We start from the raw sequence: 111542 nt of genomic DNA, 5'->3' as shown, positions 1-111542 counted from the left end.
TCGAGCAGCCCCTCGTCGCGACCCGTGCGCGGCGTGGCGTCGAGCGCCTCGAGCGACGCCCGCCGCTGCGCGAGGGCGGTCTGGGTGACGAAGGCCTCGTCGAAGCGCAGCCGCTTCTCCGCCGCGCCCTTCTGCTCCCAGCTGTCGGGCCGGTGGATCCACTCCAGCGCCTGCCGCGCCTCGAGCAGGCCGTGCTCCCGCCGTACCGCGTCGGGAAGGACGTCGGGTACCTCGACGAGCATCTCGAGGGCGAGCTTGATCGCCTCCTCGAGCTGCCAGGACTGCACCGTCGACGTGGCGGGGTAGATCGTGAGGAGGTCCGGCATGGACTCGAACTCGGCCAGCGCGGCGTCAGCCTGATCCTCGTCGCCGGCGCCGAAGATCTTGGTCTGCGGGTTGGCCAGCTGCCAGTCGTCGCGGAACCGGCCGACCTTGCCGGAGAACAGCCCGGTGGTGCCCTCGACGATCGTCTTGGCGCGCCACTCGGCGAGGTGCTTCTTCTTGTCGAAGAAGGTGAGCGCGAGCCGGTCGCGCTCGGTCGCGACGACGACCTCGAGGCGGTAGGCCATGCCGCCGCGGCGGCGGTCGGGGTAGCTCTTGAGCGTGGACTTCACCACCCGCGCCACGAAGGTGATGTGCTCGTCGAGGGTGAGGTGGCCGAGGTCGCTGACCGCGCCCTTGTCGACGTACCGGCGTGGGTAGTGGCCGAGCAGCTCGCCGACGGTGCGGTAGCCGAAGGCCTTCTCGATCTTGCTCGCCGAGGAGCCCGCGACGGCGGAGAGCTTGGAGTCCCAGGTGACGCCGGTGGCCATCAGTGCACGCCCCTCACTCGACGCCGATCAGCAACGGGTAGCGGTCCTGGCCGCCCTCGTAGACGACGACGTCGACCATCGGGCGGGTGCGGGCGAGGTAGTCGGCGGTGCGCTCGGCCAGGTCGGTGCCGTCCTGTCCGGCGACGAGCGTGACGAGCTCGCCGCCACCGCCGAGGAGCCGCTCGACGACGTCGACGGCGACGGCGGTGAGGTCGTCTCCCACCACGACGAAGTCGCCCTCGACAGCACCGAGCACGTCGCCCGGCTCGCACGGCCCGGCCATGGTGATCGCCCGGCGGGCCGCGACCGTGACCGCGCCGTTGCGGGCGTGCCGGGCCGCGGCGGTCATCTCGAGGACGTCCTGCTCGAAGGTCCGGCCCGGCTCGTGGACGGCGAGCGCGGCGAGGCCCTGGACCTGGGCGCTGGTCGGGATGACCGCGACGCGCACGTCGAGCTCGTCCCGGGCGGTCTGGGCGGCGGCCTCGGCGGCGGCCACGCTGTCGCGGTCGTTGGGCAGCACCACGACCTCCGCTCCCCCGCAGCCGCTGAGCGCCTCGAGCACCTGCCCGGTCGACGGTCGACGGCCGGGACCGCCGGGGACGACGGTCGCGCCGGCCTCGGCGAAGAGCCGCCCGAGCCCGTCACCGGCGGCGACCACGACGACGCGGCGGCCGGTGCGGCGGGCGCCGGCGCGAGCGGCCCGGGCGCCGACCTGCTCGGCGAAGTGGGTGACCCGGATGCGGTGCGGCCGCCCGGCGACGATCCCGGCCTCGACGGCGGCGCCGACGTCGTCGACGTGCACGTGGACGTTCCAGAGGCCGTCGCCACCGACCACGACGAGCGAGTCCCCGAGCGGGCCGAGCGTGGCGCGGAGCTCGGGGACGCGGTCGTCGTCGGCGTCGAGGAGGTACATCACCTCGTAGGCCGGCCCCTCCTCGGTGAGGTCGCCCGTGGGCAGCGGCACCGGGATGGTGTGGGTGCCGATCCGGACGTCGGCGGTGACCGGCCGCTTGCCCGTCACCGTCGTCTCGGCGGCGTCGAGCACGACGCACAGCCCGCGGCCGCCGGCGTCGACGACCCCGGCGTCGCGAAGGGTCTGGAGCTGGTCGGGGGTGCGCAGCAGCGCCTCGCGGGCGGCCGCGGCGGCGGCCCGGATCACGTGGCCGAGCCGGTGCCGCTCGTCGGCGGCCGAGGCCGTCGCCGCCTCGGCAGCGGCGCGCGCGACGGTGAGGATGGTGCCCTCGACCGGGTTGCCCACGGCGGCGTACGCGGCCTCGCTCGCGGCCGTCATCCCCTCGGCGAACACGACCGCGGCGCGCTCGTCCGGCTTCGCCTCGGCCATCCTCTTGCAGTGGGCTCCGACGAGCTGGGAGAAGATCACGCCGGAGTTGCCGCGAGCGCCGAGGAGCGCCCCCCGGGCGAAACCGGCCAGTGCCGCGACGAGGTCCCCGTCGGGTGCGGCGTCGAGCAGCCCCTCGCGGGCCGACTCGAAGGTGAGGAACAGGTTGGTGCCGGTGTCGCCGTCGGGCACCGGGTAGACGTTGAGCGCGTCGATCTCCTCGCGCGCGTCGGCCAGCGCGGCCAGCGCGACGTCGGTGAACCGGCGAAGGGTGGGCAGGTCGATCGCCGCCAGGGTGTCGGGGCCAGGTCCGACCACACACACCTCCCGGTTGGCTCGATTCGAGCGGTCAGGGTAGCGTCCCGCTCCCCGCCGACCGCGCTGTGCTCGCGCACGGCGCCGTCGCCGATTAGGAGCGACGCGACGGGATCGGATACTCTTGTGCGGTTGCCCGCTGAGACGCGGGCACTGCGTCGTACGAAACCCTAGCTATCCCCAGGAGTTCACGGTGGCTGCCGTCTGTGACATCTGCGCCAAGCGCCCGGGCTTCGGCCACAACCGGCCGTGGTCGCGCAAGATCACGAAGCGTCGCTTCAACCCCAACATCCAGCGCGTCCGCGCGACGGTGAACGGTGCCCCGAAGCGCCTCAACGTGTGCACCGGCTGCCTGAAGGCCGGCAAGGTCTCCCGCTGACCTGCCGACCCGGCTGACGCAGCCACGATCGAAGCCGCCCCTCGGGGCGGCTTTCGTCGTTCCTGGGCCCGCCGACCCGGCTCGAACCTCCCGTCCAGACCCGCCGACACGGCTCGAAACTCCCTCGGACTGACAAAGCCGCTCGCGTGACCCTGGGTTGGTGGGGTCGTCGACACGGCGCTTGCCGCCCCCTCCGCCGCTTCGCTCCCCCGGCGGCGCCAACCGCCGGGTCGACTCCGCCTCATTTCCTCGCTGCGCTCAGAAATGAGTGTGGCCGGCGGGGCCCTCGTACGTCGCGCCGTCGACCGTCACGCCCTCGCCCTGGGCCACGGTGCCGATCGCGACCCAGCCGTCGGGCAGGGCGGTGCCGGCGGGGAACGTCGCGGCCAGCGGGTGGTCGTCGCCGCCGCCGAGGATGAACCGCATCGGGTCCGCGCCGAGGGCGGCGCCGACGGCCTGGAGCGGCTCCGCCAGCTCGAACGCGCTCGTCGTGATGTCGATGGCGACGCCGCTGGCGGCCGCGAGGTGGCCGACGTCGGCGACGAGGCCGTCGGAGACGTCGATCATCGCGGTGGCGCCGGCCATCCGGGCCTGCGGCCCCGCGTCGTACGGCGGCTCGGGGCGGCGGTAGGCGTCCACGAGCTTGCGGGGCGAGCGGAAGCCGCGGCCCAGGACGGCGAGCCCGCCGGCGGCCCAGCCCTGCCGGCCGGCGAGCGCGAGGACGTCGCCCGGCTGCGCGCCGGAGCGGCGGACGGGCTCGCCGTCGACGTACCCCAGCACGGTCACCGCGACCACGACCTGGTCGGCGGAGGTGAGGTCGCCGCCGACGACGCTGGCGCCGACGAGCGCGGCCTCGTCCGCGATCCCGTCGGCGAGGCCGAGGGCCCAGACGGCGGGCAGGTCGGGCGGCGCCGCGAGACCGATGGTGAGGGCGGTCGCGACGCCGCCCATCGCGTTGAGGTCGGAGAGGTTGGCGGCCGCGACCCGGTGGCCGATGTCCTCGGCCTCGGCCCAGTCCCGGCGGAAGTGCCGGCCTTCGACGAGCACGTCGGTCGACACGACGACCCGGCCCGTCGGCACCGCCACGACGGCCGCGTCGTCGCCGGGACCGATCAGCACGTGCTCGCCCTGGGCGAAGCGGCGGGCCAGCTCGGCGATGAGCCCGAACTCCCCGAGGTCGGCCAGGGTGGTGGTCGCGGTGATCGCCGGCGTGCTCATGCCGGCCATTCAAACGGATGGGTCTCGTGCCTGGTTACGGGAGGGCGCGACCGCACGATAGGTTGGGCGCGCAAAGCGTCCCGACCGTCGAGACCCCCAGGAGACCAGCATGGTGGTTCAGGCCTACATCTTGATCCAGACCGACGTCGGCAAGGCCGCCGAGGTCGCCGCCGAGATCGCCGAGGTGAAGGGCGTGACGATGGCCGAGGACGTCACCGGGCCGTACGACGTGATCGTCCGCGCCGAGGCGCGCAACGTCGACGAGCTGGGCAAGCTGGTCGTGGCCAAGGTGCAGAACATCAGCGGCATCACCCGCACGCTCACGTGCCCGGTCGTGCACATCTGACGTTCACGTCGCACCGCAGCACCACCCCGCACATGCCTCGACGGCGCCCCGTTCGCACGAACGCGGGCGCCGTCGCCTGTCTCGCCCTCCTCACCTCCGGCTGTACGGCGGGTGCGGTCGACGTCGCGCGCACCGACCCGGGCGACGACGCCGCGGCCTGCGAGCGGCTCGTCGACGCGCTGCCGCAGACGCTGGCCGACCTGGAGCGGCGCGACGTCGACGACGCGGCCGCCACGACGGCGGCCGCCTGGGGCGACCCGCCGATCGTGCTGCGCTGCGGGGTCGGCGAGCCGGCGTCGTTCGACGCGCTCTCGTCCTGCCAGATCACCAACGGCGTGGCCTGGTACATCCCCGACGAGCAGATCACCGGCCGGGCCGTCGACATCACGATGACCACGATCGGCCGTGAGCCGGGCGTCGAGGTCCGGATCCCGGCCGACTACTTCCCGCCGGCCGCGACGATGGTCGGTCTGGCCGCCCCGCTCACGGAGCACACCGAGAAGGTCGAGCGCTGCGGGTAGCGGTCAGCGCAGGCCGGTGTCGCGGTGCAGCGCGAGCTGCACCAACCGGTCGACGAGCGCCGGGTAGTCGAGCCCGGAGGCGGCCCACATCCGCGGGAACATCGACGACGGCGTGAACCCCGGCATGGTGTTGATCTCGTTGATCACCAGCCGCTCGTCGGGCAGCAGGAAGAAGTCGACGCGGGCCAGTCCCTCGCAGGACAGCGCCTCGAAGGCGCGGGCGGAGATCTCGCGCACCTGGTCGGAGATCGCCTCCGGGATGTCGGCCGGCACGTCGAGCCGGGTGTGCTCCTCGGGCAGGTACTTCGCGGCGAAGTCGTAGAACTCGTGGTCGCCACCGATGCTGATCTCCGCGACCACGCTGGTGTCGGGAGGGTTCGTGCCGAAGCCCTGGATGACGCCGCACTCGATCTCGCGACCGCCCTCGGCCGCCACCTCGACGAGGACCTTGGGGTCGTGCCGTCGGGCCTCGGCGACGGCCGCGTCGAGCTCGCTCGCGTCGTGCACCTTGCTGATCCCGATGCTGGACCCGCCCCGGCACGGCTTCACGAACACCGGGTACCCGATCGCGTCCACCGACTCGTGGCACGCCGGACGGTCCTGCTCCCACTCGCGTGCGGTGATCACGGTGTAGGGCAGCACGGGCAGGCCCTGCGCCTGGAAGACGATCTTCATGTAGTGCTTGTCCATGCCGACGGCCGACGCGAGCACGCCGGCACCGACGTAGCGCACACCCGCCATCTCCAGCAGGCCCTGGATCGTGCCGTCCTCACCCCACGGGCCGTGCAGCAGCGGGAACACGACGTCGACCTCGCCCAGCGTGCGCGGCACCGAGGCCGGCTCGTGCACGACCAGCTCGCTCGACCGCTCGGCGTTGGCGAGCGCGACCGTCGCCCGCGACGCATCGACCTCGGGCAGCTTGTCGGCCGACGTGATCGCGAGCCGCTCGGGGTCGGACGACTCCAGCACCCAGCGGCCCTCGTGCGTGATGCCGACCGGGACGACGTCGTACCGCTCGGTGTCGATCGCCTTGAGCACGCTGCCGGCCGTCGAGCAGGACACCGCGTGCTCGTTGGAGCGGCCGCCGAACACCACCGCGATGCGGGGCTTGCGGGTGGTCTCGCGCTGCTCGTCCATGGTTGGCGACCCTACCCGCCGCCGTTCCCGGCGCTCGTAGGGTGGAGGCATGTCCGAGCCCCACTCCCCCGCCGCCCGCGCGCTCCGCCCCGGCACGGTCGCCGTCACCGCAGGCCGTCCGCCGCACGAGGCGGACAACCCGCTGAACGCGCCGATCACGATGGCCTCGACGTACGTCGCCGGCGGCGCGACCGAGTACGGCCGCTACGGCAACCCGACCTGGGCGGCCTTCGAGGAGGCGCTCGGGGCGCTGGAGGGCGGCCGCGCGCTGGCGTTCTCCTCCGGGCTCGCCGCCGTCTCCACGCTGCTCGACCTGGTCGGCAGCGGCCAGAAGGTCGTCGCGCCCCGGCACGCCTACCTCGGCAGCATCCACCAGATGGCCGACCTGGAGGCCCGCGGCCGGATCACCGCCGAGCTCGTGGACGTGACCGACACCGAGTCAGTGGTCAAGGCCTGCGCCGACGCCGCGCTGGTGTGGATCGAGTCGCCGACCAACCCGGCGCTCGAGGTGGCCGACATCCCCGCGATCGTCGCTGCCGCCCACGAGGCCGGCGCGTACGTCGTCGTCGACAACACCTTCGCCACTCCCCTGCTGCAGCAGCCGCTGTCGCTCGACGCCGACGTGGTGCTGCACTCGGCGACGAAGTTCATCTCCGGCCACAGCGACGTGCTGCTCGGCGCCGTCGTGACCCAGGACGACGAGCTGTACGACGTGCTCAAGAAGCGCCGCGACACGATCGGCGCGACGCCAGGGACGCTCGAGGCGTGGCTGGCGCTGCGCGGGCTGCGCACGCTGCACGTCCGGCTGGAGCGCGCCCAGGCCAACGCGCAGGAGCTGGTCCGCCGGCTCCAGGAGCACGGCGCCGTGGGCGAGGTGCGCTACCCCGGCTTCGGCGCGATCATCTCGATCGTGCTGGCCGGTGGCGCGATCGCCGCCGACCTGCTGACCCACAAGACCACGCTGTGGGTGCACGCCACCAGCCTCGGCAGCGTGGAGTCGACGTTCGAGCGGCGCCGGCGCTGGAAGTCCGAGCCGGCCACGATCCCCGACGGCCTGGTGCGGATGTCGGTCGGCATCGAGGACGTCGACGACCTGTGGGACGACCTGGCCGCCGCGCTCGACGACCTCACCACCTGAGCGCCGCGCGCGACGCGGGCACGTGCCTCAGTCGCGCTCGTGCTTGGCTTCCTTGCTGATCAGCGCGGTCAGCATCTCGGCCGCCGTCATCTCGCCCTCGACGACGGCGTGCACGGCCTCGACGATCGGGGCGTACACGTCCACGCTGCGGGCCAGGTCGAGCAGCGACGAGCACGACTTCACGCCCTCGGCGACCTGCCGCGTCGACGCGGTGATCTCCGCGGTCGTCATGCCCTGGCCGAGCTTCTCGCCGAACGTCCGGTTGCGCGACAGCGGTGACGAGCAGGTGGCGACGAGGTCGCCGAGACCGGCCAGCCCCATCAGCGTCATCGGGTCGGCGCCGAACTGCTCCGACAACCGGGCGGTCTCGGCGAGACCCCGGGTGATCACCGACGCGGTCGTGTTGTCGCCGAAGCCGAGCCCGACGGCCATGCCGACCGCGAGACCGATGACGTTCTTGTAGGCACCCCCGAGCTCGCAGCCGATCACGTCGGTGCTGGAGTACGGCCGGAACGTCGACGAGTGGCACATCGCCCGCAGCCGCGTGACGTTGTGCTCGTCGCCGCAGGCGACCACGCTCGCCGCCGGCTCGCGCATCGCGATCTCCTTGGCGAGGTTGGGGCCGCTGACCACACCGACCCGGGCGAGGTCGGCGCCGGTCTCCTCGACGATGACCTCGCTCATCCGCTTGAGCGAGCCGAGCTCGACACCCTTCATCAGCGACACCAGCAGCGCGTCGGGCGGGATCAGGTCGACCCAGTCGCGGAGGTTCTCGCGGAACGTCTGCGACGGCACCACGAAGAACACACCCTCGGCGCCGGCCAGCGCCTCCGCCGGGTCGTGCGTGGCGCGGATCGACTCCGGCAGCTCGACGCCCGGCAGGTAGTCGGTGTTCTCGTGCTTGTCGTTGATCGTCGCGCAGAGATCCTCACGTCGGGCCCAGAGCGTGACGTCGTTGCCGGCGTCGGCGAGCACGATGGAGAACGCCGTACCCCACGAGCCCGAGCCCATCACGGCGACCTTGGTCATCAGCGCTCTCCGTTCCGGCGCGAACGCCGCTTGGCCGGGTCGTTGGGGTTGCCGATCTCCCGCACACCGCGCCTGCGCGGGTCGAACCGCTCGGCGGGCGCCTTCTCGCCGCGGATGTCCTCGAGCTCCTTGGTGATCGCGTCGAGGATCCGGTCGGTGGCCCGGCGCAGCACGTCGGGGGTCAGCTTCTGGCCGCGCAGGTCGTCGAGGTCGACCGGGTCACCGGCCTTCACTGTGATCGTCTTGCGGGGGAACAGCCGCGGCTTCTTCGCGTACGGCGCCAGCACGTCCTGCGGCCCCCACTGGGCGACCGGGATCACGTCGACGCCGGCGGTGAGGGCGATCCGCGCCGCACCGGTCTTGCCGGTCATCGGCCACAGGTCGGGCTCGCGGGTGATAGTCCCCTCGGGATAGACCACGACGCACTTGCCGTCCTGGACCGCCTCGACCGCCGCGTTGAACGCCTTCTGTGCGTCGGTGGTCAGCCGGTAGACAGGGATCTGGCCGGTCGCCCGGATCAGCCTGCCGAGGACCGGGATGTCGAACACCTCGGCCTTGGCCAGGAACCGGACCAGCCGGCCGTGGCCGTAGAGGAAGTGCGCGAACGTGAACGGGTCGATGTGCGACACGTGGTTGCTCGCCACGACACAGCCGCCCCGGGCAGGGATCTTCATCCCGTCGATCCAGCGTTGCCGGGTGATCAGCCGGAGCAGCGGCTCGACCAGCGCCACGCAGAAGCCGAACGCGAGACCGCGCCGCTCCTGGAGCTTGCGGGGGTAGGACAACGCGGACCCTGCTTCCTTCCGGTGTGACGAGCGACCGTTCGGGCTGAGGTTACTCGCCGGGAGGCCCCACGCGCGCACCCGCGTGCACCTGACAGGATCGCGTGGTGCGCTTCGGTGTCGTCGTCCCCGTCAAGCCGCCGAAGATCGCCAAGTCGCGGCTCGGCGGGCTGGGCGAGGACGTCCGCCAGGAGCTGGCCGCCGCGTTCGCCGCCGACACCGTCGCCGCGGCCCTGGCGTCCTCGTCCGTCGACGTCGTCCTCGCCGTCACCGACGACCACCGGCTGGCGGCCGAGCTCCGCGACCTGGGGGCCGAGGTGATGCCGGACGTCGCGGTCGACGACCTCAACGCCTCGCTGCTGCAGGCCGTCGCCGAGCTGGTACGGCGGGCTCCGGGCCTTCGCCCGGCGGCGATCTGCGCGGACCTGCCGGCGCTTCGTCCGGCCGAGCTCGACCGGGCGCTGGCGGCGACGCTGCCGCACGACCTGGCGTTCGTCGCGGACGCCGACGGCATCGGCACGACGCTGCTCTCGGCGGCCGCGCGCCCCGACTTCCGGCCGGGCTTCGGCCCCGGGTCTCGCCTGGTGCACCTCGACCACGGCGCCGTCGAGGTCGGGGTCGACGACATCGACAGCGTGCGGCGCGACGTCGACACCCCGCGCGACCTCGCCGCCGCCCTGCGGCTCGGTATCGGCCCGCGCACGTCGTACGTCACCGCCGAGCTGTTCTGAGGGCTGCCGGCGACGGCTACGCTCGGCGCATGCAGGCCACGGTCTCCCGCTTCGACCACGAGACACGCGACGGCGACGTGCTGCTCGACGACGGGCTCGAGCTGCCGTTCCCGCCCTCGGCGCTGGACGGCACCGGGCTGCGGATGCTCCGCCCCGGGCAGCGCGTGCGCATCGAGCGCGACGACGCCGGTGCCGTGACCAGCCTGCAGATCCTCACGCTGGCGTAGCCGGACAGCGCGTTCCTCAACGCGGAAGACAGAGCGACGGGCCGCCCCCGGAGGGACGGCCCGTCGTCGTGCTGCTGGGTGACCGGGCGGGTCAAGCCTTCTTCGCGGTCTTCTTCGCCGTGGTCTTCTTGGCCGGAGCCTTCTTCGCCGGAGCCTTCTTCGCCGGGGCCTTCTTCGCTGCCGCCTTCTTGGCGGGAGCCGCCTTCGTGGCCGTGGTCTTCTTCGCCGCGGTGGTCTTCTTCGCCGCGGTCTTCTTGGCCGGAGCCGCCTTCTTCGCGGTGGTCTTCTTCGCCGCCGGCGCCGCCTTCGTCGCCGTCTTCTTGGCCGGAGCCGCCTTCTTGGCGGTGCTGGCCGCGGTGGCGAGCGTGAGCTTCGGCAGCTTCTTCGCCCCGGAGACGACCGCCTTGAGGTCGGCACCCGCGGAGAACTTCGGGATCGCGGTCTTCTTCGCCTTGATGCGCTCGCCCGTGCGGGGGTTGCGCACCCAGCGCGCGTCGCGGACGCGCTTCTCGAAGGAACCGAAGCCGGTGATGGCGACCTTCTCGCCCTTGGCGACCTCACGCGTGATGGTGTCGATGACCGACTCCAGCGCGTGGGCGGCCTGCTTGCGGTTGCCCTCGAACCGCGCGGCGAGGGTGTCGATCAGCTGACTCTTGTTCACTTGCTTCCCTTTCGTGAACGTGGGGGGTCGAGCCCCATGCTCGACGTCTAACGGGAACGCTAAGCACAACAGCGGCGTCGAACAACGACCAAACACGCGTTTTCCCTTGTGTGTCGAGGAAAACTTGCGGTTTCGGCCGCTTCTGGAGGGTCAGGCCCTCAGAGCGTGGCGGGCTTCCAGTCCGGTCGCGTCGACTCGAACACGTCGATGTCGGCCTCGTGGGAGAGCGTGATGCCGATGTCGTCGAGCCCCTCGAGCAGCCGCCAGCGCGTGTAGTCGTCGATCTGGAACGGCGCCGTGATGGCAGCGGCCTGGATGGTGCGGGCCTCCAGGTCGACCACGATCTCCGTGGTCGGGTCGGCCTCGATCTGCTTCCACAGCTGCTCGACGACGTCCTGCGTCACCTGGGCCGCGACGAGCCCGGCCTTGCCGGAGTTGCCGCGGAAGATGTCGGCGAAGCGGCTGGAGATCACGACCTTGAAGCCGTAGTCCATCAGCGCCCACACCGCGTGCTCGCGCGACGAGCCGGTGCCGAAGTCGGGACCCGCGACCAGCACGGAGACGCCCTGGTGCTCGGGTCGGTTGAGCACGAACTCCGGGTCGTTGCGCCAGGCGCCGAACAGCCCGTCCTCGAAGCCGGTGCGCGTGACCCGCTTGAGGTACACGGCCGGGATGATCTGGTCGGTGTCGACGTTGCTGCGTCGCAGCGGCAGTCCGGTGCCGACGTGGCGGGTGAACTTCTCCATGTCCGTTGGTGCTCCTCGGTACGTCGGTCGGGTCAGGCCAGCGGCGGCAGGTCGTCGGGCGAGGCGAGCGTGCCGGTGACGGCGGTCGCTGCCGCGACGAGCGGCGACACCAGGTGGGTGCGCCCGCCCTTGCCCTGCCGGCCCTCGAAGTTGCGGTTGGACGTCGACGCGCTGCGCTCCTGCGGCGCGAGCTGGTCGGGGTTCATGCCCAGGCACATGGAGCAGCCGGCTCCGCGCCACTCGCCGCCGGCCTCCTTGAACACCACGTCGAGGCCCTCGTCCTCGGCCTGCAGCCGGACCCGCACCGATCCCGGGACGACGAGCAGGCGGGTGCCGTCGGCGACGTGGCGGCCCTTGATCACCTCGGCCGCGGCACGCAGGTCCTCGATCCGGCCGTTGGTGCACGAGCCGACGAAGACGGTGTCCACCTGGATGTCGCGCATCGGCGTGCCGGCGTCGAGACCCATGTACTCCAGGGCCTTCTCGGCCGCGACCTTGTCGCCCTCGTCCTCGAAGTCGGCGGGACCGGGCACGGCCGCACCGAGCGGGACGCCCTGGCCGGGGTTGGTGCCCCAGGTGACGAACGGCGTCATCGTCGACGCGTCGAGCACGATCTCGCGGTCGAACGTCGCGTCGTCGTCGGTGCGCAGGGACTTCCAGTGCTCGACGGCGGCGTCCCACGCCTCGCCCTTCGGCGCCTCGGGACGGCCCTCGATGTAGTCGAACGTCGTCTGGTCGGGCGCGATCATGCCGGCCTTGGCGCCCCACTCGATCGACATGTTGCAGATCGTCATCCGGGCCTCCATCGAGAGCTCCTCGATGGCCTGGCCGCGGTACTCCACGATGTAGCCCTGGCCGCCGCCGGTGCCGGTGTGCGCGATCAGCGTCAGCACGAGGTCCTTGGCCGTGACACCCGCCGGCAGCGATCCGTTGACCGTGACGGCCATCGTCCTCGGCCGGGCCTGCGGCAGCGTCTGGGTGGCGAGCACGTGCTCCACCTCCGACGTACCGATGCCGAACGCGATCGCGCCGAACGCACCGTGCGTCGAGGTGTGCGAGTCGCCGCACACGATCGTCATGCCGGGCTGGGTCAGGCCGAGCTGCGGGCCGACGACGTGCACGATGCCCTGCTCGACGTCGCCGAGCGGGTGCAGCCGGACGCCGAACTCCGCGGCGTTCTTGCGCAGCGTCTCGACCTGGGTGCGCGAGACCGGGTCGGCGATCGGCTTGTCGACGTCGAGGGTCGGGACGTTGTGGTCCTCGGTCGCCAGGGTCAGGTCGGGACGGCGCACCCGGCGGCCCGCGAGGCGGAGCCCCTCGAACGCCTGGGGCGAGGTGACCTCGTGGATGAGGTGGAGGTCGACGTACAGGAGGTCGGGCTCACCCTCCGCCGTCCGGACGACGTGCTCGTCCCACACCTTCTCCGACAGGGTCCTGCCCATCACCGCGCTCCTTCGTCAGCTGGTCCATCCGACTCATCGTGACACCGACCGTGACTTGCGATCCAGATTCCGAGACGGCATTATCAGCATATGGACAATTCCAGCGGAGTCGGCGTCCTGGACAAGGCCGCCCTCGTTCTCTCGGCGCTCGAGTCCGGACCGGCCACCCTGGCCGGCCTCGTCGCCGGCACCGGCCTGGCTCGTCCGACGGCTCACCGTCTGGCGGTCGCGCTGGAGCACCACCGTCTCGTGGCCCGCGACATGCAGGGCCGCTTCGTGCTCGGGCCGCGCCTGGCCGAGCTGTCCGCGGCCGCCGGCGAGGACCGGCTGCTCGCCGCGGCCGGACCCGTCCTCGCCCGGCTCCGTGACATCACGGGCGAGTCCGCGCAGCTGTGGCGCCGCCAGGGCGAGTACCGCGTCTGCGTCGCCGCCGCCGAGCGTCCGTCCGGGCTCCGCGACACGATCCCGGTCGGGTCGCAGCTGACCATGCGCGCCGGGTCGGCCGCGCAGGTGCTGCTGGCCTGGGAGGACCCCGAGCGCATGCACCGCGGCCTGCAGAACGCCGCCTTCTCCGCGACCGCGCTCTCCGGCATCCGCCGGCGCGGCTGGGCGCAGTCCGTCGGCGAGCGCGAGCAGGGCGTCGCGTCCGTGTCGGCGCCGGTCCGCTCCCCCAGCGGCAAGATCATCGCTGCCGTGTCGGTGTCGGGCCCGCTCGAGCGGCTCTCGCGCCAGCCCGGCCGGATGCACGCACCCGCGGTGCTCGCCGCGGCCGAGCGGCTCTCCGAGTCGCTGCGCCGCGCCGCCGAGTAGCCCCGAGCAGCGCCGCGCAGCGCCGAGCGGTCAGCCCGCGGTCAGCAGGCCGACGCCGAGGCTGACCAGCGACGCCGCGAGCACCGCCGCGCCCGCGAACACCAGCGCGATGAGCCCGTTGGGCCGCTCCCGACCGGCGCCCATCGACGAGAAGAAGAAGCCGCCGGGCATCAGCAGTGCGGCCACCGCGACCCCGGCGCGCGACAGCCAGTCGAGGAGGCCGGCCTGCTCCGTGCTGTCGGCGAGCACCTGGCAGAGCAGCGCCAGGATCAGCAGCACCCCGGCGTGCGCGTGGCCGGCGCGTGCGAACGCGAGCTGGAACGGCGTCGCGGGCGCCGAGCCGCGCACCAGCTTGACCATGTACATGCCACCGGTCTCGACGGTGACCAGCGCGAGCAGCAGGATCCCGGCGAGGACGCGGGACTCATCGGACAGCATCAGCGTCTCCTCTCGTACGGCGGTCGGCCGGATCGGCGAGCAGGTCGGCGACCAGCTGCGCCAGCACGTCGTGCGAGCGCGCCGAGGGGTGGAAGCCGTCGGCGGCGAACGCGCCCTCGGGCTCGAGCAGCCGCGCCGGGAGGGGCAGGTGGAGCACGCCGTACCGGCGGGCGACGTCCCTCCCGACCCGGTCCATCCGGACGGCCCGCGCGCCGAGGACGGCCGCGACCGGCCGCGGCAGCCGCGGGAACGCGCGCACCGGCGGCATGCCGAGCAGCACGACCCGGCCCGACGAGAGCGCGGTGACACGGGCGAGCAGCGCGCCGAGGTCGCGGCGCCAGAGCGGCAGCGGCGTGAGCCGGGTCAGGTCGTTGACGCCGACCGACACCACGACCACGTCGGCCGCGGCCACGTCGTCGGCCGCGACCGCGCGGTCGAGCAGCCGGGCGATCCCGCGCGAGGTCAGGCCCGACCGGGCCCGCACGACCCAGGTCGCACCGAGACGCGCGGCCAGCCGGGCGGTGACCGTCTCCTCCGGGCCGCGCAGGCCGTCGCCGGCCGTGACGGAGTCGCCGAGCCCGACGACCAGGAGCTCGTTGGATAGTTCCACTCTCCAATATTGGATAGTGCGACTCTCCAATGTCAAGATGGGCGGCATGTGGATGTCCGAGCTCGCCGCGGCGAGCGGCCTGCCCGTCGCGACCGTGAAGTACTACCTGCGCGAGGGGCTGCTGCCGGCCGGCGAGGCGACGGGGGCGACCCGGGCCCGCTACGGCGAGGAGCACGTGCGGCGGTTGCGCCTGGTGCGCGCGCTGACCGAGGTGGCCGGCCTGCGGCTGGAGGCGGTGCGGGCGGTGCTCGCCGCGGTCGACGACGAGGACCGGTCGTTCCACGACGCGATGGGCAGCGTCCACCACCGGCTGACCGGTCCCGGCGCCGAGCCCTCCCCCGGGGCCGTCGCGCAGGTGGCGGCGCTGGTGGAGCGGCGCGGCTGGCACCTCTACGAGCCCAACCCGCACGCGCTCGCGCTCGCCCGGGCGCTGGACGCGCTGAGCGGCCTCGACCGGCCGGCCGACGACGCACTGCTCGACGACTACGCCGACGCGGCCCAGGCGGTGGCCGAGCGCGACATCGCCGCGGTCGGGCGCGAGGACCGGGTCGCCGGCGCGGAGCACGCCGTCGTCGGCACGCTGCTGCTCGAGCCCGTGCTGCTCCTCCTGCGCCGGATGGCGCAGGAGGACGCGTCGGCGCGGCTCGGCTGAGCCCGGGCGGACGTCCTAGAACAGGGCGTCCTGCTCGAGCTCGAGCAGGAGCTGCTTGCGCTCCAGCCCGCCGGCGTAGCCGGTCAGCGTGCCGTTGGCGCCGACCACCCGGTGGCACGGGATGACGATCGGGATCGGGTTCCGCCCGTTGGCCAGGCCGACCGCCCGCGAGGCCGCGTTGGTCATGCCGAGGCGGTGGGCGATCTCGCCGTACGACGCGGTCTCGCCGTACCCGATCAGCGTGAGCTGCTCCCACACCCGCTTCTGGAAGTCGGAGCCGTCGGGCCGCAGCGGGAGGTCGAACTCCTTGAGGTCGCGGGCGAAGTACGCCGCCAGCTGGCGCGCCGTCTCGACGAGCAGCGCGTCGTCGTCGACGCGGTCACCGACGGGTCGGTGGGCGGAGACCGCGGCCGCGCGGGCGGCGGAGGTGTACGGCGAGACGCCGGGTCCGGGGGCGCCCGAGAACTCGATCGCGGTGACGGCACCCTGGTGGGCGACGACCTTGAGCGGGCCGACGGGCGAGTCGACGGAGGTCCACATGTCAGTTCTCCTTCGTGCGAGAGCCTAGAACGAGGTCGGGGCTCAGCACGTCGAGCGACGACCAGAGGTGCAGGAGGGCGTAGGAGCGCCAGGGCGCCCACGTCGCGGACCGAGCGGTGAGCGCGGGCTGGGCGTCGAGTCCGGCGTCGAGGCCGCGGAGGGCGTTGCGCACGCCGATGTCGGTGGGCAGGAACACGTCGGGATGGCCGAGCGCGCGGAGCGCGATGTAGTCGGCCGTCCACGGCCCGATGCCGGGCAGGGCGAGCAGCCGGGTGCGGACCTCGGCACGGTCGAGGCTCCGGTCGAGGGGTACGTCGCCGTCCGCGAGGGAGCGACACAGGCCGACCAGCGCCCGCCCGCGCGCACGCGGCATCGGCAGCGACTCGGGGTCGTGGGCGGCCACGACCCCGGCGGTGGGGAAGAGTCGCTCCCCCGCGTCGCCGTAGGGCTCACCGAGCTGGGCGACGAGCCGGCCGGTGACGGTGTTGGCGGCGGCGACCGAGACCTGCTGGCCGATGACGGTGCGGATCGCCACCTCGTCGCCGTCGACGTGCCCCGGCACCCGCAGCCCGGGGCGGGCCCGGACCAGCCGCGCGAGCAGCGGGTCGTCGGAGAGGGCGTCCTCGACCGTCAGCGGGTCGGCGTCGGCGTCGAGCAGCCGGCGGCACCGCTCGACGGCGGCGGCGACGTCGCGCAGGTCGTCGACGCGGAGCCGGCAGCGGACGTGCCCACGCTCGGTGACGCCGTCCGGACCGTCGTCGAGCTCGAGCACCACCCGCCCGGCGCCGTGCGGGAGCCGGAGCGTCCGGGCGTACCAGCCCGGGCCCCAGGTCTCGATCCCCGCGACGGCGTGGGCGACGGTGAACGCCAGCATCTCGCGGGCGGCGTACGGCGCCCGCACGGCGAGCCGCAGCTCGAGGTCGCCGCTCCCGGTCGTCGCCGGGTCCCGCCGCCCGCGGCGCCGGGCGCGCAGCTCGGTGGGCGTGGCGGCGTACACCTCACGGACCGTGTCGTTGAACTGCCGCACGCTCGCGAAGCCCGCGGCGAACGCCACGTCGGCGAACGGCATCGACGTCGTCTCGACCAGCACCCGCGCGGTCTGCGCCCGCTTGGCTCGCGCCAGGGCGAGCGGACCGGCGCCGAGCTCGGCGGTGAGGATCCGGCCCAGGTGGCGCGCGGTGTAGCCGACTCGATGAGCCAGCCCCTCCACGCCGTCGCGCTCGACGACGCCGTCGGAGATGAGGCGCATCGCGCGACCGGCGACGTCGGCGGCGACGTCCCAGTCGGGCGAGCCCGGGGTCGCGTCGGGCAGGCAGCGCTTGCAGGCCCGGAAGCCGGCTGCCTGGGCCGCGGCCGCGGTGCGGTAGAAGCGGACGTTGCGGCGCTGCGGCGTGATCGCCGGGCACGACGGCCGGCAGTAGATGCCGGTGGACGTGACCGCGGTGTAGAAGACGCCGTCGAACCGGCGGTCGCGGCTCTTCACCGCCCGGTAGCAGGCCTCGGTGTCCTCGATGTCCATGGGCACCATCCTGGCCCACCCCACCGACGTTTACTGGCGGGAATCGGACACGACCGTCAGGGTCACCTGGTCGCGACGTTCTTGAAGGCGTTGACGCCGACGTTGCCGAGGAACTCCACGACCCGGAGGCTCACGCGCAGGCCCACCACGGCGACCGCGACGGTCAGCGCCAGGCGCACCTCGTCGTCCGACCTTCCCGTCGCGTCGGCCAGCGCCTCGGTCACCCGGTGGACACCACTGCTCTGTGTCATGCCACCACTCCCCGCCCGCACCGGCAGCGCCGGCATCACCCGGAGCGGGTGGGTCTCACGAGGGAACGCACGGGTCTCGTCGGGTCTCGTCGGGAACGCAACAGGCCCCAGCCCGGAGGGCTGGGGCCTGTCGTCTGTACCCCCGACGGGATTCGAACCCGCGATATCGCCATGGAGCAGAGTGCGGCGTGCCGGCACGCAACAGGCCCCAGCCCGGAGGGCTGGGGCCTGTCGTTTGGTACCCCCGACGGGATTCGAACCCGCGCTACCGCCTTGAGAGGGCGGCGTGCTAGGCCACTACACAACGGGGGCCTGAAGCGGTCGAAACTCTAGCGGGTGCTAGTGATTCGGCCAAATCGCTGGGGTACTAGGACTCGAACCTAGACTAACTGGACCAGAACCAGTCGGGCTGCCAATTACCCCATACCCCATGGGATGCGCTCCTTGCGAAGCCCGGACGAGAATACACGTGCGGGTCGGTGCTGACCAAAACGGGCAGACCTCGCACGCCCGCTCACCCGGTGGGCGTGAGCGGGCTCACGCGGGCACGGGTGTCGAGGCCGATGCGTCCGGCGTCGCGGGTGGCTCGGCGGGCGGTCGGGTGTGGGTCTGCACACCCAGCCGGTTGGCCAGCAGCACCACGAGGACGGTGTAGACACCGGCCTGCGTGAGCGTGATCGGGATGTTCCACCACGACGCCTCGGAGACGTTGAGGCTGGACCCGATGTCGCCGAAGAGCAGGGCCGCGCCGAGGGCGAAGAAGTTGTTCAGGATGTGCATCGCGATGCCGGCCTCGAGGCCGCCGGTGCGGATGATCAGCCAGCCGGCGATGAACCCGAACGAGAACCGGTCGAAGAACAGCGGGAAGTTCTGCGCGCCGTGGGCGGCCGCGAAGAGCAGCGACGTCAGCAGGATCGCACCCCACTTGGAGACGATCTCCGCCGCGCGAGAGGTGTTGAACTTCAGCAGCGATCCGGCGGCCTGCATCAGGTAGCCGCGGAAGAGGTACTCCTCCCCCGCGGCCTGGAACGGCGTGGTGAACAGGACGATCAGCGCGAGGCCGACGGTCTGCGCGGTGAAGTCGTTGAGCTCGGTGCCCAGCGACGCGTCGCCGCCGGCGGGCACCACCATGCTGACGGCGAGCTGCGCGGCGAGCGCGATCACCGAGATGCCGACGCAGGCCCAGAAGAACCCCCAGCGCATCTTGGGTGCGACCGAGGTCAGCCAGCGCGGTCGCATCCGGTGCGCGACGCGGATGGCCAGCCAGGAGACCAGGATCATCGCGCCGAGCGAGAGGTTGAGCAGCAGCAGGAAGGCCGGGCCGATGTCCTCGAGGTTGGCCAGCGACGTGAGGTTGTCGAACATGTCGCCGGGTCCCGAGACCGCGAGCACGATGATCGCGATCGCGGCCAGCACCTGGGTGAGCAGGAAGCCGCCGGCGAGCACGGCGAGCCCGACCAGCGGCCGCCACCAGCGGTAGGTCCAGGTGCGCAGCATCTGGTGGTACGGCGTCGGCTCGGGGTGCGGGAAGGCCGGGTAGGCCTGGCGTACCGCCGTCGGCGCTCCCCAGGCCGCCGCCGCGTGGCTCGACGGGGCGGGGTAGGCGGCCGGGACGGCGCCGTACGCCGGCGGAGGGAAGCGTGGCGCGGGGGGACGCGGCGGTGCCCAGCCCTCCGCGGGCCGGCTGCCGGGCTGCTGCTGGTCGTCGGTCATCCCCGTGTCCCCCGTCGTCCTAGGCGGTTTCCTGCGCGCTCGCCAGCCGGCCGAGCGAGCGCTCGCGGCCGAGCAGCTCGAGCGACTCGAACAGCGGCGGCGAGACCCGGCGCCCGGTGAGGGCCACCCGGACCGGACCGAACGCGTTGCGCGGCTTGAGGCCGAGCTCCTCGACCAGCGCTGTGCGCAGCGCCTCGTCGATCGCCTCGGTGGTCCAGCTGTCGAGGCCCGCGAGTGCGTCGTGGGCGGCCTTCACGACCCCGCGGCCGTCGGCATCGAGCAGCTTCTCGACGTCGGCGGGGTCGCGGGTGAAGTCGGCCTCGTCGACGAGCAGGAAGCCCAGCATCGTGACGCCCTCGGTGAGCTTGCCGATGCGCTCGTGGACGAGCGGCACGGCCCCGTCGAGGATGCGGCGCTGCTCGTCGGTCGGCGGGTCGGCGACGAGCTCGGCGTCCCGCAGGTAGGGCAGCAGCCGCTCGGTGAGCTCCTCGACGGTCAGCAGACGCATGTGGGAGGCGTTGATGGCCTCGCACTTCTTGAGGTCGAAGCGCGCCGGGTTGGGGTTGACGCGGCCGATGTCGAAGGCCTGCACCATCTCGTCGACCGTGAACACGTCGCGGTCGTCGGCGATCGCCCAGCCGAGCAGGGCGATGTAGTTGAGCAGGCCCTCGGGCAGGAAACCGGCCTCGCGGTAGCCGAGTGCGTTGGCCTCGGGGTCGCGCTTGGAGAGCTTCTTGTTGCCCTGGCCCATGACGTAGGGCAGGTGGCCGAACTGCGGCATGACGCCGTGCCCGACGCCGATGTCGGCGAGCGCGCGGTGCAGCGCGATCTGTCGCGGCGTCGACGAGAGCAGGTCCTCGCCGCGCAGCACGTGGGTGATGTCCATCAGCACGTCGTCGACCGGCGCCACCAGGGTGTAGAGCGGGTGGCCGTTGCCGCGCACGAGGACGTAGTCGGGCACGTGCTCGGGCTGGAACGTGATCTCGCCGCGCACCAGGTCGGTGAACGTGATCGGCTCGCCGGGCATCCGGAACCGCAGCGTGGGCTTGCGGCCCTCGGCCTCGTAGGCCGCGACCTGCTCGTCGCTCAGCGCGCGGCAGTGGCCGTCGTAGCCGGGCGTGCGACCCTCGGCCTTGGCCTTCTCGTTGCGCTGCTCGAGCTCGTCGGCCGAGCAGTAGCAGGGGTAGGCGTAACCGGACGCGCGGAGCTTGTCGGCGACGTCGGCGTAGATGTCGAACCGCTCGCTCTGGCGGTACGGCGCGTAGTCGCCGCCGACCTCGGGGCCTTCGTCCCACTCGAGGCCGAGCCACCGGAACAGGTCGAGCAGCGCGTCGTACGACTCCTGGGTGTTGCGCGCGGCGTCGGTGTCCTCGATGCGGAACACGAACGTGCCGCCGTGGTGGCGCGCGAACGCCCAGTTGTAGAGCGCGGTGCGCACCAGCCCGACGTGCGGGCTGCCTGTCGGGGAGGGCGCCATCCGGACGCGGACGTTGCCGCGGTTGCTGCCCACGCTGTCAGTCACGGGAGACCACCTTGTTGGTCAGGGAGCCGATGCCGGCGACGGAGACCTCGACCTCGTCACCGACGTTCATCGGGCCGACGCCGTCGGGGGTGCCGGTCATGATGACGTCGCCGGGCAGCAGCGTCATCACGGAGGAGACGAACGACACCAGGGTGGGCACGTCGAAGATCAGGTCCTTGGTCGTGCCGTCCTGCTTCACGTCACCGTTGAGGTGCGTGGTGACCCGCAGGTTCGTCGTGTCGAGCTCGGTCTCGATCCAGGGCCCGATCGGGCAGAAGGAGTCGAAGCCCTTGCCGCGGGTGAACTGGCCGTCCTTGCGCTGCAGGTCGCGCGCGGTCACGTCGTTGCCGACGGTGTAGCCGTAGATGACCTCGCCGACGCGCTCGGGCGCGACGTCGCGGCAGATGCGGCCGATGACGACGCAGAGCTCGCCCTCGAAGTGCACCTCCTGCGACTGGCGGGGGTAGAAGATCGGGTCGCCGGGGCCGATCACCGAGGTGTTGGGCTTGATGAACATCATCGGCTCGTCGGGCACGTCGTTGCCCATCTCGGCGGCGTGCGCAGCGTAGTTGCGGCCGATGCCGACGACCTTGCTGCGCGGCAGGACCGGCGCGAGCAGGCGGACCTCCTCGAGCTTGAACTGCTGGTCGGTCAGCTGGACCCCGACGTACAGGGGGTCGCCCGCCAGGGCGACCACCGTCGTGTCGTCAGCCGGGATGCCGAGCTCGTCGACATCGCCGGTGACCACGCCGTACTGGGGGTCTTCTCCGGTCGTGAATCTCGCGATACGCACTCCCCGAGCCTACCGGCGGGTCACGTGCCGGGACGCATCTACCCTCGTGCCTGTGGAGGTGCTGACGACACGGCAGGCGCGGGCGCGCCGGACCGCGCACGAGGCGCGCGTCGACGCCTGGGTCGCGCGCCACCTCGAGCGCCGCCGCGAGGGTCTCCCGCACCCGGTCCACGACTTCCTCTTCAGCTACTACTCCCAGCGGCCGGCGGCGCTGCGCCGCTGGCACCCGGGGTACGGCGTGGTCGTCCCCTCGGCCGAGCACCTGTCCTTCAAGGGCTACACGTCCGTGCCGGGTGGCGCGACCGTCGCCGACGAGCACGTCGCGTCGCAGCACGTGCTGCTGACCACGCTGCTGCGGCTGCTGCGGGCGACCGCGTCGCGGCCGGCGCAGCTCGGCTGCTTCGGCATGCACGAGTGGGCGATGGTCTACCGGCTCGACCAGGAGTCCGTGCGGCACGCGTCCTTGCCGCTGCGGCTCGGCCCCTCAGGCACCGACGAGGTCGTCGAGGGGCACCGGATCGCGTGCAGCCACTTCGACGCGTTCCGCTTCTTCACCGCGCCGGCCCGGCCGCGCAACACCCTGCAGCCCGGCCGCGACGACCGGGCGTCGTTCGAGCAGCCGGGCTGCCTGCACGCCGGGATGGATCTCTACAAGCACGCCTTCCGGCTCACGCCGATGGTGCCGTCGGAGCTCGTGGCCGACTGCTTCGCCCTCGCCCGCGACATCCGCGTGCTCGACATGCGCGCGTCGCCGTACGACCTGAGCGGGCTGGGCTACTCCCCCGTCCGCGTCGAGACGACGGAGGGCAAGCAGGAGTACGTCGCCGCGCAGCGGTCGTTCGCCGAGCGCGGCGCGCCGCTGCGGGACGCGCTGGTCAAGGAGTGCGAGCGGCTGCTGGCTGGTTGAGGAACCACCGGTGCCCGAACGGGTCCCGCACGACGGCGACCCGCCCGACCGGGTTGTCCTCCGGCCCACGGTCGAGCACCGCACCGCCGCCGACCATGGCCTCGACAACGCCGTCGACGTCGTCGACCTCGAGGTGCAGCGTGACGTCGTTGCCGCGACCCGGCGCGGGCGCCTCGACCTGGATCTCCGGGTGCTCGTCGGCCATCATCCAGCGCGCGTCACCGTGAGCGTTGGAGACGGTGAGCTCGCTGTGCCCGACCCGCCCGTCGGGCATCACGATCGGGTCGAACGTCACCCGCGCGCCGAGGTGCGCGACGTACCAGTCGAGGGCGGCGCGGGCGTCCGTGACGGCGATGTACGGCGTGAGCGACATACGGCTCACCTCACCAGCAGGGCGGGTGCCTGTCCAGCCACGGCACGGCCTCCTCGACCTGCGCGGCCAGCGCGAACAGCACGTGGTCCTGCCCCGGCCGCGCGGCGAGCATCACGCCGACCGGCAGCCCGTCGGGTGTCACGTGCAGCGGCAGCGAGACCGCCGGCATGCCGGTGACGTTCCAGGCGGAGGTCCAGGGCGTGAACTCCTTCTGGTTCTGGAAGTCCTTGGCCGGGTCGGCGTCGTCGCGGAGCGCGCCGACGGGCAGGGGCGGCTGCGCCAGCGTCGGGGTGAGCACGGCGTCGTACGGCGCCAGCCGGGTGAGCGCGCGCGCCGCGATCCGGCGCAGCTCGCCGAGCGCGAGGCCGAACTCCGGCCCTGACACCTTGCGACCGAGGTCGCCCAGCCAGCGAGTGAGCGGGCGGAGCTCGTGCTCGCGGCCGGGTGGCGCGGCCGACAGCGCGGTGAGCACGGCCCAGCAGGTCTCGAACACCCGCGTCGCGTCGGGCGGCAGCGGCACGTCGACGTCCTCGACGTCGTGGCCGAGCGCCTCCAGCAGCCGGCTCGCGTCGTCGTAGGCACGCAGCACTTCGGGGTGCACGTGCGCGTCGGCGATCACCGGGTCGGCGAAGCGGGCGACCCGCAGCCGGCCGGGCGCGCGGTCGCACCAGTCGAGGTACGTCTCGTCGCCGGGCAGCGGCGCGGCCCAGAACGGGTCGCCCACCGCAGGTCCCGCGATCACGTCGAGGAAGGCGGCGGCGTCGCGCACGGTGCGCGCGAGCGGTCCGGCGATGCCGAGGCCGACCGGGTCGCCGTACATCGGGCTGCCGCTGACCCGGCCGCGGCTGGGCTTGAAGCCGACGAGCCCGCAGCAGCTCGCCGGGATCCGGATCGACCCGCCACCGTCGGACCCCTGCGCGACCGGCACGAGCCCGGCCGCGACCGCTGCGCCGGCGCCGCCGCTGGAGCCGCCGGCCATCCGGCTCAGGTCGTACGGCGTGCGGGAGGGCGGCGCGACGTCGGGCTCGGTGTAGCAGGGCGAGCCGAACTCCGGCGTCGACGTCTTGCCGAGGCTGATCGTCCCGGCGTCCTCCATGCGCAGCACGACCTCGTCGGACACCTGCGGCACGTAGTCGCTCATCACCGCCGAGCCGAAGGTCGTGCGGACGCCGGCCGTGAGGTTGAGGTCCTTGACCGCGGTGGGGACACCGAACAGGGGCCCGCCCTGCCCGGCACGGGACTCGGCCAGCAGCGCCTGCTTCCGGGCGAGGTCGTCGGTGATCGTGACGAACGCGCCCACCTCGTCGGAGAGCCGCTCGACCCGGGCGAGGTAGTGGTCGACGAGCTCGACCGGCGACACCTCGCGGCGGCGTACCGCCTCGCCCTGCTCCAGCGCGGTCAGGTCGTGCAGCTCGGCCATGGGCCGACGCTACAACCCCGATTCGTCCGCGACTGCTCAGCGCACGACGGACGCAATATCGCGGACGAATCGGGGTCTACCGGGGCCTCTCGCCCTGCCGGCGCAGGCCGAAGGTGACGCCGTCGACCAGGGCGCCCCACGAGGCCTCGATGACGTTGGCGCCCACGCCGACGGTGACCCACGACGACTCCCCGTCGGTCGTCTCGATCAGCACCCGCGTGACGGCGTCGGTGCCGTGGCCCTGGTCGAGGATCCGCACCTTGTAGTCGATGAGCTCGAACTTCGCGACCTCCGGGTAGGCCTGGCCGATCGCCTCGCGGAACGCGTGGTCGAGCGCGTTGACCGGGCCGTTGCCCTCGCCGGTGGTGATGATGCGGGCGCCGCCGGCGTGCAGCTTGATGGTCGCCTCCGACACCGCCTCGCCGCCGGGCCGGGAGTCGGTGATGACGCGCCAGGACTCGACGTCGAAGTACGACGGGCGGACCCCCTCGACCTCCTCGACGAGCAGCAGCTCGAAGGACGCGTCGGCCGCCTCGAAGGTGTGGCCCTGCGACTCGAGCTCCTTCACCCGCTCGGTGACGCGGGTGACCAGGTCGCGGTCGCCGGCCAGGTCGAAGCCGAGCTCGCGGCCCTTCAGCTCGATCGACGCGCGGCCGGCCATGTCGCTGACCAGCAGCCGCATGTCGTTGCCGACGGCGACCGGGTCGAGGTGCTGGTAGAGGTTCGGGTCGACCTTGATCGCGCTGGCGTGCAGGCCGGCCTTGTGCGCGAAGGCGCTGACCCCGACGTAGGGCTGGCGCGACGCGGGCGGGAAGTTCGTCACGTCGGCGACGGCGTGGGCGATCCGGGTGGCCTCCCGGAGCAGCCCGCCGGGCAGCACCTGCCGGTCCAGCTTGAGCTCGAGGTTGGCGACGACGGAGACGAGGTCGGCGTTGCCGGTGCGCTCGCCGTACCCGTTGAGCGTGCCCTGCACGTGCGTCGCGCCGGCCTCGACCGCGGCGAGCGTGTTGGCGACGGCGCAGCCGGTGTCGTTGTGGCAGTGGATGCCGACGCGCACCCCGGTCGACTGGATGACGTCGTCCACGACGTCGCCGACCCAGGGCGGGAGCATGCCGCCGTTGGTGTCGCAGAGCGCGACCACGTCGGCGCCGGCGTCGTACGCCGTGCGGAGCACCTCGAGCGCGTAGTCGCGGTTGTCGCGGTAGCCGTCGAAGAAGTGCTCGGCGTCGAGGAACACCCGCTGGCCCTCGGCCTTGAGGTGGCTAACCGTGTCGCGCACCATCGCGAGGTTCTCCTGGAGCGTGGTGCGCAGCGCGAGCTCGACGTGCCGGTCGTGCGACTTGGCGACCAGGGTGACCACTCCGGCGCCGGAGTCGCGCAGGGCCGCGACGAGCGGGTCGTCGGCGGCCTTCACGCCGGCCCGGCGGGTGGCGCCGAACGCCGCGAGCTGGGCGTGGTCGAGCTTCAGCTCGTCCTTCGCGCGCCGGAAGAACTCGGTGTCCTTGGGGTTGGCGCCCGGCCAGCCGCCCTCGATGTAGCCCACGCCCAGGCCGTCGAGCTGGCGCGCGATGGTCAGCTTGTCGGCCACCGAGAGGTTCAGCCCTTCCTGCTGGGCGCCGTCGCGGAGCGTCGTGTCGTAGACGTGGAACTGGTCGGTGGTCACGCGGGGTCCTCTGGTCCGGGGGCGGATCGGCGGCAACAAAAAGACCTCCCGTCGGGAACGAGAGGTCAGCGCGATCGGCGGGTGCCGGTCGCGCTAGCTGATAATGATCTGCCGCTGCACGCTCCCGAGTCTGCCACCCGCGTCCGGGTCATGGAACCGTTGTCCCAGGATCCGATCGGGCGTACCCGAGCGCCACGCAGGTGACGTCGTCGCGCCGGACGCCCTTGTCGAAGCGGCGTACGACGTCGCCGACCCGCAGCACGACCGCGTCGGGCGTCCACGGGACGATGCCTGAGAGCGCGGCGACGAGCCCCTGCTCCCCCAGCTCGTTGCCCTCGGGGTCGCGCGCCTCGACGACGCCATCGGTGTAGATCAGCACCAGCTCGCCGGGCGCGAGACGCATCTCCTCGGCCGTCCAGCCCGACGACACCGACGAGACGATCGGCCCGGTCTGCTCGAGCTGCGCGCGGACCCCGGCAAAGGGACCACCGAGGACCAGCGGCGCGGGGTGCCCGGCGTTGACCCAGACGAGCCGGCCGTCGTCGTGGACCTCGACGACGGCGGCGGTGACGAAGCGCTCGTCGTCGCGGACGGTCCAGATGGCGGCCCGCTCGAACGCGTCGAGCAGACCGAGGTCGGTCGCGAGCAGGGCTCCGAGCCGCTGCTTGAACGCGAACGCGACCAGCCCGGCCTCGGGGCCGTGCCCGGAGACGTCGGTGACGAGGGCGGCGGTGCTGCCGCTCGGCCGGTGCAGGACGTGCCACGTGTCGCCGGCGAGCACGCCCTCGGCCGCCAGGACGGTGCCCGAGACCGCGACCGGCCCCACCTGCTGGGGCGAACCGCCGGCCAGGGCGGAGCCGAGCGCGGCCACCACCGGGCTGTGCTGCAGCAGCGCCTCGGTCGCACCCCGCGCGGCGTCGAGCTCGGTGAGGATCCGCCGCCGCATGCTCTCCGCGTCGTGGGACACCGCCGCGATCTCGGGCGGACCCTCCACGATCACCTCGTCGTCGAGGTGACCACCGGCCACCGCGCGCATGCGTCGTCGCAGGGTCTGCAGCGGGACCAGCGCCCAGCGGCGCAGGAGGTACGCCGTGAGCCCGACGATGAGGACGACGGCGCCGACCCCGATCACGCCGGTGAGCCGGAGCAGCCGAAGGTTCTCGCGGTCCTCCTGGCGGGCGGCCGCGAGCCGGAGGTCGATGAGCGTCTGCAGCTGCGCGACCTGGACGCGCACCTCCTCGAACGCCCGCTTGCCGCGCCCGACCCGCACCAGCTCCTGGGCGACGTCGAACTCGTCGGCCCGGCGGGCGGCGATCTCCGGCCGGGCGCCGACCTGCTGCCAGGTCTCGGCGGCCGTCTCGACCTCGTCGATCGCGGCGAGCATCTCGGCGTCGTCGGGGAACTCCTTGCGCAGCGACGCCAGTGACCGCGCCACGTCACGGCGGCCCTCGCGGTAGGGGTCGAGGAAGGCGTCGTCACCGGTGAGCACGTAGCCGCGCTGACCGGTCTCCTGGTCGACGAGCCCGACGAGGAGTGCGCGCGACTGCACGCTGGCCGGCTGGAAGCGGGAGGCGACGAGCATCCGGTTGTCGTTCACCCGGTTGATCGCGAGGACGAGGACGACCGTGACGGTGGTGATCACGACGGCCAGGAGCGCCAGCAGTGCGATGAGCCGCATGCTCAGCGACACGCGGTTCATCGGACGAACGCGAAGAAGGTGCGGCCGGGGTCGAGCGGTTCGGTGCGTCCGCCGTACCGGTGCACGCCGACGCGGTACGTCGTGTCGGCGGGCATGTCGAGGGAGACGAGCTCGAACTCCGCGTCGGTGAACCAGGCACCGATCGCGTCCGTCGGCTCGACGTCGTCGCGGCCGCGACAGGTGCCGCGAGTCCACACCACGTGCGCTCCGGGTGCGGCGAGCTGGCGGGTGGTGCGGATGGTGGCCCGGACGTCCTCGTCGCCGAGATTGCCGAACACGCCGCACCAGAGCACGAGGTCGGCGGGCACCATGCCGGCGTAGCTGTCGGTCCGTCCCGCGTCGCCGCGGACCACCTCGACGCCGTCGAGCCCGGCGGCCGACGCGACGTCCTCGGCCCGCTGGGCGAGCGCGTCGTCCAGCTCGACGAGCCGAGCGGTCACCCGCGGCGCCGCCGGGTGCCCGGCGAGCACCTCGAGCAGGTCGCGGCCGTCTCCCGCGCAGGCGCTCACGATGCGCAGCGGACCGTCGCCGGCCCGGTCGAGCCAGGCCCGCAGCGACGCCTGCACGGAGCGGAGGCGTCGCGAGAGGTCGGAGCCAGGGTCGTCGTAGTCCCGGTACCAGTCGTGCCAGTCCACGTCAGCGCCCGTCCTCGTCAGAGCCAGGCCCGCAGCGTGCCGAGCAGGGTGCCCTCGCGCCACGGCGGTCCGGGCTGCGGCGACCAGGAGGGCTCGCCGGCCAGCAGCATCCACGCCAGCGCGCCCAGCACGATCGCGACGCCCGCGACGACGGTCCAGCCGATCCACACGTCGCGGGTCACCGACACGACGCCGCGGCGGACCGGCAGTCGCAGCCGCTTGGAGCCCGGGCCGGACCAGAGACCGAGCGTGAACAGGGCCCCGGTCGCGACGAGCAACGCGGCGGAGGGGGCCCGGAACAGCAGCCCGGCCACGCCGAGGATCGAGGCGAGCGTCCCGGCCCAGACCAGCAGGAGCAGGGTGCCGCCCGTGGCGACGACGAGGTACCAGGGAGTGGTCAGCACGGTCAGCGGTGCGTCGTACCAGGCCCGGCGGCCGCGCCGGTGCTGCCGCTCGCGCGCGGACTCGGTGGTCCACGACAGGGTGCGCACGACGAGCGCGAGCACGGCGAACGTCGCGAAGGCGAGGTACGGCGCGACGCCGAACGCGACCGCTCCGGTCGCGAACCCCCCACCGAGCAGGAGCGACCGCTGCAGCCGCGCGCTGCCGCTGCTCGGCTGCCGCATCGCGCCCGCGGGCAGGAGTGACGGCGGCCGTGAGGCGCGGGCGGCGGCAGCGGGCTGCTGGAACGGCTCCCGCGCCGGGACCACGGGCGGTGCCAGCACGGTGAGCGGCTTGGTGCCGGGCGTGGCGGGCTGCACCGTCGTGGTGGGTGCGGCGCCGTGGTCGGCGACCATCCACGGCATCGTGGGCGGCGGGTCGGCCGGCGCCGCGGCGTCGGCGGGGGCGCTCGACGGGGTGCCGCCGCGCAGCGCGGCCACGACGGCGCCGGTGGTGGGCCGGTCCTCGGGTTCGGGCGCGAGCCCGGCGAGGACGAGGGGGTAGAGCGACTCGGGGACACCGGACAGGTCGTGCTCACCGCGGCGGACACGGTCCATGATCGCCATCGCGGGGCCGGTGCCGAACGGCGGTCGGCCGGTCGCGGCGAACACGACGGTGGCCGCCCAGGCGTGCACGTCGGAGGCGGTGGTGGCGTCCTCGCCGTACAGGATCTCGGGGGCGAGGTAGCCCGGCGTGCCGAGCAGCCAGCCGGTGTGGGTCAGCCGCGGGTCCTCCGCCAAGCGGGCCAGGCCGAAGTCGATCAGCACCGGCGAGCGGCCCTCGAGCAGAACGTTGGACGGCTTGATGTCGCGGTGCAGCACGCCCACCTGGTGCACCGCGATCACCGCCTCGGCGAGCCCGGCCGCGAAGTGCCGCAGGTCGTCGTCGCGGATCCGGCCCTCGGCGCGGACGTGCTGGTGCAGCGACAGCCCGGGGACGTAGCGGGTCGCGACGAACGGTGTCTCCCCCCACGGGTCGGCGTCGAGCACCTCGGCGACCCGCGGGCTGGTGACCCGCCGCAGCGACTCGACCTCGCGCGCGAGCCGTTCGCGGGCCTCGTCGTCGCCGATGACGTGCGGGCGCAGCACCTTGAGCGCGACGCGGCTGCCGTCGGGCGCCTGCGCGAGGTGGACGACACCCATGCCGCCCTCGCCGATCTTGGCGAGGACGCGGTAGTCGCCGACGTACAGGTCGGTCGGCGTCTGCGGGCTGGTCGTCACGGCACAACGGTACGGGAGCGCGGCCCCCGCGGAGGCGTCCGACGCGACAACCGGGTGGTCAGCGGCCGATCTTGGCGTACGCCGCCTCGGTGGCCTCCTTCTGCGGCAGCCACCAGGCCTCGTTGGCGCGGTACCAGTCGATCGTCTGGCGCAGGCCGTCGTGGATGTCGGCGTACTGCGGCCGCCAGTCCGTCTCCGCGCGCAGCTTGGAGGAGTCGATGGCGTAGCGCAGGTCGTGACCCGGCCGGTCGTTGACGTGCTCGAACCAGTCGGCCGGCTTGTCCATCACCTCGAGCAGCAGCCGGATGATCGCGCGGTTGTTCTGCTCGCCGTCGGCGCCGATGAGGTAGGTCTGGCCGACCCGGCCCTGCTCGATGATCGCGACGACGGCGTCGTTGTGGTCGTCGACGTGGATCCAGTCGCGGACGTTCTCGCCGCTGCCGTAGAGCTTCGGCTTCACGCCCTGGAGGATGCCGGTGATCTGGCGCGGGATGAACTTCTCGACGTGCTGCAGCGGGCCGTAGTTGTTGGAGCAGTTGGACAGCGTGGCCTCGATGCCGAAGCTGCGGATCCAGGCGCGGACGAGCAGGTCGGCCGAGGCCTTGCTCGCGCTGTACGGCGAGGACGGGTTGACCGGGGTGAGCTCGGTGAACCGGTCGGGGTCGTCGAGCTCGAGGTCGCCGTACACCTCGTCGGTGGAGATGTGGTGCAGCCGGACGCCGTGCTTGCGGACCGCCTCGAGCAGGCGGTAGGTGCCGATGACGTTGGCCTCCATGAAGGGCCAGGGGTTCGACAGCGAGTTGTCGTTGTGGCTCTCGGCGGCGAAGTGCACGACCACGTCGGCGTCCTTGACGAGCGAGTCGACGAGCTCCTCGTCGGCGATCGAGCCCTTGACGAAGCGGATCCGGTCGGCGACCGGCGCCAGGCTGGCCTCGTTGCCGGCGTAGGTCAGCGCGTCGATCACCGTGACCTGCCAGTCGGGGCGGGTCCGGGCCGTGCGCAGCACGAAGTTGGCGCCGATGAAGCCGGCGCCACCGGTCACGAGCACTCGCATCTGTCTGTCTCCTCTGGGTTCGCTTCTCAGGACTGGTCGGTGATGGGGCGGGCCGGGTCGGTCGCGTCGGCGGTCTCGCGCAGGCCGGGCGGGCCGTCGGTGCCGCCGGGCGACCACTCGTGGAACTCCACCTCGAGCGAGAACCGGTGCGCGAGGTAGCGGTGGTCCGACAGCGCCATCGGGGTGCCCTCGGGCGTGCGGGCGAGGCGGCGTACGACGAGGAGGGGGGTGCCGGCGGCGACCTCGAGCAGCGCGGCGTCGTCCTCCCCCGCGACCGCGGCGGTGATGGTCTGGTGGACGGAGCCGACGTGGTGGCCCTGGCGGGCGAGGGTCTGCCACAGCCCGGGCTCGCTCGCGTCGTCGCGCGAGAGCCGTCCGGCGAGGGGGCCGGGCACCCACTCGGTGACGAGGTCGAGCGGCCGGTCGGCGACCGTGCGCACGGACCGGCAGCGGAGCGCCTCGTCGGCGGCGGCCGGGCCGGTGAGCGCGAGCGCTGCCACCACCGGCGCGGGCGGCACTTGCCAGCCGAACGACACGACGCGGCGGGTGAGCTGCTCGCCCGACGCGGCGACGGCCGAGGCGGCGTGGCTGAACGACCCGAGCGCCAGCGGCTGCGAGAACGACCCGCCGGCGACGAACCACCCGGCGCCGCGCCGGCTCTCGACGAGCCCGCGCTCGCGGAGCAGCTCGAGCGCCTTGCGCACGGTGACCCGGCTCGTCGCGTAGCGCGCGCCGAGCTCGGCCTCGCTCTCGAGCTGGCCGGAGCCGCCGACGTCACCGAGCGCGATGCGCTCGCGCAGGTCGTCGGCGACCTCACGGTACCGGGCACTTGTCATAGAGTTGTATTGCACATGGCAATACAACTGCTGTCAAGCCTGGGGCTGCCGGTTCAGCAGACCTGGTGCATCCAGCCGAAGGTGTCCTCGGCGCGGCCGTACTGGATGTCGACCAGGGTCTGCCGCACCTTCTGCGTGACCGGGCCGGCGTCGGTGCCGTTGCCGCTCGTGACCTCGCCACCGGCCCACTTCAGGGTGCCGACCGGCGTGACGACCGCGGCGGTGCCGCAGGCGAAGACCTCGGCGATCCGTCCGGACGCGACACCCTCGCGCCACTCGTCGACCGAGAACCTGCGCTCGTCGACCTGGTGGCCGAGCTTGCCGCACAGCTCGACGATCGAGGAGCGCGTGATCCCCTCGAGGATCGTGCCGGACAGCTCGGGGGTGACGATCGAGCCGTCGTCGTGGACGAAGTAGAGGTTCATCCCGCCGAGCTCCTCGACGTACTTCCCCTCCGCGGCGTCGAGGAACGCGACCTGGTCGCAGCCCTGCTCGATCGCCTCCTGCTGCGCGACGAGCGAGCTGGCGTAGTTGCCGCCGGTCTTGGCCGCGCCCATCCCGCCGCGGCCGGCGCGGGTGTACTCCTCGCTCAGCCAGATCGACACCGGGACGGGGCCGCGGGCGAAGTAGGCGCCGGCGGGCGAGGCGATGACCATGTAGGTGACGTGCTTGGCCGGCCGCACGCCGAGGAACACCTCGGAGGCGAACATGAACGGCCGCAGGTACAGGGACTTCTCCCCCGCCGGGTCGGGCACCCAGCGCTCGTCGGCGCGCACCAGCGCGTCGACCGAGGCGACGAAGTCGCCGACCGGGAGCTCGGGCAGCGCGAGCCGGCGCGCGGAGCGCATCATCCGCTCGGCGTTGGCCTCCGGCCGGAACGTCCAGACCGAGCCGTCCGCGTGGCGGTAGGCCTTCATCCCCTCGAAGATCTCCTGCGCGTAGTGCAGGACCGCGGTCGCGGGGTCGATGCTGAGCGGGGCGTACGGCGTGACGCGGGCGTCGTGCCAACCCTGGTCGGGGGTCCACTCCACGACGTACATGTGGTCGGTGAAATGGGTGCCGAAGCCCGGCGCGGCCAGGATCTCCGCCAGGCGCGCGTCACCGACGGGGTCGGTCGACGGCGTGACGGAGATCTCGAACGAGGTCTCCATGTGGTGCACGTTAGCCCACTGTCTAGGTCAGGCGAGCCGCGACGGCGTCGCCGATCTCGGCGGTGCGCAGCGGGGTGCTACGACCGGTGGTGCCGTCCTCCCCACCGGTGACGCGAGCGGCGAGCTCGTCGACCACGGCCTGCTCCACCGCGCGAGCCTTCGCGTCGAGGCCGAGGTGCTCCAGGAGGAGCGCCGCGGACAGGATCGCCGCGGTCGGGTCGGCCTTCTGCTGGCCCGCGATGTCGGGGGCGGAGCCGTGGACGGGCTCGAACATGCTCGGCGCGGTGCGGTCGGGGTTGACGTTGCCGCTGGCGGCCAGGCCGATGCCTCCGGTGACGGCGGCGGCCAGGTCGGTGAGGATGTCGCCGAAGAGGTTGTCGGTGACGATCACGTCGAACCGGGCCGGGTCGGTCGCGAGGAAGATCGTCGCCGCGTCGACGTGGAGGTAGTCGACGGTGACGTCGGCGTACTCCCGCCCGACCTCGGCGACGAGCCGCGACCACACCTGGCCGGCGTGGACGAGCACGTTGGTCTTGTGGACCAGGGTCAGCTTCTTGCGCGGACGCTTCTGCGCCCGCGCGAACGCGTCGCGGACGACGCGCTCGACACCGAAGGCCGTGTTGATGCTGACCTCGGTGGCGATCTCGGCCGGCGTGCCGGCCCGGACCGTGCCGCCGTTGCCGACGTACGGCCCCTCCGTCCCCTCGCGGACGACCACGAAGTCGACGTCCCCCGGGTTCGCCAGGGGTGAGGTCGCTCCGGGGTAGATCCGCGAGGGACGCAGGTTGACGTAGTGGTCCAGCTCGAACCGCAGCTTGAGCAGCAGCCCACGCTCCAGGATGCCCGGCGGGAGGTTCGGGTCGCCCGGCTTGCCACCGACGGCCCCGAGGAGGATCGCGTCGTGTCCGCGGATCTCCTCGAGCACGGAGTCGGGAAGCACCTCACCGGTCGCGAGGTACCGCTCGGCCCCGAGGTCGTAGCGGGTCGGCTCGAACTTCGCCTCGTCCCCCGCGACAGCCTCGAGGACCTTGAGGGCCTCGGCGGTCACCTCGGGTCCGATGCCGTCGCCGGGGATCACGGCGAGCTGGAACGTCTGGCTGGCTGGGCTCACTGCTGCGGTCACCCGGCGAGGCTAGTTGTCGTCGGGTCGCTGGCCGCCGTTGTCTCGCAGGTCGAGTCCGGCCTGGACGGCCGCCTGCTCGTCCTGCGGGGCGTTGTTGTCGTAGTGCCGGCTGGGACCCCACTCGGGGTACATGTCGTACATCGTGATGCTCCGTCTGCTTGGTCGTGGATCGAGAGAGAGGACTGCTGGGCAGCGGTCCGGCGGGGTGTCCACCGGGTCTCGCGCTCGTGAGTTCCGAGTGCGCGTCGTCGCCGACGCCGGGACTCCGCTGCCAGCGGTGAAGGTCGATCCTCGGACCCACGGGTCACGTGATGGTGCGAGGGAGGGATCTCAGAGAGAGCTTCGCGGTAGCGCTTGCTTCTGCGGTGCTCGCGGCGGAGGTTCTTCGTGAAGGGCCAGACATGCCGAACTCCGCGGCGAGGTGGCCCTAGCTACCAGGCCCCGCCACGGCGGTCGATAAGTACGAAGAAGCTCCGCATGATGGATCCACGGTAACGCCGGACGTCCTGCGGCGCAGGCGGGTTTTCCCAGGTTTCCATAATGTGAGATCGCCGCCCGGCCACCGGACAACTTGCGGGCGGGTGGCATGATCCCCGGGATGACCACCCCACCACGCTGCTCGCTGCGCCCGCACCGCGTCGGGGACCCCGGATGAGCGCCCCACCCGAGCTCCCCGAGATCGTCACGCGCGCGTTCGACGTGTCCCGCAAGCGTGGCTACGCGTCGTTCTGCCGCAACGAGACCGGGCGGCTGCTGGCCACCCTCGCGGCGACCCGCGCCGGGACGCTGGCGGAGCTGGGCACCGGCTGCGGGGTGGGTACGGCGTGGCTGCGCTCCGGCATCCGCGAGGACGCCACCATCGTCAGCGCCGAGCTCGACGCCAAGCTGGCCGAGGCCGCAAGCGAGATCTTCAAGGGTGACGACCAGGTCGAGGTGGTCGCGGCCGACTGGTCGACGCTGCGCGACCGCGGGCCGTTCTCCCTGCTGTTCCTCGACGCGCGCGAGCCCAAGGACTCCGGCGCCGACGCGATCGTCGACCTGGTCGAGCCCGGCGGCGTGGTCGTGCTCGACGACTTCACGCCGTGCTCGTCGTGGCCGCCGGTCTACGAGGGCCGGGTGGACATCCTGCGGGAGCAGTGGCTGACCGACGACCGGTTCACGACCGTCGAGGTCATGGTCGCCGAGGACGCCTCGGTGCTCATCGCCACCAAGCGCTGACCACCGTTGTCGGTCGTCCGGGCGTGACCTGGGGGTCACGCTCGGACGACCGATCTCGGTTTGTTTCAACTACAACCATCCGGGTAGTCTTTCTCCCGAGGGGAGTACTTCCACCCGTCCGGATCGGTCAGTACGGCGCATCGCGTCCCGGTCCGGAGCCGGCACCCAGCAGGGCCTGCCGGTGAAGGAGACCTCAGACCACGCCCTGCGTGACCGTCGTTCCGTCGGCGGCGCGCTCGACCCGTCTGAGGAGAACCCATGCCACCCACGGCTGCCGCGGGCACGTCCCCCGCGCTCGACTCGATCGGCTCTCCCACCCTGTGGGCGGTGGCGATCGGGCTCGTCCTGGCGCTGCTCGCGCTGGACTTCGCCCTGACCCGCCGTCCGCACGAGGTCTCCATGAAGGAGGCGCTCGGCTGGTCGGCGTTCTACATCGCGCTCCCCCTCGCCTTCGGCGGCTGGGTGTGGGCGCAGCACGGCTCCGAGCGGGGCGTCGAGTACCTCACCGGCTACCTCGTCGAGAAGTCGCTGAGCGTCGACAACCTGTTCGTGTTCATGCTGCTGCTCGCCGCGTTCGCCGTACCGGAGGTGCTCAAGCAGCGGGTGCTGCTCTACGGCATCGTCGGCGCGCTGGTCCTGCGCGGCATCTTCATCGCGCTCGGCGCGGCCGCGATCTCGCGGTTCGACTTCGCGTTCCTGGTGTTGGGCGCGGTCCTCGTGCTCACCGCGGTCAAGATCCTCAAGGACGCGGTCAGCGGACACGACCACGAGGTCGACAAGGACGGCCTGCGCAGCGTGAGGTTCCTGCGCCGGTTCATGCCCGTCACCGAGGAGTACGACGGCCCGCGCATGCTCGCGAAGCTCGACGGTCGCCGCGCGCTCACGCCGTTCGCCGTCGTCGTGGTGGCGGTGCTCGCCACCGACGTGGTGTTCGCGGTCGACTCGGTGCCGGCCGTCTACGGGATCACCAGCGACCCGTTCCTGGTGTTCGTGACCAACGCGTTCGCGCTGCTCGGCCTGCGCGCGCTCTACTTCGTGCTCGAGGGCGCGATGAGCAAGCTCGTGCACCTCGGCTACGGGCTCGCGGCGATCCTCGCGTTCATCGGCGCCAAGCTGGTGCTGCACTGGGCGCACCTGCGCTGGGAGTCGGTACCGGAGATCCCGACGCTCGCCTCGCTGGGCGTGATCGTCGGCATCCTGGCGGTCACCGTCGTGACCAGCCTGGTCGCCAGCAACCGCGCCGAGCGGCGCGACGCCGAGCGCGACAGCGACGAGCCGGAGCCCGTCGACCTCACTCGGTGAGGTCGACGGTCCTCGCCGAGACGGCGTCCATGGCCTCGCGGATCTCCTCCAGCACGTCGACCGGGATGACCGAGTCGACGGAGAGGGCCACGAGGGCGTGGCCGCCCTTGGTGTCGCGGGCGACCTGCATGCCCGCGATGTTGACCTGGGCGTCGCCGAGGATGCGGCCGACGGTGCCGACCATGCCGGGGCGGTCCTCGTAGCGGAAGAACGCGAGGTGCTCGGTGGGCTCGATGTCGACGTCGTAGCCGTCGACCTCGACCAGCCGCTCGCGCTGGGCGATGCCGATCAGCGTGCCGGAGACCGAGACCTGGGTGCCGTCGGCGAGAGTGCCGCGCAGCGTGATCAGGTTGCGGTGGTCGGGGCTCTCGGGATCGGTGACGAGCCGGACCGCGACGCCGCGCTCGGCGGCGAGCAGCGGCGCGTTGACATAGGAGACCTGCTCCTCGACGACGTCGGCGAAGACGCCCTTGAGCGCCGCGAGCTCGAGCACCTTGACGTCGTACTGCGTGATCTCGCCGCGCACCTCGACGTCGAGCTGCTGGGCGACCTCGCCGGCGAGCGCGGTGAAGATGCGGCCGAGCTTCTCGGTCAGCGGGAGGCCCGGACGGACGTCCTCGGCGATGACGCCGCCCTGCACGTTCACGGCGTCGGGGACGAGCTCGCCCGACAGCGCCAGGCGGACCGACTTGGCGACGGCGATGCCGGCCTTCTCCTGCGCCTCGTCGGTGGACGCGCCGAGGTGCGGCGTGGCGACGACGTTCTCGAACTCGAACAGCGGGCTGTCGGTGCACGGCTCCGAGGCGAAGACGTCGACACCGGCGGCCGCGACACGACCCTCCTTGAGGGCGACGTACAGCGCGTGCTCGTCGACGATGCCACCGCGGGCGGCGTTGACCAGCACGAGGTTCGGCTTGACCTTGGCGAGCTGCTCCTCGCCGATCAGGCCCAGGGTCTCGGGCGTCTTGGGCAGGTGGACCGACATGAAGTCGGCCTCGGCGAGCAGGTCGTCGAGCGTCACGAGCCGCACGCCCATCTGCGCGGCCCGGCCGGCCTGGACGTACGGGTCGTAGGCGATCACCTTCATGCCGAACGCGCTGAGGCGCTGGGCGACGAGCACGCCGATGCGGCCGAGACCGACGATGCCGACGGTCTTCTCGTAGAGCTCGATGCCGGTGTACTTGCTGCGCTTCCACTCGCCGTCCTTGAGGGCGGCGTTGGCGGGCGCGACGTGGCGGGCGGCCGCGAGCATCAGCGCGACGGCGAGCTCGGCGGCGGAGACGATGTTGGACGTCGGGGCGTTGACGACCATGACGCCGCTCTGCGTCGCGGCCTTGACGTCGACGTTGTCGAGGCCGACGCCGGCGCGGGCGACGACCTTCAGCCGCTGCGCGGCGGCGAGCGCCTCGGCGTCCACCTTGGTGGCGGAGCGGACCAGGATCGCGTCCACGTCGGCGATCGCGGGCAGCAGCTCGGCGCGGTCGGCGCCGTTGCACCGACGGATCTCGAAGTCGGGACCGAGCGCCTCCACGGTGGCGGGGCTGAGCTCTTCGGCGATGAGTACGACGGGCTTGCTCACGGCGATGTCCTCGGAAGTGTCTCGGTGATGGTCGGCTCGAGGTGGCCGTCGTCTCCGCGGTCGAATGACGGTGATGCGCGGAGGCGGCCGATGCACGACGCTGTGCCCACCGGGAACACTACCGGACGGTTCAGTAACCCGTGGGAGGTGTCCGGGGCGCGTCAGCCCGTGCCTTGCCCCGACCTCGTTCAGTCGCAGCCTTCCGGGCCGCAGACCGCGCCGTCCGCCCCGTCGGCGCTCGGGTCGCCGACCACCTGCAGCTGAGGGTGGCTGTCGGCCCACGCCCGCTCGAGCACCTGGGTGAAGACCTCGACCGGCTGGGCGCCGGAGACGCCGAACTTCCGGTCGACCACGAAGAACGGCACCCCGCTCGCCCCGAACGCACGCGCCTGGTCGACGTCGGCGCGGACCGCGTCGGCGTACTCGCGCGACGCGAGCACCACGTCCACCCGGCTCGGGTCGAGGCCGGCGTCGGACGCGGCCTTGCGCAGCACGTCGTGGTCGGTGACGTCCTCGGCGCGCGTGAAGTACGCGGTCATCAGCGCCTCCTTCAGCTCGGCCTGCACGCGCGGGCCGGACTCGGCGAGCGCGAGGTGCAGCAGCCGGTGGGCGTCGACGGTGTTGGCGTGCAGCGTGCGGTCGAGGTGGTACTCCAGCCCGACCTCGGCGGCCACCTGCGTGACCTGGTCCTGCATCTGCCCCGCCTGCTCGACCGAGACGCCGTACTTGCGCGCCAGCATGCCGACCACCGGCTCGGTCGCCGGGGTGGGCGCCGAGGGGTCGAGCTCGAACGAGCGGTACTCGACCTCGACCTCGTCGCGGTGCGGGAACGCGGCGAGCGCGCTCTCCAGGCGGCGCTTGCCGATGAAGCACCACGGGCACACGACGTCGGACCAGATCTCGATGCGCATGTCGGGCACAACCACACGAAGGCCACGGATCTTCCCGTTCCGCTCGCGACCTCGGTCACGCCGGTTCGACGGCTGGCTCAGCCCTCCCGGCGCAGGATCCGCGCCACCTCGGCCTGACCCTTGCTCTCGGCGTGCTGGAGCGCGGTGACGCCGTCGCCGTCCGCGATCGCCGGGTCGGCGCCGGCGTCGAGGAGGGTCAGCACGATCTCCTGGTACGGCGCGCTCCCGTCGCCGAGGATCACCGCCTCCAGCAGCGCGGTCCAGCCGAGGTCGTTGACGTGGTTCACGTCGATCCCGGTGCGCACGACGCGGCGGACGTAGGCGACGTGGCCGCGCTCGCTGGCCGGGATCACCGAGATGCCGCCGTAGCGGTTGCGGATCGTCAGGTCGGGGTCGGCCGGCAGCAGCGCCTCCAGCATCGCGACGCTGCCGGTCACGCCCGTCACAAGCCAGGGCGTGTCGTGCCGGTCGTCGAGCGCGTCGGGATCGGCGCCGAGCGCGACGAGCAGGCGGGCGACGGCGACCCGGTCGAACGTCGACGCGAGCAGCAGCGGCGTGCGCTCGTGGTCGTCGCGGGTCTCGGTCCGCGCGCCGGCGCGGAGCGCGAGGGTGGCCACGTCGGCGTCGCCCTGCCGGGCGGCTCGGAGCAGTCGGCGGTCGTCGGCGGCGTCGCCGCGTTCGGACGGCGTCACGTCCCTCGCCGCCGAGAGCAGGTCGGCGAGGTCACCTCGCGCCCCGGCGTCCGCCGTACCGACGGAGGCGCCGCGGGCGAGCAGCACGCGCACCCGGTCGCGGTCGCCGTCCGCGACTGCGCGCTCGAGCGGCGACGGCTCCGGCGCCTCGGAGGTGGGCGAGCTGCTCATCGTGGGCTCCTCCGGGGTCGGGGTCGCGGCCTGCTCTGGCGTGCAGGCGGCCATCAAGGTGGCCGCGAGCAGCGACACGACCGGCAGCCTCCTCATGCCGTCGATGATGCCGTCTCGGATCTAGGCTCCGACCATGGCGGTCAACCGGTCGCGCCGGGCGCGGGCCGCGCGCAAGCGCAAGGTGCGGATGGGTCGGGTCGAGCACGACCTGACGCCCGAGCAGTGGGCGACGCTGCAGGAGCTGTGGGGCGGCTGTGCCTACTGCGGCGCGTCCGACGGTTCGATGCAACGCGACTGCGTGCTGGCGATCTCGCGCGGCGGCCGCTACACGCTGCTCAACGTCGTCCCCGCCTGCGCGTCGTGCAACGCCAGCAAGTGCAACGACGAGGTCACCGGCTGGCTGCGCCGCAAGCGGCTCGACGAGAAGGCCTTCCTGACCCGGTACGGCGAGGTGCAGGCCGTGCTGCGCTCCTCACCGGCGGGTCAGGCGAACAGCGCCTGACCGACGTGCTCCCCCGGCCTCGTGCCGGGCGGGACGGCGAACAGCGCAGAGCCGGTGAACTTCAGGTACTCCATCATCGCGTCGTTGTGCGCCATGGAGTTCTGCACCGGGATGAAGTGCGTGCGCGGGTCACGAACGAACGCGAGGAAGAACAACCCGGCGTTGAGCCCGCCGAGGGCGTCGGTGCCGTCGACGAAGTTGTAACCGCGACGCAGCATCCGCACGCCGCCGTTGTGGTCGGGGTGCACGACGGAGACGTGCGAGTCGGTCGGGATGATCGGCCCGCCGTCGCCCTTCATCGTGAAGTCGGGCCGGTGGAACTCGCCGCCGCCGGACAGGGGCGCGCCCTCGGCCTTGGTGCGGCCGATGAACTTCTCCTGGTCGCCGAGCGGCTGCCGGTCCCAGACCTCGACGGTCATGTTGACCCGCCGGGCGGTGAGGTACGAGCCACCGACCATCCAGTCGCCGGCCCGGTCGTCGCCGTCGGCGACCCAGACGTGCGCGTCGAGCGCCCTGCGCTCCTCGGCCTTGACGTTGGCGGTGCCGTCCTTGAAGCCGAACAGGTTGCGCGGGGTCTGCTGGCTCGTCGACGTGGACGACGTACGGCCGAAGCCGAGCTGCGACCAACGCACCGCGACGGTGCCGAAGCCGATCCGGGCGAGGTTGCGGATCGCGTGCACGGCGACCTGCGGGTCGTCGGCGCACGCCTGCACGCACAGGTCGCCGTCGGAGCGGGCCGGGTCCAGGTCGTCGCCCGGGAAGTGCGGCAGCGGCGCCAGTGCGGCCGGCTGCTTGCCCGCCAGGCCGAAACGGTCGGTGCCGTCCTCGCTGCGGAACAGCGTCGGACCGAAGCCGAAGGTGATCGTCAGCCCCGACGCCGGCAGGCCGATCGCCTCGCCGGTGTCGTCGGGCGGGAGGTCGTAGTCGCCCTCGGTCGGTCCGACCGGCCCGGCGGACCGGCCCTGCGTCATCCGGGCGGCCGCCTCGGTCCACGCCTTCAGCAGAGCCACCAGCTCCTCGCGGGAGTCGGTCGTGACGTCGAAGGCGGCGAAGTGCAGGCGGTCCTGGGCCGGGGTGACGATGCCGGCCTGGTGGTCGCCGTGGAACGGGTAGGTGCGGGAGCCGGCGGCGGCCGGGGCGCCGTCGTGCCCCACCGCCTCGGCGCCCGCGATGCCGAGACCGGCACCGACGCCGACGGCGCCGATGCCGGCCCCGAACAGGGTGCGACGGGAGACGCGACTCATGCCACCACCGCGGCTGTGAGTCGGGAGAGGGGCTCGGACAGCGCGTTGACGGCGTCGGCGAGCTCCTTCACCTCGGCGTCGGAGAGCTCGTCGTAGGAGACGAAGCCGTCACCACGCCTGTGCTGGTCGAGCAGCGTCTGGAGCTCGTCGAAGCGGCGGTCGAGCGTGGCCGCGAGCTCCTTGTCGTTCCCCTCCAGCACCGGGCGGACGCCCTCGAAGCCGACCCGAGCACCGTCGACGTTGGCCTGGAAGTCCCACAGGTCGGTGTGGCTCCAGAACTCCTCCTCGCCGGTGACCTTGCCGGTCGCGACCTCCTCGAGCAGGCCGCGCGAGCCGTTCGCGATCGCGTCGACGCCGAACGTCATGTCCTGCACGCGGCTGTCGAGCTCCTCGGTGTTGGCCAGCAGGTCCTCGGCGTACGTCGTGCGCTGCTTCGGTCTGAGGGCGTCGTACGGCGCCGGCGGCCAGAGGTCCTTCTCGAGGCGGTGCCAGCCAGTCCACTTCTGGCCGGGCTCGAGGTCGGCCTCGCGGAGGTCCATCTCGGGGTCGAGGTTGCCGAACGACTCGGCGACGGTCTCGATGCGCTCCCAGTGCACGCGGGTCGACGCGTAGAGCGCGCGGGCGCGGTCGTCGTCGCCGCTCTCGTAGGCGTCGACGAAGGCGCGCGTGCCCGCGAGCAGCTGGGCGCTCTGGTCCTGCACGTAGGCGGCGTAGTTCCGCGAGGCCTGCTCCACCAGGGCGGCGTCGTCGGCGGAGACCGCGAGCGCCTTGCCGGAGTCCTCGACCTGGAAGTCGGCGCGGATGCCGGTGCCCTTCATGCCGGGCTTGCACGCGGTGACGTACTTCCCGGTCGGCGCGGTGACGACGAGGTTGCGGGTGAGGCCGGGGCCGATGTTCTCGACCTCGCCGACGATGCGCAGGCCGTCCTGGTCGAGCAGGTAGAACTCGGTGACCTTGCTGCCGGCGTTCTCGACCTTGAAGGTCAGCGTGCCGGACGGGGCCTCGGTCGACGAGACGTCGCAGCCGTCGTCGGTCGAAGTGACGGCGAGCGTGCGGTCGTCGCCGTCGCCCGAGGCGCCCCCGCTGTTGTCGGTGCACGCCGAGGCGAGCAGGCTGACCGCCACGAGCGCGGTCAGGGTCAGGGTGCGGGTGCGGGTCACGAGGCGGTCCTCCGGCTGACGGGGGCGACGGGGGCCGCCGCCGCGCGCCGGTGCGCGGCGTACCAGAAGGCGGCCATGACAGGGATGACGTAGAGCAGCCAGACGGTGCCCTCGAGCGCGGTCGTGGCCGGGGAGAAGTTGAAGACGCCCTTGAGCACGGTGGCGTACCAGCTGGACGGGTCGAGCACGTTGCTCACGTCGAACATCAGGTCATGCTCACCTGGCAGGAAGCGTGCTTCCTGCAGGTCGTGGACGCCGTACGACAGCACGCCGCCGGCGACGAGCACGAGGAAGGCGCCGGTCCACGTGAAGAACCTCGACAGGTTGATCTTGAGCGCGCCCTTGTACAGCAGCCACGCGAGTACGGCGGCCGTGGCGATGCCGGCCGCGGCGGCGAGCAGCGGGCGCACGGTGCCGCCACCGTCGGCGGAGATCGCGTTCGTCGCGGCCCACAGGAACAGCGCCGTCTCGAGGCCCTCACGGCCGACGGCCAGCGCGCCGACGACGAGGAGCGACCAGCGTCCGGCCTCCGCGGCCAGGTCGATCTTGCCGCGCAGCTCGCCGGCGATGCCGCGGGCGGCCGAGGCCATCCAGAACACCATCCAGGTCACGAAGCCGACCGCGACGATCGACAGGGTGCCGCCGATCAGCTCCTGCGCCTCGAAGGTGAGGCCGCGCGGGCCGAACGTGAGCAGGGCACCGAAGGCGAGGCTGACGGCGACGGCGATGCCGATCCCCGCCCAGACGCGGGGAAGCAGGTGCCGTCGGTCGGACTTCACGAGGTAGGCGACGAGGATGCTGACGATCAGCCCCGCCTCCAGCCCCTCGCGCAGGCCGATGAGGTAGTTCGCAAGCATGGGGACAGGCTCCTTGAACTAACTTAGGGTCGCCTTACCTTACTTGCGCGGAGCAAGAGTCGTACAGCCACTCCCCCGTGACCCGTGCCACCCCCGGCCTCCCCGTCCCCCGACGCGGCGAGAGGCCACTTTCCCACCAACACGCCGGGAGTGTCGGTGGGAAAGTGGCCTCTCGCGGGGTCCGCGTCAGCGGGTGGCGGTGCCCTCGGTGTAGTCGGAGTCGTGCGACTTCACCCAGGACATCAGCTTGCGCAGCTCGCGGCCGGTGCCCTCGATCGGGTGCTGCTCGCCCTTGGCGCGCAGCTCCTTGAACTCCGGCGCACCGGCGTCCTGGTCGTCGATGAACCGCTTGGCGAAGGCGCCGCTCTGGATGTCGGCGAGGACGGCCCGCATGTTGTCCTTCACGTGCGGGTCGATGACGCGCGGGCCGGAGACGTAGTCGCCGTACTCCGCGGTGTCGGAGACCGACCAGCGCTGCTTGGCGATGCCGCCCTCGTACATCAGGTCGACGATCAGCTTCAGCTCGTGGAGGCACTCGAAGTAGGCGACCTCGGGCTGGTAGCCGGCCTCGATCAGGGTCTCGAAGCCGTACTGGACCAGCTGCGAGGCGCCGCCGCAGAGCACGGCCTGCTCGCCGAACAGGTCGGTCTCGCACTCCTCGGTGAACGTGGTCTTGATGCCGCCGGCGCGCAGGCCGCCGATGGCCTTCGCGTAGGAGAGCGCGAGGTCCCAGGCCTTGCCGGACGCGTCCTTCTCGACGGCGACGAGCACCGGGACGCCGCGGCCCTCGGAGAACTCGCGACGGACCAGGTGGCCCGGGCCCTTCGGGGCGATCATCACGACGTCGACGCCCTCGGGGGCCTGGATGTAGCCGAAGCGGATGTTGAAGCCGTGCCCGAAGACGAGCGTGTCGCCGGCGGCGAGAGCCGGGGCGATCTCCTCGGCGTACAGCTTCCGCTGGTGCTGGTCGGGCGCGAGGATCACGACGACGTCGGCCTCCTCCGCGGCCTCGGCCGGGGTGAGGACGCGCAGGCCCTCGGCCTCCGCCTTCGCACGGCTCTTGGAGCCGGGCTGCAGGCCGACCCGGACGTCGACGCCGGAGTCGCGCAGGGACAGCGCGTGGGCGTGGCCCTGGCTGCCGTAGCCGATCACGGCCACGTTCTTGCCCTGGATCACGGACAGGTCGGCGTCGTCGTCGTAGAACATCTCAGCCACGGGGGGCTCTCCTTCTGGGTCTCTTCTCGGGGTACGTCGGACGTGGTGCGTGTGGTCAGGCGGGGCGGGACTGGGCCGTCGACCCGAGGTCGGCCGGCACGGGGACGGGCTTGAGGGTCCGGTCGGTGATGGAGCGGCCGCCGCGGCCGATCGCGACCATGCCGGACTGCACGAGCTCGCGGACGCCGAACGGCTCCACGACGCGCAGGAAGTCCTCGAGCTTGCCCTGGTTGCCGGTGACCTGGACGGTGATCGCGTCGGTGGCGACGTCGACGACCTTGGCCTTGAACAGCTGGACGATCTCCAGCACCTGGCCGCGGGTGTCGACGTCGGCCTTGACCTTCACCATCAGCAGCTCGCGCGCCACCGACTGCTCGGCGTCGAGCTCGACGATCTTGATCACCTCGACGAGCTTGTTGAGCTGCTTGGTGACCTGCTCGAGCGGGGACTCCTCGACGTTCACCACGATGGTCATGCGGGAGACCTCGGGATGCTCGGTCGGGCCGACCGCGAGGGAGTCGATGTTGAAGCCGCGCCGGCTGAACAGGCCCGCGACCCGGGCCAGCACGCCGGGCTTGTTCTCCACGAGCACGGAGAGGGTGTGCCTGCTCATCAGATGTCGTCCTCCTCGAACACCGGCGCCATGTCGCGCGCGAACTTGATGTCGTCGTTGCTGGTGCCGGCGGCGACCATCGGCCACACCATCGCGTCCCGGTGGACGCGGAAGTCGACGACGACCGGGACGTCGTTGATCTCCATCGCCTTGTTGATCGTGGCGTCGACGTCGTCGGGCGACTCGCAGGCGAGGCCCACGCAGCCGTAGGCGTCGGCGAGCTTCACGAAGTCGGGGATCCGCTTCGACTGCAGGTCGGTGTTGGAGTAGCGCTCGTTGTAGAACAGCGTCTGCCACTGCCGGACCATGCCGAGCGACTCGTTGTTGATGATCGCGACCTTGATCGGGATGCCCTCGATCGCGCAGGTGGCGAGCTCCTGGTTGGTCATCTGGAAGCAGCCGTCGCCGTCGATCGACCAGACCGTGGTGTCGGGACGGCCGACCTTGGCGCCCATGGCGGCTGGGACGGAGAAGCCCATCGTGCCGAGGCCGCCGGAGTTGATCCAGGTGCCGGGCTTCTCGTAGCCGATGAAGTGCGTCGCCCACATCTGGTGCTGGCCGACGCCGGCGACGTAGATCGAGTCGGGACCGGCGATCTTGCCGAGCCGCTCCAGGACGTACTGCGGCGCGAGCGAGCCGTCGGCGGGCTTGTCGTAGCCGAGCGGGTACTTCTTCTTCACGCCGGCGAGGAACTCGACCCAGGCCTCGTAGTCGCCCTGCCGGCCCTGCTCGGCCTCGGCCTGCAGCGCCACGACGAGGTCGGCGATCACCTCGCGGCAGTCGCCGACGATCGGCACGTCGGCGTGCCGGTTCTTGCCGATCTCGGCGGGGTCGATGTCGGCGTGGATCACCTTCGCGTTGGGCGCGAACGAGTCGAGGTTGCCGGTGACCCGGTCGTCGAACCGGGCGCCCAGGCTGATGATCAGGTCGCTGCGCTGCAGGCCGGCCACCGCGGCGACGGTGCCGTGCATGCCGGGCATGCCGAGGTGCTGCGGGTGGCTGTCGGGGAACGCGCCGCGCGCCATCAGCGTGGTCAGCACGGGGATCCCGGTGGACTCCGCCAGCACCCGCAGCTCCTGGGCGGCGCCGGCGCGGATGACGCCGCCACCGACGTACAGCACCGGGCGGCGCGCCTCGAGGATCAGCCGGGCGGCCTCGCGGACCTGCTTGGCGTGCGGGCGGGTCACCGGGCGGTAGCCGGGCAGGTTCAGCTCGGTCGGCCACCGGAAGGTCGTCTGCGCCTGCATCGCGTCCTTGGACACGTCGACGAGCACCGGGCCGGGCCGGCCGGTGGAGGCGATGTAGAACGCCTCGGCGACCGTCCGCGGGATTTCGGCCGGGTCGGTCACCAGGAAGTTGTGCTTGGTGATCGGCATCGTGATGCCGCGGATGTCGGCCTCCTGGAACGCGTCGGTGCCGATCGCGCTGCTGGCCACCTGGCCGGTCACCGCGACCATCGGGACGCTGTCCATGTGGGCGTCGGCGAGCGGCGTGACCAGGTTGGTCGCGCCGGGGCCGGAGGTCGCCATGCAGACGCCGACGCGTCCGGTCGCGGCGGCGTACCCCTGGGCGGCGTGGCCGGCGCCCTGCTCGTGGCGGACGAGGATGTGCCGGAGCTTGGTCGAGTCGAACAGCGGGTCGTAGGCCGGGAGGATCGCGCCACCCGGGATGCCGAAGACGTTCTCCGCCCCGGCGTGCTCCAGTGCCGTGATCAGGCTCTGCGCGCCGGTCATCGGGGTGCCGGCGCCGGGGGTACCGCCTGTGTCGCCCATCGCTTCCTCGTGCCTTCCTGGTCTGTCTCGGTCGTGCGTGCCCAACAAAAAACCCCTCGGCCCGACGGGCGGCGAGGGGTGGACGCGGCGGTGCGGTCGTGGAGGCCGTCAGCCGTCGCGTCGCGGGCGTACAAGAAGCTGGTCACGCATGGCACCAACCGTCGCCGTCCGACCGCTCCGCCGTCAAGCAAGTGTGACAGGCGTCCCATGATGTGGAACGCGAGTCTCACTCACTGAACTCTACCGAGGGGCCGGACCTGGCCTCCGTCCGCGTCGAAGTTGGCGGGGTCGAGCCAGACCTGCTGGGCCGCCTTCACGGCGGGCCACTCCTCGTCGGTGATCGAGAACCAGGCGGTGTCACGGTTGCGGCCCTTGTAGACGAGCGCGTTGCGGAAGGTGCCCTCGTAGGTGAAGCCGAGCCGCCGCGCGGTCGCCTTCGACGGTGCGTTGAGGTCGTCGCACTTCCACTCGTAGCGGCGGTAGCCGAGGTCGTCGAAGACGTGCGCGGCCATCAGGTGCATGGCCTCCGTCGACGCTGTCGTACGGCGCAGCGCCGTGCCGAGCAGGATCCCGCCGACCTCGACGCTCCCCTGCGCCTCGTCGATGCGCAGGTAGCTCGCCAGGCCGGCCGGCGTCCCGTCGGCCAGGAGCACCGCGACCGAGACGGACGACGGGTCGGCGACGGTGCCGGCGATGCGGTCGCGGAAGGCTCCGGGGTCGGGGAACGGCCCGTCGGCGAGGTAGGTCCACAGGTGCTCGGTGCCGCGCGCGGCACACGTCGGGTAGAGCGCGTCGGCGTGGCCGGCCTCGAGCGGCACGACCGAGCAGGTCCTCCCGACGAACGGGCCGGGCCGCGGCCGGGCGCGAGGCGTCCAGCCGGGGACGGGGTCGCCGACGGGGAGGCCGTGCTCGCTGGTCCGGGTCACGCCCGGGAGCCTAGGCTGCTCGCATGCCGCTGCACGTGGCGCGCCTGTATCGCGCCGCCCGCGGCGCCGGCGCGTCCCGGCGCGCGGCGCTCGACGCCCTCCTCGTGTCCGCCCTCGCGCTTCTTCGCTCGGCGACCGGGGTCGCGGAACGCCCTGGCCTGCGCAACGCGTGCCGGCACTTCGCCTGGCAGGCCTGCCTGACCGCGCGGCACGGCGAGGACCTCGCCAGCGCCGTCGCCGAGGAACAGGAGCGCGGCAGCACGCGCGCCGAGGACTCGGCGGTCGACCGTCACAACAACGGGGTGGGCCGGCGGTACGGCGAGCTGCACGCCGAGGCGCTCCGGGCGATGCCGGTCCGCCGCGCGGTGACGCTCCTGTGTGACGCGGCGCTGCCGATGTGGCGCTCGGGCGAGCTTCAGGTGGTCGCGCCCGTCAGGCACCGTCATCGGTGAAGGCGGGCAGGCCGTCGATGCTGGCGCGGTTCTTGGCACGGCGGTAGTCGACGACGCCGTCGGCGCCCTTGCGCTCCATGTGCTCGGGCAGCAGGTGCCGCTCCCCGACGACCTCCATCAGCGGGACGCCGTACCCGCACGAGTCGGACACCCGCTCCACGTCGACGACGATCACCGCCCGGGCACCACGGGTCTCGGCGAACCGCGGGAGCCAGTCGGCGAACTCGTCGTCGTAGAGCGACACCACGCGTCCGCGCCCGTGCAGGCGTACGACGTCGGGCGACCGGTCGAACGAGCAGAACATGAGCGTGATCCGCCCGTTGCCGGGCTCGCGCAGGTGCGCGATCGTCTCCGCTCCCGAGGCGGTGATGTCGAGGTAGGCGACGGTGTGCTCGTCGACCACCACGAACGTGCCGCCGATGCCCTTGGGCGAGACGTTGACCCGGCCGTCGGCCAGCGGCGCGGTCGCGACGAAGAAGACGTGCTGCGCCTCGATGAACGCGCGCAGGCGCCCGTCGATCCCGTCGTGCACCTTCCCCATCGCGACCGGTCCGGGCGTCAGCCGCAGACCGCGCCGTGCGCGGCGGACTGCACGACCTTGGCGTACTTGCCGAGCACGCCGCGGGTGTACTTCGGCGGCAGCGGCTCCCAGCCCTCCTCGCGCTTCTTCAGCTCCTCGGCGTCGACGACCACGTCGAGCGTCCGCCCGGCGACGTCGAGCCGGATCCGGTCACCGTCGCGGACGAACGCGATCGGGCCGCCGTCCACGGCCTCGGGCGCCACGTGGCCGACGCAGAGGCCCGTCGTACCGCCGCTGAACCGGCCGTCGGTGAGCAGAAGGACGTCCTTGCCGAGGCCGGCCCCCTTGATCGCGCCGGTGATCGCGAGCATCTCGCGCATGCCGGGACCGCCCTTGGGACCCTCGTAGCGGATGACGACGACGTCGCCGGCGACGATCTGGCCGGCGGCCAGCGCGTCCATCGCCTTCCGCTCGCCGTCGAAGACGCGCGCGGTGCCCTCGAAGACGCTCTCGTCGAAGCCGGCCGACTTCACGACCGCGCCCTCGGGGGCCAGCGAGCCCTTGAGGATCGTGAGGCCACCCGTCTTGTGGATCGGCTCGGAGAGGTGGCGGATCACCGCGCCGTCGAGCGGCGGCGGGGCGATTGCGTCGAGGTTCTCGCGCATCGTCCTCCCGGTGACGGTGAGGACGTCGCCGTGCAGCAGCCCCTCCTCGAGCAGCGCGCGCATGACGACGGGGATGCCGCCGACCTTGTCGACGTCGTACATGACGTACTGGCCGAACGGCTTGAGGTCGCCGAGGTGCGGCACCCGGTCGCCGACCCGGTTGAAGTCGTCGATCGTGAGCGGCACCTCGGCCTCGCGGGCCATCGCGAGCAGGTGCAGGACGGCGTTGGTAGAGCCGCCGAGCGCCATGACGACCGTGATGGCGTTCTCGAACGCTTCGCGGGTCATGATCTGGCGGGCGGTGATGCCCTGCCGGAGCAGGTTGACCACGGCCTCGCCGGAGCGGTGCGCGAAGCCGTCGCGGCGGCGGTCGACGGCCGGCGGCGACGCCGAGCCCGGCAGCGACATGCCGATCGCCTCGGCGACGGCGGCCATGGTGTTGGCGGTGTACATGCCGCCGCAGGCGCCCTCGCCCGGGCAGATCGCGCGCTCGACGCGGTCGACCTCCTCGCGGGTGATCTTGCCGGCGAGGCAGGCGCCGACGGCCTCGAAGGCGTCGATGATCGTGACGTCGCGACCGTCCACCTGGCCGGGCATGATCGAGCCGGCGTACAGGAAGACCGAGGACAGGTCGAGCCGCGCCGCGGCCATCATCATGCCGGGCAGCGACTTGTCGCAGCCGGCGAGCAGCACCGAGCCGTCGAGCCGCTCGGCCATCATCACGGTCTCCACCGAGTCGGCGATGACCTCGCGCGAGACCAGCGAGAAGTGCATGCCCTCGTGGCCCATCGAGATGCCGTCCGAGACGGAGATGGTGCCGAACTCCAGCGGGTAGCCGCCCGCCGCGTGCACGCCGTTCTTCACGGCCTTCGCGAGCCGGTCGAGCGAGAGGTTGCAGGGGGTGATCTCGTTCCAGGACGACGCCACGCCGATCTGCGGCTTCTCCCAGTCGTCGTCGCCCATGCCTACCGCGCGGAGCATGCCGCGGGCGGCGGCCTTCTCCAACCCGTCGGTGACGTCGCGGCTGCGGGGCTTGATGTCGGGGGCGTCAGGCATGTCGTGATGCTAACGCCGTACGGCGAGCCGCCGGGTCAGAGCGCCGCGGCGCGGACGGCCATCACGTCGGGGAGGTTCGCCGCGATCTCGCGCCAGGTGTCGCCCTCGTCGGTCGAGGCCCACACGCTGCCGTTGCGGGCGCCGAAGAAGACGCCGACCGGGTCGTGCTGGTCGGTGCACATCGCGTCGCGCATCACGCCGACGAAGAAGTGCTCGGGCAGGCCGTCGTCGAGGGCCTCCCACGTCTCGCCGGCGTCCTTGCTGCGCCAGACCCGGGCCTCGCCGTCGACGGGGTAGCGGCCGCCGCTGCCGGACAGCGGGAAGAGGTAGACGGTGTCGGGGTCGTGCGGGTGCACGACGACCGGGAAGCCGAAGTTGGCCGGCAGGCCCTGCTCGATCGACTGCCACGTGGTGCCGCCGTCGTCGGAGCGGTAGACGCCGCCGTGGTTCTGCATGAACATCCGGTCGGGCCGCGCCGGGTGCCGGGCGATCTTGTGCACGCACTGGCCGAACTCGGGGTACTGGCTGCCCTCGGGCAGGAACTCCGCCTGGACGCCGGTGTTGTGCGCCTCCCACGTGGCGCCGCCGTCGGTGGTGGCGTAGACGCCGCCGGAGGAGATCGCGCAGGTGATCCGGTCGGTGTCGGTCGGGTGCGGGACGATCGTGTGGAACGCCTGGCCGCCGTAGCCGGCGCCCCACTCGGGGCGGTGCGGGTGGTCCCACAGCCCGCGCACCAGCTCGAAGGTCTCGCCGCGGTCGTCGGAGCGGAAGACCGCGCCCGGCTCGGTGCCGGCCCAGACCGTCGTGTCGCCGACGCCCGGCTGGATCTGCCACACCCGCTCCAGTGAGGTGCCGGTGTCCTCGGGGAACCCGATCTTGCCCTCGACCCAGGTCTCCCCCAGGTCGTCGGAGTGCATCAGCTTGGGCCCGACCCAGCTCGACGAGGGCGAGGCGAACAGCCGGACGGACCCGCCGCGGGTGTCGATGCAGCAGGAGTAGACGTCCTCCATGTCGAAGTGCGGCCCCTGCAGCTCCCAGGTCTCGCGGTCGTCGCTGCGGGCGATCCACAACCCCTTGCGCGTGCCGATCATGACGATGCTCTGGCCCATGACGCTCTCCCCTGTCCCGCAGTGCAGCTGCCGTCCCGCCCGCCGGTCGGCAGGGTGATTGTTCCAGTCAGGAACACTACGCTGGTGGGGTCATGAGTCAAGACCTCCCGACCACGTCGTACGCCCTCCTCGGGCTGCTGACGTTCGGCGACGACCTCACCGGCTACGAGCTCAAGCAACGGGCCGACCGGACGCTGCGCTTCTACTGGGTCTCCCCCGCGATGAGCCAGGTCTACACCGAGCTCGAGCGGCTCACCGACCACGGCCTGGTCAGCCCCCGGGAGGCCGGGCCCAACCAGAAGTCGTCGAAGTACCGGATCACGGCGAAGGGCCGCCGGGAGCTGACCCGCTGGCTCGAGGAGGCGCCGGCCGGGTTCCCGACGCTCAAGCACCCGGTCGCGCTCCGGCTGCTCGTCGGGCACCTCGTGGACCCGAGCCGCACCCGCGCGCTGCTCCGGTCCCACCTCGACGAGCTCGCCGCTCACCGGGCCGACCTCGAGGGCGTGCGCGAGAGCCTGGTCGGCCGGGACGCACCGGGCGACGCGTTCCGGTACCCGTCGCTCGTCGCCGACTGGGGGCTGGAGTACCTCGCCGGCGAGCAGGCCATCATCGAGAAGCTGCTGCAGCGGCTCGACGAGGAGGGTTGACCCGATGACCGACGACACGAGCCGCCTGGGCTTCACCCCCGGCCGGCCGCCGGAGTGGGATGTGGAGCGCTTCCTCCACGGCGACGAGGTGGAGACGGCGCTGATCACCGTGGAGCGCAACCGGCGGACGTTCGCCTGGAAGTGCGCCGGAGTCGGAACCGCCGGGCTGGCGTTGCGGCTGGATCCCTCGTCGGTGACGTTGGGTGGACTGCTCCGGCACCTGGCCTGGGTGGAGGAGCTCTACTTCCAGCACCGACTGGCGGGCCGCCCGGCCATGGCTCCCTTCGACGGGCTCGACCCCGAGACCGACTGGGAGGACTGGCCGTGGCGCACCGCGGCCGACCGCACCCCGTCGGAGCTGCGCGACGAGTGGGTCGAGGCGGTGCACCGCTCCCGAGCCTCCCTGGCCGAGGCGCTGTCGAGCGGTGGGATCGACCAGACGACCCACAGCGGGACGAGTCTGCGTCGGTTGCTGGCCGACCTGGTGGAGGAGTACGCACGCCACACCGGTCATGCCGACCTGCTCCGCCAGGCGGTCGACGGCAGCACGGGCGAAGGACCACCCGGGGACTTCCCCGTGCCCTAGCCGAGGAGCCGGGCGTGCAGGGCGTCGAGGTCCTCGGCCGCCATCGGGTCGCGCTCGAAGCCGCGCACGACCCCGTCGCCCCGCCACCGCGGCACGAGGTGGACGTGGAAGTGCGGCACCTCCTGGCCGGCGGCCTCGCCGGAGCTCTGGAACAGGTTGAGCCCGTCGGCACCGAGCCGGCCGACCAGCAGCCGGGAGACCTCCTCGACCAGCGGCGCCACCACGTGGAGCACGTCGGCGCCCCCGTGCAGGAGGTCGGGCACGTGCGCCGTCGGTACGACGAGAGCGTGCCCGCGCGAGAGCGGCGCGATGTCGAGGAACGCCACGGCGCCCGGCCCCGAGCCGATCACGAACGCCTCGGCCTCGCCGGCGACGATCTGGCAGAAGACGCAGCCCGGCTCGCTCATGTCAGTAGTCCCCGTCCATCACGTTCTCCAGCGGCTCCCCGGCCGCGAACCTGGCCAGCTGCGCCCGCACCAGGGCGTAGGAGCGCGGCTCCATCGCCGTGCTCGCGCCACCGACGTGCGGCGAGATGAGCAGGTTGGGGCAGTCCCACAGCGGGTGGTCCTCGGGAAGCGGCTCCGGATCGGTGACGTCCAGCGCGGCGCTGACGCGGCCCGAGCGCAGCGCGTCGACGAGCGCGTCGGTGTCGACCACCGCCCCGCGCGCGACGTTGACGAGCAGCGCGCCGTCCTTCATCCGGTCGAGGAACGCCGCGTCGACGAGCCCGCGCGTGCCGTCGGTCAGCGGCACGATCAGCACCACGACGTCGGCCTCCGGCAGCAGCCTCGGCAGCGCGTCGAACCCGTGCACGCCCTCGCGCTCCGTCCGCGCGACGCGCACGACGTCGACCTCGAAGCCGTCGAGGCGGCGCTCGAGCGCCTGCCCGATCGCGCCGTACCCCACGATCAGGACGGTCGAGTCCGCGAGCGCGGGCCGGGTGCCGTGGACCCAGGTGTGCGCGTCCTGGGCCCGGACGTAGCCCGGCACCCCGCGCAGCGAGGCGAGCATCAGCGTGACCGCGAGCTCGGCGGTCGACGCGTCGTGGATCCCCCGGCCGTTGCAGAGCGTCACGCCGTCGGGCACGAAGGGCCGCACGTGCTCGACGCCGGCGGTCTGCGTCTGCACCACTCGCAGGGAGGTCATCCGCGCGAGCACGTCGACATCGGCCTTCGAGAAGCGGTACGGCGGCACGTAGAAGGCCACGTCGCCGACCGAGGCCGGCACGTCCTCGCTCGGGTCGACCACCTCGTAGCGCAGGCCCGACGGCGGGTCACCCAGCGCCTCGGGGTCGAAGGGCAGCCACACGAGAGGTTCCGAGGCGGTCACTCGGCGACTGTAACCACGGGCTGCGAGCCGGAGTTCACCTGGTCGTCACACGACGTTGACGGCCCCGAAGCACCTGCGACCTAGGTTCGGTCACGTCGAGCAGAGGCGATCCGAGGAGGCGTGGTGCAGGTCAGGTCGTTCAGCCAGCAGCTCAGGTCCGTACCCCGCCGCGCCCTGAGCTGGCCGGTGACCAGCCAGGAGGTCGCCCGTCGCAACGCGATCCTCGCCAGCACGGCGCTCACGCAGCGCCGGGTCGAGCTGCTCGAGGTCGAGGAGTTCCTCGCCACGTACCTCGAGAAGCGGGCCGCCGGCCCCGCCCTCGCGCACCGAGCCGGCTGACGCTCGCGCCGGCGCGCGGGCGGTGCGGGCCGGCGAAGGCCGGTAGGGCACACTCCGGGGCATGTCGAGCGCGCGACCCGGCCGGGCCCTCCGCTTCTACGACGTCACCAGTGCCGACGGCACCCGCCTGCGCGCCTGGACCAACGACGCCGACGGCCCGACGGTGCTGCTGTGCAACGGCCTGGGCACCAACCCCTACGCCTGGCCGGCGCTGCTCGACTCCGACTGCGGCGTCCGCGTCGTGTCGTGGAACCACCGCGGCGTCGGCGGGTCGGACCGGCCCGACGACCCGGAGCGCGTGGGCGTCGACGCGTTCGTCGAGGACGCGCTGGCGGTCCTCGACGACGCCGGCGTGCACAAGGTCGTGGTCGCGGGCTGGTCGATCGGGGTCAACACGGCCTTCGAGCTCGCCGTGCTCGCACCGGAGCGCGTCTCCGGGCTGTTCGCGGTGGCCGGCGTGCCCGGAGGGACGTTCTCCTCGATGGGTGCGCCGCTGATGCTGCCGCGCCCGGTACGCCGCCCGGTCGCGGTCGGCGTGGCGAGCGCGATGCAGCACCTGGGCAAGGTGGTGACGCCGGTGACCAGCCGGCTGCCGGTCGGACCGCTCACCGCGCAGGTGCTCACCCACAGCGGGTTCATGCTGCCGGTCGGCGCGGGCGGCGGCGACCTCGCGGACGTGCAGCGCGCGGTCCGGGAGTTCCTCACCACCCCGATCGACTGGTACATGCACCTCGCCCGCGCCGCCGCCGAGCACCCGCGGGTGTCGCTGCGCTCGATCCGGGTGCCGACGGCGTTCGTCGCCGGGCACTACGACGTGCTCGCCTCCGCCCACGACATGCGCACCGCCGCCGAGCGGATCCCCGACGCGTCGTACGAGGTGCTGCCCGGGTCGCACTTCCTCCAGCTCGAGCACCCGCAGTTCGTGCACGAGCAGCTCCTCGCGCTGGTCGCGCGGACCGGTCAGGAGCCGGGCGTCGCCTGAGCCCGGCGGAGCTCGCCGAGCCGTTCGCGAAGGCCCGGGTCGCTCATGACCAGGTAGACCGCCGCGCAGTCCTCCGGCCCGGTCGCGCCGGGCTCGCACAGGGTGCACGGCTCCCCGGGTCGCAGCGGGCAGCGGGGTACGGCGGGCACGACATCGACGCTAGGCGCCGCACGCGCCGTCGCCCCAGGGCCGAACGACCCGACCTGGAAGGCTTCGGGGCGCCGCGTTGTTGCGCCGGCATGAAGAACATCGGGTTCCTGTCGTTCGGTCACTGGTCACCCTCGCCGCACTCCCAGACGCGCAGCGCCTCGGACGCACTGCTCCAGTCGATCGACCTCGCGGTCGCCGCGGAGGAGATCGGCGCGGACGGCGCCTACTTCCGCGTGCACCACTTCGCCCGCCAGCTCGCCTCGCCGTTCCCGCTGCTGGCCGCCGTCGGGGCGCGGACGAGCCGGGTGGAGATCGGCACCGGCGTGATCGACATGCGCTACGAGAACCCGCTCTACATGGCCGAGGACGCCGGCGCCGCCGACCTGATCGCCGGCGGCCGGCTCCAGCTCGGCATCAGCCGCGGCTCACCGGAGCAGGTGGTCGACGGCTTCCGCTACTTCGGCCACGTCCCGACCGACGGCTCCGACCACGCGGAGATGGCCCGGGAGCACGCCGCCCTCTTCCTCGACGTCCTGTCCGGCAAGGGTTTCGCCGAGCCGAACCCGCGGCCGATGTTCCCCAACCCGCCGGGCCTGCTGCGGATCGAGCCGCACTCCCCCGGGCTGCGCGACCGGATCTGGTGGGGCGCCGGGACCCGGGCCACCGCCGAGTGGACCGCCGAGCAGGGGATGAACCTGATGAGCTCCACCCTGCTCACCGAGGACACCGGCGTGCCGTTCCACCAGCTCCAGGCCGAGCAGATCCAGATGTTCCGCGACGCATGGAAGGCCGCGGGCCACGAGCGCGAGCCGCGCGTCTCGGTGAGCCGCAGCATCTTCCCGATCGTCTCCGACCTGGACCACGCGTACTTCGGCCACGAGACCCGCAGCCAGGACCAGGTCGGCTTCCTCGACGGCGGCAACGCCCGGTTCGGCAAGACGTACGCAGGCGAGCCCGAGCAGCTCGTGAAGGAGCTGGCCGACGACGAGGCGGTCGCGGCCGCGGACACGCTGCTGCTCACGGTGCCCAACCAGCTCGGCGTCGACTACAACGCGCACGTCCTCGACAGCGTGGTGCGGCTGATCGCCCCGGAGCTCGGCTGGCGCTGATGGCGTGTCGTCGCGCGGATACTCCGATCGACGGAGTATTCATGTGACATGAGCAAGCCCCTGCAGGAACCGACGTTCCTCATCCTGACCGCGCTGCTGGAGCAGTCGCAGCACGGCTACGCCCTGCTCGCCGACGTCGAGCGGCTCTCCCAGGGTCGCGTGTCGCTGCGCGTCGGCACGCTGTACGCCGCCCTCGACCGGCTCACCGGCGAGGGTCTCGTCGCGGTCGAGTCCGAGGAGGTCGTGCGCGGCCGGCTGCGCCGCACCTACTGCCTCACCGGCGCCGGTGCCGACGCGGTCGCCGTCGAGGCCGACCGGATGGCGGATCTCGCCCGCACCGCGCGCACGCGGCTGCGCCGGCTCCGCCCCGCGGTCGGCGGTGCCCGATGAGCGCCGAGTCCCGCTACCGGTTCCTGCTGCGTGCCTACCCGCGCTCCTACCGCGCCGTCCGTGGCGACGAGATGCTCGACGTCCTGCTCGCCGCGGAGGAGCAGCGCGGTCGATGGTCGCTGCTGCCCGAGGCCGCGACGCTGGTGGGGCACGGCCTGGTCGCCCGGGTGCGGCAGTCCCCTGGCCTCCGGGTCCCGGCCTCGGTGGGCGTCGCCGGCGTGGCCCTGGCGCTGCTGCTCGCCGTGCTGGGCGCGGCCCAGCTCAGCCAGATGGGGCTGCGCGGCCTCGGCCTCGACGGCTACCCGCACGCGTGGCAGGTCTGGCGGGTGTGGGTCGACCCGCGCTGGCCGGTCCAGGTCGCCTGGGTCGCGACCGCCGGGGCGCTGGTGCTCCGGCGGTACCGGCTCGGCGTGCTGCTGGCCTGGACGGCCGTGCTCCTGCACGGATGGCTGGTGCTGGCCGGCATCGCCACCGGATGGTCGCTGTGGTGGGTCGGGGCGGTCGGGCCGGCCTGGTTCATCTCCGTCAACGCCACGCAGGCCTCCTGGTTCGTGCTGACCGTGACCGCCGCACTGCTGCTCGGCGGCCCGGCCCGCGCCCGACGCGGCGTGGAGGCGTTCCCGGTCGGCCGTTGGGCGCACGTGCTCGTCGCCGGCCTGGTCGGGTGCGTGCTCGCGGGCGTGGCCGCGCCGGTCGTGTTCCGGCTCGGCGACTCGATGGACGTGCGGCTGGCCGAGAACCTCCGCGGCGGCTTCGTCCCCCTCCTGCTCGCATCGGTGGCCGTCGTCGCCCTGCTGCGCCGCTCGCCGTACGGGCGGGGCGCGGTGGCGCTGCTCGCCGTCGCCGGCCTCGTCCCGGTGCTCGCGCGCTGGTCGGACCCGGCGGCCGTCGTGCTCGCCGGCGGCACGCTCTTCGTGGTCGGGTACGTCGCCGGCGCACAGCGGTCGCGAAGGCTGGGCTGAGCCCGGGACTACCGTGGTCGGGGTGAGAACCGCACTCGCCGTCCTGCTGTCGACGTCGGCGCTGCTGCTCTCCGCATGCACCCAGCCCGAGGGCGACCCCGGCGGGCTCGGCCCGCAGCAGCCCACCCCCCAGCCGTCGACGCAGACCGGTGAGCCGGCCGAGCCCAGCGAGCAGTCGAGCGAGTCCGCCGGCCCGGTCCGCCCCCACGTCGTCGGCACGGTGGCCCGCAACCTCGCCGCTCCGTGGGGCGTCACGTTCCTGCCCGACGGCAGCGCCCTCGTCTCCGAGCGCGACACGACGCGCGTGCTGGCGATCCCGGCCGGTGGCGGACGTCCGCGCGAGGTCGGCCGGCTCGGCATCGCCGCGCCGCAGGGCGAGGCCGGCGTCCTCGGGCTCGCCACCTCCCCGACGTACGACGACGACTCGCTCGTCTACGCCTACGTCTCCACCGCGGAGGACAACCGCGTCGTCCGCATGGAGTACGACGGCCGCCGCCTGGGCCGGCCCGACCCGGTGCTGACCGGCATCCCGAACGGCTTCATCCACGACGGCGGGCGGCTGCTCTTCGCCGACGACGGCAACCTGTTCGTGTCCACGGGCGAGACCGGCGACGAGCAGCTCGCCCAGGACCGCGACTCCCTGGCCGGCAAGGTCCTCCGGATCACGCCCGACGGCGACCCCGTGGCCGACAACCCGGTCGAGGGCTCGCCGGTGTGGACGATGGGCCACCGCAACGTGCAGGGTCTGGCGTTCGACGAGCACGGCCGTCTCTGGGCCAGCGAGTTCGGCGCCGACACCTGGGACGAGCTCAACCTGATCAGCCGGGGACGCAACTACGGCTGGCCGCTCCACGAGGGCCGCGCCCCCGACCCGCAGGACGCCTACCGCGACCCGTACGTGCAGTGGCGCACCTCCGAAGCCTCGCCGAGCGGGCTCGCCTACCTCGACGGCTCGCTGTGGATGGCATCGCTGCGCGGCCAGCGGCTGTGGCAGGTCCCGGTCAGCGAGGAGGGCACCGGCAAGCCCCGCGACTGGTTCGTCGGCGACTACGGCCGGATGCGCACCGTCGTCGTGGCTCCCGACGGGAACCTGTGGGTGACCACGTCCAACCGCGACGGCCGCGGCGACCCCGCCGCCCAGGACGACCGGATCCTCGAGGTCGCGCTGCGCTGACGACGCGCCGCGGGAATCCTCCAGACCCGGGGTACCGGTGCCGATACTCACTCCGTGGCACGCAAGGTCAACCCGTACCCCGACACCAAGGTCCCCACCGCCCAGCAACGGCACTTCATGAACCGGCTCGGCTGCGGGTACTCCCGGTCGACCTTCAAGGCCATGCGCAAGGCGGGGTCCCCCGAGGCCTGGTTCGAGAAGCAGCTGCGCCCCGAGAAGGTCAAGGAGGCCAAGCTCGCCCGCAAGCTGCCGTACTGGTACGGCGAGGCCCGCACCGACAGCCCCGTGACCAAGTGGTCGAAGCAGGCCCAGCAGGTCAAGGGCGGCTGGGAGTACGCCCTCGACCTTGCCAACTACTCCCTGCTGCGCCGCATCCACTCCGAGCGCCAGGTGCTCGAGAACCTCGTCGACTTCTGGTCCAACCACCTGCACGTCGGCGCCTCCTCCGACCTCGGCTGGGTGCACCGCTGGTCGTACGACGAGACGATCCGCCGGCACGCGCTGGGCCGGTTCGACGAGATGCTCGCCGACGCCGCGCTGCACCCGTCGATGCTGCTGTTCCTCGACAACTGGCGGTCGGTCCGCGGCGCCCCCAACGAGAACCAGGGCCGCGAGCTCCTCGAGCTGCACACCGTCGGCCGGGCGGCGGGCTACACGGAGCAGATGGTCAAGGACTCCGCCAAGATCCTGTCCGGCTGGACCGTCGACGCCTTCAAGACCTGGGACCGCTTCTACGACCCCGCCAAGCACACCACCGGGCCGGTCCAGGTGCTCGGCTTCACGGCCGGCAACACGTCCGCGGACGCGCAGGAGACCACCAAGGACTACCTCCGCTACCTCGCCCACCACCCCGCGACCGCCCACAACATCGCCCGCAAGCTCGCGGTCCGCTTCGTCTCCGACACACCGTCGACCCGGCTCGTCAACGACCTGGCGAAGGTCTTCCGGAAGTCCGGCACCGACATCAAGGCGACGATGCGCGCGCTGGTCGCGCACCCGGAGTTCAAGAAGAGCAAGGGCAACCTCGTCCGCACTCCGCTCGACGACTTCGTGGCGACCGCCCGCGCGCTGGACATCCGGGTCCTCAAGCCCGCCGGCGACGACGCGTTCGCGCGCGTCGCGTCGTGGGCGGTGCAGAGCACGCCGGCGTACCACTGGCCGCGTCCGGACGGCTCGCCCTGGGGCGGCGCCCAGTGGACGTCGCCCGCGCGGATGCTCGGCTCCTTCCGGATGCACTGGAACCTCGGCGCCGGCTGGTGGCCGAGCAAGGGCGTGAAGTACAAGGACGGCGCGGCGTTCCTGCCCGAGAAGCAGATCCGTCTCGACGCCTGGGTCGACCACCTGTGCCGCGAGATCCTCGGGCGCGAGTCGAGCCCGCGCATCGTCGACGCCGTCTGCACCACCGTCGGGTACGGCGGCGGCGAGAAGGTCACCAAGGACCACCAGGCCGCCGGCTGGATGTTCGTCCGGATCCTCGGCGTGCTGCTCGACTCCCCCGACCACATGCACCGATGACCACGCACAGGGATGAGACCGCGATGACCACCACCTCCGGACCCGCCTGCTGCGACGAGCTCGCGCAGGCCACCCGGCTGAGCCGCCGCCGGCTGATCCAGGGCATGGCGGCCGCGGGCGCGACCGGGGTGGCCACCTCACTGTTCGGCGACGCGTTCCGGCAGACGGCGTTCGCCGGGCAGCCCGGCGGCAACGTGCTCGTCGTGCTGAGCCTGCGCGGCGGCATCGACGGCCTCGGCGTCGTCGTGCCGCACGGCGACCCCGGCTACTACACCGCGCGGCCGCGCATCGCGGTGCCGCGCGAGTCGCTCGTCGCGCAGGACGGGTTCTTCGGCCTGCACCCCGCGATGCAGCCGCTCGAGTGGCTGTGGAGCGCGGGTGAGCTGGCGGCCGTCCACGCCGTCGGCCTCCCGGTCCCGAATCGCTCGCACTTCTCCGCCATGGAGGAGATCGAGGACGCCGACACCGGCTCGGACGCCCGCCGCGGCTGGGTGAACCGGATGATCGGCCTCACCGGCACGACCGACCCGACGACCGGCATCCACCTCTCCACCGCCGCGATGCCCACGCTGATCGCCGGGCCCACGCCGACCATCGCCGTCGACCGGGTCAGCCAAGTCGCGATGATCGGCGCCGACAAGGCCGACGAGTGGTCGCGGCGCCGCCGCAAGGCGCTCGGCACGATGTGGCGCGGCAAGAGCGCGCTCGGCCCGGCGTACCGCTCCGCCGCCGCGACCGTCGACAAGATGGCGCCCCTGGCGCGCACGCCGTACACGCCGACCGTCGCCTACCCGACAGGCGGCGCAGCCAACGACCTGTCCGAGGCGCTGCGCGACACCGCCCAGCTGATCAAGGCCGACCTCGGCACCGAGGTGGTGTCGATCGACTACGGCACCTGGGACCTGCACAGCGACTACGGCACCCTGGAGTGGGGCGACATGCAGAACCTGATCGCCGGGTTCGCGAAGGCCCTCGACGCGTTCATGCGCGACCTCGGTCCGCTGCGCAGCCGGGTCACGGTCGTGACCATCAGCGAGTTCGGCCGGCGGCTGATGGAGAACGGCAACGGCGGGCTCGACCACGGCTGGGGCAACATGATGCTCGTCGCCGGCGGCGGCGTCCGCGGCGGCGCCTACTACGGCGCCTGGCCGGGCCTCGGCACCGGCCGCGAGGCCGACGCCGACCTGCGGGTCACGACCGACTACCGCAACGTGCTCGGCGAGGTGCTCGCCCGGCGGTTCCCGGACCGGTCGCTGGCGTCGGTGTTCCCGGGGGTGACGTACGCGCCCCGCGGCGTGATGCTCTGACCCTCCGCGGGCGGTCGATCGCCCCTGGTTCGCATGACCCCGCAGCCGGCGGGGAATGACCCGGGTGCGACACGTCCCCGTTCCGGGACGTGCGCGGATCGTCAGGGGGAACCATGTCGACGGGTGAGGTGCGGAGCGACGCAGGTCGCCGAGGTGGCGACCAGGACCGTGGACGTGGTCGTCCCCGCAGGAAGAGCCGGGTGTTCGGGCGACCGGCGGTGCTGGTCGTCCTGGTCGTCGTCATCGGGATGTTCGCCGTGCTGTTCGCCCTGCTGGCGGTGGGTACGTACGCCGAGAAGCACCGGATGGCCTCGGCCGGGATCTGTGCGACGGCGAGCGACGACCACTGCCTGGAACGGGTGCCGGGGTACCTCGACGGACCGAGCTTCAAGAAGGGGCCGGGGTCCCGGTGGGCCCTGCGCGACGGCGCCGAGATGGCGCACGGCTTCGACTCGTTCACGATGCCGACCCAGCAGTCGCTCGAGCTGGAGGCCGTGGGTGGTGACACGGTCGTCAACGGGCTGGCCTGGGACCGGGACATCGTCGCGGTCGAGCTGCCCGACAAGACGTGGGTGAAGACCGACGAGTTCGGCGACAGCGGCTGGTTGATGTTCGCGCTGTTCGCGGCGTTCAGCCTCGCCGGTGCTCTGGTCACGACCGACCAGCTGGCCGTCCGTCGCCGGGGCGGTGTCCGCTGGTGGTCCGCCGACACGTCGGTGGTCGACGACTGGACGTCGACACGGTGGATGGCGTTCGGCGTGCTGTTCTTCCTCACGTCCGTGGGCGGGATGCTGCCGCTGATGTTCGCCGGCTCGTTCGTCGGAGCACTGGTGGGCACCGGGACCGGGCTGCTCCTGGGCGTGTGGGCGATGACCGCGGTGTGGCGTCGCTCGGCGCGACACGCTTCGACGGTGGTCCGGCCCCGGGGCTAGGACTGGCCGACGCTCTCCCGCTCGGCGTCGAGCGCGGCGGCCACCCGGCGGTGCGCCGCCCAGATCGGCTCGGGCAGGCCGTCGAACTGGGCGAGGTGCTCCTCGCGGTAGCCGATCTCCTGACGCCAGCGCTCCACGTCGATGGTGAGCAGCGTGTCGAGGTCGGCGAGCGTCCGCTCGTCGAGGCCGGCGAGGTCGAGCTCGTCCCGGGCGGGCAGGATGCCCACCGGCGACGGGACGCCGGTGACCTCGCCGCTCCTGAGCCGCATCAGCCACACGAGCGGCCGGAGGTTCTCCCGGTAGCCGGGCCAGATGAACCGGCCCTCGGCGTCACGCTGGAACCAGTTGACGTGGGCGAAGATCGGCTGGTTCCTGGCCTGGCCGATGACGTCGAGCCAGTGCTGGGCGTAGTCGGCCTCCGGGTAGGACAGGAACGGCCGCATCGACATCGGGTCGTAGCGCAGCACGCCCTCGAGACCGTCGGCGGCGGCCGTCGCCTCCGCACCCAGGGTGAGGCCGTCGTACACCCCCTCGGCGACGTCGGTGATCGCGCGGATGAGCGGCTCGCGGTCGCGGGTGCGGCCACCGAAGATGATCCCGTGAATCTCGACGCCGCGCGGGTCGTCCCAGTCCTTCGCGACGTTGGGGACGTTGGCGAGCTGGGTGGTGAAGCGGGAGTTGGGGTGCGCCCAGGGGTCGTCGGCGTGCTCGGGAGCGCGGTCGGCGATCCGCTCGCCCTTCCAGTCCAGCCAGCCGTCGAGGTCGGTGGGCTTGTCGCCGCGGCCCTCCCACCAGACGTCCTGGGTCCGCTCGTTGTAGGCGACGTTGGTGAAGATCGCCCCGCTGCCGGGGACGATCGAGTCGATCGCGGTCGGGTTGGTCCGCTCGTTGGTGTCCTTGGCGACGCCGAACACGCCGTTCTCCGGGTTGAACCCGCGCAGGACGCCGTCCTCGTCGACCCAGATCCAGGCGATGTCGTCGCCGTAGAACTCCACGTAGTAGCGGTCGCCCAGGGCCTCGGGCGCCAGCGTCATCGCGAGGTTCGTCTTGCCCGACGCCGACGGGAACCCGCCGGCGATGTTGTACTTCCGGCCGGTCTGCCGGTCGGTGATGCCGAGCAGCATGAACTGCTCGACGAGGAAGCCGTTCTTCCAGCCGTCGTAGGAGCCCTGCCGCAGGCCGTGGGCGATCTTGCCGAGCAGTGCGTTGCCGCCGTACGACGAGCCGAAGTGCAGGATCGTGCGCTCGTCGGCGAGGGTGACGAAGTGGCGCTTGTCGTCGGGCGTGCCCTGCCCGAGGTTCGCCAGGTCGCCGGTCACGTGCACGCCGCGGACGAAGTCGTCGCCGAGGTCGTTGACGTTGTCGGCACCGACCCGGGACATCCTGATCATCTGCAGCACGACGCCGCGGTTGTCGGTCAGCTCCACCCCGGCGGCGTACCGGTCGAGCGGTGAGCCTGCCGGAGCCATCAGGTAGGGGATGACGTACATCGTCCGGCCGGCCGAGGCGCCCGTCATCAGCTCGACGAGCTTCTCCTTCGTCTCGGCGCCGGGCCGCCAGTTGTTGTAGGTCCCCCTGTCGCGCTCGTCGCCGGTGGCGACGATCGTGCGCTCCTCGGCTCGGGCCGTGTCCTTGACGTAGGAGCGGGCGTAGTAGCGACCCTCGCCGGCCGGGACCAGCTCACCGGCCTCGAGCGCCTCGGCGACGAGACGCTCGTCGTCGGCCGCGGAGACCACCTGCACGGAGGAGGCACCGGTCACGCCGGCCCAGTGCTCGACGAACTCCTGCACGTGCCGGTTCGTCAGGCCCGCGGCCTCGAGCACCGCCGCCACGTTCACCACCGCGTCCACCATGAGAGCTCCTCGTCGTCGGAGAGTCAGCCTGACCGCACGATACACAACCTGAAGAATTCTTCACATGGTGTAACGTGGCCCGTCGGAACGGCCCGTCCGAGCAGTTGTGGAAGGGAGCCAGGCATGGGTGTCCCGCTGTACCAGGCCAAGGCGGAGCTCTTCAAGACGCTCGGGCACCCGGCCCGGATCCGGATCCTCGAGCTCCTCAGCGAGCGCGACCACGCGGTGCACGAGCTGCTCGAGCAGATCGAGATCGAGCCGAGCAACCTCTCCCAGCAGCTCGCCGTGCTGCGCCGGACGTCGATGGTCGTGTCGCGGCGCCGCAACGGCGAGGTCGTCTACTCCATCAGCGTGCCCGAGGTGCGTGACCTGCTGCTGGCGGCGCGCACGATCCTCTCGGGGCTCATCGCCGTCCAGGGCGAGCTCGGCGACGAGCTCACCGACGCCGCCTCCCCCGCGCGCACGCGCTGACGTCGCCGTCCCGTGCCCGGCCTGACCGTCCGCGACCTGAACCGCACGCTGCTCGCGCGCCAGCACCTGCTGGAGCGCACCACGATGCCGGCGCTCGCGATGGTCGAGCACCTCGTCGGCCTGCAGGCGCAGGAGAACCTGCCGCCGTACCTCTCCCTCGCCGCGCGGCTCGACGGCTTCGACCCGGACGCGTTGAGTGACGCGCTCGAACGCCGCGAGGCGGTGCGGTTCCTGACCATGCGCGGCACGATCCACGTCCTCACCGCCGACGACGCGCTCGCGCTGCGGCCGTGGGTGCAGGTCGCGCTCGACCAGCAGAGCGGCAGCAACCAGATGAACCGCGACGCGCGGCACGTTCCCGTGCCCGACGTGGTCGCGGCGACCCGCGACGTCCTGGCCGACGGCCCGCTTCCGGTGAAGCAGCTCGGCGAGCGCCTCGCGGAGCGGCTCGATGCACCCGCCGGCGCGCTCGCCCACGTCGCGCGCGAGCGGGTGCCGATGGTGCAGGTCCCGCCGCGCGGGCTCTGGCGCCGGTCGGGCGGCGTGGTCTACGAGACCGTCGAGAGCTGGCTCGGCCGACCGACGACCGAGCTCGAGGTGCCCGCCCTCGTGCGCCGCTACCTGCGCGCGTTCGGGCCGGCCACCGCGGCCGACATGACGACCTGGTCGCGGGTGACGCGGCTCGGTCCGGTGTTCGCCGCGATGGCCGACGAGCTCGACGTCGTGGAGACCGACGACGGCAGGCGGCTGTACGACGTACCCGGGGCGCCGCGGGTCGACGGATCGGCGCATGCGCCGGTGCGGCTGCTCGGCGCGTACGACAACGTCTTCCTCTCCCACGCCGACCGGGCGCGCATCGTGCCCGAGGAGCACCGCACCCGCTGGGCCGGCACCAACGGCGGCGTCGGCAGCACCGTGTGGGCCGACGGGTTCATGGCCGGGCTGTGGTGGTGGCGCGACGACGCGGTCACGGTCGACCTGTTCCGGCCCTTCACGCGCAGCGAGCGCCGCGAGCTCGACGACGAGATCGACCGGGTGACGGCCTTGCTCACGGGGTAGCCGTGCCCGACCCTGAGCACATGTTCCACGACGACAGCCGCGCGCTGCAGGACCGCTTCGACACCCGTCGCATCGCCGACCGGATCGCCGAGGTCCTCGTCCACGACAGGGTCGACGACCACCAGGCCGCGTTCATCGCCGAGCGCGACATGTTCTTCCTGGCGACCGCCGACGCCGACGGCGTGCCGACCTGCTCCTACAAGGGCGGGGACCCGGGGTTCGTCCGGGTCGTCGACGAGCGCACGCTGGCCTTCCCGAGCTACGACGGCAACGGCATGTACCTCTCGCTCGGCAACGTGGCCGCCAACCCGGAGGTGGGGCTGCTGTTCATCGACCTCGTCGGCGGCAACCGGCTCCGCGTGCAGGGGCGCGCGAGCCTCCACCTCGACGACCCGCTGATGGCGGAGTACGACGGCGCCCAGCTGGTCGTGCGGGTCCACATCACGCAGGTGTTCCCCAACTGTCCGCGCTACATCCACCGCTACGAGCAGGTACGGCGCTCGTCGTTCGTGCCGCGGCGCGGGCAGGTCACGCCCGTCCCGGACTGGAAGCGCGCCGACTGGGCGTGCGACTACCTGCCCGCCGGCGACCCGGCGCGGGAGCCGGCGCGGGAGCCGGCGGAGTGATACCGATATCGGTAGTCGAAGCGTGACCCCTGGGTCACTCCTGGACTACCGATATCGGTAGTCAGCGCCAGCGGGTGCGGGCGAGCAGCGCGGCCGTCGCCGCGACCCCGGCGGTCGAGGTGCGCAGCACGGACGACCCGAGCCGCACCGGCTCGGCGCCCACAGCGGCGAAGGCGGCGAGCTCCTCGTCGCTGATCCCGCCCTCGGGCCCGACCACGATCACGATCTCGCCGCGGCCGGGGACCGGCAGGTCGGCGAGCGGTCCGGAGGCGGCCTCGTGCAGCACGACCGGGACGGACGCCTTCTCCAGCAGCGCGGTCACCTCGTCGGTGCCGACCGGCTCGGCGACCTCGGGGAACCATGTGCGACGGGCCTGCTTGGCCGACTCGCGCGCGGTGGCGCGCCACTTGGCCAGCGACCTGGCCGCGCGCTCGCCCTTCCACACCGCGACCGAGCGGCTGGCCGCCCAGGGCACGATCACGTCGACGCCGACCTCGGTCAGCATCTCGACGGCGAGCTCGCCGCGGTCTCCCTTGGGGATGGCCTGCACCACGACGACGCGCGGCAGCTCGGGCTCGCTGGTGGTCGACTCCTCCACGTCGAGCGTCAGCGACCTCTTGTCGGTGCGCGTCACCGTGCCGACGACCGCCGTACCGGCGCCGTCGGTGAGCACGACCCGCTCCCCCGCGCGGATCCGCTTGACCACCACGGCGTGCCGCGCCTCGTCGCCGTCGAGGACGACCTGGCTGCCCGGGGTGGCGCCCGCGACGGCCGGGTGGACGAAGACCGGCAGGGTCATCGCGGGTTGAAGGCGTCGCGGAAGCGGCCGAACACCGACTTGGGCGGCGCGGTGCGCACCGTGCCCTCCGGCGACTCCTCGTGCCGGATGGCGGCGAGCTCCTTGAGCAGCTCCTCCTGCCGCGGGTCGAGCCGGGTCGGGGTCTCGACGACGACCCGGACGACGATGTCGCCGCGGCCGCTGCCGCGCAGGGCGGGGACGCCGAGCCCGCGGATCACCTGCTCATGCCCGGACTGGGTGCCGGGCCGGATGTCGAGCGCGACGCTGGTCTCGACCTCGCTGTCGGACTCCGCGCCCTCCTCGACGAGGTCGGCCTCCAGCAGCGGCAGGTCGAGCGACGTGCCGAGCGCCGCAGCGGTCATCGGCACCGTCACCTGGCAGTGCAGGTCGGCGCCGTGCCGCGCGAACACCGGGTGCTCGGCGACGTGGATCTCGACGTACAGGTCACCGGCCGGCCCACCGCCGGGACCGACCTCGCCCTGCCCAGAGAGCTGGACGCGGGTGCCGGCGTCGACGCCGGCGGGGATCTTCACGTTGAGGCTGCGGCGGGAGCGGACCCGGCCGTCGCCCGAGCACTCGCGGCAGGGCTCGGGGATGATCGTGCCGAAGCCGCGGCAGGCGGCGCACGGCCGCATCGTGCGGATCTCGCCGAGGAACGAGCGCTGCAGGTGCACGGTCTCGCCGCGCCCGTGGCAGGTCTCGCAGGTCGTGGGCGAGGAGCCCGGCGCGGCGCCGCTGCCCTGGCACAGCGTGCAGAGCACCGCGGTGTCGACCTTGAGCTCGCGGGTGGTGCCGAACGCCGCCTCGGCGAGGTCGACCTCCAGCCGGATCAGCGCGTCCTGGCCACGCCGCACGCGCGGGCGCGGGCCACGGCCGCCGCCGGCCGCTCCCCCGGCGGCACCGCCGAAGAACGCGTCCATGATGTCGGTGAACGAGAAGCCGGCACCGGCTCCCGCGAAGCCGCCGCCGGCGCCGTTGAACGGGTCGCCGCCGAGGTCGTACATGCGGCGCTTCTCCGGGTCGGAGAGCACCTCGTAGGCGCGGCTGACGTCCTTGAACCGCTCCTGGGTCTCCGGGTCGGGGTTCACGTCGGGGTGCAGCTGCCGGGCGAGCTTGCGGTAGGCCTTCTTGATCGTGTCGCCGTCCGCGTCGCGCGGGATCCCGAGGGTCTCGTACAGGTCCTGACTCACGTGTCCGTCTCAGCTCGTTCCGTGTGTGCGTGGTGGTTCGGGCGCGACGAGGTCAGCCCTCGTCGAGGATCCGGCTGACGTAGCGCGCGACCGCGCGCACCGCCGCCATCGATCCGGGATAGTCCATGCGGGTCGGTCCTACGATGCCGAGCGACGCCAGCGCCTCGTCACCCGGGCCGTAGCCGGTCGCGACCACCGAGGTCGACGACAGCTCCTGGTAGGGGCCCTCGGCGCCGATGCGCACCGTGACGGTCGAGGACGAGGTGGCCTCGCCGAGCAGCCGGAGCAGCACGACGTGCTCCTCCAGCGCCTCGAGCATCGGCCGGATGCTGGTGTCGAAGCCGTCGCCGAACCGGGCGAGGTTCGCCGTACCGCCGACGACGACGCGTTCGTCGGACCGGTGGTCGCTCATCGCCTCCACGAGGGAGGCGACCAGGGCGGCGACCGGGGCGCGACGGCCCTGGTCGAACTCGTCGGGCAGCTGCACCAACCGGTCGGCGGCGTCGGCGAGGCGCTCGCCGATGACCGCCCGGTTGAGCCGGCTGCGCAGGTCGGCCAGCTCCTCTTCGCCGAGGTGCTCGGCGAGCTCGACCACGCGCTGCTCGACCCGGCCGGTCGACAGGATCAGCACCAGCAGCAGCCTGGCACCGCCGAGGTGCACCAGCTCGACGTGGCGGACGGTGGAGCGCGAGAGCGTGGGGTACTGGACGATCGCGACCTGCCGGGTCAGCTGCGCGAGCAGCCGGACGCTGCGCTGGACCACGTCGTCGAGGTCGACCGCGCCCTCCAGCAGGGTGGTGATCGCGCGCTTCTCGGCCACCGACAGGGGCTTGACCGTGCTCAGCCGGTCGACGAAGAGCCGGTAGCCCTTGTCGGTCGGGATCCGGCCGGCGCTGGTGTGCGGCTGGGTGATGAACCCCTCCTCCTCCAGTGCGGCCATGTCGTTGCGCACGGTGGCGGGGCTCACGCCGAGCTGGTGGCGGTCGACCAGCGCCCGGGAGCCGACCGGCTCCTGGGTGGCGACGTAGTCCTCGACGATCGCGCGCAGCACGTTGAGCTTGCGGTCCTCGACCACCGGCCACCTCCTCGTCTCGTCCACGGTCACGACGCTCGTCCGCCCGCGCTCCGGCACTCGGCCTGCCACTCGGCTTGGCACTCGCGGGATCCGAGTGCCAAGCCTACTCGCCCGCCCACGGTCCTTTCGAGTCGCGGACCGGTCGTAGGTTGGGCGCCATGGCCATCCCCCACGACACCGGCTTCGCCGAGGTCGGCGACCGCTGCTGGGTCGCCCGCTTCGAGTTCCTCGACGTCAACGTCGGCCTGGTCGGCGGCGACCACGGGCTGCTCGTCGTCGACACCCACGCCTCCGAGGTCGCGGCCCGCCGCGTCGTCGAGCACGTCCGGGCCCTCGGTGTCGGTGACGTCGTCGGGGTGGTCAACACCCACCAGCACTTCGACCACACGTTCGGCAACGTCGTGCTCGTCGAGGAGTACGGCGACGGCCTCCCGATCTACTCCCACGACTCGGTCCCGGCCGACCTCGCGGTCTCGGCTCCCGCGCTCCAGGCGGAGGCCCGCGCCGACGACAGCCGGCCCGAGCACGCCGACATCGCGGCGACCCGGGTGCTGGCGCCGACCACGACGTTCTCCTCCGCCAAGGCGGTCGACCTCGGCGGCCGGTACGTCGAGCTGGTCCACCCCGGCCGCGGCCACACCGGCGGCGACGTGGTCGTCCGGGTCGGCGACGCCGACGTGCTGTTCGCCGGCGACCTCGTCGAGGAGTCGGCGGCGCGCAGCGGCGTCCCCGGCTTCGGCGACGACTGCTTCCCGATGGAGTGGCCGATCACGATGGACCTCGTCCTGCAGCTGCTCGACCCGGGCTCGGTCGTCGTACCGGGGCACGGCCTGCCGGTCGACAAGGACTTCGTCGAGGAGCAGCGCAGCGCGATCGGCATCGTGGCCGAGACGATCCGCGACCTCGCCGGCCGGGGCGTGCCCGTGGCCGACGCGCTCGACGCGACCGAGTGGCCCTACCCGAAGGAGGAGCTGGCGCGCGCGGTCGCCCGCGGCTACGCCCAGCTCCCCCGCTCGGCGCGGTCCCTCCCCTTGCTGTAGGTCAGCGCGTCCGGCCCGTGCCACAGCCGCCGTGCCACGCGGACGTCCCGCCGTGGTGGCGGCGGTGCGCCCGGGCGAAGAACAGCGCGCCGAGGCCGATGAACACCAGCCACGGGGCGTTGAGCAGGATCGCCAGGCCGACCAGCACCAGCACGAGCGGCAGGAACGGCATCCGGAATCCGCGCTGCGGGCCGCGGGTCGTGCCGGGGCCGGTGAACGGCGGCCCCGCCGCCCACGAGCCGGGACCGCTCGGCCGGCTGCGGGCCCCGGCGCTGCTCGCCGCGACCGCGAACGGGTGCGGGCCGGGCAGGTCGGTGAACAGCGGCCGGAGCGACGACTCGGTCTTGGCGGTGTACGCCACGGCGGCCCGCTCGTCGTACTCCTCCTTGGTCAGCCGACCGGCGGCGTAGTGCTCGCCGAGCGCGTTGACCGCGCCCTCGCGCTCCTTGTCACCGATCCGCATCTCACCCGCGGTCACCGTCGTCCCCTTCCGCGAGAAGCCCGTAGAGCTTGCGGCGCGTGTCCGCGAGGATCTCGGCGGCCTCCGCCTGCTGCTGCCGGGTGCCGGTGGTGACGACCTGCCACACCGCGCCCATGACCTGGCCGATGACCGGCTTGAGGTCGTGCCCGCCGTGGGCCTGCTCCGCCTCGGCGGCGTCGTCGAACGAGCGCCAGGTGGCGGCGAGCTCGTCGGGGTGCTCCTGCACGTAGGTCCGGCCGGCCTCGGTCAGCGTGAGCAGCCGACGACCCTCGCTGTCGTTGCCCTCGACCAGGCCCTCGTCCTCGAGCTGCTGGACGGTCGGGTAGACCGAGCCGGGGCTCGGCTTCCACGCGCCGCCGCTGCGCTCGGCGATCTGCTGGATGATCTGGTAGCCGTTCATCGGCTCGACCGACAGCACGTCGAGGATCGCCGCGCGCACGTCGCCGCGGCGGACCCGCGGACCGCGCGTGGCGGTCTGTCCCGACTGGGCCAGGCCGATCAGGCCCTGCAGCCACGGGGGCGGTCCGCCCCACGAGCCGCCGCGACCGCCGGGTCCCCCGTGGCCGCCTCGTCCGTGACCCGGGTGCCCCGCGCGGGGGTCGTCCCAGGGCATGTCCCAGGGATTGTGTCCCATGGTTTCCTCCTTGGAGAAGCGAGAGAGCTGTGCTCGGAGCCAGCGGCTCCAACGTCATGTCGCGAGTGTTTCGCGATAGGTTGACGATATATCGCGACTGTTCTTGGAGCAAGGCATTTCCGCGGTCGATCTCACACTCGCGCCGGCGGACGGCGTGCCGCCCAGGCCGGGCCTCCGGCCGCCCCTAGCCTGCTTCGGTGCCTTCCCACGACCGGTACGGATCCGACGTCCTGAACACCGACTGGCGCGCCCCGAAACGCGGCCGCGCCGTCGAGATCGCCGCCGACGCCGGGCTCGTCGTCGAGGAGGTCACCACCGACTGGTGCGGTGAGATCGTCAAGGTCGAGCGCGACCTGCACACCGTGATCCTCGAGGACCGGCGCGGCAAGCGCCGGACGTTCCCACTCGGCCCCGGCTTCCTCCTGGAGGGCGTGCCGGTCATCCTCGTCGCGCCGACGAAGCAGGGCCCGGCCAGGCCGACCCGCACCGCCTCAGGCTCGGTCGCCGTCCCGGGCACGAAGGCCCGCGTCGCCCGGGCCAGCCGGATCTTCGTCGAGGGCCGGCACGACGCCGAGCTGGTCGAGAAGGTGTGGGGCGACGACCTCCGCGTCGAGGGCGTCGTCGTCGAGTACATCGAGGGTGTCGACGACCTGGCCGAGCAGCTGCGCGACTTCCGCCCCGGTCCCGAGCGCCTCGTCGGCGTGCTCGTCGACCACCTGGTGGCCGGGTCCAAGGAGAGCCGCATCGCGCAGGCCATCGCGAAGAGCCCGGTGGGCCGGCACGTGCTGATCGTCGGGCACCCGTACGTCGACATCTGGCAGGCCGTGAAGCCCGAGCGGCTGGGCATGAAGGCCTGGCCGACCATCCCCCGCAACGTCGAGTGGAAGAAGGGCGTGTGCCAGAGGCTCGGTTGGCCACACCGCGACCAGGCCGACATCGCCCGGGCCTGGAAGCACATCCTCGGTCGGGTGTCGTCGTACGCCGACCTTGAGCCCGCCCTGCTGGGTAGAGTCGAGGAACTGATCGACTTCGTGACCTCAGCGCAGGAGGTGTGATGAGCTACCCACCCCCACCGGGCAACACGCCCGGTCCCTACGAGCCCGGCGCAGTCCCGGCGGTACCCACCGCCGAGGAGAAGAACTGGGCGCTGGCCTCCCACGTCGGCTGCTTCGTGGCGGCGTGGATCGCGCTCGGCTTCCTCTGCCCGCTGGTCATCATGCTGGTCAAGGGCAACGACTCGGCCTTCATCCGCAGGCACGCCGTCGAGTCGCTCAACTTCCAGATCTCGTTGCTGATCTACGCGGCGGTGAGCTTCGCGCTGATCTTCGTGCTGGTCGGCTTCGTGCTGCTGCCGATCCTCGGCATCTTCGCGCTGGTCGTGATCATCCTCGCGACGATCAAGGCGGCCAACGGCGAGTTCTACAAGTACCCGCTCACCATCCGGATGGTGCACTGAGCAGGTCGCGCACGACGGCGTCGGCGAGCAGCCGGCCGTCACGCGTGAGCACGAGCGGGTCACCGTGCTCGAGCAGGCCGCGGGTGACCAGCCCGGGCACCGCGGAGCGTCCGCCGTCGTCGAGCACGTCGGTCGGCAGCCCGTCACTCAGCCGGGTCTCGAGCAGCACCCGCTCGACCCGGCGGGTCTCGGCGTCCAGCACCTCCCGGGCGAGCGCGGGGCTGACGCCTTCGCGTAGGCGCGCGGCGTACGCCGTGGGGTGCTTGACGTTCCACCACCGCACGCCCCGGACGTGCGAGTGCGCGCCGGGGCCGACGCCCCACCAGTCGGTGCCGCGCCAGTAGGCCAGGTTGTGCCGGCACGCGCTCTCCGGCCGGCGCGCCCAGTTGGAGACCTCGTACCAGTCCAGCCCGGCCGCGGTCAGCAGGTCGTCGGCGAGGAGGTACTTGTCGGCGAGGTCGTCGTCGTCCGGCATCGGCACGTCGCCGCGGCGGACCTGCCGGGCCAGCGCCGTGCCGTCCTCGACGATCAGGGCGTACGCCGACAGGTGGTCGGGCTCGCAGGCGAGCGCGGACTCCAGGGACGTGCGCCAGTCCTCGAGCGACTCCCCCGGCGTCCCGTAGATCAGGTCGAGGCTGACCTCGTCGAAGCCGGCGGCGCGGGCCCACTCCACGACGCGCGGCACGCGCCGCGGGTCGTGCGTGCGGTCCAGCACCCGCAGCACGCGCGGCACCGCCGACTGCATCCCGAACGACACCCGCGTGAAGCCACCCTCGCGGAGCGTGGCCAGCGCGGCCTCGTCGACCGAGTCCGGGTTGGACTCGGTCGTCACCTCGGCGTCGGCGGTCAGGCCGAACTCGTCGCGAATCGCGTCGAGCAGCCGCACCAGGTCGGCGGGCGGCAGCAGCGTGGGTGTGCCGCCGCCGAGGAACACGGTGCTCACCGGCGCGTCCACGTCGCCGAGCACGCGACGCGCGAGCCGCACCTCCTCGACCGCCGTGTCGGCGTACGACGCCTGCGAAGCGCCGCCGCCCAGCTCGGTCGCGGTGTAGGTGTTGAAGTCGCAGTAGCCGCAGCGCACCGAGCAGAACGGCACGTGCACGTAGAACGAGAGGGCTCGCGACCCGACGCCCGCCAGCGCCGACTCCGGGAGGGATCCGTCGGCAGGCGCGGGGTCACCCTCGGGCAGCGCGGACGGCATGCCCCGATCGTGTCACGCGGTCGCGACCCTCAGGCGTAGAGGGCGTCGATGCGCTCCTTGTAGTTCTCCTCGACGACGTTGCGCTTGACCTTCATCGACGGGGTGAGCTCTCCCGACTCGACCGTGAGGTCGTGGTCGAGCAGCTCCCACTTCTTGATGGTCTCCCAGCGGTTGAGGTGGGAGTTGAGCTCGTCGACGTACCCGGCGACCATCGACTTCACCTTGTCGCTGTTGACGATCTCGGTGTACGACGCGCCGGCCATGTCGTTCTCGGCGGCCCAGCCGGCCATCGCGTCGGGGTCGAGCGTGACCAACGCGATGCAGTAGTTGCGCTCGTTGCCGAACACCAGGAACTGGCTGGCGTACGGGCAGACCGCCTTGAACTTCGACTCGATCGCGGACGGCGCGATGTACTTGCCGCCCGAGGTCTTGAAGAGCTCCTTGATCCGGCCGGTGATCTTCAGGAAGCCGTCGGAGTCGATCGAGCCCTTGTCACCCGTGCGCAGCCAGCCGTCGTCGGTGAGCGACGCGGCGGTCTCCTCGGGCAGGTTGTGGTAGCCGTCCATGACGCCCGGGCCCTTGATCAGGATCTCGTCGTTCTCGCCGAGCTTGACCTCACTGCCGGGCATGACCGGGCCGACGGTGCCGAACTTGTACTGCTCGGGGTGGTTCACGAAGGAGCCGGCCGACGACTCGGTGAGGCCGTAGCCCTCGAGGATCAGCACACCCGCGGCGTGGAAGAACTCGGCGATGTCCTGGTTGAGCGCGGCGGCGCCGGAGATGAAGAACCGGACCCGTCCGCCGAACCGCTCGCGGACCTTGCTGAAGACGAGCTTGTCGAACAGGCCGTGCTGCTTCTCGAGCAGGAACGGGATCGGCTGGCCGTCGCGCTTGCGGCGGTCGTACTCGAGGCCGACCTTGAAGGCCTGGTTGAAGATCTTCTCCTTGAGGCCGCCCTCGGAGGCCTGCATGGTGACGATCCGGCCGTGCGCCTTCTCGAAGATGCGCGGGGCCGCGCCCATGAACGTCGGGCGGACGACGGCGAGGTTGTCGACGATCTTGTCGACGCGGCCGTCGATGGCGGTGGCGAAGCCGCAGGCGAGCTGGGTCGAGAGCAGCACCTTGCCGAACGAGTGCGCCATCGGCAGCCACAGGAACTGCAGGTCGTCCTCGTGCAGGATGTCCTGCGCCTGGATGGCCGCGCCTTCGTAGGTCCACGAGCTGTGCCGCAGCCGCACGCCCTTGGGGCGGCCGGTCGTGCCGGAGGTGTAGATGAGCGTGGCGAGGGCGTCGGGCTGGATCTTGGCGATCGCCTCGTCGACGGCGCCCGGGTCGTTCTTCAGCAGCTCGGCGCCGGCGTTCTCGAGGTCTTCGAGGCCGATCACCCAGTCGCCGTCGGCCGCGCCGTCGAGCACCACGACCTTCGACAGGTGCGGCAGCTCGGACTTGTGCTGCCGCAGCTTGGCGACCTGCTCGTCGTCCTCGGCGAAGACCACGACGCACTCGGAGTCGGCGAGGATGTAGGCGACGTCCTCGGCCATCGTCGACGGGTACACCGTGGTGGTGGCGGCACCGGCGCACATGATCGCCAGGTCGGCGAGGATCCACTCGTAGCGGGTGCCCGACGCGATGCCGACGCGCTGCTCGGGCTCGACGCCGAGCGACAGCAGACCGGCCGCGAGGCGGCTGACCTTCTCGCCGGCCTCCGCCCAGGTCACCGACTCCCACGACTCGCCGACGGGGTAGCGGAAGGCCTCACGGTTCGCGCTGGCCTTCACCCGCTCCTGGAACTGCACGGCCACGTTGGCGGGCCGGTTCTCGATGAACGAGAGGTCGTAGCTCACGGGTGACACGGTCGATCGCTCTCCCTGTTCTGTGCACGGTGGCGCGGTCCCACGCACCCGGCGGCGGACTGGATGCAGGACAACCTAGAACACCCGGCTACCGATGGGTAGGGATCCCCCGGGTTCGTGGGGGTTCTCACTGATTCGTGACCGTCGTCACCGTCAGACCAGGCTCGCGACGTACTTCTCGGCGGCCTGGACCGCCTCGGGATCGATCCGGTCCAGACCGATCAGGCGCGGCAGCAGGTCGCGCTCGGTGGTGAGCGCCCGGAACATCGTGGACACGCTGACGTCGTGGTCGGGACGGTGCTCCACGACCACCTCGTCACCGGCGGCCAGGGTGCCGGGCTCGAGCACCCGGAGGTACGGGCCCGGGCGGCCGACCCGTGTGAAGCGCTTCTGCCACTGCCGGGCGTCGTAGTCGTGCAGGCCGAGCCAGTTCTTGAACACCGAGCAGGGGATGCGCACCGAGACCACCTCGAGCAGCGTCGTCCCGATCCGCCACTGCTCCCCCATCACGGCCTCGTTGACGTCGATGCCGGTGGTGGTGAGGTTCTCGCCGAACAGGCCGGGCCGCACCGGACCGCCGAGCTGCGCGGCCCAGTAGTCGCTGTCCTCGCGGGCGAAGGCGTAGACGGCCTGGTAGGTCCCGCCGTGGTGCTTGGTGTCGGCGACCTCGTCTCCCGCCAGGCCCAGCAGGCCGACCTCGACCGGCCCGGTCACCGGGCGCTTGTCGATCGCGGTGCGCTTGAGGCTGCCGGCCCACGTCTCGTCGCGGGGCAGGCCGACGTTGACGGAGACGACGCGGGCGGGGGATGTGAACACGGCACACAGTCTGCCGGACCGCGCGTCGCCGGGCGCGCGGATTTCGGCGCCGCAGTCAGTCCTGCACGGCCTTCACGATCGTGATGCACCGGGTGATCCACTCCCGGTCGTCGGCGGTGAGGCCGCGGCCCTGCTTCTGGGCGTCCTCGATGGCCCAGTAGGCGTTGAGCACCAGCCGGACCACGACCCAGGCGCGGGCCCGGTCCTCGTCGAGCTCGGCGGTGTCGACCAGGGCGAAGAACCGGTCGCGCACGTCGTCGCGGATCCGGCCGCGCGCGGTGACCTCGTCCCACCGGTTCCAGAGCATCGGGGCCGGCTCGGCGTGCACGTCACCGGACATCGCCTGCGGGTCGATCGCCAGCCACGGCTCGCGGTCGCCGGCCAGGCCGTTGAAGTCGTGCAGGTCGTGGTGCATCAACGTGCCGGTGCTGGCCGGGTCGGTCGCCAGGTCGCGGTACGTCGCCAGCGCCTGCTCGACCAGCCGGTGCGGGATCGGGGCGTCGCGCGGCAGGCCCGCCAGCGGCCCGGTCCAGCGTTCGACGTACGACGTGAAGGTGCGCAGCTGCGGCGGCGCCGGGACGTGCAGGCGGCGGTAGAGCCCGCCCACGACCTCGGCGCTCTCGACGTACCCGAGCGAGGAGAGGTCGCGCCGGTGCAGCCGCTCGAGCAGCAGGGCCCGGCGGTGCGGGTCGGCGCGAAGCAGGCGGACGGCACCCTCGCCGGCCCAGCGCTGCAGCGCCAGGTGCTCGTGCTCGGTCTCGTCCTCGGTGTCGATCGTGACCTTGAGCGCAGCGGGCTCGCCGTCGCGGTCGTGCACCGGCAGCACCCAGGAGCCGAAGCCGTGCATCGCGTGGTCGCCCGCGGGGTCGAGGGTGAGGTCCCACTCCTCCAGCAGCTCCGCCATGGTGCGCGGCAGCCGGTCGAGCCAGTCGGCCCAGTGCTCCCCGAGAAGCGCGCGCTCGCGCAGGCCGGCCGGTGGTTGCAGCACCGACTACTTCTTGCCCTTGTCCCCGGTGTCGGAGGTCGAGAGCGCGGCGATGAACGCCTCCTGGGGGACCTCGACGCGGCCGACCATCTTCATCCGCTTCTTGCCCTCCTTCTGCTTCTCGAGGAGCTTGCGCTTGCGGGTGATGTCGCCGCCGTAGCACTTGGCGAGCACGTCCTTGCGGATCGCGCGGATCGTCTCGCGGGCGATGACACGAGCGCCGATCGCTGCCTGGATCGGCACCTCGAACTGCTGACGCGGGATGAGCTCGCGCAGCTTGCCGGCGAGCGCGACGCCGTAGGAGTACGCCGCGTCGCGGTGCACGATCGCGCTGAAGGCGTCGACGGTCTCGCCCTGGAGCAGGATGTCGACCTTGACGAGGTCGGCGGCCTGGTCGCTGACGGGTTCGTAGTCGAGCGAGGCGTAGCCCTTGGTCCGCGACTTGAGCTGGTCGAAGAAGTCGAACACGATCTCGGCGAGCGGCAGCGTGTAGCGCATCTCGACGCGGTCCTCGGACAGGTAGTCCATGCCCTGGAGCTGGCCGCGCTTGGTCTGGCAGAGCTCCATGATCGCGCCGATGTAGTCGCTGGGGCTGAGGATCGTCGCCTTGACGACGGGCTCACGGACCTCGGCGATCTTGCCGGAGGGGTACTCGCTCGGGTTGGTGACGGTGTGGGTGGCGCCGTCCTCCATCTCGACCTCGTAGACCACGTTGGGGGCGGTCGAGATGAGGTCGAGGTTGAACTCCCGCTCGAGGCGGTCGCGGGTGATCTCCATGTGCAGCAGACCGAGGAAGCCGCAGCGGAAGCCGAAGCCCAGCGCACCCGACGTCTCCGGCTCGTAGACGAGCGCGGCGTCGTTGAGCTGGAGCTTGTCGAGGGCGTCGCGCAGCGTCGGGTAGTCGTCGCCGTCGATCGGGTACAGGCCCGCGAACACCATCGGGTTGGGGTGCTTGTAGCCGCCGAGCGGCTCGGTCGCGCCGTGGTTCTGGCTGGTGACCGTGTCACCGACTCGGGACTGGCGGACGTCCTTCACGCCGGTGATGAGGTAGCCGACCTCGCCCACGCCGAGGTCGCCGGCCTTGACCGGCTCCGGGGAGATGACGCCGACCTCGAGCATCTCGTGGGTCGCGCCGGTCGACATCATCTTGATCCGGTCGCGGTGGGTGAGCTTGCCGTCGACGACGCGGACGTAGGTGACGACACCGCGGTAGGTGTCGTAGACCGAGTCGAAGATCAGCGCCCGGGCCGGGGCGTCGGCGTCGCCCACCGGGGCCGGGGTCTGCGCGACGATCTCGTTGAGCAGCGCCTCGACGCCGAAGCCGGTCTTCGCCGAGACCTGGAGCACGTCGGACGCGTCGCACCCGATGATGCCGGCGAGCTCGGCGGCGTACTTCTCGGGCTGCGCCGACGGCAGGTCGATCTTGTTGAGCACCGGGATGATGTGCAGGTCCGCGCCGATGGCGAGGTAGAGGTTGGCCAACGTCTGCGCCTCGATGCCCTGCGCGGCGTCGACGAGCAGGACCGCGGCCTCGCACGCCTCGAGCGAGCGGGACACCTCATAGGTGAAGTCGACGTGGCCGGGGGTGTCGATCATGTTGAGGACGTAGGTGCCGGCCTCGGCGCCCGCCTCGTTGTCGGCCGGCACCGTCCACGGCATCCGGACCGCCTGGCTCTTGATCGTGATGCCGCGCTCGCGCTCGATGTCCATCCGGTCGAGGTACTGCGCCCGCGCGCTGCGCTCGTCGACCACGCCGGTGAGCTGGAGCATCCGGTCGGCCAGCGTGGACTTGCCGTGGTCGATGTGCGCGATGATGCAGAAGTTCCTGATGATCGCGGGATCGGTCTTGCCCGGGATCGGGGCGTTCGACAGGGACACAGGCGGCTTTCTTCGGATCTCTCGGCAGGGATGCGGTGCGGTCGCCCATCCTCCCACGCGACCCGCGCCGACAACGATTCGTCTGCGACTCACGGGGTGATCCACACGGGCGGGTCGCAGACGAATCCGGCCGGGACGCGGGTTGAATGGCCTGCTGTGACCGGACCCCAGGACCTCGCCACCGTCGAGCCGGTGCCGCACGGCCGCACCGCCCGGCGGCTGGACTGGCGGCTGCTGCCGCCCGCGCTGCGGCGCACGATCGCCGACCGCCTCGGGTCCCCCGTCGCGACGGCGGAGTCGCAGGACAGCGGGTTCACACCCGGGTTCGCGTCCGTGCTGACCGGTGAGGACGGCACCAGGCTCTTCGTGAAGGCCGCCAGCAAGAAGGCGCAGGCGCCTTTCGCCGCGGCCTACGCCGAGGAGGCGCGGAAGAACGTCCTGCTCCCCCACGAGGTTCCCGCACCCAGGCTGCTGTGGAAGTACGAGGACGACCTCTGGATCGTGCTCGGCTTCGAGCACGTCGCCGCCCGGCCCCCGGCCCGGCCCTGGCAGCGCGACGAGCTGGTCGCCTGCCTCGACACGCTGGCCGTGGTCGCCGAGGCACTGAACCCGGTGCCGCCCGGCTGGTCGCTGAAGCCGATCGAGCGCGAGATCCCGGCGCTTCTCACGGGCTGGCAGCACGTGCGGAAGGCGTTCCCGGACTGGCCGCACCTCGAGGACGCCGAGGACCTGGCGGCGTCGTACGACGACTTCCCGGGCAACGACGCGTTCACGCACACCGACGCCCGCGACGACAACTTCCTCCTCGCACCCGGCCGCCCCGCGATGCTGTGCGACTGGAACTGGCCCGCCCTCGGCCCGGTCTGGCTCGACGCGGTCGACCTGCTGGTGTCGGCGTACGGCGACGGGCTCGACGCCGACGCGCTGCTCGCCGAGCACCCGCTCACCAAGGACGCCGACCCCGACCACGTCGACGCCTGGCTCGCGATGCTGGCCGGGATGATGCTGGACGCCCGGGACCGGCCGCGGCCCAACAGCTCGCCGTACCTGCGGGTCCACGCGAACTGGTGGGGCGAGGTCACCTGGGCGTGGCTCGCGTCACGTCGCGGCTGGGCCTGAGCGGTGCCGCTCGATTTGGGCGGCCAGCGCGCCCGCTGGTAATGTCGTCGCTTGCGTGTCCGCCGGTCGGCGTGCCCGCACACCGACTCTCCACCCTGACCACCAAGACACAGCAGAGGCTTGCCCCGTGGCGAACATCAAGTCCCAGATCAAGCGCAACCGACAGAACGACGCTGCGCACGAGCGCAACAAGTCCGTGAAGTCGGCGCTGAAGACCGCCGTGCGCAAGTTCCGCGCCGCTGCGGACGCCGGTGACAAGGACGCCGCCCTCGCCGCCGCGCAGGACGCCGCCAAGCAGCTCGACAAGGCTGCCTCCAAGGGCGTCATCCACAAGAACCAGGCCGCGAACCGCAAGTCGGCCATCGGCAAGAAGGCCGCGTCGCTCTGACCCAGGGCTGACACCGGCACGCCGGAGTCTTCCCACGAGGCGCTGTTCCCCGTCGGGGGCGGCGCCTCGTGCTGTTCCTGCACGCGGCTACTGACGCGCGGCGCGGGGGTCGCTCAGCGACCGGAGCGGGCGCCGGCCACCCGGAGCACCATGCGCTCCAGGGCGTAGGCGGCGTCGCTCGACGCGCCCTTCACGTCGGCGTCGGCCTGCGCCACCGCGGTGATCGCCTCGGCGACGCCCCGGTCGTCCCAGCCGCGGGACTGCTCGCGCAGGACCCGGATCTTCCACGGCGGCACGCCCGCCTCACGGGCCAGGTCGGCCTCGCGCATGCCGCGGGGAGCGGCCATGAACCGGGCCAGCCCGCGCAGGCCGTTGGCGAACGCGCTGGTGACCAGGACGGTCGCGGTCCCGCTGTCGAGGGCCCAGCGCAGCTCCTCGAGCGCGGCCGCCGTACGGCCGTAGAGGGCGGCGTCCGCGACCGCGAACGACTTCACCTCGGCGCGGCCGGCGAAGTAGCGCTTGACCACGGACTCGCTGATCGGCTCGTCGGGGAAGTCGCTGGTCAGCTGGTGCGCCGCACCCGCGAGCGCGCGGAGGTCCTGGCCCACGGCCTGGACGAGCAGCGCGCTCGCCTCGTCGTCGATCCGGCCGCCGTGGCTGCGCACCTCCCCGGCGACGAAGCGGCCGAACTCCGACGGCTTCAGCGTCGCGGACTTCACCTCCGTCACCAGCGGGAGCTTGCGCAGCTTGTTGAGCACGCCGGTGCCCTTCTGGCCCCCGCTGTGCACGAGCACCAGGCCGACCTCGTCGCTCGGGGCGGCGGCGTACTCCACCAGCCCGTCGACCGACTCGTCCGGCAGGTCCTCGAGCTCGCGCACCACCACGCAGCGGATCGAGGAGAACAGCGACGGCGCCGCCAGGTCCCCCAGCGCCGCGATCGTCAGGCTCGCCGCCATCGTCTCGCTCTGCTCGGACTCCGGGTCGGCGGCCCGGACCGCAGCCAGCGCCGACGAGACCGTGCGCTGGTTGAGGAACTCCTCCGGACCCGTCACGAGCAGGACGTGGCCCAGGATGTCGGACGCCTTCGGGTTCGCCATGGTGCGGTCAGCCTGCCACACGGCACCGACGTCCCACGCCGTGACCGGTGGCGTGATGCGTACCCGTCGCGACGTCGGGTACGCGATCCGAGACCCGGCGTACCGAGTGACCGACGTGCGACAGGAGGAGCCGCGTGCAGCCCGAGCTGATCGGTGGGCGCTACCGCGTCCGGCGTGCCGTCGGCCGCGGGGGCATGGGCACCGTCTGGCTGTGCCGCGACGAGACCCTCGCGCGCGACGTCGCGGTCAAGCAGGTCGGACTGCTCCCCGGCGAGTCCTCGACCGACACCGCGCGGGCCCTGCGCGAGGCACGCGCCACCGCGGCCCTGAGCCACCGGAACGTCGTCGCCGTGCACGACGTGGTCCAGGAGGACGGCGCGGTCTGGCTGGTCATGGAGTACGTCCCCTCCCGCACGCTGTCTCAGATGATCGCCGACGGCGGCCCGCTCGAACCAGGACGCGTGGCGGCCCTCGGCGCGCAAGTCGCCGACGGGCTGTTGGCCGCGCATGCCGCCGGCCTCACCCACCGCGACGTCAAGCCCGGCAACGTGCTCGTCGCCGGCGACGGCACGGCCAAGATCGGCGACTTCGGACTGTCCCGGACGGCCGAGGACACGACGCTCACCTCGACGGGCATGATCTCCGGCACGCCCGGCTACCTCGCGCCCGAGGTCGCGCGGGGCGCCACCCCCTCCCCGGTCTCCGACGCCTGGGCGTTCGGCGCGACCCTGTACGCCGCGGTCGAAGGACGCGCTCCGTTCGGAGGCGACAACGCGCTCGCCGTGCTCCACCAGATCGCGCACGAGGACGCGGACCGACCCCGGCGAGCGGGCACGCTCGAACCGGTCATCAACGGCCTGATGGCGCGCGACCCCGCGCAGCGTCTGTCGCTGCGAGATGCCCACGAGGAGCTGCGTCGGCTCGCCGCCCGACCGCGCGAGCAGACCCGCGAGCTCGCACCACCGACCCCGGCCGCTCCCCTCGCCCCGCCCGCGGCCGAAGCGACACGGCCCGCCACACAGCCGGTCGAGCGGCCCGCCGCATCGCCACCTCCTGGCCCCACCCCCGACGACGCGAGCCCGCGACGTCGCCGTCCCGGCCTGGTCGCCGCCGGCGTGCTGGCGCTGCTCGTGGCCCTGGTCGCCGCGTTCGTGGTCGTGCAGCTCGGCGACGACGGCCGAACGGGCACCCCGGGCTCCGGAACGGGCGCAGCCGACGACCCGTCCACACCCTCGGAGAGCGGCGGCAGCTCGCCGACGCCCGACCGGCAGACCACGAACAGCCCATCGGCCGGCGACCGGAGCGCGGGCGGCTCTGCCGGCTCGGCACCCGGCGGCGGCCAGGCGGTGGCGTTCGTCGACGGCTACTTCGACACCGTGCCGGACGACGTCGACGCCGGCTGGGCGATGCTGAGCCCGGCGTACCAGGCGGAGACCGGCCGCGGGTCGTACGACGGTTTCTGGGCAGAGGTCGCCGACGTGGACGCCACAGACCTCTCTCCTGTCTCGGGTGGCGACGCGGTGGAGGCCACGGTGACGTACGAGTACACGGACGGCCGCACGGTCGAGGAACGCCAGCTCCTGCAGCTGGTGCCCGGCGACGACGGCGGGCTGCGGATCGACGGTTACCGGACGATCTGACTCGCCGGGCGCGCAGCCGGAGCCGGCCCCGGTCCAGCACGACCGCGACGTCGCCCGACTCGTCGGTACGTCGCACGACCGCGCCCGAGGCCTCCAGCGCGCTGATCAGCGCCGGAGCCGGGTGCCCGTAGTCGTTGCCCGCCCCGACCGACACCAGCGCCACTCGCGCGCCGAGGCCCGTGAGCCAGGCCGTGTCCTGGAACCGGCTCCCGTGGTGCGGCACCTTCAGCACGCTGACGCGCAGCCCCGGGTACGCGCGCGCCAGTGCCGCCTGTGCCTCCGGCTCCACGTCACCGGTGAGCAGCACGCGCACGCCGTGCACCTGGACGAGCAGCACTAGGCTCGCGTTGTTGGCCGCTGAGCCCTGCTCACCGGGACTCGGCGGGTGCGCGCCGGGCGCGAGCACCTGCCAGGTCACGGCACCCACCCGCTCGACCTCGCCCTGCGCCGGAACCCGCACCGGCACGCCCGCCTCCGCGGTGGCCGCGCTCACGGCCGCCGCACCGCCCGGCGGGTCGCGCAGCCCGGTCGTCAGCACCTCACCGACGTCCTCCTCGCCCAGCACCCCCTGTAGACCGCCCACGTGGTCGGCGTGAAAGTGAGTCAGCACCAGCACGGGGACGGCCGCGACCCCCAGGCGGTCGAGGCAGCGGAGCATCGGCGCCGGTTCGGGGCCGGTGTCGACGACGACCGCCCGTCCGTCGCCGGCGTTGAGCACCAGGCCGTCACCCTGGCCGACGTCGCACGCCACCACCACCCAGCCGTCGGGTGGCCACCCCAGCGTCGGCAGCGGGCGCAGCACGACCAGCGCCAGCACGACGACCGCACAGGCGGAGCGACGCCGTCGCGCCAGCACCCACCCCGACCACCAGCCCACACCGACGCAGACCAAGGTGAGAAGCAGCAGCGGCAACGGCTCGGCCGCCCAGCCGACCGAGGCCGCGGGCAGGCGAGCGAGGTGGACCGCGACCAGCACGATCCAGCCGCCGCACCACCCGGCCACCAGCCCGAGCAGGGCGCCGACGGCCGGGACGACGAGGTACGTGAGTCCGCCCACGAGCCCGAGCACGGTGGCCGGCGCCACCACCGGCGCCACGGCCATGTTGGCGACCACGGCGACGAGACTGACCTCGCCGGACAGCCCGGCCACCACCGGCGTGCAGGCCAGCTGCGCCGCCAGGGGTACGGCGACCGCCTCCGCGGCCCACCGCGGCAGCCATCGTGCCAACCGGTCGCGGAACGCCGGAGCGAGGAACAGGATGCCGGCCGTCGCCAGCACCGACAACGCGAACCCGGGCGACACCACGAGCCAGGGGTCGACCAAGAGCAGCACGACCGTCGCGACCCCGAGCGCGCGGGCGCCGCGGGTGCGTCCGTCGCGGCCGAGCGACATCAGCGCCACCGAACCCATCGCCGCCGCCCGGACCACGCTCGGCTCCGGCCGCGCCAGCACGACGAAGCCGACCACGCCGAGCACCCCCAGCAGCGTCAGCCAGCGGCCGCGCACGCCGACGCCCCGTGCCACCAGGAGCAGGAACCCGACGACGAGCGTGAGGTTCGTGCCGGACACCGCAGCTAGGTGGGTGAGGCCGCAGGTGCGGAAGGCCTCGACCACCGCCGTCGACATCGTCCGGTCGTCCCCCACGACGAGCGCCGGTACCAGCGCCCGCGCGTCGGGACTGCCCCGGACGGCGTCGCGGATGCCTGCGCGCACCGCCTCGGCGCCGGCGAGAAGCTCCGACGGCGCGGCGAGAAGCGCCGGCGCGCCGGCCCCGGTGAGCACCGCACCGACCGACGGGTCGTCCGGCGGGGTGAGCCGGGCGGTGCCACGGACGAGCGACCCCAGCTCGACGTCGGCCCAGGCGGCGTCGCCGATGAGCACCACCGGCGTGCGGACCGCGAACCTCTGTCCCCGCCCCACCACCTCCGTCACTGTCAGCCGGGCGACCACGAAGTCGCCGAACCGCCCCTGCCTCGTCACCGGGTCGGACGTCACGCGGGCCGTGATCGTGGCGACGGCGCGCTGCTCGGCGAGCCGGGCCACCGGCCCGGTGGTGTTCGCCTCGGCCCGCACCACGACACCGGCCGCCACGGCTGCACCGACGAGCACGGCACCGACCGCCACCCCGGCAGGCCGCCCGCGACGCCGGAGCCCGGCCACGCCGGCCAGCCCGACGGCGACGAGCGCGGCTCCGACCCAGCCCGGGGTCAGCAGCGCCACCAGTCCCCCGGCCCAGGCGGCGACGCCGAGCAGCACCATCCGCAGGTCGGTGCGCGGCTCGTCGTCGACCTCCTCGCTCACAGCGTCACGAACGGGGCCATCTCGGCCAACGTGGCGTCGCCGATGCCGGACACCTCGAGCAGCTCGTCGACCGCACTGAACGCCCCGTGGTCGGCCCGCCACTGCAAGATGGCGGCCGCGGTCACCGGTCCGACCCCGGGCAGGGTGTCGAGCTCCTCGGCGCCGGCGGTGTTGATGTTCACCATCGGGGCGGCACCGTCCGCACCGGGAGCGGCCGCCGCGGCCGAGGGCGCCACCCCGGCGACGGAGCGCACCCCGACGAGGACCTGCTCGCCGTCGACGAGGAGGCGGGCGAGGTTCAGCCCGGTGAGGTCGACACCGCGCCGGGCGCCACCGGCCGCCTCGAGCGCGTCGACGACCCGGGAGCCGGCGGGGAGCCGGACGATGCCGGGCCGGCGGACCTTGCCCGCGACATCGACGACCACGTCGGGGCCGGCCGACGACCCGGAGGGCACCGGACCGGACGCCACCGGGCCGGGCGGCGACGGGCCGGGCGGCGCGGAGACGAGCGGTTCGACCTCACTCGTGACCGGTGTGGCAGCGCCGGTCGTGACGAGCTCGCCCGGGTCCGCGGCCCGCACCGACCACCAGGCGAGGAAACCGAGTGCGGCAGCGACGAGCACCGCGACGACAGTGAGCTGGGAGGGACCGACGCGGATCCGGCCCTGCAGCGTCGACGGCAGCCGGTCCTCGACCCAGCCGCCCGCCCGGGAGGGTGCGCCTCTTCGGGCGGCGTGCCGCCCCGCCGGCGCCCTCGCCCCGCCCGGCGGATCTGCAGGCGACGGGGCTGGCCGAGGCGAGGCACCAGCGGGAACAGGAGGCTCGCCGGACCCGGTGCCGACGTCGTGCGACGGGGGATCGACCGGGTCGGCCCGGATCGCGGCGAGCTCGGCGCTCAGCAGCTCCAGACGCCGGCGTGCCACGTCGGCGGCCTGGGAGTGGGAGGACCTGCGTGAGCGCATGCCAGGAACCTAGGAGCGGGCGCGGACCCACGGCGGCACCCGCGGCCGGCCCTGGGGACGAAGGGCCGCACGGTCGGGTTGTGGAGGGAAACGGGCCGGCCGGTCAGCGCGGGGCGACCACGACAGCGACCATCCCCGGCCCGACGTGCGCACCGATCACCGCGCCGACCTCGCCGACGCTGACCTCGCGGTCACCGAGGTTGGCCGAGAGCCGGGAGCAGAGCCGGTCCGCGAGCGTGCGGGCGCGGTCCTCGGCGGCGAGGTGCGCCACCGCGACATCGACCTGGTGGTCGTCGGCGGCCGTGGCGGCGAGCTCCTCGAGCCGGGCGAGGGCGCGACCGGCGGTGCGCACCTTCTCGAGCGTGGCGATCCGGCCCTCGTCGATGGTGAGCAGCGGCTTCACGGCGAGCGCGGAGCCCAGCATCGCGGCGGCGGCGCCGATGCGACCGCCGCGGCGGAGGTACTCGAGGGTGTCGACGTAGAACAGCGACGTGGTGGCCGCTGCCCGGGCGAGGGCCGCGCCCTTCGCCTCCTCCGCCGACCTCCCGGCGTCGAGGACGTCGGCGGCCGTGAGGACGGCGTACCCGGTGGCGAAGCCGAGCTGCAACGTGTCGACCGTGAGCACCGGCAGCGGTGCCTCCTTGGCGGCGAGCTGCGCGGACTCGAAGGTGCCGCTCACCTGGCTCGACAGGTGCAGCGACAGGACGGACTCGGCGCCGGCGTCGTGCGCGCGGCGGTACGCGTCGAGGAACACCGACGGCGCGGGCCGCGACGTGCTCACCGGCGTCCACTCGCGCAGCGCGGTGGCGATGGTCTCGGGCGTCGCCTCGGCGTCGACGCCCTCGTCGTACGACTTCGCGCCGATCACGACCTGGAGGGGTACGACGGTGACATCGCGTTCCGCGGCGAGCTCGGCGGGGAGCATGGCCGTGCTGTCGGTGACGACCGCGACCCGGCGAGACATGCGCGAAGGCTACCTGGGCACGATGGGCCCATGCGCATCGTCATCGCAGGAGGACACGGTCAGATCGCCCTTCACCTCGAGCGCCGGCTCGCGGGCGGCGGGCACGAGCCCGTCGGGATCGTCCGCAACCCGGACCACGTGGGCGACCTCGAGGCGATCGGGGCGCGGGCGGTCGTGCTCGACCTCGAGCAGGCGTCCGTCGACGAGGTGGCCCAGGTGGTGAGCGGCGCGGACGCGGTGGTGTTCGCGGCCGGCGGCGGACCCAACAGCGGCGCGGCCCGCAAGGACACCGTCGACAAGGGTGCTGCGATCCTGCTGGCCGACGCGGCGGAGCAGGCCGGGGTACGGCGGTACCTGATGGTGTCGGCGATCGGGACGGAGAAGGCCGACCCGGACAGCGACGAGGTGTTCCAGGTGTACCTGCGCGCCAAGCAGGCCGCCGACGACGACCTCCGGGCACGCGACCTCGACTGGACCGTCGTGAAGCCGGGCCGGCTGACCGACGACCCGGGCACCGGGCGCGTGCAGGTCGGTGCGCCCGGCTCGATCGCGTACGGCGAGGTCCCGCGCGACGACGTGGCCGCCGTGCTGGTGGCGCTGCTGGACGACCCGGCGACGGCCCGGACGACGTTCGACCTGGTCGGCGGCGACAGCCCGATCAGCGACGCGCTCGCGTCGCTCTGACGCTGGCCCTTCCCACGCGAAATGGACGCCCCCCACGCGGAATTCCGCGCGTTGAGCGTCCATAACCCCGCGTTACAGCCGCTGGCTGGGCCTCAGCCGGCCACGATGTTGACCAGCTTGGGTGCTCGGACGATGACCTTGCGGATCGTCTTGCCCTCCAGCGCCTTCTGCACGGCCGGGTCGGCCATCGCGGCGGCCTCCAGGTCGGCGTCGGCGACGTCGGGGCTGACCTCCAGCCGGGCGCGCACCTTGCCCTGCACCTGCACGACCGCCGTGACGGACTCCTCGACCAGCAGGGACTCGTCGACGGCCGGGAAGCCGACGCGGGCGACGGTGGGCTCGTGGCCCAGCCGCTCCCACATCTCCTCGGCGGTGTAGGGCGCCACCAGGCTCAGCAGGATCGCGACCGCCTCGGTGGCCTCGCGGACCGCGGGGTCGGCGGGGCCGCAGCCGGAGTCGATCGCCTTGCGGGTGGCGTTCACCAGCTCCATGATCCGGGCCACCATGACGTTGAACCGGTAGGTCTCGACCAGGTGGATCGCGTCGTGCACGGTCTTGTGCGTGACCTTGCGCAGCGACTCGTCACCCTCGGTGAACGAGGCGCCGACCGGCGCGGTGACGTCGCCGCTCAGGCGCCAGGCGCGCTGCAGGAACTTCAGCGAGCCGCCGGGCGACATGTCGGCCCAGTCGATGTCGGCCTCGGGCGGGCCGGCGAACACCATGGTCAGCCGGATCGCGTCGACGCCGTACGCGTCGATCATCTCGCCCAGGTCGACGCCGTTGCCCAGCGACTTGGACATGCCGCGGCCCTCGTTGATCACCTCGCCCTGGTTCATCAGCGCAGTGAAGGGCTCGACGAAGTCGATCATGCCCATGTCGTGCAGCACCTTGGTGAAGAAGCGGCTGTACAGCAGGTGCAGGATCGCGTGCTCGACGCCGCCGACGTACTGCGCGGCCGGCATCCAGTCGCGCACGGCCTCGACGTCGAACGGGCCGTCGGTGTACTGCGGCGAGCAGTAGCGGAAGAAGTACCAGGACGAGTCGACGAACGTGTCCATCGTGTCGCTGTCGCGCTTCGCGGCGCCGCCGCACTGCGGGCAGGACACGTTGACCCAGTCCTCGGCCGCGGCCAGCGGCGAGACGCCCTTGGGCTTCAGGTCGGAGCCCCGCAGGTCGGGCAGCTCGACCGGCAGCTGGTCCTCGGGCACCGCCACCTCGCCGCACTGCTCGCAGTGCACGATCGGGATCGGGCAGCCCCAGTAGCGCTGCCGGCTCAGCAGCCAGTCGCGCAGCCGGAAGTTGACCGTGCCGGTACCGGTGCCGCGCTCCTCCAGGATCTCGATGATCCGGGCGATGCCGGCGGCCTTGTCGGCGATCCCGTCCAGCGGCCCGCTGTTGACGTAGGCCCCGTCGCCGGAGGTGGCCTCGTAGGTCTCCTCCGGGTTCGGCTCGCCGGTGTCGACGACGCGACGCACGGGCAGGCCGAACTGCTTGGCGAAGTCCAGGTCACGCTGGTCGTGCGCGGGCACCGCCATGATCGCGCCGGTGCCGTAGTCGGCCAGCACGTAGTCGGCCGCCCACACGGGGATCCGCTCGCCGTTGACCGGGTTGACCGCGGTGACGCCCAGGTCGACACCGGTCTTCGGCCGGTCGGTGGCCAGCCGATCGATGTCGGTCTCCTTGCGGACGTCCTCCAGGTACGACGTGAACGCCTCGCGCCGCTCGGGCGCGACGATCTCGTCGGCCAGCTTGGCGTCGGCGGCGACGACCATGAACGTGGCGCCGTACAACGTGTCCGGCCGGGTCGTGAACACCGTGACGGTGCGGGTCGCGCCGTCGGACAGCTCGATCTCGAAGTCGACGTGGGCGCCCTCGGACCGGCCGATCCAGTTGCGCTGCATGGCCAGCACCTTCGACGGCCAGCTGTCCTCCAGCGGCACCATGTCGTCCAGCAGACGCTGGGCGTAGTCGGTGATCTTGAAGTACCACTGCGACAGCTCGCGCTTGGTCACCGCCGCACCGCAGCGCTCGCAGGCGCCGTTGACGACCTGCTCGTTGGCCAGCACGGTCTGGTCGTTGGGGCACCAGTTGACCGGCGAGAACTTCCGGTAGGCCAGGCCGCGCTCGCGGAACTTCAGGAACAGCCACTGCGTCCAGCGGTAGTAGTCCGGGTCGGAGGTGTGCAGCCGGCGCGACCAGTCGAACGAGATGGCGTAGCGCTTGAACGACTCGGCCTGGGTCTCGATGTTGGCGTAGGTGAACACGGCCGGGTTCTCGTCGCGCTTGATCGCGGCGTTCTCGGCGGGCAGGCCGAAGGAGTCCCAGCCGATCGGGTTCAGCACGTCGTAGCCGTGCTGCCACCAGGCGCGGGCGATGACGTCGTGCAGCGCCATCACCTCGGCGTGACCCATGTGCAGGTCGCCGCTCGGGTAGGGGAACATCGTCAGCGCGTAGCGCCGCTCGCGGCTGCCGTCGTCGGCGGGCTTGAACGGGTCCAGCTTCTCCCACACCGTCCGCCACTTCTCCTGCGTGGCGTCGACGTCGTAGCCGGTGGGCTCGTGCTCCTGCTGCTCGCTCATCTCGTCTTCCCTCGTGCGGTTCCGCTGGTGGCTGTCGGTCTTCCTGCTCGGCCCGGGTCCCGGGCACAAAAAAGCCCCTCAGGCACGAGGGGCAGCCGCGTCGACGTCGTCAGGTCAACGCGGCCAGGTAAGCAGGAGGGTCGTCCGCATGACAGCAGGTTACCGCACCCCCGCCCGGGCGCGCTCAGTCGACCGCGACGAAGGACAGCCGGCCGTCGCCGTACGACGGGATGCTGACGAGGAGGTCCAGCCGCCGCCCCGGTACGGCGGCGAACGCGACGACGTCCGGCGGGGCGTCCTCGCCCGCGTGGTGCACCGACCAGAGTCGCAGGTGCGGACGGCCGGGCCCGTTGACGGCGGCACCGCAGACGTTGAGCACCTCGTCGAGGTTCTCGGCGAGCATGTCCGGCAGGTTGCCGCGCCGTACCGCGCTCACGGCCAGCGGCGCCGGCACGAGCCCGACGGCGGCGCCGGCGTGGGCCGAGAAGCCGACGTCCGCCACCGCGACCACGCGCGCGGCGAGACGCTCGTCGACGTAGACGGCGTAGGTGGTGCGGGCGTCCTCCCCTGAGAACGGGTCGCCGGCGTCGACCTCGACGTCGCGCGCGAGCAAGGTGGTCAGGGCGTCGCGCACCTCGAACGGGGTCGGCACGTGGGCCGGCGCCTCGTGGCCGGTCTCCTCGTCCTCGCCCGGCTCGGGCGGGTCCCCCTCCCCGGTCACTGCCGCGGCCAGACCCTCCGGGGTCACCGGCTTGGCGAGCACCACGTCCGCGCCGGCGCGGCGCGCCTCGGCCGCGACCGCCGGTGACGCCGTCTCGGCGCTGACCACGACCACGCGGCCGGAGCCGACCGCCAGCCGCAGCGACGAGACGAGCTCGGCCCCCGACAGGCCCGGGACGTTCCAGCCGCACAGGACGACATCGGGACACTCCTCACGGGCGAGTTGCAGCCCCGCGCGGCCGTCCTCGGCCGGCAGCACGTCGAGGCCGTCGAGACCGGCCTGCCGCAGCGCGCGCACGAGGATCTGCCGCATCACGCGGCTCTCCTCGACGACCAGGACCTTCACGACGCCTCCCGAGACGGGACGACGCCCCGGGCGCCGGCGCCGTCGACCCCGACCCTGCCAGGCCCGGGCCGGTCAGGCGAGCAACGGCGCCGCTGGGCGTCAGAGACGCACCGTGTCGAGCACGCCCTCCAGCCGCTCGAGGCCGTGCCGCAGCTCACGGTAGGTCTCCTCGCCGAGCGCGCCCTCCCACGCCTTGTCGACGTCGAGCATCGTCTGCTGGATCACGCCGGCGGCGTCCCAGCCGCGCTCGGTGAGCCGGACGATCCGGGTACGGCGGTCGCCGCTGGCGGTCTCGCGCACGAGGTAGCCGCCCTCCTCGAGCTGGTGCAGCAGGTGGTTCATCGCCTGCTTGGACGCGTAGGTGCGCGTCGCCAGCACGCCCGGCCGCATGCCGTCGGGCCCCGGGTGCTGGAAGACACCCAGGTGCGCCGGCAGGATGTCGGCGTAGCCGGCGGCGGCGAGACCCGCCATGACCTCGTGACGCATGAGGACCGTCGGCCGGCGCAGCAGTGCGGCCGCCAACGGCATCGCGTCGACGTACTTCTCCCCCACGAGTGCCCCCCTCAGAGCAGTGGTGTGACGGTCACCGGCAAGTTCCCCCCTGCCGACGACCGCGTGGTCCCGCCATTCTGTTCTCGCGGCGGGCGTGAGGAACGCCGATTCGCGTTTTGTTTACCATGTACCAGAAACATTTACTTTGGGGCGGTATGTCCCGCTTAAGGGGTTTCGTCGCCCTCGGAGCGCTGCTCGTCGTCCGGTACGACGACCGGACGCAGCCGCGCCCAGGCCAGGAAGCACGCCGCGAAGACGATCATCCCGAGACCGGCCCACAGGTTGATGTTGACCCCGTCGGCTCGGGCCAGCTCGTCGTCGGACGTGCCGACCAGACCGGTGGCGACGAGCACGACGCCGTACAGACCGATCAGCATCGAGATGAAGATGCGGATGTCGAACGCACCCGCCTTGTGGCCGGAGCTGGGCTGGGTCATGACGACTCCTTCGGGTTACCAGAACAGGATGTTGAGCAGGACGACCAGGGCCAGCGCGACGCCGGCGAGCCGGGTCGGCTGCTGGTGCCACGGCAGGCGCGAGACCTCTTCGTGCCGTCTGGTCCGTTCGCTGCGCGAGTAGACAAGACCCTCCAGCTCGTGCTCCGGCTTGGGCTCCGTGGCGAGGCTGACCACGACGGAGACGACGATGTCGACGACGAACGCCGCGCTGGCCGCGACGAACGCACCGCCCTGCTCTCCGATCCCGATCACGCCGAGCACGTCCTCGCTCAGCACCCAGACGCCGACCGCGGCCGCCGTACCGGCGACGAGGCCGGACCAGCCGGCCGCGGCCGTCATCCGCTTCCAGAACATGCCGAGGATGAAGGTCGCGAACAGGGGCGCGTTGAAGAACCCGAACAGCGTCTGCAGGTAGGTCATGACGTTGGAGTAGCTGGCCGCGAACGTCGCCGTGCCGATCGCGATCAAGGTCGCCGCCACCGCCGCGACCCGGCCGACTGCCGTGTAGTACGAGTCCTCCTTGTCCTTCACCAGGTAGGTCTGCCACAGGTCGTAGGAGAACACCGTGTTGAAGGCCGAGATGTTGGCGGCCATGCCGGCCATGAACGACGCGAGCAGGCCCGCGATCGCGACCCCGAGCATGCCGTTGGGCAGCAGGTCGCGCATCAGGTAGAGGATCGAGTCGTTGTACGTCGCGCCGCCGGAACCGTCCTCCTTGAACTGGACGAGCTCGTTGACGGTGACCGCGGCGATCATGCCGGGAATGATGACGATGAAGGGGACGAACATCTTCGGGAAAGCACCGATGATCGGCGAGCGCTGAGCCGCCGACATGGAGTTCGTCGCCATCGCCCGCTGCACCTCGACGAAGTTGGTCGTCCAGTAGCCGAACGACAGCACGAAGCCGAGGCCGAACACGATGCCGATCACCGACAGCACCGGGTTGTCGAAGCCGCTCAACGCCGTCCCCGGCCAGGACGACAGCTGTTCCCCTCCGCCTGGGGAGCCGGCCACCTTCTCCTTCAGTCCGTCCCAGCCGCCGACCTTGTTCAGACCGACCAGGGTGAGCGGCAGCAGCGCCGCCACGATCACGAAGAACTGGAGGACCTCGTTGTAGATCGCCGCGGACAGGCCGCCGAGCGCTGTGTAGGTGAGCACGATCGCGGCCGCCACCACGAGGGAGACCCACAACGGCCAGCCGAGCAGCACCTCGACGATGCTGGCGAGCAGGTACAGGTTGATGCCGGCGATCAGCAGCTGCGCGACCGCGAAGCTGATCGCGTTGACGAGGTGGGCGGCCGACCCGAACCGGCGGTTCATGAACTCGGGGACCGACCGCACCTTGGAGCCGTAGTAGAACGGCATCATCACGACGCCCAGGAACAGCATCGCCGGCACGGCGCCGACCCAGAAGTAGTGCACCGTCGGGATGCCGTAGTTGGCGCCGTTGGCGGACATCCCGATGATCTCCACCGCGCCGAGGTTGGCCGAGACGAAGGCGAGCCCCGTCACCCAGGCCGGCAGGGAGCGGCCGGACAGGAAGAAGTCGAGGCTGCTGGAGACCGAGCGTCTGGCGAGGATCCCGATCCCGATCACGAACGCGAAGTAGAACGCGATCAGCAGGTAGTCGATCCAGTTGGCGTCCAGCCGGAGCTGGGCGTCCGCCGCCAGAATCATGGTGTGCTCCTCGCAGGGGGTCCGAGCGGGGCCCCGGGACGAGGCCCAACAGATCCCATTCCCTCCTCCGGCCCGCGGTATGCATGGCCACCACGAACTGGTCCGGACGGTTCCCCTAGGGTCGGGTGCCATGAAGGTTCTCGTCACCGGCGGCGCCGGCTACCTCGGATCGATCACCGCCAAGGCGCTCGAGCAGGCCGGGCACACGCCCGTGATCCTCGACTCGCTCCTCACCGGGCCGCGGGTCTTCGTCAAGGACCGGATCTTCTACGAGGGCGACATCGCCGACCGCGACCTGCTCGCGCGGATCGTCGAGGAGCACCCCGACATCGACTGCACCATCCACATGGCCGCACGCATCGTGGTGCCGGAGTCGGTGGAGAAGCCCTACGAGTACTACCGCGACAACGTCGCGAAGTCGCTGGAGATGTTCGACCAGCTCGTCCGGCTCGGGAAGCCCCGCGTGGTCTTCTCCTCGAGCGCCTCGCTGTACGCGCTCACCCCGGAGTTCGAGGTGACGGAGGCGGACGGGCTCGCCCCGCAGTCGCCGTACGCCCGCACCAAGGGAATGATGGAGTCGGTCCTGCAGGACATGTGCGCGGCGACCGAGCTGCGCGCGGTGATCCTCCGCTACTTCAACCCGATCGGCTCCGACCCCGACCTCGAGTCCGGCATCTACGCCCGCGAGCCCTCGCACGTCATCGGCCAGCTGGTGATGGCGGCGCAGGGCCTGAAGGACTCCTTCACGATCACCGGCACCGAGCACCCGACGCGTGACGGCACGGGAATCCGCGACTACATCCACGTCTGGGACCTGGCGAAGGCGCACGTCGCGGCCGTCGAGCGGTTCGACGACGTGCTCGCCACGGTCGACGCGCCCAGCACCGTCATCAACATCGGCACCGGTGCGGGCGTCACCGTCCTCGAGCTGATCGCGGCCTTCGAGCGGGTCTTCGGCGAGAAGGTGCCGACCACCACGGCGCCACCGCGGCCCGGCGACGCGGTCGGCGCCTACGCCAACGTCGACAAGGCGCGCGACGTGCTCGGCTGGACCGCCGACCACACGCTCGACGAGGGCATCGCCTCCGCGCTCGCCTGGGGCAGCAAGCGCAAGGAGATCCTCGGCTATGCCTGACGAGACGCCCGGCGTGCTCGACATGTTCCGCCTCGACGGCAAGGTCGCGGTGGTCACCGGGGCCTCGTCGGGCCTCGGCGTCGCGTTCGCGCAGGCGCTCGCCGAGGCCGGGGCCGACGTCGCGCTCGGCGCCCGCCGGGTGGAGCGGCTCGAGGAGACCAAGGCGCTCGTCGAGCGTGCCGGTCGCCGCGCGATCACCGTCGCCACCGATGTCGCGCGGCCCGAGGACTGCCAGGCCCTCGTCGACGCGGCGATGGAGGCGTTCGGTCGGGTGGACGTGCTGGTCAACAACGCCGGCGTCGGCACGGCCGTCCCCGCCACCCGGGAGACGCCCGAGCAGTTCCGCGACGTCATCGACGTGAACCTCAACGGCTGCTACTGGATGGCCCAGGCGTGCGGCCGGGTGATGCAGCCGGGCAGCAGCATCGTGAACATCAGCAGCGTCCTCGGCATCACCACCGCGGGCCTCCCGCAGGCGGCGTACTCCGCCAGCAAGGCGGGGCTGATCGGCCTGACCCGCGACCTCGCGCAGCAGTGGTCGGGCCGCAAGGGCATCCGGGTCAACGCGCTGGCGCCCGGCTTCTTCGCCTCCGAGATGACCGACCAGTACCCCGACGGCTACCTCGACGCGATGCAGCCGCGGCTGGCCCTCGGCCGCAAGGGCGACGCCCGCGAGCTCGCCGCCGCCCTGGTGTTCCTCGCCTCGGCAGCGGGCGGCTACGTGACCGGGCAGACGCTCGCGGTCGACGGCGGCCTCACGATCACCTGACGTTCAGCCCGCTCACGGACGGCTCTGGGAGCGGGGTGGGACGATGGAGCCATGAGCAGCCAGGCGAACGCGCGCATCCTCCGGTCCGGCCTCACGCTGGACTTCCCGCAGTCTCTGGGGGTCTACGACGAGTACGCCGACGCCCAGAAGGCGGTCGACTACCTCTCCGACCACGCCTTCCCGGTCGAGAACTGCATGATCGTCGGCACCGACCTCAAGCAGGTCGAGCGCGTCACCGGCCGGCTGACCACCGGACGCGTCGCCCTCGGCGGACTGCTGTCGGGCGTCTGGCTCGGCCTCTTCGTCGGCCTGGTCCTGTCGCTGTTCGGCCAGGGCTCGGCGCTCGGCATCATCGCCTCCACCGCGGTGTTCGGCGCGCTGTTCGGCGTCATCTGGGCCCTGGCCGGGTACGCCGCCACGCGCGGCCGCCGCGACTTCAGCTCGGTGAGCCAGATCGTGGCGACCCGCTACGAGGTGCTCGTCGAGCACAAGCACGCCATCAGGGGGCGGGAGATGCTCGCGCAGATGCCCGGCCACAGGGCGGCGAACCCGTTCGCCTGAGCCGCGGTCCCGTCGCGCGCCACGGACCGGGTCAGAGGTCGCGGAGCAGCTCGTCGAGCTTCGCGTAGCCCTCGTGAACGCCGGTCTCCATGCCGCTGGCCAGCATCGCGTCGCGCCCCTCGATCGTCTCGAGCACCGACAGCGAGTCGATGCGGGTGCGGCCGTCGCCGAGGTCGACGAACGTGTGGATGTCGAGCGAGACGCCGTCGGGCATGCCCGCCCAGGTGAACGTCTGCACGATCCGCTCGTGCGGACGCACCTCGTGGAACGAGCCGTAGAACGACGCGACAACCTCGCCCTCGCGGACGGCGTCGTACCGGTAGCGACCACCGGTCGTCGCCTCCCAGGCGTCGATGTCCATGTCGATCGAGCGCGGGCCCATCCACCGGGCCACGAGCGCGGGGTCGGTCCACGCGCGGAAGACCAGCTCCCGCGGGGCGTCGAAGTCGCGGACGATCCGGCAGGTCGGCAGCTGCGGGTCGGCCTCGATGGTGGCGTGCTCGATCCGGTCGGTGCTGTGCTGGGTGGTGCTCATGGTCGGTCTCCTCGGGGTGTGTCGTCGTCGTTGTCCATCTCCGCGAGCAGCGCGTCGAGGCGGCTGAAGCGCTCCTCGGCCTGCCGGCGGTACCTCTCGATCCACTTCGTCATCAGGTCGAACACCTCGGCCTCCAGGTGCACGGGCCGGCGCTGCGCGTCGCGGCTGCGGCTGACCAGGCCGGCGTCCTCGAGCACCTTGAGGTGCTTGGACACCGCCTGCACGGAGACGTCGTAGGGGGCGGCCAGCTCCCCGACCGTCGCGTCGGCGACCGTGAGCCGGCTGACCATGTCCCGCCGGGTCGGGTCGGCCAGCGCGGCGAACACCCGCGAGAGCCGGTCCTCGGCCGCTGCACCCATCTCGTCCTCCGTCGTACTCAACCATCTGGTTGAACAACGGTACGGCGACCCGACGCGCGTTGTCAACCACTTGGTTGAACACGTCTGGATCGGTATCACCGGCTGCCGTCCGAACTCCTGACAAGTGGTCCCCCGGACTGGCAGGATCCGCGCAGGGTCTCTCGGGTCGCCGCGCGCTGCCACGCCGCCGGGGCGGTAGCGGGAGAGGCAGCGCGGTGGCAGGACGGATCCGAGGACGGCTCGGGCGGCGCATCAGGGCGTTCGCCGCCGTGCCGCTGCTGCGCCGGTTCGCCTACCACGCGCGGCGGCTCACCGGCGACGTCGACCGCGGCTTCTTCCTGCGCCTCGCCCTGGGCCTGGCCGCCGTGGTCTTCGTGGCGGCGTTGCTGGTCGCCGCGATCGAGGGTCCCCGCGCCAGCATCGGCGAGTTCGTCTCGACGTTGTCCGCGAGCTTCTACTGGGCCGTGACGACGGTGATGGGGTCGGGCGACGCGTCGTACGTCCAGACCCCGGCCGGGTACGTCGTCAGCTGGCTGCTCGTCCTGTTCGGCGCCGCGATCGTCGCCTCCATCACCGGCGCTCTCGTCGGTTTCGTCATCGACTTCCTGATCAAGGAGGGCCAGGGAATGGGAGCAGCCGGCTACCGCGACCACATCGTCGTGTGCGGGTGGAACCCGACCGCGCGCGAGCTCATCCAGGAGCTGGGCCACGACGAGTACACGACCCGGGTCGTGGTGCTGCACGCGTCGGAGAAGAACCCCGCCGGCCAGGGCGTCTACTTCGTCAGCGGGGACACCACGAGCGCCGAGGACCTGCGCCGCGCGGGCATCGAGGAGGCGATGGCGGCGGTCGTCTGCCCGGCCGACCCGTCCAACGAGGCCGACATGCGCTCGATCCTCACCGTGATGGCGATCGAGTCGATCGCGCCACAGGTGCGCACCGTGGCCGAGGTGAACAACCCCGCCCACGTCGAGCACTTCCGGCGGGCCCGGGCCGACGAGATCGTGGTGACCTCGCGGATCGCCTCACGGCTGCTGGCCCGCTCCTCGCTGTACCCCGGGCTCGCCGAGCTGGTCACCGACATCGTGTCGGGCGGCGACGGGTCGGAGCTCTACCGGGTGAACCTGCCCGACGCGTACGTCGGCCTCTCCGTCGACGACCTGTCGGCCCGGATGCGCGCCGACCACGGCGCGACGCTGCTGGCGGTGAGCCGTGACGGGCACGCCTACGTCAACCCGCCGACCGACTTCCGGATGCAGCCCGGCGACGACGCCGTGGTCGTGGCGGTGTCTCTCGGCACGCTGGCGCCGCTGCGGCTGCAGCACGACTGACCGCGTCGGAGGCCGTCAGAGCACGACGACGGTCTTCCCGGTGACCCGACCGGCCTCGAGGTCGTGCAGCGCCTGCCCCGCCTCGTCCAAGGAGTAGCGGCGCGTGACCACGGGCGCCAGCCCACCGGCACGGTGCACGGCCAGCAGCTCCTCGATCGCTGCGGCGGTGGGGCGCGCGAGCATGCCCGTCATCCGCTGGCCGGTGAACAGGCCGAGCAGCCGGGCACGGACCTGCCGCCCCAGGCCGCCGAGCAGCGGCCCGCCGTCCTCGCCGCCGACGATGACCAGGCGCCCCTTCAGCGCCAGCACCCGGCGCAGCTCGCGCACCGAGCGGTTGCCGGCGATGTCGAGCACGACGTCGTAGCCACCTCCCCGCGCGTCGATAGCCTCCCGCCGGTAGTCGATGACGTCCTTGGCGCCCAGCCCGCGCACGAAGTCGGCCTTGCCCTCGCTCGCGACGCCGACCACCTCGGCCCCGGCCGCGACGGCGAACAGGACCGCGAACGAGCCGACGGCCCCGGACGCGCCGATCACGAGCACCCGCTCCCCCGCGCCGATGCGGGCGTGCCGGTGCAGCGCCTGGTGCGCGGTCGAGCCGGGGTCGGTCATCCCGGCCGCCTCGGCGACGTCGAGGTCGTCAGGGCGGGCGACCAGCGCCTTCGCGTCGGCGAGGGCGTGCTCGGCGAACGTCGCCCGGCCCATGCCCATGACCGCGTCCCCGACCGACCACTGGGTCACCTCGGCGCCGACCGCGGCGACACGTCCGGTCACCTCGAGGCCGGGCACCGGGTTGCGCGGGCGCCGCAGCCCGAGGGCCAGGCGGACGGCGTAGGGCTTGCCGACCGCGAGGTGCCACGCGCCGCGGGAGACACCCGCCGCCTCGACCCGCACCAGGACCTGCCCCGGCCCCGGCTCGGGCAGCGGCCGCTCCTCGACCGCGAGCGCGGTGCCGTAGCCGTGCTGGACCGCGGCCCGCATCAGCCCGGGCGTCGCTTCCGACCTCTGGTCGTCCATGGGCGTCACATCCGTCTTCATCATGCCTCCTCGACTGTCTTACACTGTAAGGAAGAGTAGGCTTACATTGTAAGGAAGTCAATGGCCGAGAGGAACCGCATGCCGAACCGAGCCCGCCGCTCCCCCGCCGACCGCGCGCCCCTGACCCGCGAGGCGGTGGTCGAGGCGGCGGTGGCGATGGCAGACGCCGAGGGTCTCGACCGGCTGAGCATGCGGCGCCTCGGCGAGCGGCTCGGCGTGGAGGCGATGTCGCTGTACCACCACGTCCCGAACAAGACCGCCCTGCTCGACGCGATGGTCGACCAGGTGTTCGCGGAGATGGCCGTTCCCCAGGGGGACGACTGGCGCGCCGGGTTGCGCGAGCGCGCCGTGGCCCAGCGTGCGGCGCTGCGGCGGCACGGGTGGGCGCTGGCCGTCATGGAGTCGCGCGCCACCCCGGGCTACGAGACGATCCGGCACCACGACGCGACGCTCGGGTTCCTGCGCCGTACCGGCTTCACGGTCCGCGCCACCGGCCACGCCTACGCGCTGCTCGACGCGTACGTGATGGGCTTCCTGCTCCAGGAGCAGCAGCTGCCGTTCGACGACGCCTCCGCGCCCGACGTGGCGGCCGGCATCCTCGACCAGCACGCCGCCGTCGAGCTCCCCCACCTCGCGGAGTTCATGAGCGAGGTGGTGCTGGCGGGCGGCTACGACTTCGCCGACGAGTTCGACGTCGGCCTCGACCTGGTGCTGGACGCGGTGGGTGGGCTCCGCACCTAGAAAGCGAAAGACCGGCCACGAGGGCCGGTCTTGTCGTGTCTGGTGGAGCTGAGGGGACTCGAACCCCTGACCCCCTCCCTGCCATGGCCAGGATGAGAGAGCCGCTGCCAGCTGCGCCGAAAAGCAGCCAGGACGCGCGAAAGGCCGGTCCTCACGAACCGGCCTTCTCGGTGTCTGGTGGAGCTGAGGGGACTCGAACCCCTGACCCCCTCCATGCCATGGAGGTGCGCTACCAGCTGCGCCACAGCCCCGCCGCCCTGGTTCGGGCAACGGCGGAAATACTAGCGGGCGTCCCCCGCCCACACGAAATCGGGGGCGGCTCTCGCGGGCGGTCAGCCCTCGTCGGGGAGACGCTTCGGCGCGGTGTGCCCGGGCGTCACCGACTCGTTGTAGCCGGTGAGCCGCAGCCTGCCGCCGTAGGTCAGCTCCTCGAGCGTCACCCAGGCGCAGTTGTCGATGCCCTGGAGCGAGGTTGCGAGCTCGGCCGGCCAGCCGAGGAGCGCGACGACGCCGATCTTCAGGGAGGCGCCGTGCGTCACCGTGACGACGGTCTCCCCGGGGCCGGCGGCGTCGAGGGCGTCCTGGAGGGCGGGCCGCATGCGCTCCTCGACCTCGGGCGTGATCTCGGCACCGGGCAGCCGCGTCATGCCGTCGCCGCGCGCCCAGGCGGCGTGCTCGGCCGGGTACTTCTCGGCGAACTCCGGCATCGTCAGGCCCTGCCGCGCGCCGATGTCGAACTCCCGCAGCCGCGGGTCCTCGACGGCGCTCAGCCCGGTCGCCTTCTCGACGTACGTGCAGGTCTCGCGCGCACGGGCCAGGTCGGAGGTGAACAGGGCGACCGGCTCCAGCCCGGCGAGGTACGGCGCGGCCGCGGCCGCCTGGGCGTGACCGAGGTCGTCGAGCGGGATGTTCGCGTGGCCCTGGCCGCGGCCGATGGCGTTCCACTCGGTGCGGCCGTGCCGGAGCACGACGAGCCGGCGGCCGGGCTGCTCCTCCGCGTCCGGAGCGCCGGCCGTGTCGAGGTCGCGGGTCACTGCCCGCGGCCGGACGTGACCGTGGCGGGCAGGTCGATCAGCGGGCAGTCGCGCCAGAGCCGCTCGAGGGCGTAGAAGGACCGCTCCTCCTCGTGCTGCACGTGCACCACGATGTCGGCGTAGTCGATGAGCACCCAGCGGCCGTCGCGCTCGCCCTCGCGGCGGACCGGCTTGGCACCGATCTCGCGCAGCTTGTCCTCGATCTCGTCGACGATCGCCTTGACCTGACGGTCGCTGGGCGCCGAGCAGAGCACGAAGGCGTCGGTGATGACGAGCTGCTCCGAGACGTCGAAGGCGATGATGTTCTCGGCGAGCTTGTCGGAGGCCGCCTGGGCGGCGGCGACGACGAGCTCGAGTGCGCGGTCGGTAGCGGTCATGCGGTGGTTGTTCCTAGCGGGAGTCCGTCCTCGGCCGCGCCGGGCTTGCGGTAGAGGTTGTGCTTGTTGATGTACTGCACCACACCGTCGGGGACGAGGTACCACACGGGGTCCCCGGCGGCCTGGCGCTCGCGGCAGTCGGTCGACGAGATCGCCAGCGCGGGGATCTCCACGATCGTGACGCGGTCGCTCGGGATGCCGGCGAGCGTGGAGCGGTCCATCTCGTAGCCCGGCCGCGTGCAGCCGACGAAGTGCGCGAGCTCGAACAGCCCGGCCGCGTCCCGCCACGTGAAGATGTCGCCCAGGGCGTCGGCGCCGGTGATGAAGTACAGCTCGGCGTCCGGCATCAGCGCCTGGAGGTCCCGCAGCGTGTCGGCGGTGTACGTCGGGCCGTCCCGGTCGATGTCGACCCGGCTCACCCAGAACCGCGGGTTCGACGCCGTCGCGATGACCGTCATCAGGTAGCGGTGCTCGGCAGGCGACACCTGCCGCTCGCTCTTCTGCCAGGGCTGTCCCGTCGGCACGAACACGACCTCGCTCAGCCCGAACCAGGACTGCACCTCACTGGCGGCCACGAGGTGCCCGTGGTGGATCGGGTCGAAGGTGCCGCCCATGACCCCCACGCGGCGCCGGGTCGGGTGGGCGGAGGGACGCCCCTCGCGCTCACTCACCCGTCACCGTCATCGAGCAGGGGTCAGGAGTGGTCGCGGCCCGCACCGAACATCAGCAGACCGAGCATCAGCACGAGCAGCACGCCGAACACGCTGACGCCGACGACGTAGGGGCTGACTGCGGGCTCGTGGGCCGCGCCCTCGGACAGGGCGGGCACCACGGTCGTGACCAGAGGCGTGAGCGACATGGGCGTCACCCTATCGCGCCGGCCGCGCCCGGGACCGGGAGGCCGACGCGGACGAGCCGCACCACCGAGACGCTCTTGAGCACCAGCAACGCCGAGGCCGCGGCGAGCGCCAGCCAGGTCCAGCCCGTCGTCAGCAGCAGCACCGCGAAGATCGCGGAGTTGGCCGCCTTGGCCGGCTTGGACCAGTTCCAGACCCAGGTGGTGCGGTCGACGACGTAGAAGTAGTTGGGGCTGCGGATGGGCCAGGCCAGGAACGCCAGGGACAGGAAGCAGTCGACGACCATGAACTCCGCGAGGTAGACCATCACCGGCAGGGCGTACTCCGGGTGCAGCCACACCAGACCGAGGTAGAAAGCGGCCGCGCAGAACCGGTCGCAGAGGATGTCGAGCACCGCGCCGATCCGGGTCTCGCAGCGCGCGTAGCGGGCGACGATCCCGTCGGCGACGTCGCCGACCCAGTAGACGGCCAGCGACAGCACGAGCAGGCCGAGATGGCCCTCGACCGCGGCCCAGGCGGCCAGCGCGACGGCGGCCAGCGTGCGGACGACGGTCAGCACGTTGGCCGGGGTGCCCAGGCGCTCGGCCGCCGGGTCGGCCCAGACGTCCAGACCGGAGTCCTCGGTCACCGTCATGTGTTCAGGCTAGCCACGCGGACTCATCCGTTCAGGGACTTCTGCATGTGGCCGGGAAATCGCACGGAGAACCGGGTCTCCCCCACCAGCGCCTGGAGCCGCTCGGCCTCCTGGAGGACGGCCCGGCGGGTGCCGTCGGAGACCTCGAGGAAGTAGTGCGACAGGAACGCACCGTCCTCCCCCAGCGCCCACGCACCGACCACGCGGCCGTCTGCCCAGATCGTGGCGCCGGCGTTGCCGACGCTGTCGAAGGCGTCCGCGCAGGCCGGGTCGAGGTACCAGCCCCGGTCCTTCCAGCCCATCGTCGTCGGGTCGAGGCTCGGCAGCAGCGCGACCCAGGACGGCACCGGTGCGTCGTCGGCGCTCTCGGCGTCGCCGGCGGCGACCCAGCCGGGCCCGTCCTCGAGCTCGACGGCCTCGGCGCCGGCACCGGCGAGCGCGTGCTTGGTGAGCGCGACCGTCCAGCCGGTCCACCACTGCAGGTCGCGCTGCGTGACCGGCCCGAACCGGCGGAGGTAGGCGTCGGCGAGCGGCACCGAGCCCTCCTGCTCGGTCAGGTCGCCGACGCCGCCGGGCATCCAGGTGTCCATCGCGTCCCAGACGTAGGCACCGCTGACCCAGCTGCCCGCCGGGCGGGTGCGCACCAGCGCACCCTCGAAGCCGAGCAGCAGCGGGATCCGGGTGTGCGCCGAGATGGTCGCGGCGTAGGACTTGCCCGGCGCCAGCCCGATCGGCACGCGCAGCTCGGGGAGCTCCTCGCCGAGCCGCCGGGTGGTCATCGGGCCCTGCTCGTGCAGCAGGTCGAGGACCTGCTTGCGGGCCCCGGCGATCCACGCGTCGGCGTCGTCGCGGCCGGCGTCGGTGAGGAACTTCGCCGTGCGGCGGTGCTCCACGGCGGCCTGCTTGCGCGTGCAGGCGGCGTGCATCCACCGGACGACCTCGGGCCGCGCGATCCACAGCGTGCGGCGCATCGCGTGGTGCCGCACGAGCGCGCGGTCGTCGTACAGGCACCGCTCGACGGCCGGGATCGACGGGTGCGCCATCCGGGCGGCGGCCGAGAGGTGGACGGTGACCGGGTCGGTCGAGTGCAGCGCGACGACCGCGTCGGTGAGCGCGACGACGTCGTCGGTGCGCAGCGCCGGCAGCAGCAGGTGCCGCCGGGCCAGCCGGGCCCGGCGCTCCGCGGTCGTGAACCTGCGCGTCATGCCGGTCATCCTGACAGCCTGCGCCGACAGGCACCTGGGGTCACAGGCTCAGCGGACGTGTCCCTCCCCGGTGACGACGTACTTCGTCGACGTCATCTCCGGCAGCCCCATCGGGCCGCGGGCGTGCAGCTTCTGGGTCGAGATCCCGATCTCCGCGCCGAACCCGAACTCACCGCCGTCGGTGAACCGGGTCGAGGCGTTGACCAGGACGGCGGCGGCGTCGACGGCCGCGGTGAACCGGCGGGCGGCCTGCTGGGAGCGGGTCACGATCGCCTCGCTGTGACCCGACGAGTGGGTGCGGATGTGCGCCAGGGCGGCGTCGAGGTCGGGGACCACCGCGGCCGCGATGTCGAGGGCGAGGTACTCGCGGTCCCAGTCCTCGTCGGTCGCGGGTACGACGCCATCGAGGGCGCCGAACCGGTCGTCGCCGTGGACGGTGACGCCCGCGTCCTGGAGCGCGGTGACGACCCGCGGCAGGAACTCGTCGGCGACGTCGGCGTGCACGAGCAGCGACTCGGCGGCGTTGCAGACGGACGGCCGGTGGGTCTTGGCGTTGAGCACGATCGCCAGCGCCTGGTCGAGGTCGGCGTCGCGGTCGACGTAGACGTGGCAGTTGCCGACGCCGGTCTCGATGACGGGCACGGTCGACTCCTCGACCACCGACCGGATCAGCCCGGCGCCGCCGCGCGGGATGAGCACGTCGACCAGGCCGCGGGCGCGCATCAGCGCCTTGGCGGGGTCGTGGCCCTCCCCCGGCACCAGCTGGACGACGTCGGCCGGCAGCCCGCTCGCCTCGGCGGCCTCGCGCAGGACACGGACGATCTCGGTGTTGGAGCGCAGCGCGCTCGACGAGCCGCGAAGCAGGACTGCGTTGCCGCTCTTGAGGCAGATGCCGGCGGCGTCGGCGGTGACGTTGGGCCGGGCCTCGTAGATGATCCCGACGACGCCGAACGGCACCCGCACCTGGCGCAGCTCGAGGCCGTTCGCGAGCGTCGAGCCGCGGACGACCTCGCCGACGGGGTCGGCCAGTCCGGCCACGTCACGGAGCCCGTCGGCCATCCCGCGCACGCGGTCCTCGTCGAGCCGGAGCCGGTCGATGATCGCCTCGGGCGTCCCGGCCGCGCGGGCGGCGTCGACGTCGGCAGCGTTGGCCTCCCGGATCGACCCGGTGGCGGCCTCCAGCGCGTCGGCCATGGCGTGCAGCGCCGCGTCCTTGGTGGCCCGGGTCGCCAGCGCCAGGTCCACGGACGCCGCGCGGGCGCGGCGGGCGACGGACTCGACCTCGTTCATGGGGCAAGCGTAGGTCGCGCCGGCGGCTGTGCGGACCGCGTCCCGCCGCGCAGACGGGTCAGAACGGCAGCGGTGTGACGTCCTGCAGGTCGACGATCACGGAGTACTCCATGCCGCGGCTGAGGTAGACGCTGCGCTCCAGCACCTCCAGGCCGACGACCTCCCAGCGGGGCAGGCCGGCCGGCTCGCGGTGCTCGTTCCACACACGCAGGGCGAGGGACGAGGCGTCGAGGAGGCTGTCGGCCTGCTCCCAGTACTGGATCTCGGCGCGGCCGGCGGCGTACTTCAGCGAGTGCAGGAACGGCCTCTGGTCGGCCAGCCGACGCAGCCCGTTGCGCACGATGAGCGGCTCGAGCGGCTCGCCCGCCACCGTGATGGTGACGTGCCAGAGTCGGATCGCCTCGGTCACCTGCCGCTTCACCTCTCCCAGGGTCGGACCGTCGAACCAGCATCGCCCAGTGTTCCGGGGTTTGACCGGGACCGTGGCGGAACACGCGAAAACGGCCCGGCGGATGTCACCTCAGGACGACGAGGTCGTCGCGGTGCACGACCTCGCGCTCGTACGACGACCCGAGCTCGCGGGCCAGGTCGCGGGTCGACTTGCCGAGCAGGCCCGGCAGCTCGGCGGAGTCGTAGTTGACCAGCCCGCGCGCGACGACAGCGCCGCGCGCGTCCACGAGGTCGACCGGGTCACCCGCCACGAACGTGCCGGTGACGTCGGTGATGCCCGCGGGCAGCAGCGACGCGCGGCGCTCGACCAGCGCGTGGACGGCGCCGTCGTCGAGGTGCACACGGCCCTTGCCCTCGGTGGCGTGGGCGAGCCAGAGCAGCCGCGTCGGGCGGCGCTTGCCGGTGGGGTGGAAGACCGTGCCGACGTCGTCGCCGGCCAAGGCCGCGGCGGCCTGCGCGGCGGAGGTGAGCACGACCGGGATGCCCGCGCCGGTGGCGATCCGGGCGGCCTCGACCTTGGTCTGCATCCCGCCGGTGCCGATCCCGGCCGAGCCGGTCCGGCCGATGCTCACGCCGGCCAAGTCGTCGTCGGACGCCACGTCGGTGAGCAGGGACGTGCCGTCGTGCTCGGGGTTGCCGTCGTACAGGCCGTCGACGTCGCTGAGCAGCACCAGCAGGTCGGCGTGCACGAGGTGCGCCACGAGGGCGGCGAGCCGGTCGTTGTCGCCGAACCGGATCTCGGTGGTGGCCACCGTGTCGTTCTCGTTGACGATCGGCAGCACGCCCATCTCGAGCAGCTTGGCGAAGGTGCGGTAGGCGTTGCGGTAGTGGCTGCGGCGGGTGACGTCGTCGACGGTGAGAAGCACCTGGCCGACGGCGAGGCCGTGCCGGGCGAACTCCTCGGTGTAGCGGTGCACCAGCAGTCCCTGCCCCACCGACGCCGCGGCCTGCTGGGTGGCCAGGTCCCGTGGGCGGCGAGCGAGCGCGAGCGGCGCGAGGCCGGCGGCGATGGCACCCGAGGAGACGAGCACGACCTCGGCGTCCCGCGCCCGGACGGCGGCCAGCGCGTCGACGAGGGCGCTGACCCGGTCGGGGTCGATGCCGCCCTCGGCCGTGGTCAGCGAGGACGAGCCGACCTTGACCACGACCCGCCGGGCGGCGGCGAGGTGGGACCGCAGGCTCACGCGTCGTCCTGTCCGGTGGCGTCGGGGTCGTCCTCGCTCCAGCCCCAGTCCTCGGGCAGCGCGTCGCCGAGCTCCTCGGTGACGGCCGCGACGTCCTCCTCGCTGACGCCGAGGCGGCGGGCCACGTCGGCGCGGGTCTCCTCCGGGGCGCGGGTGGCCATCGCCTCCTGGATCGCGCGGCGGCGCCTGGCGGCGGGACGGGACTCCTCGAAGCGGCTGTCCTCGCCGCGGCGGCCGAGGATCTCGGCACCGGCGTCGAGCATGGGCTTGAAGTCGAAGACGACCGCGTTGTCTGCGTCGCCGATGAGCACCGCGTCGCCCTCCTCCGCGCCGAGCTGGAGCAGCCGGTCCTCCACGCCGAGGCGGTTGAGCCGGTCGGCGAGGAAGCCGACGGCCTCGTCGTTGCTGAAGTCGGTCTGCCGGACCCAGCGCTCGGGCTTCTCGCCACGCACGCGCCAGCCCTCGCCGGTCTCCTTGATCGTGAACTCGGGCCCGCCGGCGGCCGCCGGTGGCCGGATCACGATCCGAGTCGCCTCGACGACCGGCTTGGCGGCACGGGCGGCGGCGACGATCTCGGCCATCGCGAACGACAGCTCGCGCAGGCCCTCGTGGCTGGCCGCCGACACCTCCAGCACGGTCAGACCGCGCTCCTCGAGGTCGGGCAGCACGATCTCGGCCAGGTCGCGACCGTCCGGCACGTCGACCTTGTTGAGCACGACCAGCCGCGGCCGGTCCTCGAGCCCGCCGTAACGGGAGAGCTCGCCCTCGATCACGTCGAGGTCACTGAGCGGGTCGCGTCCCGGCTCCATGGTCGCGGTGTCGACGACGTGCACGAGCGCGGCGCAGCGCTCGACGTGGCGGAGGAAGTCGTGGCCGAGCCCGCGTCCCTCGCTCGCGCCCTCGATGAGACCGGGTACGTCGGCGACGGTGAACGTCGTGTCGCCCGCGGTGACGACACCGAGGTTGGGCACGAGCGTGGTGAACGGGTAGTCGGCGATCTTGGGCCGGGCCCGCGAGAGCGCGGCGATCAGGCTGGACTTGCCGGCGCTCGGGAAGCCGACCAGGCCGATGTCGGCGACGACCTTGAGCTCCAGCACGACGACGCGGTCGTCGCCGGGCTCGCCGAGCAGCGCGAAGCCGGGCGCCTTGCGCTTCGACGACGCCAGCGCGGCGTTGCCGAGCCCGCCGCGGCCGCCCTCGGCCACGACCATCTCGGTGCCGGCGCCGACGAGGTCGGCGAGGACGGTGCCCCGCTCGTCGGTGACGACGGTGCCGTCGGGGACGGGCAGCACCAGGTCGGCGCCGTGCCCGCCGTTGCGGTGGCCGCCGGCGCCGTGGCCACCGTGCTCGGCGCGCCGGTGCGGGCTGTGGTGGTAGTCGACCAGGGTCGTCACGTCGGGGTCGACACGGAGGATGACGCTGCCGCCGGGACCGCCGTTGCCGCCGTCGGGCCCGCCCAGCGGCTTGAACTTCTCGCGGTGCACCGACGCGACACCGTTGCCACCGCGCCCCGCGGTGACGTGCAGGGACACCCGGTCCACGAAGGTCGGGACGGCCATGG

At 72.5% G+C, this 111542-nt stretch carries 114 protein-coding genes, 3 tRNA genes and 2 pseudogenes (1 of these 119 running past the window's edge); 39 read left to right on the top strand and 80 right to left on the bottom strand.

The features are described from left to right. Together recG and ETU37_RS09875 are read right to left on the bottom strand one after the other, a co-directional pair. A protein-coding gene (recG, locus tag ETU37_RS09880; RefSeq protein WP_129987088.1) for an ATP-dependent DNA helicase RecG crosses the window boundary here: on the bottom strand, nt 1–812 show its beginning. Its footprint begins 1408 nt before the window's first position; 812 of the gene's 2220 nt are visible here — the first part of the coding sequence; it begins with the start codon at nt 810–812; the stop codon falls past the left edge of the window. A 13-nt stretch (nt 813–825) separates the two neighbouring features. Further along, a complete protein-coding gene (locus tag ETU37_RS09875) occupies nt 826–2469 on the bottom strand; it encodes a DAK2 domain-containing protein (RefSeq protein WP_240755655.1) in 1644 nt (547 codons plus the stop codon). A 190-nt stretch (nt 2470–2659) separates the two neighbouring features. Here ETU37_RS09875 and rpmB point away from each other — a divergent pair, with 190 nt between their 5' ends. After that, on the top strand, nt 2660–2845 hold the full coding sequence (rpmB, locus tag ETU37_RS09870) for a 50S ribosomal protein L28 (protein WP_129987087.1): 186 nt from the start codon (nt 2660–2662) through the stop codon (nt 2843–2845). Between the two features lie 258 nt (nt 2846–3103). Here rpmB and ETU37_RS09865 read toward each other — a convergent pair whose 3' ends face one another. Further along, nucleotides 3104–4063 carry a thiamine-phosphate kinase gene (locus ETU37_RS09865; RefSeq protein WP_129987086.1) on the bottom strand — a complete coding sequence of 320 codons (960 nt, stop codon included), beginning with the start codon at nt 4061–4063 and terminating at the stop codon, nt 3104–3106. 109 nt (nt 4064–4172) lie between these two features. On the opposite strand from ETU37_RS09865, the gene ETU37_RS09860 reads away from it, so the two are divergent. Together ETU37_RS09860 and ETU37_RS09855 are read left to right on the top strand one after the other, a co-directional pair. Beyond that, nucleotides 4173–4409 carry an Lrp/AsnC ligand binding domain-containing protein gene (locus tag ETU37_RS09860; protein WP_129987085.1) on the top strand — a complete coding sequence of 79 codons (237 nt, stop codon included), beginning with the start codon at nt 4173–4175 and terminating at the stop codon, nt 4407–4409. Nucleotides 4410–4441: 32 nt separating this feature from the next. Continuing rightward, a complete protein-coding gene (locus ETU37_RS09855) occupies nt 4442–4930 on the top strand; it encodes a DUF3515 domain-containing protein (protein ID WP_129987084.1) in 489 nt (162 codons plus the stop codon). Between the two features lie 3 nt (nt 4931–4933). On the opposite strand, the gene ETU37_RS09850 is transcribed toward ETU37_RS09855, so the two are convergent. Continuing rightward, nucleotides 4934–6067 (bottom strand): D-alanine--D-alanine ligase family protein, encoded by a 1134-nt coding sequence (locus tag ETU37_RS09850; RefSeq protein WP_129987083.1) that lies wholly within the window; start codon nt 6065–6067, stop codon nt 4934–4936. A 49-nt stretch (nt 6068–6116) separates the two neighbouring features. Between ETU37_RS09850 and ETU37_RS09845 the strand changes: the two genes are divergently transcribed. Next, nucleotides 6117–7205, top strand: coding sequence for a trans-sulfuration enzyme family protein (locus ETU37_RS09845; RefSeq protein ID WP_129987082.1), 1089 nt, complete (start codon nt 6117–6119; stop codon nt 7203–7205). Nucleotides 7206–7232: 27 nt separating this feature from the next. On the opposite strand, the gene ETU37_RS09840 is transcribed toward ETU37_RS09845, so the two are convergent. Together ETU37_RS09840 and ETU37_RS09835 are read right to left on the bottom strand one after the other, a co-directional pair. Beyond that, complete coding sequence (locus ETU37_RS09840; RefSeq protein ID WP_129987081.1) at nt 7233–8234, bottom strand: NAD(P)H-dependent glycerol-3-phosphate dehydrogenase; 1002 nt, start codon at nt 8232–8234, stop codon at nt 7233–7235. Next, entirely contained in the window at nt 8234–9019 is a 786-nt protein-coding gene (locus ETU37_RS09835) for a lysophospholipid acyltransferase family protein (protein ID WP_240755654.1), read from the bottom strand. The genes ETU37_RS09840 and ETU37_RS09835 overlap by 1 nt, the downstream gene beginning before the upstream one ends. A gap of 104 nt (nt 9020–9123) precedes the next feature. Here ETU37_RS09835 and cofC point away from each other — a divergent pair, with 104 nt between their 5' ends. Further along, on the top strand, nt 9124–9747 hold the full coding sequence (cofC, locus tag ETU37_RS09830; protein WP_129987080.1) for a 2-phospho-L-lactate guanylyltransferase: 624 nt from the start codon (nt 9124–9126) through the stop codon (nt 9745–9747). A gap of 29 nt (nt 9748–9776) precedes the next feature. Continuing rightward, the gene (locus tag ETU37_RS09825; RefSeq protein WP_129987079.1) at nt 9777–9974 is read left to right on the top strand and encodes a cold-shock protein; all 198 of its coding nucleotides are present in this window, start codon (nt 9777–9779) and stop codon (nt 9972–9974) included. A 91-nt stretch (nt 9975–10065) separates the two neighbouring features. Here ETU37_RS09825 and ETU37_RS09820 read toward each other — a convergent pair whose 3' ends face one another. From ETU37_RS09820 to leuC, 3 genes are all read right to left on the bottom strand, one after another. After that, a complete protein-coding gene (locus ETU37_RS09820) occupies nt 10066–10635 on the bottom strand; it encodes an HU family DNA-binding protein (RefSeq protein ID WP_129987078.1) in 570 nt (189 codons plus the stop codon). A gap of 158 nt (nt 10636–10793) precedes the next feature. Next, on the bottom strand, nt 10794–11381 hold the full coding sequence (leuD, locus tag ETU37_RS09815; RefSeq protein WP_129987077.1) for a 3-isopropylmalate dehydratase small subunit: 588 nt from the start codon (nt 11379–11381) through the stop codon (nt 10794–10796). Between the two features lie 32 nt (nt 11382–11413). Beyond that, entirely contained in the window at nt 11414–12823 is a 1410-nt protein-coding gene (gene leuC / locus ETU37_RS09810; RefSeq protein WP_129987076.1) for a 3-isopropylmalate dehydratase large subunit, read from the bottom strand. A gap of 90 nt (nt 12824–12913) precedes the next feature. Between leuC and ETU37_RS09805 the strand changes: the two genes are divergently transcribed. Beyond that, nucleotides 12914–13633, top strand: coding sequence for an IclR family transcriptional regulator (locus ETU37_RS09805; protein ID WP_129987075.1), 720 nt, complete (start codon nt 12914–12916; stop codon nt 13631–13633). A 30-nt stretch (nt 13634–13663) separates the two neighbouring features. Here ETU37_RS09805 and ETU37_RS09800 read toward each other — a convergent pair whose 3' ends face one another. Next, nucleotides 13664–14071: a hypothetical protein gene (locus ETU37_RS09800; protein ID WP_129987074.1), complete on the bottom strand. Its 408-nt coding sequence runs from the start codon at nt 14069–14071 to the stop codon at nt 13664–13666. Then, nucleotides 14058–14681, bottom strand: coding sequence for an SGNH/GDSL hydrolase family protein (locus tag ETU37_RS09795; RefSeq protein ID WP_165372474.1), 624 nt, complete (start codon nt 14679–14681; stop codon nt 14058–14060). The genes ETU37_RS09800 and ETU37_RS09795 overlap by 14 nt, the downstream gene beginning before the upstream one ends. A gap of 16 nt (nt 14682–14697) precedes the next feature. On the opposite strand from ETU37_RS09795, the gene ETU37_RS09790 reads away from it, so the two are divergent. Further along, nucleotides 14698–15333, top strand: coding sequence for a MerR family transcriptional regulator (locus ETU37_RS09790; RefSeq protein ID WP_206053838.1), 636 nt, complete (start codon nt 14698–14700; stop codon nt 15331–15333). 15 nt (nt 15334–15348) lie between these two features. On the opposite strand, the gene ETU37_RS09785 is transcribed toward ETU37_RS09790, so the two are convergent. The 8 genes from ETU37_RS09785 to ETU37_RS09750 form a co-directional block, all read right to left on the bottom strand. Beyond that, nucleotides 15349–15873 carry a methylated-DNA--[protein]-cysteine S-methyltransferase gene (locus ETU37_RS09785; RefSeq protein ID WP_129987072.1) on the bottom strand — a complete coding sequence of 175 codons (525 nt, stop codon included), beginning with the start codon at nt 15871–15873 and terminating at the stop codon, nt 15349–15351. A gap of 1 nt (nt 15874) precedes the next feature. Next, nucleotides 15875–17392 (bottom strand): DNA-3-methyladenine glycosylase 2, encoded by a 1518-nt coding sequence (locus tag ETU37_RS09780; protein ID WP_129987071.1) that lies wholly within the window; start codon nt 17390–17392, stop codon nt 15875–15877. 62 nt (nt 17393–17454) lie between these two features. Then, nucleotides 17455–17643, bottom strand: a complete 189-nt coding sequence (locus ETU37_RS09775; RefSeq protein ID WP_129987070.1) for a hypothetical protein — start codon at nt 17641–17643, stop codon at nt 17455–17457. A 236-nt stretch (nt 17644–17879) separates the two neighbouring features. Continuing rightward, nucleotides 17880–17955 (bottom strand) — tRNA-Glu (locus ETU37_RS09770). A gap of 47 nt (nt 17956–18002) precedes the next feature. Beyond that, nucleotides 18003–18074: transfer RNA gene (locus tag ETU37_RS09765), tRNA-Gln, on the bottom strand. A gap of 106 nt (nt 18075–18180) precedes the next feature. Next, complete coding sequence (locus ETU37_RS09760; RefSeq protein WP_129987069.1) at nt 18181–19356, bottom strand: CPBP family intramembrane glutamic endopeptidase; 1176 nt, start codon at nt 19354–19356, stop codon at nt 18181–18183. Nucleotides 19357–19375: 19 nt separating this feature from the next. Beyond that, complete coding sequence (gltX, locus tag ETU37_RS09755; protein WP_206053837.1) at nt 19376–20878, bottom strand: glutamate--tRNA ligase; 1503 nt, start codon at nt 20876–20878, stop codon at nt 19376–19378. Continuing rightward, nucleotides 20871–21671, bottom strand: coding sequence for a fumarylacetoacetate hydrolase family protein (locus ETU37_RS09750; protein ID WP_129987068.1), 801 nt, complete (start codon nt 21669–21671; stop codon nt 20871–20873). The genes gltX and ETU37_RS09750 overlap by 8 nt, the downstream gene beginning before the upstream one ends. Before the next feature lie 52 nt (nt 21672–21723). Here ETU37_RS09750 and ETU37_RS09745 point away from each other — a divergent pair, with 52 nt between their 5' ends. Then, nucleotides 21724–22578, top strand: a complete 855-nt coding sequence (locus ETU37_RS09745; RefSeq protein ID WP_206053835.1) for a 3-methyladenine DNA glycosylase — start codon at nt 21724–21726, stop codon at nt 22576–22578. Here the strand turns inward: ETU37_RS09745 and ETU37_RS09740 are convergent. From ETU37_RS09740 to ETU37_RS23855, 11 genes are all read right to left on the bottom strand, one after another. Further along, the gene (locus ETU37_RS09740; protein WP_129987066.1) at nt 22547–22951 is read right to left on the bottom strand and encodes a VOC family protein; all 405 of its coding nucleotides are present in this window, start codon (nt 22949–22951) and stop codon (nt 22547–22549) included. The two genes, ETU37_RS09745 and ETU37_RS09740, sit on opposite strands and share 32 nt — an antisense overlap. Nucleotides 22952–22961: 10 nt before the next feature. Then, on the bottom strand, nt 22962–24371 hold the full coding sequence (locus tag ETU37_RS09735; protein ID WP_129987065.1) for an amidase: 1410 nt from the start codon (nt 24369–24371) through the stop codon (nt 22962–22964). 76 nt (nt 24372–24447) lie between these two features. Next, the gene (gene cimA, locus ETU37_RS09730) at nt 24448–26034 is read right to left on the bottom strand and encodes a citramalate synthase (RefSeq protein WP_129987064.1); all 1587 of its coding nucleotides are present in this window, start codon (nt 26032–26034) and stop codon (nt 24448–24450) included. Between the two features lie 148 nt (nt 26035–26182). Beyond that, nucleotides 26183–27733 (bottom strand): PP2C family protein-serine/threonine phosphatase, encoded by a 1551-nt coding sequence (locus ETU37_RS09725; RefSeq protein ID WP_129987063.1) that lies wholly within the window; start codon nt 27731–27733, stop codon nt 26183–26185. Then, nucleotides 27730–28368, bottom strand: coding sequence for a class I SAM-dependent methyltransferase (locus ETU37_RS09720; protein WP_129987062.1), 639 nt, complete (start codon nt 28366–28368; stop codon nt 27730–27732). Before ETU37_RS09720 ends, ETU37_RS09725 begins: the two co-directional genes overlap by 4 nt. Before the next feature lie 17 nt (nt 28369–28385). Further along, nucleotides 28386–30029, bottom strand: a complete 1644-nt coding sequence (locus tag ETU37_RS09715; RefSeq protein ID WP_129987061.1) for a serine/threonine-protein kinase — start codon at nt 30027–30029, stop codon at nt 28386–28388. Nucleotides 30030–30087: 58 nt separating this feature from the next. Next, entirely contained in the window at nt 30088–31083 is a 996-nt protein-coding gene (gene rfbB / locus ETU37_RS09710) for a dTDP-glucose 4,6-dehydratase (protein WP_129987060.1), read from the bottom strand. 26 nt (nt 31084–31109) lie between these two features. After that, nucleotides 31110–31919, bottom strand: coding sequence for a GntR family transcriptional regulator (locus tag ETU37_RS09705; RefSeq protein ID WP_129987059.1), 810 nt, complete (start codon nt 31917–31919; stop codon nt 31110–31112). 53 nt (nt 31920–31972) lie between these two features. After that, nucleotides 31973–33070 carry a branched-chain amino acid aminotransferase gene (locus ETU37_RS09700; protein ID WP_129987058.1) on the bottom strand — a complete coding sequence of 366 codons (1098 nt, stop codon included), beginning with the start codon at nt 33068–33070 and terminating at the stop codon, nt 31973–31975. A 22-nt stretch (nt 33071–33092) separates the two neighbouring features. Further along, the gene (locus ETU37_RS09695) at nt 33093–34193 is read right to left on the bottom strand and encodes a 3-isopropylmalate dehydrogenase (RefSeq protein WP_240755653.1); all 1101 of its coding nucleotides are present in this window, start codon (nt 34191–34193) and stop codon (nt 33093–33095) included. Between the two features lie 9 nt (nt 34194–34202). Then, nucleotides 34203–34325 (bottom strand): hypothetical protein, encoded by a 123-nt coding sequence (locus ETU37_RS23855; protein ID WP_276319683.1) that lies wholly within the window; start codon nt 34323–34325, stop codon nt 34203–34205. Nucleotides 34326–34844: 519 nt separating this feature from the next. Between ETU37_RS23855 and ETU37_RS09690 the strand changes: the two genes are divergently transcribed. Together ETU37_RS09690 and ETU37_RS09685 are read left to right on the top strand one after the other, a co-directional pair. Beyond that, nucleotides 34845–35411, top strand: coding sequence for an O-methyltransferase (locus tag ETU37_RS09690; protein ID WP_129987057.1), 567 nt, complete (start codon nt 34845–34847; stop codon nt 35409–35411). Nucleotides 35412–35669: 258 nt separating this feature from the next. Further along, nucleotides 35670–36713 carry a TerC/Alx family metal homeostasis membrane protein gene (locus tag ETU37_RS09685; RefSeq protein ID WP_129987056.1) on the top strand — a complete coding sequence of 348 codons (1044 nt, stop codon included), beginning with the start codon at nt 35670–35672 and terminating at the stop codon, nt 36711–36713. Here the strand turns inward: ETU37_RS09685 and serA are convergent. The 3 genes from serA to ETU37_RS09670 all read right to left on the bottom strand — a co-directional run bounded on the left by serA (nt 36703) and on the right by ETU37_RS09670 (nt 40162). Continuing rightward, nucleotides 36703–38292 carry a phosphoglycerate dehydrogenase gene (serA, locus tag ETU37_RS09680; RefSeq protein WP_129987055.1) on the bottom strand — a complete coding sequence of 530 codons (1590 nt, stop codon included), beginning with the start codon at nt 38290–38292 and terminating at the stop codon, nt 36703–36705. The two genes, ETU37_RS09685 and serA, sit on opposite strands and share 11 nt — an antisense overlap. Before the next feature lie 188 nt (nt 38293–38480). Further along, on the bottom strand, nt 38481–39203 hold the full coding sequence (locus ETU37_RS09675; RefSeq protein WP_129987054.1) for a DsbA family oxidoreductase: 723 nt from the start codon (nt 39201–39203) through the stop codon (nt 38481–38483). A 77-nt stretch (nt 39204–39280) separates the two neighbouring features. Then, on the bottom strand, nt 39281–40162 hold the full coding sequence (locus ETU37_RS09670) for an ankyrin repeat domain-containing protein (RefSeq protein WP_206053834.1): 882 nt from the start codon (nt 40160–40162) through the stop codon (nt 39281–39283). A 37-nt stretch (nt 40163–40199) separates the two neighbouring features. On the opposite strand from ETU37_RS09670, the gene ETU37_RS09665 reads away from it, so the two are divergent. Beyond that, nucleotides 40200–40568: an HNH endonuclease gene (locus ETU37_RS09665; RefSeq protein ID WP_129987053.1), complete on the top strand. Its 369-nt coding sequence runs from the start codon at nt 40200–40202 to the stop codon at nt 40566–40568. Here ETU37_RS09665 and efeB read toward each other — a convergent pair. The 7 genes from efeB to ETU37_RS09630 form a co-directional block, all read right to left on the bottom strand. Next, the gene (efeB, locus tag ETU37_RS09660) at nt 40550–41812 is read right to left on the bottom strand and encodes an iron uptake transporter deferrochelatase/peroxidase subunit (protein WP_129987052.1); all 1263 of its coding nucleotides are present in this window, start codon (nt 41810–41812) and stop codon (nt 40550–40552) included. The genes ETU37_RS09665 and efeB overlap by 19 nt on opposite strands. Continuing rightward, the gene (gene efeO / locus ETU37_RS09655; RefSeq protein WP_206053833.1) at nt 41809–42972 is read right to left on the bottom strand and encodes an iron uptake system protein EfeO; all 1164 of its coding nucleotides are present in this window, start codon (nt 42970–42972) and stop codon (nt 41809–41811) included. Before efeO ends, efeB begins: the two co-directional genes overlap by 4 nt. Further along, entirely contained in the window at nt 42969–43829 is an 861-nt protein-coding gene (gene efeU, locus ETU37_RS09650; protein WP_129987051.1) for an iron uptake transporter permease EfeU, read from the bottom strand. The genes efeO and efeU overlap by 4 nt, the downstream gene beginning before the upstream one ends. Before the next feature lie 186 nt (nt 43830–44015). Then, nucleotides 44016–45044 (bottom strand): ketol-acid reductoisomerase, encoded by a 1029-nt coding sequence (ilvC, locus tag ETU37_RS09645; RefSeq protein WP_129987050.1) that lies wholly within the window; start codon nt 45042–45044, stop codon nt 44016–44018. A gap of 55 nt (nt 45045–45099) precedes the next feature. Then, on the bottom strand, nt 45100–45657 hold the full coding sequence (gene ilvN / locus ETU37_RS09640; RefSeq protein WP_129987049.1) for an acetolactate synthase small subunit: 558 nt from the start codon (nt 45655–45657) through the stop codon (nt 45100–45102). After that, complete coding sequence (locus tag ETU37_RS09635) at nt 45657–47429, bottom strand: acetolactate synthase large subunit (RefSeq protein WP_240755652.1); 1773 nt, start codon at nt 47427–47429, stop codon at nt 45657–45659. Before ETU37_RS09635 ends, ilvN begins: the two co-directional genes overlap by 1 nt. A gap of 230 nt (nt 47430–47659) precedes the next feature. Continuing rightward, nucleotides 47660–48355, bottom strand: a complete 696-nt coding sequence (locus tag ETU37_RS09630; RefSeq protein WP_129987048.1) for a GNAT family N-acetyltransferase — start codon at nt 48353–48355, stop codon at nt 47660–47662. A gap of 23 nt (nt 48356–48378) precedes the next feature. On the opposite strand from ETU37_RS09630, the gene ETU37_RS09625 reads away from it, so the two are divergent. Next, nucleotides 48379–48807: a DUF6973 domain-containing protein gene (locus ETU37_RS09625; RefSeq protein ID WP_129987047.1), complete on the top strand. Its 429-nt coding sequence runs from the start codon at nt 48379–48381 to the stop codon at nt 48805–48807. Here ETU37_RS09625 and ETU37_RS09620 read toward each other — a convergent pair. Genes ETU37_RS09620 through ETU37_RS09610 form a run of 3 tightly spaced genes read right to left on the bottom strand, consistent with a single transcriptional unit; the run spans nt 48788 to nt 52157 of the window. Next, the gene (locus tag ETU37_RS09620; protein WP_129987046.1) at nt 48788–49348 is read right to left on the bottom strand and encodes a pyridoxamine 5'-phosphate oxidase family protein; all 561 of its coding nucleotides are present in this window, start codon (nt 49346–49348) and stop codon (nt 48788–48790) included. The two genes, ETU37_RS09625 and ETU37_RS09620, sit on opposite strands and share 20 nt — an antisense overlap. Nucleotides 49349–49365: 17 nt before the next feature. Continuing rightward, the gene (ilvD, locus tag ETU37_RS09615) at nt 49366–51048 is read right to left on the bottom strand and encodes a dihydroxy-acid dehydratase (protein ID WP_129987045.1); all 1683 of its coding nucleotides are present in this window, start codon (nt 51046–51048) and stop codon (nt 49366–49368) included. Nucleotides 51049–51083: 35 nt separating this feature from the next. Next, nucleotides 51084–52157, bottom strand: a complete 1074-nt coding sequence (locus ETU37_RS09610) for a WD40/YVTN/BNR-like repeat-containing protein (protein ID WP_129987044.1) — start codon at nt 52155–52157, stop codon at nt 51084–51086. Nucleotides 52158–52249: 92 nt separating this feature from the next. Here ETU37_RS09610 and ETU37_RS09605 point away from each other — a divergent pair, with 92 nt between their 5' ends. Together ETU37_RS09605 and ETU37_RS09600 are read left to right on the top strand one after the other, a co-directional pair. After that, nucleotides 52250–52804: a PadR family transcriptional regulator gene (locus ETU37_RS09605; RefSeq protein ID WP_129987043.1), complete on the top strand. Its 555-nt coding sequence runs from the start codon at nt 52250–52252 to the stop codon at nt 52802–52804. 4 nt (nt 52805–52808) lie between these two features. Then, a complete protein-coding gene (locus ETU37_RS09600; RefSeq protein ID WP_129987042.1) occupies nt 52809–53390 on the top strand; it encodes a mycothiol transferase in 582 nt (193 codons plus the stop codon). Here ETU37_RS09600 and ETU37_RS09595 read toward each other — a convergent pair. Together ETU37_RS09595 and ETU37_RS09590 are read right to left on the bottom strand one after the other, a co-directional pair. Beyond that, complete coding sequence (locus tag ETU37_RS09595; protein ID WP_129987041.1) at nt 53387–53797, bottom strand: HIT family protein; 411 nt, start codon at nt 53795–53797, stop codon at nt 53387–53389. The genes ETU37_RS09600 and ETU37_RS09595 overlap by 4 nt on opposite strands. Before the next feature lies 1 nt (nt 53798). After that, nucleotides 53799–54719 (bottom strand): 2-hydroxyacid dehydrogenase, encoded by a 921-nt coding sequence (locus ETU37_RS09590; protein ID WP_206053832.1) that lies wholly within the window; start codon nt 54717–54719, stop codon nt 53799–53801. Nucleotides 54720–54842: 123 nt separating this feature from the next. Here ETU37_RS09590 and ETU37_RS09585 point away from each other — a divergent pair, with 123 nt between their 5' ends. Next, a complete protein-coding gene (locus ETU37_RS09585) occupies nt 54843–55058 on the top strand; it encodes a hypothetical protein (RefSeq protein ID WP_129987040.1) in 216 nt (71 codons plus the stop codon). Nucleotides 55059–55119: 61 nt separating this feature from the next. Continuing rightward, on the top strand, nt 55120–56040 hold the full coding sequence (locus tag ETU37_RS09580; RefSeq protein WP_129987039.1) for an alpha/beta fold hydrolase: 921 nt from the start codon (nt 55120–55122) through the stop codon (nt 56038–56040). Here the strand turns inward: ETU37_RS09580 and ETU37_RS23160 are convergent. After that, nucleotides 56019–56189: a DUF6767 domain-containing protein gene (locus tag ETU37_RS23160; RefSeq protein ID WP_165372472.1), complete on the bottom strand. Its 171-nt coding sequence runs from the start codon at nt 56187–56189 to the stop codon at nt 56019–56021. The two genes, ETU37_RS09580 and ETU37_RS23160, sit on opposite strands and share 22 nt — an antisense overlap. A 90-nt stretch (nt 56190–56279) precedes the next feature. Here ETU37_RS23160 and ETU37_RS09575 point away from each other — a divergent pair, with 90 nt between their 5' ends. From ETU37_RS09575 to ETU37_RS09545, 7 genes are all read left to right on the top strand, one after another. Then, nucleotides 56280–57299 carry an LLM class flavin-dependent oxidoreductase gene (locus tag ETU37_RS09575; RefSeq protein WP_129987038.1) on the top strand — a complete coding sequence of 340 codons (1020 nt, stop codon included), beginning with the start codon at nt 56280–56282 and terminating at the stop codon, nt 57297–57299. Nucleotides 57300–57347: 48 nt separating this feature from the next. Then, entirely contained in the window at nt 57348–57689 is a 342-nt protein-coding gene (locus ETU37_RS09570) for a PadR family transcriptional regulator (RefSeq protein WP_129987037.1), read from the top strand. Next, on the top strand, nt 57686–58651 hold the full coding sequence (locus ETU37_RS09565) for a hypothetical protein (protein ID WP_129987036.1): 966 nt from the start codon (nt 57686–57688) through the stop codon (nt 58649–58651). The genes ETU37_RS09570 and ETU37_RS09565 overlap by 4 nt, the downstream gene beginning before the upstream one ends. 22 nt (nt 58652–58673) lie before the next feature. Then, the gene (locus ETU37_RS09560; protein ID WP_240755651.1) at nt 58674–59825 is read left to right on the top strand and encodes a PQQ-dependent sugar dehydrogenase; all 1152 of its coding nucleotides are present in this window, start codon (nt 58674–58676) and stop codon (nt 59823–59825) included. A gap of 54 nt (nt 59826–59879) precedes the next feature. Next, entirely contained in the window at nt 59880–61340 is a 1461-nt protein-coding gene (locus tag ETU37_RS09555; protein ID WP_129987035.1) for a DUF1800 domain-containing protein, read from the top strand. A 23-nt stretch (nt 61341–61363) separates the two neighbouring features. Beyond that, nucleotides 61364–62647, top strand: a complete 1284-nt coding sequence (locus tag ETU37_RS09550) for a DUF1501 domain-containing protein (RefSeq protein WP_129987034.1) — start codon at nt 61364–61366, stop codon at nt 62645–62647. Between the two features lie 200 nt (nt 62648–62847). Beyond that, a complete protein-coding gene (locus ETU37_RS09545) occupies nt 62848–63579 on the top strand; it encodes a hypothetical protein (RefSeq protein ID WP_129987033.1) in 732 nt (243 codons plus the stop codon). Here ETU37_RS09545 and ETU37_RS09540 read toward each other — a convergent pair. Beyond that, entirely contained in the window at nt 63576–65432 is a 1857-nt protein-coding gene (locus tag ETU37_RS09540) for a phosphoenolpyruvate carboxykinase (GTP) (RefSeq protein WP_129987032.1), read from the bottom strand. The two genes, ETU37_RS09545 and ETU37_RS09540, sit on opposite strands and share 4 nt — an antisense overlap. A 123-nt stretch (nt 65433–65555) precedes the next feature. Here ETU37_RS09540 and ETU37_RS09535 point away from each other — a divergent pair, with 123 nt between their 5' ends. Genes ETU37_RS09535 through ETU37_RS09525 form a run of 3 tightly spaced genes read left to right on the top strand, consistent with a single transcriptional unit; the run spans nt 65556 to nt 67588 of the window. Next, complete coding sequence (locus tag ETU37_RS09535; protein WP_129987031.1) at nt 65556–65903, top strand: ArsR/SmtB family transcription factor; 348 nt, start codon at nt 65556–65558, stop codon at nt 65901–65903. A gap of 12 nt (nt 65904–65915) precedes the next feature. Then, complete coding sequence (locus ETU37_RS09530; RefSeq protein WP_129987030.1) at nt 65916–66962, top strand: winged helix DNA-binding domain-containing protein; 1047 nt, start codon at nt 65916–65918, stop codon at nt 66960–66962. A gap of 20 nt (nt 66963–66982) precedes the next feature. Further along, entirely contained in the window at nt 66983–67588 is a 606-nt protein-coding gene (locus ETU37_RS09525; protein WP_129987029.1) for a pyridoxamine 5'-phosphate oxidase family protein, read from the top strand. Nucleotides 67589–67649: 61 nt separating this feature from the next. Here the strand turns inward: ETU37_RS09525 and ETU37_RS09520 are convergent, their stop codons facing one another. Genes ETU37_RS09520 through hrcA form a run of 3 tightly spaced genes read right to left on the bottom strand, consistent with a single transcriptional unit; the run spans nt 67650 to nt 70652 of the window. After that, entirely contained in the window at nt 67650–68387 is a 738-nt protein-coding gene (locus ETU37_RS09520) for a 16S rRNA (uracil(1498)-N(3))-methyltransferase (protein WP_129987028.1), read from the bottom strand. Then, nucleotides 68384–69577, bottom strand: coding sequence for a molecular chaperone DnaJ (dnaJ, locus tag ETU37_RS09515; RefSeq protein ID WP_129987027.1), 1194 nt, complete (start codon nt 69575–69577; stop codon nt 68384–68386). Before dnaJ ends, ETU37_RS09520 begins: the two co-directional genes overlap by 4 nt. A 52-nt stretch (nt 69578–69629) precedes the next feature. Next, nucleotides 69630–70652 (bottom strand): heat-inducible transcriptional repressor HrcA, encoded by a 1023-nt coding sequence (gene hrcA / locus ETU37_RS09510; RefSeq protein ID WP_129987322.1) that lies wholly within the window; start codon nt 70650–70652, stop codon nt 69630–69632. 158 nt (nt 70653–70810) lie between these two features. Between hrcA and ETU37_RS09505 the strand changes: the two genes are divergently transcribed. After that, complete coding sequence (locus tag ETU37_RS09505) at nt 70811–71692, top strand: MBL fold metallo-hydrolase (protein ID WP_129987026.1); 882 nt, start codon at nt 70811–70813, stop codon at nt 71690–71692. Between the two features lies 1 nt (nt 71693). On the opposite strand, the gene ETU37_RS09500 is transcribed toward ETU37_RS09505, so the two are convergent. Together ETU37_RS09500 and ETU37_RS09495 are read right to left on the bottom strand one after the other, a co-directional pair. Then, on the bottom strand, nt 71694–72170 hold the full coding sequence (locus ETU37_RS09500; RefSeq protein ID WP_129987025.1) for a DUF1707 SHOCT-like domain-containing protein: 477 nt from the start codon (nt 72168–72170) through the stop codon (nt 71694–71696). Continuing rightward, the gene (locus ETU37_RS09495) at nt 72157–72807 is read right to left on the bottom strand and encodes a PadR family transcriptional regulator (RefSeq protein WP_129987024.1); all 651 of its coding nucleotides are present in this window, start codon (nt 72805–72807) and stop codon (nt 72157–72159) included. The genes ETU37_RS09500 and ETU37_RS09495 overlap by 14 nt, the downstream gene beginning before the upstream one ends. 197 nt (nt 72808–73004) lie before the next feature. Between ETU37_RS09495 and ETU37_RS09490 the strand changes: the two genes are divergently transcribed. Continuing rightward, entirely contained in the window at nt 73005–73862 is an 858-nt protein-coding gene (locus ETU37_RS09490; protein ID WP_129987023.1) for a DUF3097 domain-containing protein, read from the top strand. Then, nucleotides 73862–74263 (top strand): DUF4870 domain-containing protein, encoded by a 402-nt coding sequence (locus ETU37_RS09485; RefSeq protein ID WP_129987022.1) that lies wholly within the window; start codon nt 73862–73864, stop codon nt 74261–74263. The genes ETU37_RS09490 and ETU37_RS09485 overlap by 1 nt, the downstream gene beginning before the upstream one ends. On the opposite strand, the gene hemW is transcribed toward ETU37_RS09485, so the two are convergent. From hemW to lepA, 5 genes are all read right to left on the bottom strand, one after another. Beyond that, the gene (gene hemW / locus ETU37_RS09480) at nt 74241–75464 is read right to left on the bottom strand and encodes a radical SAM family heme chaperone HemW (RefSeq protein WP_129987021.1); all 1224 of its coding nucleotides are present in this window, start codon (nt 75462–75464) and stop codon (nt 74241–74243) included. The two genes, ETU37_RS09485 and hemW, sit on opposite strands and share 23 nt — an antisense overlap. Before the next feature lie 29 nt (nt 75465–75493). Continuing rightward, nucleotides 75494–77308: an AMP-dependent synthetase/ligase gene (locus tag ETU37_RS09475; protein ID WP_129987020.1), complete on the bottom strand. Its 1815-nt coding sequence runs from the start codon at nt 77306–77308 to the stop codon at nt 75494–75496. Nucleotides 77309–77470: 162 nt separating this feature from the next. Further along, nucleotides 77471–78133: an MOSC domain-containing protein gene (locus tag ETU37_RS09470; protein WP_129987019.1), complete on the bottom strand. Its 663-nt coding sequence runs from the start codon at nt 78131–78133 to the stop codon at nt 77471–77473. A 55-nt stretch (nt 78134–78188) separates the two neighbouring features. Next, entirely contained in the window at nt 78189–79121 is a 933-nt protein-coding gene (locus tag ETU37_RS09465; RefSeq protein ID WP_240755650.1) for an aminoglycoside phosphotransferase family protein, read from the bottom strand. A 3-nt stretch (nt 79122–79124) separates the two neighbouring features. After that, on the bottom strand, nt 79125–80990 hold the full coding sequence (gene lepA / locus ETU37_RS09460) for a translation elongation factor 4 (RefSeq protein ID WP_129987320.1): 1866 nt from the start codon (nt 80988–80990) through the stop codon (nt 79125–79127). A 162-nt stretch (nt 80991–81152) separates the two neighbouring features. On the opposite strand from lepA, the gene ETU37_RS09455 reads away from it, so the two are divergent. After that, complete coding sequence (locus ETU37_RS09455; protein WP_129987018.1) at nt 81153–82115, top strand: hypothetical protein; 963 nt, start codon at nt 81153–81155, stop codon at nt 82113–82115. A gap of 127 nt (nt 82116–82242) precedes the next feature. Continuing rightward, on the top strand, nt 82243–82503 hold the full coding sequence (gene rpsT / locus ETU37_RS09450) for a 30S ribosomal protein S20 (RefSeq protein ID WP_129987017.1): 261 nt from the start codon (nt 82243–82245) through the stop codon (nt 82501–82503). A gap of 113 nt (nt 82504–82616) precedes the next feature. Here the strand turns inward: rpsT and holA are convergent, their stop codons facing one another. Further along, a complete protein-coding gene (gene holA, locus ETU37_RS09445; RefSeq protein ID WP_129987016.1) occupies nt 82617–83600 on the bottom strand; it encodes a DNA polymerase III subunit delta in 984 nt (327 codons plus the stop codon). A 134-nt stretch (nt 83601–83734) separates the two neighbouring features. Here holA and ETU37_RS23640 point away from each other — a divergent pair, with 134 nt between their 5' ends. After that, nucleotides 83735–85240 (top strand): serine/threonine-protein kinase, encoded by a 1506-nt coding sequence (locus tag ETU37_RS23640; protein WP_129987015.1) that lies wholly within the window; start codon nt 83735–83737, stop codon nt 85238–85240. A 256-nt stretch (nt 85241–85496) separates the two neighbouring features. Here ETU37_RS23640 and ETU37_RS23635 read toward each other — a convergent pair. From ETU37_RS23635 to ETU37_RS09425, 3 genes and pseudogenes are all read right to left on the bottom strand, one after another. Next, nucleotides 85497–87500 (bottom strand): annotated as a pseudogene (locus ETU37_RS23635) (ComEC/Rec2 family competence protein); the annotation flags it as partial. Between the two features lie 38 nt (nt 87501–87538). After that, the gene (locus ETU37_RS09430; protein ID WP_129987014.1) at nt 87539–88504 is read right to left on the bottom strand and encodes a ComEA family DNA-binding protein; all 966 of its coding nucleotides are present in this window, start codon (nt 88502–88504) and stop codon (nt 87539–87541) included. A 103-nt stretch (nt 88505–88607) separates the two neighbouring features. Continuing rightward, nucleotides 88608–89468 carry a DegV family protein gene (locus ETU37_RS09425; protein WP_129987013.1) on the bottom strand — a complete coding sequence of 287 codons (861 nt, stop codon included), beginning with the start codon at nt 89466–89468 and terminating at the stop codon, nt 88608–88610. 30 nt (nt 89469–89498) lie between these two features. On the opposite strand from ETU37_RS09425, the gene ETU37_RS09420 reads away from it, so the two are divergent. Next, complete coding sequence (locus ETU37_RS09420; protein ID WP_129987012.1) at nt 89499–90152, top strand: SDR family oxidoreductase; 654 nt, start codon at nt 89499–89501, stop codon at nt 90150–90152. Between the two features lie 92 nt (nt 90153–90244). On the opposite strand, the gene leuS is transcribed toward ETU37_RS09420, so the two are convergent. The 5 genes from leuS to ETU37_RS09395 all read right to left on the bottom strand — a co-directional run bounded on the left by leuS (nt 90245) and on the right by ETU37_RS09395 (nt 96484). Continuing rightward, complete coding sequence (gene leuS, locus ETU37_RS09415) at nt 90245–92731, bottom strand: leucine--tRNA ligase (protein WP_129987011.1); 2487 nt, start codon at nt 92729–92731, stop codon at nt 90245–90247. Nucleotides 92732–92915: 184 nt separating this feature from the next. Next, a complete protein-coding gene (locus ETU37_RS09410) occupies nt 92916–93797 on the bottom strand; it encodes a response regulator (protein WP_129987010.1) in 882 nt (293 codons plus the stop codon). Between the two features lie 99 nt (nt 93798–93896). After that, nucleotides 93897–94349 (bottom strand): MarR family winged helix-turn-helix transcriptional regulator, encoded by a 453-nt coding sequence (locus ETU37_RS09405; protein WP_129987009.1) that lies wholly within the window; start codon nt 94347–94349, stop codon nt 93897–93899. Between the two features lie 164 nt (nt 94350–94513). Further along, complete coding sequence (locus ETU37_RS09400; RefSeq protein WP_129987008.1) at nt 94514–94786, bottom strand: hypothetical protein; 273 nt, start codon at nt 94784–94786, stop codon at nt 94514–94516. 15 nt (nt 94787–94801) lie between these two features. Then, nucleotides 94802–96484 carry a sodium:solute symporter family protein gene (locus ETU37_RS09395; protein WP_129987007.1) on the bottom strand — a complete coding sequence of 561 codons (1683 nt, stop codon included), beginning with the start codon at nt 96482–96484 and terminating at the stop codon, nt 94802–94804. A gap of 79 nt (nt 96485–96563) precedes the next feature. Here ETU37_RS09395 and galE point away from each other — a divergent pair, with 79 nt between their 5' ends. From galE to ETU37_RS09380, 3 genes are read left to right on the top strand one after another with little or no spacing between them, the layout of a single operon-like run. Continuing rightward, a complete protein-coding gene (gene galE, locus ETU37_RS09390; protein ID WP_420819103.1) occupies nt 96564–97619 on the top strand; it encodes a UDP-glucose 4-epimerase GalE in 1056 nt (351 codons plus the stop codon). Beyond that, on the top strand, nt 97612–98388 hold the full coding sequence (locus ETU37_RS09385; RefSeq protein ID WP_129987005.1) for an SDR family NAD(P)-dependent oxidoreductase: 777 nt from the start codon (nt 97612–97614) through the stop codon (nt 98386–98388). Before galE ends, ETU37_RS09385 begins: the two co-directional genes overlap by 8 nt. Before the next feature lie 51 nt (nt 98389–98439). After that, nucleotides 98440–98949, top strand: coding sequence for a YflT domain-containing protein (locus ETU37_RS09380; RefSeq protein WP_129987004.1), 510 nt, complete (start codon nt 98440–98442; stop codon nt 98947–98949). 31 nt (nt 98950–98980) lie between these two features. On the opposite strand, the gene ETU37_RS09375 is transcribed toward ETU37_RS09380, so the two are convergent. Next, complete coding sequence (locus tag ETU37_RS09375; protein WP_129987003.1) at nt 98981–99484, bottom strand: SRPBCC family protein; 504 nt, start codon at nt 99482–99484, stop codon at nt 98981–98983. Continuing rightward, the gene (locus ETU37_RS09370) at nt 99481–99843 is read right to left on the bottom strand and encodes an ArsR/SmtB family transcription factor (protein WP_129987002.1); all 363 of its coding nucleotides are present in this window, start codon (nt 99841–99843) and stop codon (nt 99481–99483) included. Before ETU37_RS09370 ends, ETU37_RS09375 begins: the two co-directional genes overlap by 4 nt. A 215-nt stretch (nt 99844–100058) precedes the next feature. Here ETU37_RS09370 and ETU37_RS09365 point away from each other — a divergent pair, with 215 nt between their 5' ends. Further along, on the top strand, nt 100059–101174 hold the full coding sequence (locus ETU37_RS09365) for a potassium channel family protein (protein WP_129987001.1): 1116 nt from the start codon (nt 100059–100061) through the stop codon (nt 101172–101174). Nucleotides 101175–101189: 15 nt separating this feature from the next. Here ETU37_RS09365 and ETU37_RS09360 read toward each other — a convergent pair whose 3' ends face one another. Beyond that, entirely contained in the window at nt 101190–102212 is a 1023-nt protein-coding gene (locus ETU37_RS09360) for an NAD(P)-dependent alcohol dehydrogenase (protein ID WP_206053829.1), read from the bottom strand. 75 nt (nt 102213–102287) lie between these two features. On the opposite strand from ETU37_RS09360, the gene ETU37_RS09355 reads away from it, so the two are divergent. Next, a complete protein-coding gene (locus ETU37_RS09355) occupies nt 102288–102950 on the top strand; it encodes a TetR/AcrR family transcriptional regulator (RefSeq protein WP_129987000.1) in 663 nt (220 codons plus the stop codon). A 175-nt stretch (nt 102951–103125) separates the two neighbouring features. Here ETU37_RS09355 and ETU37_RS09350 read toward each other — a convergent pair. The 11 genes and pseudogenes from ETU37_RS09350 to obgE all read right to left on the bottom strand — a co-directional run bounded on the left by ETU37_RS09350 (nt 103126) and on the right by obgE (nt 111540). After that, a tRNA-Ala gene (locus tag ETU37_RS09350) sits at nt 103126–103201 on the bottom strand. A gap of 81 nt (nt 103202–103282) precedes the next feature. After that, entirely contained in the window at nt 103283–103984 is a 702-nt protein-coding gene (locus tag ETU37_RS09345) for a histidine phosphatase family protein (RefSeq protein ID WP_165372471.1), read from the bottom strand. Next, on the bottom strand, nt 103981–104361 hold the full coding sequence (rsfS, locus tag ETU37_RS09340; protein WP_129986998.1) for a ribosome silencing factor: 381 nt from the start codon (nt 104359–104361) through the stop codon (nt 103981–103983). The genes ETU37_RS09345 and rsfS overlap by 4 nt, the downstream gene beginning before the upstream one ends. Next, nucleotides 104358–105032, bottom strand: a complete 675-nt coding sequence (gene nadD / locus ETU37_RS09335; protein WP_276319682.1) for a nicotinate-nucleotide adenylyltransferase — start codon at nt 105030–105032, stop codon at nt 104358–104360. Before nadD ends, rsfS begins: the two co-directional genes overlap by 4 nt. A gap of 23 nt (nt 105033–105055) precedes the next feature. Next, a complete protein-coding gene (locus ETU37_RS23155; RefSeq protein WP_165372469.1) occupies nt 105056–105220 on the bottom strand; it encodes a hypothetical protein in 165 nt (54 codons plus the stop codon). Nucleotides 105221–105225: 5 nt separating this feature from the next. Then, nucleotides 105226–105852: a CDP-alcohol phosphatidyltransferase family protein gene (locus ETU37_RS09330; RefSeq protein ID WP_129986997.1), complete on the bottom strand. Its 627-nt coding sequence runs from the start codon at nt 105850–105852 to the stop codon at nt 105226–105228. A 23-nt stretch (nt 105853–105875) separates the two neighbouring features. Beyond that, nucleotides 105876–107057 carry a winged helix DNA-binding domain-containing protein gene (locus tag ETU37_RS09325; protein WP_165372470.1) on the bottom strand — a complete coding sequence of 394 codons (1182 nt, stop codon included), beginning with the start codon at nt 107055–107057 and terminating at the stop codon, nt 105876–105878. A gap of 48 nt (nt 107058–107105) precedes the next feature. Then, nucleotides 107106–108374, bottom strand: a pseudogene (locus tag ETU37_RS09320) (glutamate-5-semialdehyde dehydrogenase); the annotation flags it as partial. A gap of 31 nt (nt 108375–108405) precedes the next feature. Beyond that, the gene (locus tag ETU37_RS09315; protein WP_206053827.1) at nt 108406–108768 is read right to left on the bottom strand and encodes a hypothetical protein; all 363 of its coding nucleotides are present in this window, start codon (nt 108766–108768) and stop codon (nt 108406–108408) included. Nucleotides 108769–108862: 94 nt separating this feature from the next. Beyond that, nucleotides 108863–109981 carry a glutamate 5-kinase gene (gene proB, locus ETU37_RS09310; RefSeq protein ID WP_129986993.1) on the bottom strand — a complete coding sequence of 373 codons (1119 nt, stop codon included), beginning with the start codon at nt 109979–109981 and terminating at the stop codon, nt 108863–108865. Then, nucleotides 109978–111540, bottom strand: a complete 1563-nt coding sequence (obgE, locus tag ETU37_RS09305; protein WP_129986992.1) for a GTPase ObgE — start codon at nt 111538–111540, stop codon at nt 109978–109980. The genes proB and obgE overlap by 4 nt, the downstream gene beginning before the upstream one ends. Nucleotides 111541–111542: the final 2 nt, after the last annotated feature.

It is taken from the genome of Nocardioides iriomotensis (assembly GCF_004168035.1).
Taxonomy (GTDB): domain Bacteria; phylum Actinomycetota; class Actinomycetes; order Propionibacteriales; family Nocardioidaceae; genus Nocardioides_B; species Nocardioides_B iriomotensis.
Note: the sequence above shows the minus strand (reverse complement) of the source record. Positions and strands in the feature narration are given on the sequence as shown.

Bases quoted from the DNA above. Each gene is read 5' to 3' on its own strand.
- ETU37_RS09865 (WP_129987086.1), bottom strand. From the start codon at position 4,063: ATGAGCACGCCGGCGATCACCGCGACCACCACCCTGGCCGACCTCGGG.
- ETU37_RS09860 (WP_129987085.1), top strand. From the start codon at position 4,173: ATGGTGGTTCAGGCCTACATCTTGATCCAGACCGACGTCGGCAAGGCC.
- ETU37_RS09855 (WP_129987084.1), top strand. From the start codon at position 4,442: ATGCCTCGACGGCGCCCCGTTCGCACGAACGCGGGCGCCGTCGCCTGT.
- ETU37_RS09850 (WP_129987083.1), bottom strand. From the start codon at position 6,067: ATGGACGAGCAGCGCGAGACCACCCGCAAGCCCCGCATCGCGGTGGTG.
- ETU37_RS09845 (WP_129987082.1), top strand. From the start codon at position 6,117: ATGTCCGAGCCCCACTCCCCCGCCGCCCGCGCGCTCCGCCCCGGCACG.
- ETU37_RS09840 (WP_129987081.1), bottom strand. From the start codon at position 8,234: ATGACCAAGGTCGCCGTGATGGGCTCGGGCTCGTGGGGTACGGCGTTC.
- ETU37_RS09825 (WP_129987079.1), top strand. From the start codon at position 9,777: ATGCAGGCCACGGTCTCCCGCTTCGACCACGAGACACGCGACGGCGAC.
- leuD (WP_129987077.1), bottom strand. From the start codon at position 11,381: ATGGAGAAGTTCACCCGCCACGTCGGCACCGGACTGCCGCTGCGACGC.
- leuC (WP_129987076.1), bottom strand. From the start codon at position 12,823: ATGGGCAGGACCCTGTCGGAGAAGGTGTGGGACGAGCACGTCGTCCGG.
- ETU37_RS09805 (WP_129987075.1), top strand. From the start codon at position 12,914: ATGGACAATTCCAGCGGAGTCGGCGTCCTGGACAAGGCCGCCCTCGTT.
- ETU37_RS09800 (WP_129987074.1), bottom strand. From the start codon at position 14,071: ATGCTGTCCGATGAGTCCCGCGTCCTCGCCGGGATCCTGCTGCTCGCG.
- ETU37_RS09785 (WP_129987072.1), bottom strand. From the start codon at position 15,873: ATGTGGACCTCCGTCGACTCGCCCGTCGGCCCGCTCAAGGTCGTCGCC.
- ETU37_RS09780 (WP_129987071.1), bottom strand. From the start codon at position 17,392: ATGGACATCGAGGACACCGAGGCCTGCTACCGGGCGGTGAAGAGCCGC.
- ETU37_RS09775 (WP_129987070.1), bottom strand. From the start codon at position 17,643: ATGACACAGAGCAGTGGTGTCCACCGGGTGACCGAGGCGCTGGCCGAC.
- ETU37_RS09760 (WP_129987069.1), bottom strand. From the start codon at position 19,356: ATGACCGACGACCAGCAGCAGCCCGGCAGCCGGCCCGCGGAGGGCTGG.
- ETU37_RS09740 (WP_129987066.1), bottom strand. From the start codon at position 22,951: ATGTCGCTCACGCCGTACATCGCCGTCACGGACGCCCGCGCCGCCCTC.
- ETU37_RS09735 (WP_129987065.1), bottom strand. From the start codon at position 24,371: ATGGCCGAGCTGCACGACCTGACCGCGCTGGAGCAGGGCGAGGCGGTA.
- ETU37_RS09725 (WP_129987063.1), bottom strand. From the start codon at position 27,733: ATGAACCGCGTGTCGCTGAGCATGCGGCTCATCGCACTGCTGGCGCTC.
- rfbB (WP_129987060.1), bottom strand. From the start codon at position 31,083: ATGCGAGTGCTCGTGACCGGTGGCGCCGGCTTCATCGGCGCCAACTTC.
- ETU37_RS09705 (WP_129987059.1), bottom strand. From the start codon at position 31,919: ATGACAAGTGCCCGGTACCGTGAGGTCGCCGACGACCTGCGCGAGCGC.
- ETU37_RS09700 (WP_129987058.1), bottom strand. From the start codon at position 33,070: ATGGAGACCTCGTTCGAGATCTCCGTCACGCCGTCGACCGACCCCGTC.
- ETU37_RS23855 (WP_276319683.1), bottom strand. From the start codon at position 34,325: ATGTACCCCGAGTGGGGTCCCAGCCGGCACTACGACAACAACGCCCCG.
- ETU37_RS09690 (WP_129987057.1), top strand. From the start codon at position 34,845: ATGAGCGCCCCACCCGAGCTCCCCGAGATCGTCACGCGCGCGTTCGAC.
- ETU37_RS09685 (WP_129987056.1), top strand. From the start codon at position 35,670: ATGCCACCCACGGCTGCCGCGGGCACGTCCCCCGCGCTCGACTCGATC.
- ETU37_RS09675 (WP_129987054.1), bottom strand. From the start codon at position 39,203: ATGCGCATCGAGATCTGGTCCGACGTCGTGTGCCCGTGGTGCTTCATC.
- ETU37_RS09670 (WP_206053834.1), bottom strand. From the start codon at position 40,162: ATGAGGAGGCTGCCGGTCGTGTCGCTGCTCGCGGCCACCTTGATGGCC.
- ETU37_RS09665 (WP_129987053.1), top strand. From the start codon at position 40,200: ATGGCGGTCAACCGGTCGCGCCGGGCGCGGGCCGCGCGCAAGCGCAAG.
- efeB (WP_129987052.1), bottom strand. From the start codon at position 41,812: ATGAGTCGCGTCTCCCGTCGCACCCTGTTCGGGGCCGGCATCGGCGCC.
- efeU (WP_129987051.1), bottom strand. From the start codon at position 43,829: ATGCTTGCGAACTACCTCATCGGCCTGCGCGAGGGGCTGGAGGCGGGG.
- ilvN (WP_129987049.1), bottom strand. From the start codon at position 45,657: ATGAGCAGGCACACCCTCTCCGTGCTCGTGGAGAACAAGCCCGGCGTG.
- ETU37_RS09635 (WP_240755652.1), bottom strand. From the start codon at position 47,429: ATGGGCGACACAGGCGGTACCCCCGGCGCCGGCACCCCGATGACCGGC.
- ETU37_RS09625 (WP_129987047.1), top strand. From the start codon at position 48,379: ATGCCGCTGCACGTGGCGCGCCTGTATCGCGCCGCCCGCGGCGCCGGC.
- ETU37_RS09620 (WP_129987046.1), bottom strand. From the start codon at position 49,348: ATGGGGAAGGTGCACGACGGGATCGACGGGCGCCTGCGCGCGTTCATC.
- ilvD (WP_129987045.1), bottom strand. From the start codon at position 51,048: ATGCCTGACGCCCCCGACATCAAGCCCCGCAGCCGCGACGTCACCGAC.
- ETU37_RS09610 (WP_129987044.1), bottom strand. From the start codon at position 52,157: ATGGGCCAGAGCATCGTCATGATCGGCACGCGCAAGGGGTTGTGGATC.
- ETU37_RS09605 (WP_129987043.1), top strand. From the start codon at position 52,250: ATGAGTCAAGACCTCCCGACCACGTCGTACGCCCTCCTCGGGCTGCTG.
- ETU37_RS09600 (WP_129987042.1), top strand. From the start codon at position 52,809: ATGACCGACGACACGAGCCGCCTGGGCTTCACCCCCGGCCGGCCGCCG.
- ETU37_RS09595 (WP_129987041.1), bottom strand. From the start codon at position 53,797: ATGAGCGAGCCGGGCTGCGTCTTCTGCCAGATCGTCGCCGGCGAGGCC.
- ETU37_RS09580 (WP_129987039.1), top strand. From the start codon at position 55,120: ATGTCGAGCGCGCGACCCGGCCGGGCCCTCCGCTTCTACGACGTCACC.
- ETU37_RS09575 (WP_129987038.1), top strand. From the start codon at position 56,280: ATGAAGAACATCGGGTTCCTGTCGTTCGGTCACTGGTCACCCTCGCCG.
- ETU37_RS09570 (WP_129987037.1), top strand. From the start codon at position 57,348: ATGAGCAAGCCCCTGCAGGAACCGACGTTCCTCATCCTGACCGCGCTG.
- ETU37_RS09565 (WP_129987036.1), top strand. From the start codon at position 57,686: ATGAGCGCCGAGTCCCGCTACCGGTTCCTGCTGCGTGCCTACCCGCGC.
- ETU37_RS09550 (WP_129987034.1), top strand. From the start codon at position 61,364: ATGACCACCACCTCCGGACCCGCCTGCTGCGACGAGCTCGCGCAGGCC.
- ETU37_RS09540 (WP_129987032.1), bottom strand. From the start codon at position 65,432: ATGGTGGACGCGGTGGTGAACGTGGCGGCGGTGCTCGAGGCCGCGGGC.
- ETU37_RS09535 (WP_129987031.1), top strand. From the start codon at position 65,556: ATGGGTGTCCCGCTGTACCAGGCCAAGGCGGAGCTCTTCAAGACGCTC.
- ETU37_RS09525 (WP_129987029.1), top strand. From the start codon at position 66,983: ATGTTCCACGACGACAGCCGCGCGCTGCAGGACCGCTTCGACACCCGT.
- ETU37_RS09520 (WP_129987028.1), bottom strand. From the start codon at position 68,387: ATGACCCTGCCGGTCTTCGTCCACCCGGCCGTCGCGGGCGCCACCCCG.
- ETU37_RS09505 (WP_129987026.1), top strand. From the start codon at position 70,811: ATGGCCATCCCCCACGACACCGGCTTCGCCGAGGTCGGCGACCGCTGC.
- ETU37_RS09495 (WP_129987024.1), bottom strand. From the start codon at position 72,807: ATGGGACACAATCCCTGGGACATGCCCTGGGACGACCCCCGCGCGGGG.
- ETU37_RS09485 (WP_129987022.1), top strand. From the start codon at position 73,862: ATGAGCTACCCACCCCCACCGGGCAACACGCCCGGTCCCTACGAGCCC.
- hemW (WP_129987021.1), bottom strand. From the start codon at position 75,464: ATGCCGTCCGCGCTGCCCGAGGGTGACCCCGCGCCTGCCGACGGATCC.
- holA (WP_129987016.1), bottom strand. From the start codon at position 83,600: ATGGCGAACCCGAAGGCGTCCGACATCCTGGGCCACGTCCTGCTCGTG.
- ETU37_RS09430 (WP_129987014.1), bottom strand. From the start codon at position 88,504: ATGCGCTCACGCAGGTCCTCCCACTCCCAGGCCGCCGACGTGGCACGC.
- ETU37_RS09425 (WP_129987013.1), bottom strand. From the start codon at position 89,468: ATGTCTCGCCGGGTCGCGGTCGTCACCGACAGCACGGCCATGCTCCCC.
- ETU37_RS09420 (WP_129987012.1), top strand. From the start codon at position 89,499: ATGCGCATCGTCATCGCAGGAGGACACGGTCAGATCGCCCTTCACCTC.
- leuS (WP_129987011.1), bottom strand. From the start codon at position 92,731: ATGAGCGAGCAGCAGGAGCACGAGCCCACCGGCTACGACGTCGACGCC.
- ETU37_RS09400 (WP_129987008.1), bottom strand. From the start codon at position 94,786: ATGACCCAGCCCAGCTCCGGCCACAAGGCGGGTGCGTTCGACATCCGC.
- ETU37_RS09395 (WP_129987007.1), bottom strand. From the start codon at position 96,484: ATGATTCTGGCGGCGGACGCCCAGCTCCGGCTGGACGCCAACTGGATC.
- galE (WP_420819103.1), top strand. From the start codon at position 96,564: ATGCATGGCCACCACGAACTGGTCCGGACGGTTCCCCTAGGGTCGGGT.
- ETU37_RS09385 (WP_129987005.1), top strand. From the start codon at position 97,612: ATGCCTGACGAGACGCCCGGCGTGCTCGACATGTTCCGCCTCGACGGC.
- ETU37_RS09380 (WP_129987004.1), top strand. From the start codon at position 98,440: ATGAGCAGCCAGGCGAACGCGCGCATCCTCCGGTCCGGCCTCACGCTG.
- ETU37_RS09375 (WP_129987003.1), bottom strand. From the start codon at position 99,484: ATGAGCACCACCCAGCACAGCACCGACCGGATCGAGCACGCCACCATC.
- ETU37_RS09370 (WP_129987002.1), bottom strand. From the start codon at position 99,843: ATGGGTGCAGCGGCCGAGGACCGGCTCTCGCGGGTGTTCGCCGCGCTG.
- ETU37_RS09360 (WP_206053829.1), bottom strand. From the start codon at position 102,212: ATGATGAAGACGGATGTGACGCCCATGGACGACCAGAGGTCGGAAGCG.
- ETU37_RS09355 (WP_129987000.1), top strand. From the start codon at position 102,288: ATGCCGAACCGAGCCCGCCGCTCCCCCGCCGACCGCGCGCCCCTGACC.
- rsfS (WP_129986998.1), bottom strand. From the start codon at position 104,361: ATGACCGCTACCGACCGCGCACTCGAGCTCGTCGTCGCCGCCGCCCAG.
- ETU37_RS23155 (WP_165372469.1), bottom strand. From the start codon at position 105,220: ATGTCGCTCACGCCTCTGGTCACGACCGTGGTGCCCGCCCTGTCCGAG.
- ETU37_RS09330 (WP_129986997.1), bottom strand. From the start codon at position 105,852: ATGACGGTGACCGAGGACTCCGGTCTGGACGTCTGGGCCGACCCGGCG.
- ETU37_RS09325 (WP_165372470.1), bottom strand. From the start codon at position 107,057: ATGACGCGCAGGTTCACGACCGCGGAGCGCCGGGCCCGGCTGGCCCGG.
- obgE (WP_129986992.1), bottom strand. From the start codon at position 111,540: ATGGCCGTCCCGACCTTCGTGGACCGGGTGTCCCTGCACGTCACCGCG.